The following is a 115,343-nucleotide window of genomic DNA, read 5'->3' on the forward strand; positions in this document are numbered from 1 at the left end:
ATGATCGCCATGGTCGCATCCGAACCGGACTTGGTGGCGCTGCCGCTGTAATTGCCGAGCGCCACGAGATCCATGCCGCGCAGCACGGCGCCGATCATCGGAACGCCGACCTGCAGAATCTCGGTCTCGCCAGCCTGCAGCGCATTCAGCGCATCAACGCCGGTCGCGTAGGGGCGCGCAATGGTGACATCGAGACCCTGCTTCTCGAAGTAACCGCGCTCCAGTGCCACCGGGATCGCCAGCATGTCGATGGCGCTGACCATACCGACATTCAGTTTCGTCAATGTCTGCGATTGTGCCGGCACGCAAGCCAGCATCACCGCAGTTAAAGCCCATAATATGCGTTTCAAAATCAGTCCTCCTCCTTGATTGGCCCCACGCTCGTGACCCAGTAAGGCCGGGCAACCGCGTTGAGGTCCGTTCGTTTCACACCCCTTAGTCCGATGGAATGATCGTCGGCTCCGGCGATCCGCCCATACTTCTGAAACGCCAGAACGTGAAAACGCTCCGGCGTAAACGGCATATCGATCTGGATATTGACCTTGTCGGACGCGCCGGCGAGCTCCTTGGAAATCTTGCCCGGCGCCTCGATGCTTAGCCAGCCCTGAAACGCGGCCCACACGGCGATGACAGCGAGCACCACACGCCCGCGGGTCGAACGAATGACATCTCGCGCAATACTCATGCGGCCCGCACCATTTGCAGCACCTGCGCCGATAGACGCTTGAACGTTTCATCTTCGATCAGTTGATCCCAGACGCGCGGACGCGGAAGATCGACCTTGATCTGATCGAGCACACGGCCCTTGGACAGCACGACAACGCGGTTCGCAAGAAACACGGCCTCGGCCACATCGTGTGTGATGAAAATGACGGTCGGCTTGCGCTCCTGCCAGATCCGCGTCAGCTCCTCCTGCAGTGTCATGCGGGTCTGCGCATCGACGCTGGCGAACGGCTCGTCCATTAGCAGCACGGCCGGATTGTTGGCCAGCGCGCGGACGACGCCGACGCGCTGCTGCATGCCGCCGGACAATTCGTTCGGGTAGCGATCCGCGGCATGCAAGAGACCGGCGAGCGCGAGATATTCCCGAGCAGTGCGGTCGCGCTCGTCCTTTGGTACGCCCCGCATCTTCGGGCCGAAGCCGACATTCTCCAGCACCGTCTTCCACGGGAAGAGGGCGAACGACTGGAAAACAACGCCGCGATCCGGACCCGGTCCCTTGACGAGATTACCGTCAATCAGGATTTCACCGCCCGTATAGGGGATGAAGCCCGCGATCATGTTCAGGATCGTCGTTTTGCCGCAGCCGGAGGGACCGACGACGGAGACGAATTCGCCCTGCTCGACGTCGAGCGAGACGTCCTGGACGGCGGTGACCTGCGATCCCGCATAGGGATCGAAATAGGTCTTGCGAAGATTTTTGAGCGACAGTGTTTTCATGACGTAACCAATCCCCACCGCTGGCCCGTTGCGCGCTCGATCGGCGCAAGGATCCAGGCATCGACGATGTACCAAAGAGTGCCGAGAACGATCATGCCGAGCAGAATCTCGACCGTTGAGCCGGCGCGGCGTGCATCGAACATCATGAATCCGATGCCGCTGGTGCCGACGATGATCTCCACCGCGATCAGCGCGCGCCAGCCATAGCCGAGGCCGTTGCGCAGGCCGGTAATGATGTTCGGCAAGGCGCCGGGCAGCGTCACTTCCCACAACACCCGCATCGGTGACGCGCCGAGGCTCTGCGCCGCACGGGCCAGATCGCGATGTACCGACTGCACGCCGAGCACGGTGCTCAGCACGATCGGAAACAGCACGGTGTAGACGATGACAAAGGTCATGGTGGTGAGGCCGAAGCCGAACCAGATCAGCAGGATCGGCAGCCACGCAATATCGCCGATGGCTTGAAAGAACAGCAGCACCGGCCAGCAGATGCGATGCGCGAGGCGGCTGGAGCCGATCAGGATGCCGAGCGGAATGCCCAGCGCGACGCCGATGGTTGCGCCGAACAGCAGCCGGATCAGACTGTCCTGCAGATAGTCCGGCAAAATTCCCTTGTAGGTGAGGGAGATGAACGACCGTATCACATCCACCGGCGCCGGGAAGAAGGCGCGCGGAAACATGCCTGAATTGGCGACAATGCTCCAGATCGCCACCACGGGAATAAACGGCACGATGGTCGCGATAATTGGCCACCGATGCGTCGCGCGCACGTAGCCGCTCCAGAATTTCAGTGCAATGTTCATGTGCGCCTCACCAGTCCCCATCGCTCGATCGTCGCGCGTTCCAGCGGAACGAGCAGCAACCGGTCGATGAATAGCCACAACACGCCGATGACGATCATCCCGAGCACGATCACTTCGGTGCGATAGAAGTCACGGGCGACGAACAGCATGTAGCCAAGTCCGACATTGGTCGCGATCATCTCCGCCGCGATCAGGCCGCGCCACGCGAAGCCGAGCCCGGTGCGCACGCCTGTCACGATATTGGGGAGCGCACCCGGCAGCAGCACTTCGGTAAGCAAGGCCCATCGTCCGGCACCGAGCGAGGCGGCCGCATTGCGGATCGTCATCGGAATGGTGGAGACACCGAGCAGCGTGTTGTAGGCGACCACAAAGAAGACGGCGTTGAAGATCACGAAGATGATGGCGCCGAAGCCGTAGCCGAACCACAATGTCGCGATCGGTATCCAGGCGATGCCGGCAAGCACCGAGAAGAAGCGAAATAGTGGCGTCAGGAACGCCGAGACCGCAGGGCTCACGCCCATGGCGACGCCAAGCGGGACGGCGACGAGCACGCCGAGGAACGTGCCAAGTCCGACGCGCAGCATGCTCGCGCCGACATGGCGGATGAGTGAGCCATCGCCGATCGCGGCAACCGCTGCTTCGGCCACCGAGCCGACCGACGGAAAAATCCGCGGATTGACATTGAACAGCGGGACCACGATCGCCCAGATGGCGACGAGCACCAGCAAGGGCGCCACGAACAAGGCTGCGCCCACCAGCGAGTTCATGCCGCGCCAGGCGACGCGTGACCGCACTTTTTGACCGGGCGCAACGAGCACGCGACCTCCCTTTGACCAGCGTTCTGGCCGTTTTATTTTTATCTGCGAGGCTCTCGGCTACGCAGTTTAGTACTCAAATCTCGTCTGCGAACGGCGGCACTTCGCCGCCGTCCTGGTCACGTCACGGCATATCCGCCGTCGATGACGAGGATCGTCCCCGTCACGAAAGATGCCGTTGGTGAACACAGATAGAGCACGCCACCCAAGAGGTCCGATGGTTTGCCCCAACGGCCCAAGGGCGTGCGCCCCAGAATGACCTGGCTACGTTCCGGGCTGGCCTGCAGATCGGTCGTCAGCGGCGTCGCGATCCAGCCTGGCGCGATCGCGTTGACGCGAATGCCGTCATTCGCATAGGCGATCGCCAGCGATTTCGTCAGTTGTGCAATACCGCCCTTGCTGGCGGCATAACCGGGAACGAGACCGCCACCGAAGAATGACAGCATGGATGCCAGATTGACGATCGCGCCCTTGGAGCGCGCCAGCAGTGGCCGCGCGGCGGCGCACATCCGCATGGTGCCGTTGAGATTGATATCGACCACCGACTGGAAAACCGCGGGGTCGAGTTCTTCGCTGCGACGAATGACGCCGGCGCAATTGACGATCACATCGAGTTCGCCGAGCGAGCCGACAAGGGACTTGATCGCGCTGTCGTCGCGGACGTCGAGCTGATGCGCCTGAGCCTCGCGCAGCACCGAATCCGAACGTGCCCGCTCGATCTCCGCAGCATTCACGCCGGTCGCGATGACCTCCGCGCCGGCCTCAACGAAGCCGCGCGCGAGGCCCGCGCCGATCCCTGACGTCCCGCCCGTCACCAGCACGCGTTTTCCCGCGTACCAGATCGACGCCCATTCGGCTGACGGCGTCTCCTCGATCATGTTGGCACCGTCTGTCATTAGCGCACGAACTGGTCGACGTAGTCACGGCCAAGGCCGACGGACTCGTAGTGGGCGCGGCACATATCGATCTTGGTGAAGACGTCCTCATAACCGACGTGCTTGTTGTTCTCGTCGAGATACAGCATCGAGCCTTGGATGTTGAAGAAGGTGATCATCTCCGGAACGTCTTCTGGAACGATCAGCGTGTGGATCTCGCCCGGAGGCTCGAACACATAGGAGCCCTCCGTCGCCACCCACTGGTGTTCGCGGTAGAACCATTTGCCGCGCAACACGAAGCCATGCACCGGATTGGGATGCAGATGCCGCGACAGCACGCCGGCGCGTCGCACGCGCAGCAGATTGCACCACTGCCCTTGTCGTGTGTTCAGCATCAGCGGACGAAACCAGACATCCGGCGCCTGCGGCACCCAGACCCGTTCGTCCTCGGGAATGGCGACGACGGCGATTTCCGGCGATGCAAGAACGTGCGTCGATCCAATCATGTCACGATACATGGGGCTTCCTCTTTCTTTTTTTCGTCGCCGCGGTTGAGACCCGCGTTATGCCTTCAGGCGTCGCAGTCGCGCGACGCTTCGAGAGCTTGAATTGCGTGTAGCCGAGCACCTGTTCCATGGCGGTCTTGGCCTTCTTTGCATCGCCCGCGGCGATCGCGCGCGCGGCGGCCGCGTGGTTTGGCAGATTGTCTTCGAACCAGCCGGGGCTGCCGACCGCGACAAGAAACACCGCGCTCAGAATGGTATCGATGGCGCCGCGAAAACCCTGCAACACGGGGTTATGTGTCGCATCGAGAATGGCGAGGTGGAATGCCTTGTCCGCCTTGATGGCGCTTTCCTGATCGTGCGAGGTTTCCATGCCGACGAGTGCGGCCTCGATGCGCAACCTGTCCTGCTTGGTGCTCCGCGTTGCCGCGAGCGCGGCTGCTGCCGGCTCGATGATCAGTCGGACTTCCTGAATCGCCATCAGAAGATCGCGGTCCGGTTCGCCGCCGCCGACCAGCCATCCCAGCACATCGCGATCGAGCAGGCTCCAGTCGCGGCGCGGCAAAACGTGCGTACCGTAACGCGGACGGACGCTGACCATTCCTTTCGCAGCAAGGGTTTTGATCGCTTCCCGGATGACGCCGCGTCCGACACCGAAGCGCGCCTCCAGTTCCGGCTCCGGGGGGAGGGTTGCGCCAATAGGGATAATATCCTGCGCGATTTCGCAGCCGAGCGTGGTCAAGACCGAATTGATGCGGCCTGGCTTGCTTCCCCGCTCCAGCGATTTCGTAGGACTTCGTGCCACGAGTGTTCTTTCCCCGCTTGTTTGCTCAGTGGCCTATCTCACGTTTTTGGAATGAATGCAATCATCCGATGTTTAACATCGGATGATTGATTTGCGGTGCACAATGCTTTGCCCGATCGCAATTCAAGTTTGAAATTCATGGCAAAGCGGTCGCGATAGACGGCCGGCCCATGCCAGCGCGCGGCCGGTTGTTTTTTCCGGGAACGAGTTTGGCTGTTCCACCGTTTTCAGAGACACCGGGCCGGTTCGGTTACAGCAGGACCGGTTCTCCTTGACTCGTGAAAATCAGGAGAAAGCAAATGATGTCCGAAACTCAAGTCCACACCATCGCCCGGCAGATGCTTGATCGGCACGGTGCGGTGGCAATCGCTCATGCCGCTCAGAATGCACTGACATGCGAGCAAAAAGGTCAGGTGGAAGAAGCAAACGAGTGGCGCCACGTGAAGGATGCCATGAAAATCATGCAAGGCCCGCATCAGAGCTGAGGTTGCGATGCCGCCTTCCGAATGCGCGCAGTGCCGTCCGTAGTGTCGTGGCGGCAATGGCGCCTTGATGTCCCGATGCGGCGAACTCCCTCCGATGTCAGAGTGAAGAATCATGAATCACGAAGACTTGGAACTGATTTGAACTAGATCAGACAATTGATGCTTGATGAATTGTCCAGCTGACCTGAGCGCCAACCTTGCGTCTGTAAGACCGCCATTCCACAGAGGCCATGCATGGATCATGTCGGGCCATACCTCCAACGTCATCGCGACGTTGGCTATTGCGGCAGCCTCCGCGAAACGCGTCGAGTCTGCGAGCAAAGTTTCGGCTGACCCGACCTGAATGAGTGTTGGTGGAAATCCGATGAGGTTCGAGAACAGCGGAGACAGAAACGGGCTCCTGCGGTCGAGCGATGCCGGAGCAAAGGCGTCAGCCAGTTCCTCGAGGTAGCCACGGTGGATGATCGGATCGATCTGATCCTTGCTTTGTAGCGTCGTCCCGGACATTGAAAGATCGGTCCAGGGCGAAATAAGCCAAGCGCATGCCGGCGACTCTTCATTGGCTCTGCGCAAGGCGTTGATCAGGGTAATTGTGAGATTGCCGCCAGCGCTGTCACCGCCAACTACGATATTGCTGGCGTCTATGCCCTGCTGGCGCAGATATCGCCAAGCGCTCATCGCGTCGTCGTGAGCGGCAGGAAACGGATTTTCCGGCGCGAGCCGATAGTCAATCGCCAGGGTGCTTATGCCAGCAGCCCGCCCCGCCTCTGTCACGAGGCGTCGATGACTGAGGATTGATCCCGAACAAAAACCGCCGCCATGAAAATACAGAAGCACGCGCGTCGTATCTGCCCCCGGTGAGAAGGACCATTCCCCCGCGACATTTCCGCAATCGACAGTCCGCAACGCGACATCGTCGGCCACCGGCCAGATCGACCCGACTTCATCAAGTCGCTGCCGGCGCTGATCCCACCCGACCGGGCGGGGCTTTGACAACAGTACTGCGCGAATATTCGCAATCCCACTTTCGGCCAAGGATAATTTCCCCCGAGAATTCGTGAAAATTGAGCGGCAATTTCAAAACTTCGCGGAAGCAAGTCTAGAGGGAACGCGGGTATTGCGCCAGCAGCGGACAATTCCGCATAATTCTCAATCTGACATCGCGTGGCGCTCGGCGCCCACTTGTAATTCGCCAGTCGTGCTTAACTAGAACGAGGGCTGTTCTTCACAAAGTGGAGGATGCTGCAATGCGTGAACCAAATCCTGAAAAGCTGAACGCACTCGTAGGAAAGCTGGTCAACGACCTCGGCATTTCACTCGGCGGTGCCAGTATACTGCTCGGCGATCGTCTCGGCCTCTACAAGGCAATGGCGGATGGAGATATCTTCACGCCGTCGGCGCTTGCCAAGAAGACCGGCCTGCATGAGCGTTATGTCCGCGAGTGGCTCTCCGGCCAAGCCGCCTCTGGTTACATCGATTATCACCCTGAAAAGAACGCGTTCTCGCTCTCGGCCGAACAAGCGATGGCATTCGCCGAGGAAGGGTCGCCAGCTTTCTTCGCCGGTGCATTCGATGTCGTGCAGTCCACCTATCTCGACGAACCCAAGGTCGCCGAAGCATTTCGAACAGGGAAGGGCGTTGGCTGGCATGAGCATTCGAAGTGCCTTTTCTCGGGCACCGAACGCTTCTTCAGGCCGGGCTATAACGCCAATCTGGTCTCAAACTGGATTCCGACGCTCGAAGGCGTCGAAGCCAAATTGAAAGCTGGCGCCAAGGTGGCCGATGTCGGATGCGGCCACGGCGCCTCGACCATCGTGATGGCGCAGGCGTACCCCAAATCCAGGTTCTTCGGGTTTGATTACCACAAACCTTCGATCGATCGCGCGAAGGTCCTGGCCCAGGAAGCGGGGGTCGGAGACCGAATTGAATTCGCGCAGGCCAGTGCCAAGGATTTTCCGGCAAAAGACTACGATCTGGTCGCTTTCTTCGATTGCCTGCATGACATGGGCGACCCCGTTGGTGCGGGCAAGCATGTCAAGGAAACACTGGCCAAAGACGGGTCGTGGATGATCGTCGAGCCATTTGCTCATGACAATCTCAAGGATAATCTCAACCCGATCGGGTCCATTTTCTATCACGCCTCGACATTCATTTGTACACCCGCGTCGCTCTCTCAGGAGGTGGGCTTGGGGCTCGGTGCCCAGGCAGGTGAAAGCAAATTGCGTCAGGTCGCGACTGAGGCAGGATTCAAGCGCTTCCGCCGCGCGACTGAGACACCCTTCAATATGATCTTCGAAGTACGCGCTTGATCTCTCAGATCAACCGTGCAGAGCGACCCGGATGCCGCGGGACATGCGGCTTCTAGGGGCTGCGTCGCTCTGGATTGATGTCACCTGTCGACAGGAGCGCTGCAGATTCGAAAAGGAGCCGCTGCAAAAATCTCTCGAAAGTGTAGTTCAGAGTAAGTTGACCGCCACAAAGGTCTTGTCTCGCTCATGGCAAGCGGCCGACATCGTCCGTTACCGATTGTCGGTTTGGCACCAGAAGCGGACGTGAGCTATCTTAATGTCGCAAGGGATTGCCGCATGCGTGAGCGGCTTCAAATCGACCAATTGGATACCCGGCACCGATGTTGCGGTCGAGCAGCTCGTCGATGTGCGACACGATGCCGATTACATGTGACACTCGTAGGATAGATCGATTCCAGGATAATATACTTGGGACGGGCGTTGCACATTGTTGGCGTTAAGCCAGTTTCACGCACATGAGCTTCGCGTCATCCTTCCTTTCTGCAAGACCTATTGAGACGATTAACGAGATTATGGCTGAAGTAGACGAAGGCACTCGGCTAGATGGAGCAGTCGTCACGAGCCACGCGCGAGAGCACTCTGTAATCCGTAAGAATACCGGATAGTTAGAGTTTTGCTCTGCCCTTCATCTTCAGATTGCACGCTCGACGCGCTTAATCATGGCCTCAGAGCATTATTGTCGAACTTGAGTTACGGCAGCAGGGCTGTCCTTCAGATGAATCCTGAGCGAACATTTACGCAATAGCTTTCCCTATCACGCGCTGCATTTTGTCCCCACATGGGGATTGCGCAAAATTCGCTCGATCGACACGCTCGGTGTCAGCGATCTCCGGTTGTCGAGGGGATAGCTAGGATCATGCATCTATGTTCAGCGCGAAGCGTAGTCGCGTTAGAAGCGCGACATCATCATGGAGTGGCAATCATGGCACTGATCAATGGTACACCAGGTGACGACATTCTGGACGGAACCCCAGTTGCGGATACGATCAATGGGCTCCCGGGTAATGACACTCTCTCAGGCCTCGGCGGTGATGACACGATCAACGGTGGAGCCGGTAACGACTCGATCGATGGTGGCGTCGACAACGACACCTTGAACGGCAACGCGGGAGACGACTCCATTCTCGGAGGAGACGGAAACGACCAGATCAGTGGCGGCGCTGGCATTGATACGATCGACGGTGGCGCTGGAGATGATACGGCTAGCGGCGACGCGGGGGACGATACGATCAATGGCGGCTCAGGGAATGATGATCTCTCCGGCAACGCCGGGGCGGATACGATCGATGGCGGCGACGGAAATGACAACGTCGACGGCGGTGCTGGAAATGACGTTCTCTCGGGGGGCGCAGGCGATGATACACTCGCAGGCGCTGCTGGCGATGACACATTGAATGGTGGTGATGGTGCTGACGTCCTGTCTGGCGGGGTGGGCGATGATACCATCAATGGTGATGCCGGCGACGATACCCTGACCGGCGGGCTCGGCAATGACACGCTGGAAGGCGGCGACGGCAATGATACCGCCAGTGGCGGCCTGGGTGATGATACGGTGAATGGCGGTCTCGGTGATGACACGCTGAATGGCGGTGCCGGTAACGACACCATGAACGGAGGCGATGGTATCGACACCCTCAATGGCGATGACGGGAACGATATCATGAACGGCGACGCCGGAAACGACACACTTAATGGTGGAGCGGGCGACGACGTCATGGATGGCGGTGCGGGTAACGACCTGCTGGCAGGTGACGCCGGTGACGACACAATCGAAGGCGGCGCTGGCGATGACGTCGCTAATGGTGGCGACGGGGCAGACGAACTGTCCGGTGGCACCGGCGTCGATACGTTAAACGGCGATGCAGGCGACGATACGCTTGCCGGCGGCAATGGAGCGGATGCGCTTGAAGGCGGCGACGGTGACGATACGCTGGCCGGCGGTGCAGGAAATGACACGCTCAACGGCGCAGCGGGCGACGATGAGCTGAGCGGCGGTAACGGCGCTGACGCGATGAACGGCGGTATCGGTGATGACGTGCTTACAGGAGGCGCCGGAACCGACGCGATCAACGCTGGCGATGGTACGGGCGCGGACTTCGGTGATGACGAAGTTACCGATCTTAGTTTCGCTGACGGTGACACCATCAGTATCGATGCGGCGCCTGGCTATGACCCGACAACGGTGGTCGTCGACGACGATGGTACCAATACCACGCTGGATTTCGGCTTCGGAACCATCACCCTCGATGGCATTACGGGCGGAGGAACCCCCTATGCCTCGATCGAGGACATAAATAACGCAGCGGGTTACACCGCTATCGAAGTTGTCTGATTATTGACGACGTAGGGCGGCACGTTGCCGCCCTACGCATTTTGCGCAATTAGGCAGTCACTATGCGTCTGGCTCACTCGGCCCGAGCAGAATCTGTTGTCAGCGCCGTTCCAGGGCGAACCACGCTCGTGTGGGTCGTCGTCTTCAGCGTGTCGGCCAACATCCTTCTGCTTGTGTTACCCTTCTACTCCATCGAGGTCTTCGACCGGGTCATCAGCAGCGGAAGCATCGAGACTCTCATCGGCCTGACCTCCCTCGGAATTGCGGCGTTGATCTTCAGCGCCTTCTTCGACGTCATTCGATTTCGATTGCTCAGCCGGTTCGCCGTCACCTTCGAACAGCGCATCGCACCGCTAATCCTGGAGGCAACCATTGCCGATCCGGCGCGACGCCGCGAAGGCTCGACGCATGATCTGGTGAAAGTTCGGGAGCTACGGAACTTCTTTTCAGGCGGCGCTGTCATTACGTTGGTCGATGCCCCGTTTCTTCCCGTCTTCATACTTATCCTCTTTCTCATCCATCCCTACTACGGTGCTATTGCGCTGACTGGCGCGGTCGTTCTGTCGATCATGGGATATGTGAGTAGCTGTATTGCCCGGGCGGAGGTCAATGAAGCGAGCGGTGCAGCCGCACGTTGTCAGATGCTAATGGATGGCATCGTACGACACGGCAACTTCATCAGGGCCATGGGCTGGACTGGAGGCGCCATCCGCGCCTTCATGCGCGCCAATGATGAGGCGTTATCTCCTGTCGTTCGCGCCAGTGAACGGGTCGCCGCGATCGCATCGGCGGCACGCATGGTGAGGTCTACCCTGCAAGTACTATCTATCGGATGTGGTGCCTGGCTTGTACTGCAAAACGAGGTACTCGCCGGCAGCCTGATCGCGAGCTCGATCATGGTCAGCCGAACCCTGCAACCGATGGAGAGCCTTATCTCTGCCTGGCGCGGGGTGACCGCGGCGCAGGAGGCATGGAAACGCGTCAGCGCCGCGGCGACATGGGTGTTGAAGCAACCTCATCGGACCCGCCTCACTGCCCCAAATGGCTTACTGGAACTCAATGGTGTCGGCTTCACCATTCCGCAGGCGAGACGTTCGATCCTGAGAGGTATTGCCTTCCGATGCAGGCCCAGCGAGATCGTCGTGGTCGTTGGTCCGACCGGCGCGGGCAAGTCCACTCTCTTGCGGATGGCGGCCGCCTTGGAGAAGCCCAGCGTCGGTGAAATCCGGCTCGACAACGCGTTGCTGGAGAGCTGGCACCCCGATCAGCTCGGAAGCTACATCGGCTATCTTCCTCAGGATGTCGAATTGCTCGCCGGTACCGTTGCTGAAGCGATCTCGGGATTTGAGGAGAGTCCGCGCGACGAAGATATCGTCATGGCGGCAACTCTGGCTGGCGCGCATCAGATGATTCTGGCACTGCCGGCCGGGTATCAAACGCAGATCGGTCGCGACGGTCATCGCCTCTCTGGTGGCCAGCGACAGCGCATCGGCTTGGCACGAGCCTTCTTCGGCAACCGTAAACTGATACTGCTCGACGAGCCCAACGCAAATCTCGATCCGGATGGGGAGGCAGCGCTGTGCACTGCGATATTGAGCGCACGATCGCAGGGCGCAACCTTCCTGATCGTGACCCACCGGCCACGCCTCCTGACGATTGCGGATCACGTATTGCTGCTCCGCGACGGCACGCAGGTCGCCTTCGGTCCCGTTTCGGAAGTTCTACCCAGCAACACAGCGGGGCTCCCTTTACGCCGGGGTCCGCGTCAGCCCGACCGCCCGCAACTGCTATCTGGCTAGGAGCAGGAATTGTGACAACTCACGTCCACGAACTTTTACTCGGTGCAACGAGCAGCCACGAAATCCTGGAGAAACCCAGGTCCGATGCCCGACGACTCATAAAATGGGGAGCCTTCCTTTTAGCGATTCAATTCGGCGGATTCGGCCTTTGGGCTACATTCGTCCCGCTGCGCAGCGCCGTCATCGCTCCCGGTATCATAAAGGTCCAATCCAAGCGGAAGGCGGTGCAACATTTCGACGGTGGGATATTGAAGACCATTTATGTCCGCGAGAACGAGCAAGTCGAGGCCGGTCAGATCGTTGCAAAACTCGATACGACCCAAGTTGAGGGAAGCCTTGGCGTATTAGAGACAAAATTGTTTGCTGATCTCTCGCTGGATGCACGGTTACTCGCTGAACAAATGCAGTCCACCGCTATTTCATTTCCTGACGAATTACGGAATTCTCCTCGCTCCGAAGCAAAGACGGCAATTCAGACCCAGGAGACGGAGTTCGCGACGCGATCAAGTGCATTGACCGGCGAGCGGAAATTGATCGATCAGCAGACCCGACAACTCATGGAAACGGCCCATGGCCTCGAAAACAGCAGGACAAGCCTGCAAGAGCAACTTCAGTTTCTTCAGGAAGAAATACGAGATACAGCATCGCTATTGGAAAAAGGGCTCGCACGAAAGCCACGCGTACTTGCGTTGAAGAGGGCGGAAGCGGACATGCAGGCCCAACTCACGCGCAATCTGACCCAGCAAGCAGAAACACGCGGGAAAATCGCAGAACTCGTCGATCGTGGAAAACAGCTGGGTCTCAACCAAAGTCAGGATATCGCAAAACAGAGTCACGCAACGCGAGAATCGATCGGCGATCTCAGACATCGGATTGGCGCATTGCGTGAACAACTGGCGCGGACTGATTTACGCGCACCGGAGTCGGGACGGGTTGTTCGCCTCAACAGCAGGGAATTGAACACTGTGTTAGCGCCTCGAGAGACACTCATGGAGATCGTGCCCATCGAGGATCGCCTCGTCATCGAGGCATCGCTGCGGCCGCAGGATCGCGAGGAAGTCATGGCGGGGCAGAACGCTCGTATCCGCATCATTGCCCTCAACATTCGCCGCCGACCCATGCTGGAAGGCCAGGTGACTGCTGTCGCGGCGGATGCGTTCACTGACACGAAGAGCGGCGTCACATCCTACATGGCAGAAATTGATTTGCAGCGATCACCGGAGGTCGAACCTCATCTCACGACTTTGAAGCCCGGCCTTCCGGTCGAAGTCTTTGTTGAAACAGGCATAAGAACATTTGCGGAGTACTTAATTCAGCCGCTGCGCCTACGCGTCCACCGTGCCTTCCGGGAGAGTTGACGCCTTGGCGGAATATTGAACACACAAATTCTTTGGGAGGCATTTATGCAGCAAGGATACCAACAGGAAAACGACCGCTCTGACACCATCGGCTCACTGGCCTTCAGACTTCGAGCTACTCCGGCGAATCCATTGCCCCGCCCCAGCCGCAATTCCAGTGCGCCACAAAACCTGTGGTTTGCGCGATCCTTAGCCCGACTGCTCGAATGCAAACGCTGCTACGCTGCGTTCTTGTCTCCAGAAGGAGATCTACTCGATCAGACTTCAGTTGGATTACCCGCGCCCAGTCCCGCATCGGATGCGTTGGCGAGATCCATCTCGGAGACTTTCAACGGAGACGGCAATTTCATATATCAGTCGTCTACGTCGCCAAACGGGTTTGCACGCCGGCTGATCGGAACGCGCCCGGTCTACGGGCACCACTCGGTCATTGGACGTGTATGTACGGTCTCTGGGGATACTGCCATCTTTATTGCGGGATGGTGGCAGGTGCAGATTCCTGATGCAGAATTCGCTACCGCTAGGCGCGCGATCGAGCTCCTATGGGATGCGGTCGCTGATCTGACAAAGACCACACTGCAGTCTCATCAAATGTGGCTGGATGACATTGAGTCACCCGCCCTGACCATTGACGAAAATCTGATCGTTCGGAGCATGAACAGCGGGTTTCGGCGACTTGTCGGCGAAGGTGTCATCACTCTCGACGGTGGTACGCTCTCGGGATCGACCCCCCTCATCACCACCCAGCTCAGGGACGTTGTTCGAGCCGCTATCATTTCGGATCCAAACCAAAAGAACGTCGGATCGACCGTGCTCATCTCGCAAGAGGAGCAGCGATTTTTGTTTGCTGTGATCGGTTCAATCCCTGGAAATACCGATCCCAATCTTGCTCTCATCTACGTTCCTCAATTCAATGAGGAGGCCGGTGCCCAGCGCATTGCTCTCGCGTTTGGCTTGAGTTGGGTGGAGGCGCGGATTGTTCGCTGTATTCTCCGCGGGCGCTGTCCACGCGCCATCGGATTGGAACTTGGTTTCACGGAAGAAACCGTACGGACTTACATCAAACGCGTCATGCTGAAAGTTGGAATCAATCGCCAATCGGAATTTTTCGTTCTGCATAGTCGAACATTCTCACCGTTCAAGTTGCGACAGCCCGGGGCACCCTACATCACCACATCTTCATCCATGTAAAATCGTGGAGTTCCCGCGGGCATCCAGACGTGATCAGATGGCGCATCGGCAACAGATTGGGATATTGTTAGCGCTGCCCCTCGTTATAGGAATATCGCACGCGGCGACTGCTGGAGATTTGATCATACCGTTATCGTGCGACATTGGTCGCACGTGTTTCATCCAGAATTACGTAGACATCGACGATAGTCCCTCGGCCAAGGACTACATGTGCGGGACATTGACCTATGACGGCCATAACGGCGTCGATTTTCGATTAACGTCACATGGCGGACAGCAGAAGCCGGTTCACGTCGTCGTAGCCGCCGAGGGCACGGTGCTGCGAACTCGCGATGGCCTTGCGGACAGCCCTGTGAAAGGCGACAGGCGCGATGCAGCCAAAGGAAATGAATGCGGCAATGGCGTTGTTGTCAGACATTCCGGAGATCGCGAAACCCAGTACTGCCATATGGCCAAAGACAGCATCTTGGTAAGAGCTGGAGATACAGTCCGCGCCGGCCAAGTTCTCGGTGCCGTCGGCATGTCGGGGCTAACTGAGTATCCGCATCTACACTTTATTGTGCGGCGAGAAGGGAAGGTCATCGATCCCTTTGGAGCAGGCTTGATGCCTGGCGCTTGCGGCAGTCATACTGAAAGTGAATGGACGGACGATGCTCGGGTTCGTCTGGCCTATTCACCGCGCGCAGTCTTGAACTTCGGATTCGCTACCGAAGCAGTCACGAACGATATGATCGAGGTTGACGCTGTCTCTCAGCGCAAGCCAACTACGAAATCTGAAGCCCTTGTCGTTTATGTTCGGACAATTGGCTTGAAGACGGGCGACGAACAGTCACTGACGCTGCGCGATCCCGACGGCAGGATCATCGCCGAGAAGGGTCCAGTTGCAGTTGCGCAAAATCAGGCCCAGACGCTTCTCTTCATCGGAAAAAAGCGGTCCACCGAACCTTGGCCAGGCGGAGTATATTCCGCGACATATATCGTCGGGCGTAACGGCGCCCCGATGTTGAACCAGGTATTTCGTCATGATCTGCGTTAGCGGGTCCATTTTCTATCACGCCTCGACATTCATCTGTACACCTGCGTCGCTCTCTCAGGAGGTGGGCTCTCTGGCGGGTGCCTCCGAAGAATTCTGAAAATAATCCTTGACGTTGTTTTCGAAGAGATTATATTCCATTGCATCCCGTCCCACTTTGAGGGGCGTTGCCAGGGACGCTTGTTAGCGCGGGGCGGGATGTGGCGCCTGCGGGCGGGAGGGAGACGTTCCCTCACGCACTCGGGAGGCCTTGGGTCACCGTCCGGCCCCACTACGGGGGTCTGCCACTCATGCTGGCTGGACGTGGCATTGGTGAACGGCGGGAAACCGTCGGGATAAGCGGACTGCGGAGGTCTGCGCCTTTGCCCGGAAGAACGGTCCCGGGGACAGAAATCGCCACGATGGAGCGTCGAAAGGCGTTTCCGCGGCCTCTGCTGTCCGGCGATCCGGACACTACGCTGCGGCACTGTACCCAAGTCGCGCCTTTCGGCGCTTCATCTCCCTCATTTTCGAGGGAGACCACCGGGACCGCCACGCACGCGCACAGGCGCGGGCAAGGACGGCGCGTGACCGTCACCCAAGTCACTCATATCCAGTCATCATCGTCACAACGGGAGTTCACATGATCATCTCGCAACACGACGCCTGGCATCTCGCGCAGCGCGCCAGGGACAAGAGCGACCTGGCGGCCAAGAGGCTGTCGGACATGATCGTCGCCGTCTGCATCGAGGAGATCGAGCGCGGTAATGCGAACATCCTGCGCACCCATCGCACTTGCGTCATCAAGGCCTGTCGTCGTGCACACCATTGCACAGGCAGCCGGCCGATCTGTCTTCTGTTTCAACGACGGCGCGTTCTGAATGCAGAGCAGCAGCAAGCGATACTGGACGAAATGTATTGGCGCGTTCTGGAGGCGCTCGTCGCCAGCGAGGCGGCGTGATGGATTTGTTAACCGGCATCGCGCGCTGCGGCAGCGCTACCGTGACACCGCCTGCGGGGTCCGTTAGTGTCGCGCGCAATAGTGCGCGCCGATGCGCGCTCATAGCCGGGGTTTCGCGACATGCGCGCAGTGACGATGACGACGTTTTCCGCTTGGCGCCCGCGCGGCATCGCACTCGCTGTCATCGCGGTGCTGGCGCTGCTCGATGTCACGCTGCTGGTGGCGCGCGAATTGCCGAGCGTGCCGGTGCTGCAGAAGGTCGGATTCGACATGGAGTCCGCAGGCTTCAAGGCGCGCTTCGCCAACGATGCGGCAGGCAAACTGGCTTTGAGCAAATTGCCGGCCTATCGCTTCGTCGTGCACACCACGCCGAACGGCCCGCGCTATCTCTATGCCGACCCCGCCAAATGCATGTGCACCTTCGTGGGAAATCGCGACAATTATCTGAACTATCAGGATATCGTGCGCCGTGGTCTGCCGCAGGCGGATTACGTGGCGCCGGACTACAAGACGCAGGCGAGTGCGTTGCTCTCGGACGATCCGATCGCGTCGGACCAGATCGACTGGCAGCCCGACAGTCTCGCGGATGCGTTCCGGGATTATTACTGATCTCGATCTCTCCCCGCCTGGTGAAGCTTCGCTTCAACCTGGGGCGGGGAGAGATCAGAAACTCAGCCGTCGATCTTGCCCGCGATGATCGGGCCGAACAGCTCCCACTTCTCGCCCTTGAAGCGCTGCATCTGCAGTTGCTCGATCGGGTAGAAGTCGGTCGCCGAGGTCGAGATGGTCACGCCGGGCAGCAATGTGTCGGGCGCGAATTCCTTGAGGTTGGCTGCTTCCTTCATGATGTTCGCGCGGGTCAGGTTGTCACCGGCCTGCTTGAGCACCTGAACGATGGTCTGCGCCTGGCCATAGCCATAGACGACCGAGCCGTCGCTCCTGTCCATGGTGGGGGCATATTTGGCGAGGAAGGCGTAGAATTTCTTCATGCCCTCGTCATTGTCCCAGCTGGAATCGGCGCCGTCCTTGGCGTAGTTCGCCGACAGGATGCCCTGGGCGATCTCGTAACCCGCCGGCTTCATCACGCCGCCGACCGAAGAGCCGACATTGCTCTGGATGAAGGTCGGTTTCCAGCTGAGCTCCGCCACTTTCTTGATCGCCTGCGCAGCGAATTTCGGCGTGGTGAAGCTGACAAAGGTGTCGGCATTGGTCGACTTCAGCTTGACGATGTGGGACTCGATGGTCGGCTCCGACACTTCATAGCTTTCCTCGGCGACAATCATCGATGCCGCCTTGGCGCCGAGACCATCCTTCAGACCCTTCAGCATGTCTTTGCCGAAATCGTCGTTCTGATACATGACCGCGATCTTGGCGTCGGGCTTTTCCCTCAGCAGATAGGCCGCATAGATCCTGGATTCGCTCTGATAGGCAGGCTGCCAGCCCATGGTCCAGGGGAAGTCCTTGTAGTCGCCGAACTTGGTCGCGCCGGTGGCCACGAACAGCTGCGGGACTTTCTTGGCATTCATGTATTTCTGAATCGCGGAATTCGACGGGGTGCCGAGCGAGCTGGCGATGAACAGCACTTCGTCGGATTCGACGAGCTTGCGGGCCTGCTCAACGGCCTTCGGCGGCGAGTAGCCGTCGTCATAGGTGATGTAATTGATCTTGCGGCCGTTGATGCCGCCCTGATCGTTGATCATCTTGAAATAGGCTTCTTCCATCTTGCCGATCACGCCATAGGCGGAGGCGGGCCCGCTATAGGGCATGATGTTGCCGATCTTGATCTCGGTATCGCTGGCGCCGGTGTCGTATTTTTTCTGGGCGAAGGCAGTACCGCCAAGGGCCGCACTGAGGGCTGCGGCAACCGTGAACGTCATTGCACGCGAGCTGAATGAAGGCATTTCTGATCTCCCTGATCTCTAGATAAAACCGCGCATATTCTTGTTTTTTGTTGAATGCTGCGGCGCGTCGGATTGAATACTTTTCCGCTGCAACTAGCAAGAAAAAGCCCCTCACGACTTTCGTCGTAAGGGGCTGTTTTATTAAGCAGTTTTAATGTTCCAGCGCGAGTTGTTGCAACGCGCTTTGTCGCTGTCTTCCCAGTCGTCATGGCCGGGACAAGCCCGGCCATGACGGAGCGTAAGACGGTCGCATTTTTGTGAACGATTAACCGCCGAGCTTGCTGTCGATCGGCGGGCCGAACACGTCCCACTTCTCGCCGGTGAAGCGCATCATGCGCAGCTGCTCGATCGGATAGAAATCGGTCGCCGAAGTGTTGATCTTGACGCCCGGCAGCAACGTGTCGGGTGCGAAGTCCTTCAGGCTGGCGGCCTGCTTCATGATGTTCGCACGCGTCAGGTCGTCGCCGGCCTGCTTCAGCACCTGAACCACGGTCTGCGCCTGGCCGTAGCCATAGGCAGCCGAGCTTTCAGCCGGATTGGCGAAGGGGGCGTATTTGGCGAGGAAGTCGAGATACTTCTTCATGCCCTCATCGTCCTTCCACTGCGGGTCGATGGCGTCCTTGGCATAGGCCAGCGACAGCACGCCCTGCGCGTTGTCGATACCCGCCGGACGCATCACTGCGCCGACCGAGGAGCCGACATTGCTCTGGAAGAACATCGGCTTCCAGCCGATCTCGGCCACCTTCTTGATCGCCTGCGCCGCGAATTTCGGCGTCGAGATCGAGACGAAGATGTCGGCGCCCGATGCCTTCATCTTGACGATGTGCGAGTCGATGGTCGGCTCGGACACTTCATAGCTGTCTTCAGCCACGATCATCGAAGTCTTCTCGCCGAGGCCGTCCTTGAGGCCCTTCAGCATGTCCTTGCCGAGGTCGTCGTTCTGGTAGAACACGGCGATCTTGCCGTTCGGCTTCTCGGTTATCGCGTATTGCGCGAAGATGCGGCCTTCGCTCTGATAGGCTGGCTGCCAGCCCATCGTCCATGGCGCGGTCTTGTACTCGCCGAACTTGGTCGCGCCGGTGGCGACGAACAGCTGCGGGATCTTCTTGGCGTTCAGGTACTTCATGATAGCGGTGTTCGACGGCGTGCCGAGCGGACCGAACACGAACAGAACTTCGTCGGATTCGACCAGCTTGCGGGTCTGTTCCACAGCCTTGGCCGGGCTGTAGGCATCGTCATAGCTGACGAAGGTGATCTTGCGGCCGTTGATACCGCCCTGATCGTTGATCATCTTGAAGTAGGCTTCTTCCATCTTCCCGATGATGCCGTAGGCCGAAGCCGGGCCGCTATAGGGAATGATGTTGCCGATCTTGATCTCGGTATCGCTCGCCCCGGTATCGTATTTCTTCTGGGCATTCGCGGAAGTTGAGAAGGCGAGAAACGCAAACGCCGCGCTCGAGAGCGCGGCGGTGCGCAGAAAGTTTCTGCAGTTCATAGGTCCTCAGTGTTTACGTAGTTTGCCTATCAAGCCCTGTGCCAAATAGGCGAGTTGCCTGGCCCCGTTCGGGAGCAGGAAGATGATGATGATCAGGATGACGCCGAACACGGCGCCAGACAGACCCTTCGAGACGTGTTCCGCGATATTCGGAACGAAGACGATGAAAGCCGCGCCGGCCAGCGAGCCCGGCAGCCAGCCGACGCCGCCGACCACCATGCCCAGGAACAGCGCAATAGCGAGCTGGATGGTGTAGCCATCCGGCGCGACGAACTGCACGGCGATGGCACCGAGACCGCCAGCAACGCCGGTGATGCCGGCGCTGACGCCGAAGGCCAGCGTCTTGTAGAGCGAGACGTCCACACCCATCGCCGAGGCGGCGATTTCGTTGTCGCGGATCGCCATCATGGCCCGGCCCGACCGCGACTTCAGCAGGTTGACCGAGAGGATGTAGATCAGGATCGTGACCGCGAGGGTGAAGAAGTACAGCCACATGTCCTGCGACACTTTCAGACCCAGCGAGGCCAGGATTTCCGGTGCATCAGGCTTGGTGACGACAAGGCCCTGCACGCCGCCGGTCCAGTGTTCGAACACGCCGAGCTTCAGGAGCTGCGGCATCGCCACCGCGAGGGCGAAGGTCGCCAGCGCGAGATAGATGCCGGACAGCCGCAGCGCGGGCAGGCCGAACAGGAAGCCGGCGATGAAGCAGACGAGGCCGGCGACAGGGAGTGTCAGTGCGTAATTGACGCCGACATGTTCCATGAGGATTGCCGACGTATAGGCGCCGAGGGCGTAGAACGCGCTCTGGCCGAGCGAGAACTGGCCGCTGGCGCCGGTCAGGATGTTCAGCGCGAGAACCGCGATGGCGTAGATCAGCCACATCGTCATCTGGAAGATGATGAAGTTCTTCACGAACAGTGGTGTGACGATGAGCAGCGCCAGGATGATCAGCGATGCCAGCGGGCCGAGCGCCATTGCCTTTTTGGGAATGGCAGCGACCGCGGGAGCGGCGGAGACGTCTTGAACGGTGCTCATGATCAAACTCGCTTCACGATGGCACGGCCGAACAGGCCATTGGGTTTGACGACCAGCACGGTGATGATCAGCGCCAGGGCGATGGGCAGTTTCAGCTCATTGCCGACACCCGGGATATAGGTGCCGACGAGGTTCTCGAAGACGCCGACAAGGAACCCGCCAATGACAGCACCCAGTGGGCTCGTGAGCCCGCCCACGACGGCCGCGGCAAATCCGTAGATCAGCACGCCGCCCATCATGTTGGGCTCGAGGAACACGACGGGAGCGATCAGCATACCGGCGATCGAACCGATCGCGGCCGCCATGCCCCAGCCGAGTGCAATCATCCATGACGTGTTGATGCCGACCAGCCGCGCCGATTCAGGCATCGACGCAGCTGCCCGCATCGCAAGGCCCACGCGGGTGTAGCGGAAGAAGATGAACAGCAGGACGAGCAGGATGATCGTCACGCCGATCATGCCGGCCTGATGCGTCGAGATCAGCTGGCTGCCCAGGAAGGGCGACGAGCCGAACGGCGAGGGAAACTGCTTGATGGTGAAATCCCAGGTCAGGCCCGCGACGCTGTTGATGATGGCGAACAGCGCGATGAAACCTGCGACGTGGGTCAGCACCGGCGCCTTGGCGAGCGGCTTGAACAAAGCCCGCTCGATGACGATGCCGCCGACAAAGGAGAAAATCAGCGTCAGCGCGAATGCGCCCCAATAGGGTATGCCCCACTGCATCATCTGCCAGGCGACGAAGGTCGAGAACATCGCCATTTCGCCCTGGGCGAAGTTCAGGTGGTCGATCGCCTGGTAGATCATGACCACGGCGAGCGCCATACAGGCGTAGATCGCGCCGGTGGCGATGCCAGCCAGGACTTGGTTGGTAAAGAGTTCCATGGCCGCCCCCTCAATATCCCAGATACGATTTACGGACGTCTTCGTTGTTCGCGATCTCGTCGGCAGTGCCGGACATCACGATGCGTCCTGTTTCGATGACATAGGCCTTGTCGGCGAGTTCGAGCGCGAGCTGCGCGTTCTGTTCGACGACAAGGATGCTGACCTTGTCCTCGCGGTTGATCTTGCCGAGGATCTTGAACAGATCCCGCACGATCAGGGGCGCAAGGCCGAAGGACGGCTCGTCCAGCAGCATCAGGCGAGGACGCAGCATCAGCGCGCGGGCGACCGCGAGCATCTGCTGTTCACCGCCGGACAGCGTGCCGGCCTGCTGGGTGTGGCGCTGCTTGAGCACCGGGAAGTGGGCATACATGCGCTCGATGTCGTCACCGATCGCCTTGGTGTCCTTGCGGCTGATCGCGCCGAGCTGCAGGTTCTCTTCCACCGTCATGGTGGTGAAGGTGCCGCGGCCCTGCGGAACATGGGCGATGCCCAGCCGCACGATGCTTTCGGTCGACTTGTTGTCGAGCTTCTTGCCCTCGAACTCGATCGAGCCCGTGGAGCGGATCATGTTGCAGATCGAGCGCAGCGTCGTGGTCTTGCCGGCACCGTTGGCGCCGAGCAGGGTGGTCAGACTGCCTTCCTGCAGTTCGAATTCGAGGCCATGCAGTGCCTGGACCTGGCCGTAATACGCACGCAGGTCTTTTACGTGAAGCATCGCGGTCATGAGTCTTTGTCTCCCAGATAGGCCTTGATCACAGCAGGGTCTTTCTGGACGGCAGCGGGTGTGCCTTCAGCGAGCTTCTTGCCGAAATTCAATGCGACGACATGGTCGGCGATCGACATCACGAGACCCATGTGATGTTCGACCAGGAGCACCGTCACGCCGCGATCATCGCGGATGCGGCGGATCAGGTCGCCAAGGATGTAGACTTCCTCATGGTTGAGACCGCCTGCGGGCTCGTCGAGCAGCAGGATCTTGGGTTCGGCGGCGAGCGCGCGCGCGAGTTCGACGCGCTTCTGCGTGCCGAAAGGAAGACCGCTGACGATCGTATCGGCAACGCTGTGCAGATCGAGATAATCAAGGATGTCGTTGACGTCCTTGTTGATCGCAGCTTCTCCTGATCGAACCCATGGCAGCTTCAGCGAGTCGCTGATGATGTCGCTGTTGGTGCGCGCATGTTTGCCGACGCGGACATTGTCACGCACGGTCAGGTTCGGAAACAGCGCAACGTTCTGGAAGGTGCGGCCGATGCCGATCTCGGAAATCTTGTGGGCCGGACGATTCAGGATCGTCTGGCCGTCCATCAGGATATCGCCCTTGCTCGGCTGGTAGAGCCGGCTGAGACAATTGAACAGCGTGGTCTTGCCGGCGCCGTTCGGTCCGATGAGGCCGAGGATGTGACCCTTCTGCATGTCGAACGAGACGCCGTTCAACGCGATGATGCCACCGAACACAACGCTGACGTCGCGAACCGAAAGCAGCGGCGCCGTCGATGCGACGGGCGCGCGCTCTGCGAGTTGTGCCTGTGTCATGTGCGGCGTCCCTCGATCGTCGGTTGCGGCGAAGTCTTGCGCAGGTCACGACGATGAAGGCTGTCAGAGCCCTTCAACAATGCGTGCAACTTTCCCTCCTGATTTGATTTTTTTGCTGTCGAGTTTTTTGGATTGTGGTGCAGCTGTTCCCCCGAGCGCCGCTTCGATGTTTCTTACCATCGCCAATAGCCGAGGTCCAATATCGTTGAGCAAGCGCTCTTCCGTGAAACGGAACGCGGGCGCGCCGCAATTAAAGGCATAAGGACCGGTGCCGTCATTCAATGTCATTGCAACACCGGCAGCGTGCACATCGTCCTGCCACTCGCCAGCCGAGATGACGAAGCCGTGGCGCGCGACCATTTCGCCTGCGCGCTCAAGCCCGTCGCGCATCTTCGACCAGCGATGTCCGTAGTGCTCGCGAAATTCGCGCAATAATTGGGCACGTTCTTCCGCAGGCAATGCCCAGAAATAAGCGCGGCCCATCGCCGTGGTTGCAATGGGAATGCGCGAGCCGACGTCGAGTTGAACGCCGACAGTGAGACTAGAACGGCTCTGCCCGAAATAGATCATGCTCAATCGATCGCGCGCGCCTACTGCGCAGGCACCGCCGGTCTGCCGCATCAATTCGTCGCGAAATGATTCCGAGAGATGCTTAACGCCCAAGTTCGCAAGTGCAGCATACCCCAGGGCCATGGCTGCTGGCGCGAGTTGATACTTCTCGAAGCGTGGCACAGGTGTAAGGTAGCCCAACTTCGTGAGTGTGTAAGTCAATCGCGAGATGGTTGGCTTCGGCAATTTGGTGCGGGCGGCAATCTCCTGATTGCCGAGAAGCCCGTCATTGGGGCGAAATGCACGCAAGACATCCAGGCCGCGAGCCAATGCGACGACGAAATTGCGATCTGTCGCCACATTCTTCGCTGGACGTTTCATGCTTCCCGAAATTTGGTTTTGTCAGTTTCATACGATTGCACCACGGCCCTCGTTGACAAGGGACGCTCTTCAAAATAACCCTCCGTGTCAAGATGTGGAATTAAATTTCGCAGTGCGAAACTAAGAAAATCAGACCGGTAAACGTAGCCAAGGAGAATGCCGTGAGCGATGTCGTAAAGCTTGAACGTCATGATGAAGTCGCCATCGTCACGATCAACTCTCCCCCTGTAAATGCGCTGAGTGCGGCGGTTCGCCGCGGCATTTTTGAGAACGTCAAAACGGCCGCTGCCGATCCTGCCGTGAAGGCGATCGTCATCGCATGCGCAGGCCGTACCTTCGTTGCCGGCGCCGACATCACCGAATTCGGCAAGCCGCCGCAGTCGCCCGGATTGAGCGAAGTCATTGCGGAAATCGAGAATTGTTCCAAGCCGGTGATCGCCGCGATCCATGGCACCGCGCTCGGCGGCGGCCTCGAGCTCACACTCGGCTGTCATTTCCGCGTGGCGACAAAAGAAGCCAAGCTCGGCCTGCCTGAGGTGAAGCTCGGCCTGCTGCCGGGTGCCGGCGGCACACAGCGCCTGCCGCGCGCAGTCGGTCCTGAACTCGGCGTCAAGATGGTCGTCACCGGCGATCCGATCAGCGCTGCTGAAGCCTTGAAGAACGGCCTGATCGAAGAGATCGTCGAAGGTCCGGCCTCGGGCGCAGAAGCCTTCGCGCGCAAGGTGATCGCCGAGAAGCGTCCGCTGCGCCTGCTGCGCAACGACGATTCCAAGCTCGCTGCCGCGCGCGCTGATCGCACCATCTTCACCAACGCCGCCGCAGCCGCCAACAAGAAGAACCGCGGCATGAATGCGCCGCTGGCCTGCGCGGAAGCCGTCAGCTGGGCGCTCGACGTGCCATTCGATGAGGCGCTCAAGAAGGAGCGCGAGATGTTCCTCAAGCTGGTCGCCGACGACCAGTCGAAGGCGCAGCGTTATGCCTTCTTCTCCGAGCGCGAAGCCGCCAAGGTTCAGAACGTGCCGGAAGGCGTCAAGCCGCGTCCGGTCGAACGCGTCGCCATCATCGGCGCCGGCACCATGGGCGGCGGTATTGCGATGTCCTTCGCCAATGCCGGTATTCCCGTGACGCTGATCGAGACCGGCGAGGAGCAGCTCAAGCGCGGCCTCGGCATCATGCAGAAGAACTATGAAGCCACTGCAGCCCGCGGTGGCATTCCTGCCGATGCGCCCGCCAAGCGCATGGCACTGATCAACGGCGTCGTCGGCCTCGAAAACGTCAAGGATGTCGATCTGGTGATCGAAGCCGTGTTCGAAACCATGGCGATCAAGAAGGAAGTGTTCACCGCGCTGGATGCCTATGCCAAGCCGGGCGCCATCCTCGCCAGCAACACGTCCTACCTCAACATCGACGAGATCGCGGCCGTCACCAAGCGTCCGCAGGATGTGCTCGGCATGCACTTCTTCTCGCCGGCCAATGTCATGAAGCTGTGCGAAATCGTCCGCGCCGACAAGACCGCGCCGGACGCGCTCGTCACCGCCGTCGCTGTCGCCCGCAAGATCGCCAAGGTGCCAGCCGTGGTCGGTGTGTCCGACGGCTTCGTCGGCAACCGCATGCTCGCGGCCCGCTCCAAGCAGTCCGAGAAGTTGCTGTTCGAAGGCGCGCTGCCGCAGCAGGTCGATGCCGTCGTCACCAAGTTCGGCATGCCGATGGGTCCGTTCGCCATGGGCGATCTCGCCGGCCTCGATATCGGCTGGCGCTCGCGCAAGGATCGCGGCATCACCTCGCCAATCGCCGACGCGCTCTGCGAAGCCGGCCGCTTCGGTCAGAAGACCGGCAAGGGCTATTACAAGTATGAAGCCGGCTCCCGCGCGCCGGTGCCGGATCCGGAAGTCGAGAAGCTCATCGACGATACCTGCCGGAGCCTGGGCCTGACCCGTCGCGCCGTCAGCGATCAGGAAATCCTGGAACGCATGATGTATCCGATGATCAACGAGGGTGCGCGCATCCTCGAAGAGAAGGTCGCGTCGCGTCCGAGCGATATCGATGTGATCTGGCTCTATGGATACGGCTGGCCGATCTATCGCGGCGGCCCGATGTTCTATGCCGATCAGGTCGGCCTCAAGCAGATCGTCGAGCGCCTGCAGTTCTATGCCAAGCAGACCAACGATCCGTCGCTGGAGCCGGCCGCGCTGCTGAAGAAGCTGGCAGATGAAGGCAAGACGTTTGCGTCACTGGCGAAGGGCTAGTTGTGGTGACGCGAGCACGATGTGCTCCCCTCCCCCTTGCGGGGAGGGGCCGGGGGCGGGGGTCCCCGGGCGACGTCACTTGTGGCTTACCCCCCTCCCTGACCCTCCCCCGCAAGGGGGGAGGGAACATTGGCGCCGTGCGCTCCTTATGTAAGCAGGCCACGCCATGACCCATCCGGGCGAACAGCACTACCCACCGGGCGTCACCTGGGACGCGCCGATTGCGCGTGGGTCGCTGCCGGGTCTGCTTGCCGACTCCGTTGCAAAACATGGTGACCGCACCGCCATCGAATTTCGGGATCAGCCGATCTCGTTCAATGATCTGCAGGCGCGCGTCGACATCGTCGCTGCCGCGCTGATGCGCGCCGGCTATGGCAAGGGCTCCTCCATCGGCATCTTTCTCGGCAATACGCCGGATCATCCGGTGCACTTCTTCGGCGGCCTCAAGGCCGGCGCGCGGCTCGTGCATTTGCCGCCGCTCGATGGCGAGATCGCGCTGTCGCACAAGCTCAAGGATTCCGGCGCACGCGTGCTGGTGACGAGCAACCTTGCCGCGTTGCTGCCGATGGCGCTGAAGTTTCTCGACAAGGGTCTGCTCGATCGGCTGATTGTCTGTGAGGACGACGACTGGGGCGCGGTGAACAATCCGCAACTGCCGTTGCCGGAAAATCCCGCCATCGTCACTTTCCGCAATTTTACCGCAGGCGCCACGCCGCCGACGCAGTGGCCGGAGATTTCGGCCGATGATGTCGCATTGCTGCAATATACCGGCGGCACCACCGGCCTGCCGAAAGGCGCGATGCTGAGCCACGGCAATCTCACCTCGGCGGTCTCGATCTACAATCTATGGGGCGCACCGGCACGCGCCGGGCGCAATCGGATCGAGCGCGTCATCTGCGTGCTGCCGCTGTTTCATATCTATGCACTGACCGTGATCCTGCTGAGCCGCATCAGCCTCGGCGACACCATCTCGCTGCACCAGCGCTTCGACGTCAGCCGCGTGCTCGACGATATCGAGAAAAAGAAAGCCACCGTATTTCCCGGCGTGCCCACCATGTGGATCGCCATCGCGGCCGATCCGTCGCTGGAAACGCGCGATCTGTCGTCGCTGGTGTCGGCTGCTTCAGGCGGCGCGCCGTTGCCCGATGAAGTGGCGCGTCTGTTCGAGCGCAAGACTGGCCTGTCGCTGAAGAGCGGCTGGGGCATGACCGAAACCTGCTCGCCTGGCACCAGCCATCCGCCCGGCGGCCTCGACAAGCCGGGCTCGATCGGCCTGATGCTGCCGGGGATCGACATTGACGTTGTGTCACTCGATGACCCGACCAGGGTGCTCGGCGTCAACGAAACCGGCGAAATCCGCATCAAGGGGCCGAACGTCACCAAAGGCTACTGGAACCGCGCGCAGGAGAGTGCCGAGTCATTCGTCGGCGATCGCTTCCTCACCGGCGATATTGGCTACATGGATGAAGACGGATTCTTCTATCTGGTCGATCGCAAGAAGGACATGATCATCTCCGGCGGTTTCAACGTCTATCCGCAGATGATCGAGCAGGCGATCTACGAACATCCGTCGGTGCAGGAAGTGATCGTGATCGGTGTCACCGATCAGTATCGCGGCGAGGCGGCCAAGGCCTTTATCAGGCTGCGCAATGGCGCAGCGCCGTTCACCATCGACGAGCTGCGCGCGTTTCTCACCGGCAAGCTCGGCAAGCATGAACTGCCGGCAGCTTTGGACTTCGTCGACGACTTGCCGCGCACCGCGGTCGGAAAACTCTCGCGCCACGCCTTGCGCGGGTTGCAACCCACGCCCATCATGAACCAAGAAACAACCTCGCAACAACAAACCGCCTCTGGAGGACCCCGCCCATGACCGAAGCCGTTATCGTTTCCACCGCCCGTACGCCGATCGGCAAGGCCTTTCGCGGCGCATTGAACGCCACCGAAGGCGCGACGCTGCTCGGCCATGCCATCGAGCATGCCGTCAAGCGCGCTGGTATCGACCCGAAGGAAGTCGAGGACGTGGTGATGGGCGCAGCCCTGCAGCAGGGCTCGACCGGCGGCAATATCGCCCGCAAGGCGCTGCTCCGCGCCGGTCTGCCGGTTACGGTTGGCGGCACCACCATCGATCGTCAGTGCGCTTCGGGCCTGCAGGCGATTGCACTGGCTGCGCGTTCGGTGATCTTCGACGGCGTCGAGATCGCGGTCGGCGGCGGCGGCGAGTCGATCTCGCTGGTGCAGAACGAGCACGCCAACAAATTCCATACCGTCGATCCCGAACTCATGAAGATCAAGGGCGACGTCTATATGCCGATGCTCGACACCGCCGAGACGGTGGCCAAGCGCTACAACATCTCGCGCGAACGCCAGGACGAATATTCGCTGGAGAGTCAGCGCCGCACGGCGGCCGCGCAGCAGGGCGGCAAGTTCAACGACGAACTGGCGCCGATCGCGACCAAGATGGGCGTCGTCGACAAGGCGACCGGCGAAGTCTCGTTCAAGGATATCACGCTGTCCAAGGATGAAGGCCCGCGTCCGGAAACCACCGCTGAAGGTCTCGCCGGCCTGAAGGCTGTGCGCGGCGATGGCTTCACCATCACCGCCGGCAATGCGTCGCAGCTCTCGGACGGTGCCAGCGCCACCGTGATCATGAGCGACAAGCTCGCCGCACAGAAGGGCCTCAAGCCGCTCGGCATCTTCCGCGGCTTCGTCTCTGCCGGCTGCGAGCCGGACGAGATGGGCATCGGTCCGGTGTTCGCCGTGCCGCGCCTTCTGAAGCGCCATGGTCTCAAGATCGAGGACATCGATCTCTGGGAGCTCAATGAAGCCTTCGCCGTGCAGGTTCTGTACTGCCGCGACAAGCTCGGCATCGATCCGGAAAAGCTCAACGTCAATGGTGGCGCGATCTCGGTCGGCCATCCCTATGGCATGTCGGGCGCACGTCTCGCCGGTCACGCACTGATCGAAGGCCGTCGCCGCAAGGCGAAGTATGCCGTTGTCACCATGTGCGTCGGCGGCGGCATGGGCTCCGCCGGCCTGCTCGAAATCGTTCAGTAATTACACATCTGCTCACAAGGAGGATCCGATGGATCTGAGCTTCAGCAAAGAAGAAACAGCATTCCGCGACGAGGTGCGCACCTTTTTCCGCGAAAGCCTCGACCCGGCGGTGCGCAAGAAACTGCAGGAAGGTCATCACACCAGCAAAGACGATCTGGTGAACTGGCAGCGCACGCTCAACAAGAAGGGATGGGCCGTCCCGCATTGGCCGCAGGAATATGGCGGCACCGGCTGGAGCGCCGCGAAGCAGTACATCTTCCTGGAAGAGCTGCAGAAGACCCCGGCGCCGCCGCCACTGCCGTTCGGCGTCAACATGGTCGGTCCGGTGATCTACACTTTCGGCAATGAGCAGCAGAAGAAGCACTTCCTGCCGCGCATTGCGAATATGGACGACTGGTGGTGCCAGGGCTTCTCGGAGCCGGGCTCGGGTTCGGACCTTGCCTCGCTGAAGACCACGGCGAAGAAGAAGGGCGATACCTATATCGTCAACGGCCAGAAGACCTGGACCACGCTCGCGCAACATGCCGACTGGATCTTCTGCCTTTGTCGCACCGACCCCGATGCGAAGAAACAGTCGGGCATCTCCTTCATCCTCATCGACATGAAGTCGAAGGGCATCACCGTCCGCCCGATCCAGACCATCGATGGCGGCGTCGAAGTCAACGAAGTGTTCTTCGATGAGGTCGTGGTGCCGGCCGAGAATCTGGTTGGTGAAGAGAACAAGGGCTGGGACTACGCGAAATTCCTGCTCGGCAACGAGCGCGTCAACATCGCGCGCGTCGGCATGTCGAAGGAGCGCATCCGCCGCATCAAGGAGCTGGCGTCCAGCGTCATGTCCGGTGACAAGCCGCTGATCGAGGATCCGCAGTTCCGCCAGAAGCTCGCGGCTACCGAGATCGAGCTCAAGGCGCTCGAACTGACGCAGATGCGCGTCGTCGCGGCCGAAGGCAAGCACGGCAAGGGCAAGCCGGATCCGGCCTCGTCGATCCTCAAGATCAAGGGTTCGGAAATCCAGCAGACGCTCACCGAGCTGCTGCTCGAAGTCACCGGCCCGTTCGCATTGCCGTTCATGCCGGAAGGTGAGGGGCAGAACGAGGAGGGCGACTGGGCCTCGCCGATCGCGCCGACCTATTTCAACTACCGCAAGGTGTCGATCTATGGCGGCTCCAACGAGATCCAGCGCAACATCATCGCGAAAGCGGTGCTGGGGCTTTGATGTCTTCCTTCTCCCCGCTTGCGGGGAGAAGGTGGTCCGATTGCGCGTAGCGCATTCGGACCGGATGAGGGGGAGCCTCCGCCGGCTCGGTGCCCGCGGATAGTCCCCCTCACCCGAAGGCTCCGCTTCGCTCGCCCTCGACCTCTCCCCGCAAGCGGGGAGAGGTTAGGGAGCTTAAACACATTCACACGCGCGTTACGCGCGATCCGAGAGAGAAAGACCATGGATTTTGATTTGTCGGAGGAGCAACGCCTCCTCAAGGACAGCGTCGACGGCCTGCTGAAATCGTCCTACGAATTCGAGGCGCGCAAGAAGTATCGCGCCGAGAAGGGCGGCTGGAGCCGCGATGTCTGGGGCAAGTTTGCCGAACAGGGCCTGCTCGGCCTGCCGTTCTCCGAGGACGATGGCGGCTTCGGCGCCGGTCCGATCGAGACCATGATCGTGATGGAAGCGCTGGGCCGTAATCTCGTGGTCGAGCCCTATCTTGATACGGTCGTGCTCGGCGGCGGTTTCCTGCGCCGCGCCTCTGCGGAGCAGCGTGCTGCGCATCTGCCCGGGATCATCGACGGCTCCAAGACCATGGCTTTCGCACAGGTCGAGCGTGATTCACGCTATGACCTCGGGGACATCAAGACGTCGGCCAAGAAGAGCGGTTCGGGCTACACGTTGTCCGGCGAGAAGTTCGTCGTCGGTCACGGCGATACTGCCGATACGCTGATCGTCACCGCGCGCACCGCTGGTGGCCAGCGCGATGCCAAGGGCGTCGGCGTATTCCTGGTGCCCGCCAATGCCAAGGGCGTCGACATCAAGGGCTATGAGACGCAGGACGGCAGCCGCGCCGCCGATATCAAGCTGAACAATGTCGAGGTCGGCGCAGATGCTGCGATCGGCAATGCCGAGGATGGTTTGTCGATCGTCAATCAGGTCGTCGATGACGCCCGCATCGCACTGTGCGCGGAAGCGGTCGGCGCGATGGAAGAGGCATTGAAGATCTCCGTCGAGTACATCAAGGAGCGCAAGCAGTTCGGCGTCGCCATCGGCTCGTTCCAGGCGCTGCAGCACCGTGCGGCCGACATGTTCACCGCGCTGGAGACCGCGCGCAGCATGTCGTTCCTGGCCTCGATGGCGTCGAGCTTCACCGATCTCGACGAACGCACCAAGACGGTCGCCGCTGCCAAGGTGCAGATCGGCCGCTCCGCGCGCTTCGTCGGCCAGGGCGGCGTGCAGCTGCATGGCGGCGTCGGCGTGACCATGGAGTACAAGATCGGCCACTATTTCAAGCGGCTGACCATGATCGAGCAGCAGTTCGGCGATGCCGATTATCACCTCCGCCGCGTCGCGCAGGCGGGCGGGATCATGGAGTAACTCTGCTCTTAACCTCTCCCCGCTTGCGGGGAGAGGTCGGATTGCGAAGCAATCCGGGTGAGGGGGACTCTCCACGCGCTCATGAACTCGTGGAGAGTCCCCCTCATCCGACTCGAACGCGCTACGCGCATTCGAGCCACCTTCTCCCCGCATGCGGGGAGAAGGAATGCGCCGTCGCTAAAATCAATCAACAACAAGGAGACCGCCCGTGAAAAATCCCTTCGATCTCACCGGCAAGGTCGCCGTCATCACCGGCTCCAGCCGCGGCATCGGCAAGGCCTCCGCGGAACTGCTGGCGCAACTCGGTGCCAAGGTCGTCGTCTCCAGCCGCAAGGCCGATGCCTGTCAGGCCGTGGTCGATGGCATCAAGGCCAATGGCGGTGATGCCCATGTCATTCCCTGCAACATCTCGCGCCGCGACGAGGTCGAAGCTTTGATCGATGGCACCGTGAAACATTACGGCCCGATCGATATTCTGGTCTGCAATGCCGCGGTGAATCCCTATTACGGTCCGCTGCTCGATATTGCGGATGAGGCCTTTGACAAGATCATGGGCTCCAACGTCAAGAGCAACATCTGGCTCTGTGCCAAGGCGATCCCGGCGATGGCCGAGCGCGGCAAGGGCTCTGTCGTCATCATCTCATCCATCGGCGGTCTGCGCGGGTCCACGGTGATTGGCGCCTACGGCATCTCCAAGGCTGCCGACTTCTCCCTGTGTCGCAGCCTCGCCGGCGAATGGGGACCGAAGGGCGTGCGCGTCAATTGCATCGCGCCTGGGCTGGTGAAGACCGACTTCGCGAAAGCGTTGTGGGAAGACGAGGCCAATCTCAAGCGCCGCACCGCGACCACGCCGCTAGGCCGGATCGGCGAGCCCCACGAGATCGCCGGCGCCGTCGCCTATCTCGGCTCGGATTCCTCCACCTTTATGACCGGCCAGACCATCGTTATCGATGGCGGCGTGACGACCGCATCGGTGTGACGTCCTTACCCTCCCCTGAAGGGGGAGTGTCGATGAACGCGTAGCGTTCGTCGGGGTGGGGTGAAGCCACAGACGCTGTCGCTCGCAGCTTCACCCCACCCCGCCTCTCACCGCGCTGCGCGCGATGATCGCCGACCCTCCCCCTGCAGGGGAGGGTAAGAAATCCCGCGAAACAAACCTCCGGCGGTAGCCACTTGCCGCCTGCCTCAATCCTTTCCCGTTTTTTAACACTTAGGGCGCACGGATAGCCGCAGCTGGAGAGTTCCCGTGCGGCAGACGGATATCGCGATCATTGGTGGCGGCCTCGCCGGGTCGACGGCTGCGGCGATGCTCGGTCGCGCCGGTGTGTCTGCAATCCTGATCGAGCCGCATCAGGTCCATCCGCCCGAACTCCGCTGCGAGAAGATCAGCGGCGGCGTCCAGCTCGAGCGGCTCCGCAAGACGGGTCTCGTCGATGCGGTGCTCGGTGCCGCCACCCATGACGACGAGATCTGGATCGCGCGTTTCGGCCGCGTGATCGACAAGCGCCCCAGCCAGCAGCACGGCTTTCTCTATGACACGCTGGTCAATACCGTGCGTGGCCAGATCCCGTCATCTGTCGAGACCATTCACGCCAAGGCGACGTCGATCGCCACATCGGATGACCGTCAGACCATCGGCCTGTCCAATGGCGAGGAGATTTCCGCGCGTCTCGTTGTGCTCGCCAACGGCGCCAGCGTCAGCCTGCGCAATCAGCTCAATATCGGCCGCCCGGTCATCTCGGCCAATCATTCGATCTCGGTCGGCTTCGATATCGCGCCCGTCGGCCGTGAACGTTTTGCCTTTCCGGCGCTCACTTATTTCGCGGAAACCACGGTTCATCGCACCGCCTATGTCACGCTGTTCCCGATCGGCGACACGATGCGCGGCAATCTGTTCGTCTATCGCGAGACCGACGATCCCTGGATTCGCCAGATGCGCCGGACGCCCGAGGCGGCGCTTGACGCCTGCCTGCCGAAACTGCGCGCGCTGATCGGCGACTACAAGATATCCGGCGATATCAAGATCCGCCCCATCGATCTCTATGAGAGCGACAATGTGGTCCAGCCTGGCGTCGTGCTGGTGGGCGATGCCTTTGCTTCGCCGTGCCCGGGCAGCGGCACCGGCACCGACAAGGTGTTCACCGATGTCGCGCAGCTTTGCAGCGTACACATCCCGAACTGGCTCGCGACCGATGGCATGGGCGCCGACAAGATCGCGCAATATTACGCCGATCCTCTGAAACTGGACTGCGACGCCTGGGCCACCGGCAAGGCGTTCAAGTTGCGCTCAGTCACTGTCGAGAATTCGCTGTATTGGCGCGCACAGCGCTGGGCACGTTTCTTCGGCCGGCTGGGCGAGGGCATGGTGCGGCGGGCCCGCGAGACGCTGCCGCGCGAACTGGCGATGGTCGCATCCGCTCTGGTCATGATGATCGACTCGGCGACCTGACCGTCGGCGCTGCCGCTTGACGCGCCCGCGCTAATCCGGTTGCCTGCGCCTCCCAACACAACGCGACCACAATCTTTCGGGAAGAAACGTCATGTCTTTCGTGATGGCCATCGATCAGGGCACCACATCCTCGCGCGCGATGATCTTTCGCGCCGACATCTCGATCGCGGCCTCCGCGCAGCAGGAATTCCCGCAGCATTTCCCGGCCTCCGGCTGGGTCGAGCATGAGCCGGAGGATATCTGGACCTCGACGCTGGCCGTTTGCCGCGAGGCGATGAAGAAGGCCGACGTTACCGCGAAGGATATTGCCGCGATCGGCATCACCAATCAGCGCGAGACCGTGGTGGTGTGGGACCGCGTCACCGGCCAGGCTGTGCACCGTGCCATCGTCTGGCAGGACCGCCGCACCGCGGAGATCTGCGCGCAGATGAAAGCCGACGGCCATGAGCCGTTGATCACGCAAAAGACCGGCCTGATCATCGATCCGTATTTCTCTGGAACGAAAGTGGCGTGGATTCTCGATCATGTCCCCGGCGCGCGCGACCGCGCCGAGCGCGGCGAATTGCTGTTCGGCACTGTCGATTGCTATCTGCTGTGGCGGCTGACGGCGGGGAAGGTGCATGCCACCGACGCCACCAATGCCTCGCGCACGCAGCTCTTCAACATCCACACCGGTGAATGGGACGATGAGCTGCTGAAGCTGCTGCGCGTGCCCAAGGCTATGCTGCCCAGGGTGCAGGATTCATCGTCCGATTTCGGCAGCACCGATCTGTTTGGTGGCACGATCATGATCGGTGGTATTGCCGGCGATCAGCAGGCTGCAACCATCGGGCAGGCCTGTTTCGCGCCCGGCATGATCAAGTCCACTTACGGCACCGGCTGCTTTGCCCTGCTCAACACTGGTACGACGCCGGTGCAATCGAAGAACAAGTTGCTCACCACGGTTGCCTATCAGCTCAACGGCGTGCGGACCTATGCGCTGGAAGGTTCGATCTTCGTTGCCGGATCCGCGGTGCAGTGGCTGCGCGATGGTCTGGGGATCATCAAGAGCGCTGCTGAAAGCGGGCCGCTCGCTGATCAGAACGATTCTTCGCAATCGGTCTATCTGGTCCCGGCCTTTGTCGGCCTCGGCGCGCCCTACTGGAATCCCGATGTGCGCGGAGCGCTGTTCGGACTGACGCGCAACACCGGCCCGGCCGAACTCGCCCATGCCGCGCTGGAAAGCGTCTGCTACCAGACGCGCGATCTCTACGCGGCGATGCGCGCCGACTGGCCGGATGTCTCCGCTGCCACTGTCGTGCTGCGCGTCGATGGCGGCATGACCGCGTCGGACTGGACCATGCAGCGTCTCGCGGATCTGCTGAATGCCCCTGTCGATCGTCCGATGATCCAGGAAACCACCGCGCTGGGAGCTGCCTATCTCGCCGGTCTCACGGCCGGCGTATTTCCGGAGCCTGCCAAATTCGCCGACAACTGGCGCCTCGAACATCGCTTCCGTCCGGTGATGAGTGAAGCCACACGGACACGAAAACTGAAGGGCTGGGCGCAGGCAGTGAAGGGCGTATTGGCGAGCGATCCGGGGAAAGATTGAAAGCTTGCTCACCAAACAGAAAGAGCCGCCTGTGCGGCGGCTCCTATGATGGTCATGTCAGATTCTAGCGCCAGCCGCGATGCCGTCCGCGCGACCAGCCATAATGATGGCCGCGCCCGCGGCCCCAGCCGTAATGATGTCCACGCCCGCCGCGGTGCATGCCATGATGTCCGCCGCCATGGCCACGAATCTGGATGATGTCGCTGGCGGTGCTCGCAGGTGCAAGCCCACCGACCGGCATGGCGTTCGCTGGAAGCATCAGGCCCAGACCCAGGAGTGCCGCGGCTGCCGTCGCGATCATGGTACGTTTCATTTCAACCCTCCAAACGCAAATATTGCGCATACGACAAGCTGCGGCCTTCCTGATCGTTCCGTCGCCCCGGGATTGAAACGATAACTTTGCCGGGACCGGAATTCGTCGCAGCGGCGGTAGAGAGAAAATAATCCCTCGCCCCATATTGACGAAAATCCTGTATAGGTCTATATGCCTTTTATCCCGTTCGCGAGGGGCGCTTCATGAGGCGTCTTGAGGTGGAACAGGGATGCGGCGCCTGCGGGTGTGGGGTGACGTACCCCGCGCACTCGGGAGGCCTTGGGTCACCGTCCGACCCCACTACGGGGGTCTGCCACTCATGCTGGCTGGACGTGGCATTGGTGAACGGCGGGAAACCGTCGGGATCAGCGGAGTGCGGAGCTCTGCGCCTTTGCCCGGAAGAACGGTCCCGGGGACAGAAATCGCCGCGGTGGCGCGCCGTGAGGCGTTGCGCGGTTGCAGCTTGCCGGCGTTCCGGCGGAGCGGATCGCGATAAAACCACCCTTTGCGCCTCACGGCGCGCTGCCACCCCTCATATTTTCGAGGGGCACTGCTCACACCTCGGACGCGCAAGCGCCGCGAGAATGCGAGAGCTTGGCTGTTTGACAAGCACATCCTGCGACTTGCAAAGCGCTACTTCGCTCCGACCTTCTTGCCGCGATACATCAAATGCACCGCGCAGTTACATCCCGGCGGATGGGTCGCGAGTTCGTCATTGGCAGGCGCGGGTACGGCGACCGGCGCAGGCTCGGCACCGGCACCCGGAATGTAGTTCAGCACCGGCGCTAGCCAACGTTCCACCTCGGCCACGCTCATGTTCTTGCGCGCGGCATATTCCTCGACCTGATCGCGCTCGATCTTGCCGACGCCGAAATAATAGCTCTCGGGATGGCTGAAATAGAGCCCGGACACCGACGAGCCCGGCCACATGGCGTAGCTTTCGGTGAGTGTTACGCCCGCAGTGTTCTCCGCATCGAGCAATTTGAAGATCGTCGCCTTCTCGGTGTGATCGGGCTGTGCGGGATAGCCGGGAGCAGGGCGGATACCCTGATACTTCTCCAGAATCAGGTCGTCAGTCGAGATGTTCTCGTCCGGCGCATAGGCCCAGAACTCCTTGCGCACGCGCTCATGCATGCGTTCTGCAAAGGCTTCGGCGAGACGGTCGGCCAGTGCCTTGCACAGGATCGACGAGTAGTCGTCATTGGCGTTCTTGAAGCGATCGGCGATAATATCCTCGCCGATGCCCGCGGTGACGACGAAGCCGCCGATATAATCCGGCACATTCGAGGTCTTCGGCGCGATGAAGTCGGAGAGCGCGGCGTTGAAGCGGCCCTCGCGCTTCTCGAGCTGCTGGCGCAACGTGTAGAGCGTCGCAATCTCGGTTGAGCGGGTGTCATCCGCATAGAGGCGGATGTCGTCGCCCACGGCATTGGCCGGCCAGAAGCCGATGGTTGCCTTCGCCGTGAACCACTTCTCCTCGACGATCTGCTTGAGCATCTTCTGCGCATCGGCATAGAGCGACGTCGCGACTTCGCCGACCACGCTGTCGGTGAGGATGCCGGGGAAACGGCCGGACAATTCCCAGGTCTGGAAGAACGGCGTCCAGTCGATATAGGCAGCAAGTTCTTCGAGCGAATAATCGCTGAAAGTCCGGATGCCCAGGAAGGTCGGCTTGCGCACCGTCTTGCTGAAGTCCGCGACATGCGCATTGGCGCGCGCGGCGATGAGCGAGAGGCGCTTCTTGTCCTGCTGGGCGCGGAAATGTGCCGCCGAGATCTTCGCGTAATCGGCCCGCACCTCGGCCGCATAGGCGACGCTCTTCTCAGGCGACAGCAGCGACGAGGCGACGCCCACGGCGCGGCTGGCGTCGTTGACATGCACCACGGCGCCAGCGCGGTAGTTCGGATCGATCTTCACCGCGGTATGCACACGGCTGGTCGTCGCGCCGCCGATCAGCAGCGGCATCTTCAGACCCTGCCGTTCCATCTCGCCGGCCAGGAACGTCATCTCGTCCAATGACGGCGTGATCAGGCCGGACAGACCGATGATGTCGGCGCCTTCGGCCTTGGCGGTATCGATGATCTTCGAGGCCGGCACCATGACGCCGAGATCGATGACCTCGAAATTGTTGCACTGGAGCACGATGCCGACAATGTTCTTGCCGATGTCGTGGACATCGCCCTTCACGGTCGCGAGCACGATCTTGCCGGCATTCTTGCGGCCATCGCCGGTGATGCCGGCAGCAAGGTTGTCGGCCTTCTCCTGCTCCATGAACGGCATCAGGTAAGCCACCGCCTGCTTCATCACGCGGGCCGACTTCACCACCTGCGGCAGGAACATCTTGCCGTCGCCGAACAGATCGCCGACGATATTCATGCCGGCCATCAGTGGGCCCTCGATGACATGCAGCGGGCGCGCCACGGTCAGGCGTGCGGCTTCGGTATCCTCGTCGATATATTGGGTGATGCCGTGCACCAGCGCGTGGCTCAGCCGCTTCTCCACCGGCCATTCGCGCCAGGTGAGGTCCTGTTCCTTGGCCTGCTTGGTCTGGCCGCGGAATTTCTCGGCGAGTTCGAGCAGCCGTTCCGAGGCGCCGGGATCGCGGTTGAGGATGACGTCCTCGCAGACCTGGCGCAGTTCGGGATCGATGTCGTCATAGACGATCATCTGGCCGGCATTGACGATGCCCATATCCATGCCCGCCTTGATGGCGTGATACAGGAACACCGAATGCATCGCCTCGCGTACCGGCTCGTTGCCGCGGAACGAGAAGGACAAGTTGGAGACGCCGCCGGAAATATGGGCATGCGGCAGGTTCTGGCGGATCCAGCGTGTCGCTTCGATGAAGTCGACGCCGTAATTGTTGTGCTCTTCGAGGCCCGTCGCAATGGCGAAAATGTTCGGATCGAAGATGATGTCTTCCGGCGGGAAGTTCAGCTCTTTGACCAGAATGTCGTAAGCGCGTTTGCAGATCTCGGTCTTGCGCGCGAACGTGTCGGCCTGGCCGACCTCGTCGAAGGCCATGACGACCACGGCGGCGCCATGGCGCTGCGCGATCTTGGCCTCATGGATGAACTTCTCCACGCCTTCCTTCATCGAGATCGAATTGACGATCGGCTTACCCTGAACGCATTTAAGGCCGGCTTCGATGACGTTGAATTTCGACGAGTCGACCATCACCGGCACGCGGGCGATGTCCGGCTCGGAGGCGACCAGATGGAGGAACTCGACCATCGCCGCCTCGGAATCCAGCAGGCCTTCGTCCATATTGACGTCGATGACCTGCGCGCCGTTCTCGACCTGGTCGCGCGCCACTTGCAGCGCGGCGGTGTAGTCGCCGGCGGTGATCAGCTTGCGGAATTTAGCCGAGCCGGTGACGTTGGTGCGCTCGCCGACATTGACGAAGGGAATCGCCGAGGTCAGTTCGAACGGCTCCAGACCTGACAGGCGCAGGAGCGGTGCGATCTCCGGCACGACGCGCGGCTTGTGCGGCGCGACGGCCTTGGCGATGGCCGCGATATGATCCGGTGTGGTGCCGCAGCAGCCGCCGACCACATTGACGAGGCCGCTGGCAGCGAACTCGCCGATCAGCCCCGCCATGAATTCCGGGCTCTCGTCATACTGGCCGAATTCGTTGGGCAGGCCGGCATTCGGATAAGCGCAGACGAGGGTATCGGCGACGCGGCCGATATCGGCGATATGGGCGCGCAGGTCTTCGGCGCCGAGGGCGCAGTTGAAGCCAATGGTGGCGGGCCTGGCGTGCTTCACCGAATTCCAGAACGCTTCCGGCATCTGGCCGGACAGCAGGCGGCCGGACTTGTCGGTAATGGTGCCGGAGATCATCACCGGCACGTCGATGCCGCGCGCTTCGCAGATTTCGGCAATGGCGTAGAGCGCCGCCTTGGCGTTCAGCGTGTCGAAGATGGTTTCGACCAGCAGGAGGTCGGCGCCGCCGTCAAGCAAACCGTTGATCTGCTCGCTATAGGCGATGCGCAGATCGTCGAAGGTCACCGCGCGATAGCCGGGATTGGCGACATCCGGCGAGATCGAGGCGGTGCGGTTGGTCGGGCCGATGGCGCCGGCGACGAAGCGCGGCTTGCCGTCCTCGGCAGCGACGGTGATCGCGGCGTTCTTGGCGAGGCGCGCGCCTTCGCGGCTCATCTCATAGGCGATGTCCTGCAGGTCGTAATCGGCCTGCGCGATCGAGGTCGAGGAGAAGGTGTTGGTGGCGACGATGTCGGCACCGGCGCGCAGATATTGCGCGTGGATGTCCTCGATGGCGTCGGCCTGCGTCAGGATCAACAGGTCGTTGTTGCCGCGGAGGTCGCGGTGGAAATTCTTGTAGCGCTCACCGCGGAATGCGGCCTCGTCGAATTGCAGACCCTGGATCATAGTGCCCATGGCACCGTCGAGCACGAGAATGCGCTCGGCAGCGGCGGCAAGCAGTTCGGTACGCTTCGGCGAAACGGGTACGGACATGAGATCAGGCAGCTTTCTGCGCGCCGTTCGGCCGGAAGCCCAACAGGTGACTAATGGCGAAAACGAGATCGGCGCGGTTCATCGTATAGAAATGGAAGTCACTGACGCCCTGCTTGGCGAGCTTCTGCACCTGGCCAGCGGCCACGGTGGTGGCTACCAGTTTGCGTGTCTCGGCATCGTTATCGAGGCCGTCGAACTTGGCGGCGAGCCAGTCGGGCACTGTGGTGCCAGCACGGGTGACGAAGGCTCTCGCCTGCTTGAAATTATGCATCGGCATGATGCCGGGCAGCACAGGGATATCGATGCCGCGGGCGCGGACCTTGTCGAGGTAGCGGAAGTAGAGATCGTTATCGAAGAACACCTGGGTGATGGCGCGAGTCGCGCCGGCATCGACTTTCGCCTCTAGCGTATCGATGTCAGCATCGAAGTCGGCGCTCTCGGGATGCTTCTCCGGATAGGCGGAGACGGTGACGTCGATATCGGGATAGCGGTTGCGGATGCTGGCGACCAGATCGGCGGAGGTCTTGTAACCGTCGGGGTGCGGTATATATTCCGTGCCGATGCCTGTGGTCGGATCGCCGCGCAGGGCCACGATGTGGCGAACGCCGGCCTCATGATAGCGGGTCACGACATCGTCGATTTCGCTTTTCGGCGCGCCGACGCAGGTCAGATGCGCCGCCGGGGTGAGGGCGGTCTCCTTGAGCAGGCGGACGATGGTGGCGTGGGTGCGCTCGCGCGTCGACCCACCGGCGCCATAGGTCACCGACACGAAGGACGGGTTCAGCGGCGCCAGGCGCTCAATGGTGTCCCACAGGGTGCGGTCCATCTCCTCGGTCTTCGGCGGGAAGAACTCGAAGGAGATATTGGGAAGCTTGCTTGAGGTGGCCGGGTTGATCTCGGTCATCGCGTCGAACTCCACCGCGCAGGGCGGTACCGGGTGTCATCTGGCGCCAAGTCCAAGGGACTTTGGCTGCACTGCACAAAGATAGGCTATGGTCGGTGACTGAAATAGCCCATTTAGAGCAGTTTTAGGGTGGGAATTGGCCCAACTAAGGGCAGATATCTCGCGTAATTCCCTCGTTGGAATATAAGTGGGCAGCGCCGGTTTCCCGCAAAACTGCCAGAATATGGCTTTAAATAGCCAATGTAGCCACTTCGATCTATGGACGGTGTATGTGGGCAGATGTCGTGTAATTATTCTTATATCATAATTCGTCCCACGAGAGGCGGCCCTCGTTGCCGTCGGCGTTTGGGGGAGGCGTTGGTGGCCCAAAACGCTCTTTGCCCTCTCCAGCGCAGGCACTAGCTTGGCGCCATGATCCCATTGTCCATTCTCGACCTCTCGGTCGTCACGTCAGGCACGCCGCCCGCGGGCGCGCTCCGCAACAGCATCGATCTGGCCAAACATGCCGATCGCCTCGGCTATGTCCGCTACTGGCTGGCCGAGCACCACAATTTGGCATCGGTCGCGAGTCCGGCGCCGGAGATCATGATCGGGCAGATCGCGGCGGTAACGCAGCATATCCGGGTCGGCTCCGGCGGCGTGATGTTGCCGAACCATGCGCCGCTGATGGTGGCCGAGCGCTTCAAGATGCTGGAGGCGCTGTTTCCCGGCCGGATCGATCTCGGCCTTGGCCGTGCGCCGGGGACCGATGGTGCCACAGCTTATGCGTTGCGCAACCGTCTTGCCGGCCGCGAGGGCGATGATTTCCTCGAGCGGCTGAGCGAACTGGTACTGTGGGAGACGCGGCAATTCCCGGAAGGTCATCCCTATAACAACGTCGTGGCGATGCCGAATGACGTGCCGCTGCCGCCACTCTGGCTGCTCGGCTCCAGCGACTACAGTTCGGATCTGGCCGCGCAGGTTGGCATGGGCTTCGCTTTCGCGCATCATTTCGCATCCCATGATGCGGCGGATGCGATGGTGCATTACCGCGCGCGCTTCAAGTCCTCCGGCTGGCGACAGGTGCCGCATGCGATTCTCGCCGTCGCAGTGATTTGTGCGGAGACGGATGCCGAGGCCGAGCGGCTGGCCTCGTCAGCCGATCTCAATCGCCTGCGCCGCGACCGCGGCGAATATGCGCCGCTGCCAAGCGTAGAGGAGGCGCTGGCCTATCCCTATAGCGACAGCGAGAAGATGAAGGTCGCACGCAACCGTTCGCGACTGTTCGTCGGCAGCCCGTCGACAGTCATGGAAAAGCTGCAGCCGCTCGTCAGCGAATGCCAGGCCGATGAGTTGATGGTCATTACCGCGATGTATGATCATGAGGCGCGGAAGCGGTCCTATGATCTGTTGGCGGATGTATTTCAATTGCAGAGAGCAGCAGCCTAGGCGCAGCGAGCTTAGCGAGCGCCGCGACAATGGGAGGGGGTGATGGCGCCTCTGGTAACACCGCGTGGCCTTGGCGAAGTTGTTCTGCGTGTCAGCGACATGCCGCGCGCGGTCAGTTTCTATCGAGATGTCCTTGGCCTCAGTGTGCTGCGCGCCTTCGACGATCGGATTGTATTTCTCAAAGTGGAAGATGGCTTTGAAGGCCATCACCGGATTATCGGCCTTTTCAGGGCCGATCAGCCGTCCAATCGTGACGACACGAAATGGTCCGCTCCCGATTTGCGGGCACCCACTCTGCATCACCTTGCGCTGGAGATTGCGTTATCGGACTATCAGTCTGCTCTTGATGCCCTGACGAAGGCGGGTTTCAAGCCGAACACCTACGAACACCGATGGATCGGCTGGCGCTCCATTTACGTCACCGATCCGGACGGCAATATCGTCGAGTTGGTTGCGGTCGATGCGTCAATTTGCGAGGCGTCGTAAAGTTTCGAAAGGCAATGTCGGGATCGGGACTACCGAAACGTCCTTGGATAGGCGCCGTCACCACACGAGGTAAAACCTATGCTCTATGCAATCCTGGCCTATCACGTCGAAGACGTCGTCGTGTCGTGGACGGCCGATGAAGATACCGCCGTGATGGCCAATCTTCATGAGCTTCACGAGAAGCTGACGGCCGACGGCCGGATGGGGCCGGCCGCGCGGCTGGGCGGCACTAAGGGTGCATTCACCCTGCGCGGACCCGGCGCTGGCGTGGTCATCGACGGCCCCTTTGCTGAGACCAAGGAGCAGTTGCTCGGCTTCTATGTCGTCGATTGTGCGACCCGTGAGGACGCCGTCGCGACCGCGCGCGATCTGCGCCGCGTCAATCCGACTGCGGTCTATGAAATCCGTCCGGTTCAGCTATTTCTGCCTGGATCGCCCATGGCGGCGACGCATGCGCTGACCGATCACGTCCGGCCGGCGTCGTCCTGAACTTGCCGGTTACGAGGTCGGTTCGCCGAAGGTCGCGCGGAAAGGATGCGCCGGATAGACGCCGACGATCCTGAATTCGCGTGAGAAGAACTTCAGTTCTTCGAGTGCGAAAGCGAGGTTGCGGTCATCCGGATGGCCGTCGACATCGGCGTAGAACTGCGTGGCGAAGAACTCGCCGTCGACCATGTAGCTTTCCAGCTTGGTCATGTTGACGCCGTTGGTGGCGAAGCCGCCGAGTGCCTTGTAGAGCGCCGCAGGAAGGTTGCGGACGCGGAAAACAAAACTGGTGACCAGCGGTTCGGAGCCCTGCGGCGCCCACTTGGCGTCTTTGGAAAGGATGACGAAACGCGTGGTGTTGTGATCCTCGTCCTCGACGTCCTCGGCGAGAATTTCGAGCCCGTAGATATCTGCCGCGAGCCGTGAGGCCAGCGAGGCGCAGCTCTTGTCGCCGCGTTCGGCAATCGCGCGGGCCGAGCCGGCGGTATCGGCGGCGACGATGGCCTTGATGCCGAGCTTGCGGATGATGCGGCGGCACTGGCCGAGCGCGTGGACGTGGCTTTCCACCGTCTTGATGTCGGTGAGCTTCGCGCCGGGCAGCGCCATCATCTGGTGGTGAATGGGCAGAAACCACTCACCGACGATATGCAGGCCTGACTGCGGCAGTAGATGGTGGATGTCGGCGACGCGGCCGGCGATCGAGTTCTCGATCGGAATCATGCCGAGATCGGCCTCGCCCGAGGTGATCGCGGCCAGCGCATCCTCGAAAGTGGCGCAGGGCAGCGGCTCGGCATTCGGAAACGCCTCAACGATGGCGATATGGGAATTGGCGCCGGGCTCGCCCTGGAATGCGATCTTCATGATCTGATTTTTGGGAATGGTCATGGCGGGCCTTGTATCAGTCACTCAGGTTTTTGCCAGTAGCCGGCGGGCGGTTTCGAGATCCGCGGGCGTATCGACGCCGAGCGGGACGCTATCGACGATGGCGGCGTCGATCCGCATGCCGGCTTCCAGTGCGCGGAGCTGTTCGAGCTTTTCGCGCAGCTCCAGCGTCGACGGCGCGAGTTTGACGAAGCCTTCGAGCGCGGCGCGCCGATAGGCATAAAGCCCGATGTGATGGTAGCGGGGCCCGTCGCCATAGGGCGCCGTGGCGCGGGTGAAATACAGCGCACGCAGCCGGTCAGGCCCGGCTGGCGAGCCGATCAGCTTCACCACGCTCGGATTGGTATGTTCGTCATCCTTGTGGATCTCGGTCGCCAGGGTCGCGATGTCGACCGCGGGGTCGTCGAGCAGGCGGACCGCGGCGCTAATGTCGCCCGGCGGAATAGTGGGCAGGTCGCCCTGGACGTTGACGATGGTCTGGACGTGTCCGGCCGGGTCCAGTTTGCACAGGGCCTCAAATATCCGGTCGGACCCTGATGGATGGTCCGGGGAGGTCATGACCGCCTCGAAACCGTGGGCTTTAACGGCGTCCGCGATGTCGGCCGTATCGGTGGCGATGGCGACACGGCCCAGACCGGCCTCTTTGGCGCGTCGCGCCACATGCACGATCATCGGCAGCCCGCCGATATCGAGCAGCGGCTTGCCGGGCAGGCGGGTGGCCGCCATGCGGGCGGGAATGAGCACCAGGGTGCGTGTGTCTGTCATGTCAAAATCGGCTTGGATTCCAGTGATCTTCCCCCCGAAAAGTATGATGCACATCAAAGGGCGCGGCGTTTATACGGGTTGCCAGAGGATGGGCAAACCGTTATCTCAAAACGGCAGGCCCGAGGGCCGCAGGAACGTGATTCCTGAGTGTGTCGAGGCCGTTGGAGCGGCCTTCCAATGACCTAAAACGGCGTGGGGCTTTTCGACTATGGACTCCTTCGAACTCAACAAGATTATGGGCGCCATTCTCGGCACCTGCCTGGTTCTGATGGTGACGAATTTCACCGCCCAGGCCGTGTTTTCACCGAAGCATATGGAAAAGCCCGGCTTTGATATTGCCGTGAAGGAAGAGGCTGCCGGTGGTGCCAAGGCTGCTGCCGCGCCGTCCGAACCGATCGAAAAGCTGCTGCAGACCGCTTCGGTCGAGAAGGGCTCAACCGCAGCCAAGAAGTGCGCCGCCTGCCATACTTTCGAAAAGGGCGGCCCGAACCGCGTTGGCCCGAACCTGTTCGGCGTCGTCAATGAGAAGGTGGGCGAAGGCAAGGCCGGGTTCAACTTCTCGGCGGGCATGAAGGCCAAGGGCGGCACCTGGACCTTCGAGGAGCTGAACAAGTTCATCGCCAATCCGAAGGGCACCGTGCCGGGCACGGCCATGGGCTTCGCCGGCATTCAAAAGGATAGCGAGCGCGCCGACGTGATCGCCTATCTGGCAACTCTCGCCGATAAGCCGGTGCCGCTGCCCACTGCAGCGAAATGAGGACGGTGTCGTAACGCTGTTCCTTGGTAATTTATCATCGATTAAACGGCCAGGCTCAGCCTGGCCGTTTTCGTATCTGCATTACCAAAGCTTAAGCGGGACGTTTGGCCGCAACGCGTTAGGATGCAACCAGCGTGACGGGTGGTATCCTGCGGAAAAGCCGGCATAATCGGTCGAACCCTCGCCTTATATGACCGTTCTAATAGACTGCTTCGGTTCACAGGATTCAGCACATTGACGATTTCCCGACGCCGCCTTCTCCAGACCAGCGCCTTCGCCGCACTTGCCCCTGTCATCGGTGGTGCCGGCAGCCTCTCCGTCATCGACGCAGCAAGTGCCCAGTCTCCGGCAAAAGGTGCAGAGTGGCGCCACGCGCTGTCCCTGTTCGGGGAGATCAAGTATCCCGCGGAGTTCAAGCGCTTCGACTATGTCAATCCGGAAGCGCCTAAGGGCGGCGCCGTCCGCCAGATCGCGATCGGCACCTTCGACAACTTCAACATCGCGGTGGCCGGCGTGAAGGGCAACATTGCCGGCGCCGTCGGGCTGATCTACGAGTCCCTTACGACAGGATCGCTGGACGAGGTCTCGACCGAATATGGTCTGCTCGCCGAAGCCGTCAGCCACCCCGAGGATTACTCCTGGGTGTCCTACCGGCTGCGGCCGAATGCCAAGTGGCATGATGGCAAGCCGGTGACCCCGGAGGATGTGATCTTCTCGCTGGAGTCCTTCAAGAAATATCACCCGCAATATTCCGCCTATTACCGCCATGTGGTGAAGGCCGAGAAGGTCGGTGAGCGCGAGATCAAGTTCACCTTCGATGCACCCGGCAACCGCGAATTGCCGCAGATCGTCGGCCAGCTCACGGTGCTGCCCAAGCACTGGTGGGAGGGCAGCAACGCCTCCGGCACCAAGCGCGACATCGGCAGCACCACGCTGGAGATGCCGCTCGGCAGCGCCGCCTATCGCATCAAGGAGTTCGTCCCGGGGCGCTCGGTGTCGGTGGAGCGTGTGAAAGACTATTGGGGGCGCGACCTCAACGTGAATGTCGGTCGCAATAATTTCGACGAGCTGCGCTACGAATATTTCCGCGACGGCACCGTTGCGCTCGAAGCCTTCAAGGGCGACCAGGTGGATTGGCGCACCGAAAATAGCGCGAAGAACTGGGCGACGGCCTATGACTTTCCGGCGGTGGCCGAGAAGCGCGTCATCCTCGAAGAATTCCTCAATCGTTCGTCGGGCATCATGCAGGGCTTCGCGCTCAACATTCGCCGCGACAAGTTCAAGGATGCGCGTGTTCGCCGCGCGCTGAACTATGCGTTCGACTTCGAGGAGATGAACAAGCAGATCTTCTTCGGCCAGTACAAGCGCATCTCCAGCTATTTCGACGGCACCGAGCTTGCGTCGTCGGGCCTGCCGGAAGGCAAGGAGCTGGAGATTCTGGAGACGGTGCGTGCCGAAGTGCCACCGGAGGTTTTCACCAAGCCCTATACGAATCCGGTCGGTGGCAGTGCTGAAAATGTACGCGGCAATCTTCGCGAAGCGCTACAATTGTTCAAGGAAGCGGGCTACGAAGTCCGTGATCGCAAACTGGTCAATGCCAAGACCGGTGCGCCGTTTGAGCTGGAATTGCTCGGCGAGGATCCTTCTTTCGAGCGCGTGATGCTGTTCTTCAAGCCGTCGCTCGAACGTCTCGGCATCGGCGTGTCGGTCCGCACCATCGATGCCACCCAATATGAGAACCGGCTGCGGACCTGGGATTTTGACATCGTCGTGTCGTCCTGGCCGGAGTCGCTGTCACCCGGCAACGAGCAGCGTGAATTCTGGGGCTCGCAGGCTGCCGATATGGCCGGCTCACGCAACATCGTCGGCATCAAGAATCCTGCGATCGACAAGCTGATCGATCGCGTGATCTTCACCAAGGACCGCAACGATCTCGTCGCTGCGACCAAGGCGCTGGATCGCGTGCTGCTGTGGAATAACTTCGTGGTGCCGCAATGGACCTACAACAAGGTACGCACCGCGCGCTGGGATCGCTTTGGCCGACCGCCCGAGCCGCCGAAATACGGCCAGTCGGGTTTCCCAGCCATCTGGTGGTACGACGCCGACAAGGCCGCAAAGATCGGCAAGCGCTCTTGAGGAGCACATCGCGCATGGCGCAGCTCAATCGTCGGCACGTGCTGGGTCTCGGGATCGGCGCTATTGCGGTCGCGCACTTCAGCCCCGCTTTGGCGCAGGCGCCGAGCGAAGCCCACGGCATCTCCGCCTTTGGCGATCTGAAATATCCGGCCGATTTTCCGAATTTCGACTACGTCAACGTCAAGGCGCCGAAGGGCGGCGCCTTTTCGACGGTGCCGTCGAGCCGTGCATTCAACCAGTCGTTCCAGACCTTCAATTCGCTGAACGCCTATGTTCTGAAGGGCGACGGCGCGCAGGGCATGGGCATGACCTTCGCCCCGCTGATGGTGCGCGCGGGCGACGAGCCAGACGCGATGTACGGGCTGGTCGCGAAGTCCGTGCAGATCTCTGCCGATGGTCTGACCTATCGTTTTACGCTGAGGCCGGAGGCGCGATTCCATGACGGCAGCAAGCTCACTGCGCGCGATGCGGCGTTTTCGCTGACGGCGCTCAAGACCAAGGGCCATCCCATCATCACGCAGCAGATGCGTGATATGGTGAAGGCCGAGGCTGTCGATGACGTGACGCTGGTGGTGACCTTCGCCGAGAAACGCGGCCGCGATGTGCCGCTGTTTGTCGCCGGCATGCCGATCTTCTCGCAGGCCTATTACGACAAGCGCGCATTCGATGAGACCTCGCTGGAGACGCCGCTCGGCAGCGGTCCCTACAAGGTCGGGCGCTTCGAGGTCGGACGCTATATCGAATTCGATCGTGTGAAGGACTGGTGGGGCGCGGACCTTCCGGTCAACCGGGGCAGCTACAATTTCGATACGGTGCGGTTCGACTTCTATCGCGACCGCGACGTGGCTTTCGAAGGCTTCACCGGCCGCAATTATCTGTATCGCGAGGAGTTCACCTCGCGCATCTGGAACACGCGCTACGATTTCCCGGCGGTGAAGGATGGCCGGGTCAAACAGGAGATGCTGCCCGACGATACACCGTCCGGCGCGCAGGGCTGGTTCCTCAACGCACGCCGCGCCAAGTTCAAGGATCCGCGCGTGCGCGAGGCGCTCGGCAATGCATTCGATTTCGAATGGACCAACAAGACGATCATGTATGGCGCCTATGTGCGCACGGTGTCGCCGTTCCAGAACTCTGACCTGATGGCGACTGGTGCGCCGTCGCCGGAAGAGCTCGCATTGCTGGAGCCGTTCCGCGACAAAGTGCCGGCCGAGGTTTTCGGAGCGCCCTATCTGCCACCGACATCGGATGGGTCAGGTCAGGACCGTGCGCTGCTGCGCAAGGCGATCCAGCTCCTGAACGACGCCGGCTGCGTGATGAAGGACGGCAAGCGCATGACGGCGCAGGGTGAGCCGTTCAAGGTCGAGTTTTTGCTCGATGAGCCTGCCTTCCAGGCGCATCACATGCCTTATATCAAGAATCTCGGCACGCTCGGCATCGAGGCCAGTGTGCGCCTTGTCGATCCCGTGCAATTCCGCGCACGCCGCGACGATTTCGACTTCGATGCAGCCATCGAACGTTTCAGCTTTTCCACGATTCCCGGCGATTCCCTGCGTTCGTTCTTCTCGATGCAGTCGGCAACCACCAAAGGCTCGAACAATCTGGCCGGCATTTCCGATCCTGTCGTCGATGCCCTGATGAACGAAGTTATCGCCGCCGATACGCGGCCCAAGCTGGTCTTTGCGGCGCGGGCGCTGGATCGTGTGATCCGCGCCGGACGTTATTGGGTGCCGCAATGGTATGCAGCGTCGCATCGCGTGGCCTATTGGGATGTGTTCGGCCATCCCGCCAATCTGCCGAAATATATCGGCGTCGGTGCCCCCGATCTTTGGTGGGCGTCCGTAAAACCTTCAAGCGAGCAGGCCAAATAGCATGGGCGCATATATCGCACGGCGCGTGCTGCTGATGTTTCCCACGCTGCTGGGAATCCTGTTCGTCTCCTTCGTCGTGGTACAATTCGCGCCCGGTGGTCCCGTCGAGCGCGTGATCGCGCAGCTCAGCGGCGCGGATACCGGCGCGTCGCGCGTCTCCGGCTCGTCCGGTGGCGACTTCGGTAACCGGGCACAGCCCGGTGCCGCAGGCGATGCGGTGAACTCGAAATATCGCGGCGCGCAGGGGCTCGATCCGGATTTCGTCAAGAGCCTGGAAAAGCAGTTCGGCTTCGACAAGCCTGCGCCTGAACGTTTCGCGCTGATGTTGTGGAATTTCGCGCGCTTCGATTTCGGCAAGAGCTATTTCCGCGACACGACGGTGCTGCAGCTGATCAAGGAGAAGCTGCCGGTCTCGATGTCGCTCGGCATCTGGATGATGCTGATCACCTACCTGATCTCGATCCCGCTCGGCATCCGCAAGGCGGTGCAGGACGGCTCACGCTTCGACACCTGGACCTCGGCCGTCATCATTGTCGGTTTCGCCATTCCCGGCTTCTTGTTTGCGATCCTATTGATCATCCTGTTTTCAGGCGGATCGTTCTGGAGCATCTTCCCGCTGCGCGGCCTGACATCGGACGGCTGGAGCCAGTTCCCGTGGTACTGGAAGATCATCGACTACTTCTGGCACATGACGCTGCCGCTGATCTCGATGGTGCTCGGTGCCTTCGCCACCATGACGCTGCTGACCAAGAACTCGTTCCTCGACGAGATCCGCAAGCAATATGTGATGACCGCACGGGCCAAGGGCTGCAATGAGCGGCAGGTGCTCTACAATCACATCTTCCGCAATGCCATGCTGATCGTCATCGCCGGTTTCCCGGGCGCGTTCATTCACGCGTTCTTCTCGGGCTCGCTGCTGATCGAAACCATCTTCTCGCTCGACGGGCTCGGTCTCCTCGGCTTCGAGAGCGTGCTCAACCGCGATTATCCCGTGGTGTTCGGCACGCTGTTCATCTTCTCGCTGGTCGGTCTCGTCGTGAATCTCTTGTCCGATCTGGCCTATATGTGGATCGATCCGCGGATCGACTTTGAGGCGCGAGAAGTCTGATGACCATCACCGCGCCCCTTCCTGTGGAAAGCACCACGCAGTCGCCGCTCGGCGAAGCCGTGCCACCATCGCGTCACCCGCTCGGCATCTCGCCGCTCAACCAGCGTCGCTGGCAGAACTTCAAGTCCAATCGCCGTGGCTACTGGTCGTTCTGGATTTTCTTGTTCCTGTTCTTCATCTCGCTGTTTGCCGAGGTGATCGCCAATGACCGGCCGTTCTTCATCAAGTTTGACGGCAAGATGTATTTCCCGGCTTTCGTCACCTATTCGGAAACGACTTTTGGCGGTGATTTCGAGACGGCTGCGGACTATCGCGACCCGTTCCTGCAAAAGCTGATCGCCGAGAAGAACGGCACCATCCTCTGGCCGCTGATCCGCTATTCCTACGATACCCACAATCTCGATTTGCCGACGCCGGCGCCGTCAAAGCCGACATGGATGCTCACCGAGGAGCAGTGCAAGCCGGTGGTCGAAAAGAAGGGCCTCAAGAGCTGCCGCGATCTCGAATATAACTGGCTCGGCACCGACGATCAGGGCCGCGATGTTGTTGCGCGGCTGATCTACGGCTTCCGCATCTCGGTGCTATTCGGCCTCGCGCTCACGATCGTTTCGTCAATCATCGGCATCGCCGCAGGCGGTGTGCAGGGCTATTTCGGCGGCTGGGTCGATTTGGCGTTCCAGCGTTTCATCGAAATCTGGAGTGCGATCCCGTCGCTCTATCTGCTGCTGATCCTGTCATCGGTTCTGGTGCCCGGCTTCTTCGTGCTGCTCGGCATCCTGCTGCTGTTTTCATGGGTATCGCTGGTCGGTCTCGTGCGCGCTGAATTCCTCCGCGGTCGCAACTTCGAATATATCATGGCGGCGCGGGCGCTGGGCGTATCCAACGCCAAGATCATGATTCGGCATCTGCTGCCGAACGCGATGGTTGCGACCATGACCTTCCTGCCGTTCATCGTATCGTCCTCGGTGATGACGCTGACCGCGTTGGATTTCCTCGGCTTCGGTCTGCCGCCGGGCTCGCCATCGCTCGGCGAACTTCTATCGCAAGGCAAGGCCAATGTGCAGGCGCCCTGGCTGGGCTTCACCGGCTTCTTCGCGGTGGCGATCATGCTGTCGCTGTTGATCTTCATCGGCGAAGGCGTCCGCGATGCCTTCGATCCGCGCAAGACGTTCAGGTAGGGCCGCAGCATGGATGCCATCAACCAGCCGCTGCTCGATGTGCGCGATCTCTCGGTCGCATTCCACCATGGCGGCAATACATCGGTCGCGGTCGACAGGGTGTCGTTCGAGATAAAACGGGGCGAGTGCGTTGCGCTTGTGGGCGAGTCCGGCTCGGGCAAATCCGTAAGCGCCATGTCGATCTTGCGGCTGCTGCCCTATCCGACGGCATCACATCCGTCCGGCCATATCCGTTTCAAGGGCCACGAGCTCCTGAGCATGTCGGAGCGCGAGATCCGCGGCATCCGCGGCAACGATATTTCCATCATCTTCCAGGAGCCGATGACCTCGCTGAACCCGCTGCACACGATCGGTGCGCAGATCGGCGAGATACTGCAACTCCATAACGGCATTCGCGGCAGCAAGCCGCGCGAACGAACGCTGGAATTGCTGACGCAAGTCGGCATTCCCGATCCGGAAACGCGTCTCGCCAGCTATCCGCATCAGCTGTCTGGCGGTCAGCGCCAGCGCGTCATGATCGCGATGGCGCTCGCGAACGAGCCCGATCTGCTGATCGCCGACGAACCGACCACGGCGCTGGACGTCACGGTGCAGGCGCAGATCCTCGCTCTGCTGGCCGATATTCGTCAGCGGCTCGGCATGAGCCTCCTCTTCATCACCCACGATCTTGGCATTGTCCGCCGTATCGCCGACACCGTCTGCGTCATGAACAATGGCAAGATCGTCGAGCAGGGGCCGGTGGAGCAGGTGTTCACGTCGCCGCAGCATGCCTACACCAAGGCGCTGCTCGCAGCCGAGCCGAAGCCTGATCCTGCGCCGCCACGGCCGGAAGCGCCGGTGGTGATGTCGGCGGACGGTCTCAAGGTCTGGTTCCCGATTAAGCGAGGCTTGCTGCGCAAGACGGTGGGCCACGTAAAAGCGGTGGACGGCGTCAGCCTGCAAGTGCGGCAGGGCGAGACGCTGGGCGTCGTCGGTGAGTCCGGCTCGGGCAAGACGACGTTAGGGCTCGCGCTGCTGCGGCTGATTTCCTCGCAGGGGCCGATCGTGTTCCTCAGCAAGGACATTCAGGGTTTGCAGTTCAAGGACATGCGGCCGATCCGGCGCGACATGCAGATCGTGTTTCAGGATCCGTTCGGGGCGCTGTCGCCGCGTATGTCAGTCGGAGATATCGTCGCCGAGGGGCTCAGCGTGCATCAGCCTTCTCTTTCGCCGGAGGATCGTGAGACGCGCGTCGTCAAGGCGCTGCAGGATGTCGGTCTCGATCCGAAGACCCGGTTCCGCTATCCGCATGAGTTCTCCGGCGGCCAGCGCCAACGCATCAGCATCGCGCGCGCAGCCGTGCTGGAGCCGAGCTTCGTTGTGCTGGACGAGCCGACCAGCGCGCTCGACATGCTGTTCCAGGCGCAGATGGTCGATCTCCTGCGCGAGCTGCAGCGCAAGCGCGATCTCACTTATCTGTTCATCTCGCATGACCTGCGCGTGGTCGCGTCACTGGCCAGCCATCTCATCGTGATGCGCCATGGCAAGGTGGTCGAGGAAGGGCCGGCGGCCGAGCTGTTCAAGAACCCGAAGAGCGATTACACCCGCGCGCTGTTTGCCGCAGCGTTCAGGATCGAAACGGCACCGGGCGGGGATGCTGCGCAGTAGGACACGATGACGAAAGACAACGATCACCGTCCCACCATTACGGACCGTGCTGCCGATGTCGCTGTCTCGGCCCCGACGGTGGTCGGACGCGGCTTCATGACCTACGAACGGTACGACATCGCGATCATTCGCGCGGACGATGAGACGTTGCGGCAGCAGCGCGACGTGCTGCGTGCGAGCAAGGTGGCAGCAGTAATTCCCATCGATCTGGAGCGCGGCAAGATCGTACTGATCCACCAGTTCCGTTTGCCGGCGCATCTGGCCACGGGGCGTGGCGAGATGGTCGAGATCGTCGCCGGGCGGATCGATGGCGATGAAACGCCGCTCGCCGCCGCTGCGCGAGAATGCGCGGAAGAGATCGGCGTAACGCCGCAGCGTTTGTTTGAACTCTATAGCGTGCTGCCGACGCCAGGCTGCACCGACGAATATATCACGTTCTTTCTCGGCTTCGTCGACAGCAGCAAAGTGTCTGTTCGGGGCGGCCTCGTCGGAGAGACTGAGGATACGCGGCCCTTCGTGGTCTCCATCCACGACGCGATCGCGGCGCTGGATAGCGGTGTAATTCACAATGGCCTAATGGTGAGTGCCCTACAGTGGTTGGCGCTACATCGTGACCGACTGCAGGACTACTACGAGCGCGCGGTGCCTAGTCCAGCCGTTTGATGCTCGTGACATTGCTGCCGGCCGCCCTGATCCGCGCAATGGCGTCTTTCGTGTCCTCGATGGCCGTTGCCATGTGATGCGCATTGGCATGCACGATCGTGTCGGCATCGCGGGCGATGGCGACGTGGCCCTTCCAGAAGATCAGGTCGCCGCGCTTCAGATGCCGCATCTCGGCGTCTGTCAAGGCGCGGCCGAGGCCGCTCTCCTGCATGTCGCTGTCGCGGGGGCATCCGGTTCCCGCGGCGGTCAGGGCGATTTGCACCAGCCCGGAGCAATCGATACCGAGGCTGCTTTTGCCGCCCCAGAGATAGGGCGTGCCGACGAAGTGCTCGGCGACCGCAACGAAATCGTTTTCGAACGCATCGATCTCCGCGACATGCCGCCGCGGTACACAATGTCCGGCATTCGTCATCGCAAACGCATCTGTCATCTTGACGATGGCCAGGCGCGCGCCCAGCGGCAGCGTATCTGTCGGCGGCAGCTTGATCGAGGGCCCAGGAAAAAGGAACGTCCGGAGCGCGGTCACCTTGTGTGTCGGTGTCGGCCCGGGTGGATAGAGTGCGAGATCCGAGAGCCAGCCGACATAGCCGTCGCCATTGAGTTGGCCCCAGGCCCAGCCTTCGTCGTTGCGGTCGTAGATGGTGAAGCGCTCGCCCTTCAAGGCCTGCGTATTCATTTCTGCGCCGGAGAATGGTTGGAGCCGCATGGAGGCGACGCCATCGGCAACCTCGAATTCTTCGCCGTCGACGAAACGTGCGGCCTCGACCTGACCTTCAAGATATCGCGCGGCCACGTCTGGCCGCGCGGGTGTGAGCCTGGGGTCGCGTTTATCCATAGCGTTGGCTCAATAGTTGATAGATCGCGCGCGCAGCCTGACATTCGCCGCCTTCGGGGCGCGCCGGTTTCGCCGACGGCGTCCAGCCATAGATATCCACGTGAAGCCAGCTCTTCGCGGCTTCGACGAAACGCTGCAGAAACAGCGCGCAGGTGATCGAGCCCGCAAAACCGCCGGAGGGCGCGTTGTTGATATTGGCGACCTTGGAGTCGAGCCAGGCATCGTAGGGAGCCCAGAGCGGCAGTCGCCAGAGCGGATCGTTCTGCTCCTTCGCACAGCGCGCGATGTCCAGTGCCAGCGTCTCGTCATTGGTGTAGTAGGGCGGTAGATCGGGTCCGAGCGCTACGCGTGCAGCGCCGGTCAGCGTGCCCAGATCGACCAGCAGGTCCGGCTTCTCCTCGTCGGCATAGGCCAGTGCATCGGCCAGCACCAACCGCCCCTCGGCATCGGTGTTGCCGATTTCGACCGTCGGCCCCTTGCGCGACTTGAAGATATCAAGCGGACGAAAGGCATTGCCGGCCACGGCGTTCTCGACAGCAGGGATCAGCACGCGCAACCGCACTTTCAGCTTGGCGTCCATTACCATCAGCGCCAGCGCGAGAACATTGGCCGCACCGCCCATATCCTTCTTCATGATCAGCATGCCGCTCGATGGCTTGAGATCGAGGCCGCCGGTGTCGAAGCAGACACCCTTGCCGACCAGTGTCACTTTAGGATGCGACGGATCACCCCAGGAGAAATCGATCAGTCGTGGCACGCGCGTCGAGGCCATGCCTACGGCGTGGATCAGCGGAAAATTCTGTTGCACGAGGTCGTCGCCCACGATGCAGTTGAACTCTGCGCCAAAACGCGTGGCGAGATCCCTGGCGGCCGCGGCGAGTTCTTCCGGTCCCATATCGTTCGACGGCGTATTGATGAGATCGCGCGCCAGTGCTGCAGCCTCGGCCATGCGGCTGATATCGGCGACATCGATACCATCCGGCGGCACCAGCTTCGCCTTGGGCTCATCATTCTTGCGATAGCGGCCGAAACGATAGCTGCCGAGCGCAAAAGCCAGTACGGCGAGGCGGGTGTCGTGGGGGGCGTTGGCGAAACGGTAGGTGCCGGGCGGCAGCAGGCCAGGCAACTGTCCGGGGCGGAACAGGTCACGGAAGGTCGCGCTGTCGTCTTCCAGTCCGAAGATCACCTGGGCAATGGCGCCGTCCTCTGCTGGCAGCGCCAGCCACGCGCCGGGCTTCGCCGCAAAACCGTTGGCCGCGGCGAAAGCTCTCGCCCGCGCGGGGAGTGCCGCGCTGATTTCGGGCCAGGTCGTCTTGGTCGCGAAGGTGATCGGTATGGCGGATGCGGCGGCAGCGGTCTCGAAGGCGGAATGCATATGCGGAATCTCGCGAAAGGGAGCGGCAATGACACCCGAAGCGCAAAGGGCGTCAAGCGACGGTATGGGAGGATATGGCGCGGTCTGCACCGATTAACCAGCCATTAGGGTTAACACTCTATTGCTGAAGGCGTCCGGCCCGCCCGTTCGCGCCATTGTTGAGTCAACCTGTCATGCGTCAGCCCCCTTGTCTTGCCCGGCTTTTGACGACCGCGGCGGTGACCGCGATCCTGGCCGCAGGCCTTGCCGGCTGCAAGACGGCGGGCATGTCCGATATCACCGGTTCCCTTGGCGCTCGGGCGGAAGCACCAAGCGATACCGATCCCGCGCGTGCTGCCGAAGTCTATGGCGAACGCTATCGCGCCAATCCCAAGGATGCTGACGCTGCCCTGCGTTACGGCCAGGCGCTCCGGGCCAACGGCCAGCGGGCCCAGGCCGTTTCGGTGTTCGAACAGGCGACGCTGACGAATCCCGGCAACAGGCCGCTGCTGGCAGGCTACGGCCGCGCGCTGGCCGACGCCGGCAGCTTCCAGCGCGCCTTCGATGTGCTGACCACCGCACATAGCCCAGCCAATCCGGACTGGCGTATCCTGTCGGCACAGGGCGCCGTCCTTGACCAGATGGGGAGGCATGACGAAGCCCGCCGTTACTACGACAGCGCGCTGAAGATCAGGCCGGAGGAGTCGTCCGTGCTCTCCAATCTCGGTCTGTCCTACATGCTCTCGAAGGATCTGCCGCAGGCCGAGGCGACGCTGCGCCGCGCGCAGGGCCGCGGCAATGTCGATCCGCGCGTTCGCCAGAATCTCGGTCTCGTGGTTGGCCTGCAGGGCCGGTTCGGTGAAGCGGAATCTATCGTGAGGGCTGACCTGCCCCCAGACGAAGCAGCGGCGAATGTCGCCTATCTCAAGCAGATGCTGAGCAGTAAAGGTCAGCCCCGCCTGGGCGCCCGGGACGACGACGCGCCGCGTCGGTCGTAATTTCTCGCAGGTCAAATTTCGCAATGACGTTGAGCAAGGCCAAGCTCACCGGCCTCACTGCATCGCTGCGACCTTGATGCCCGTTGGGCCGAGAATGACGACGAACAGAACCGGCAGGAAGAACAGGATCATCGGCACCGTCAGCTTCGGCGGCAGCGCGGCGGCCTTCTTCTCGGCTTCGTTCATGCGCATGTCGCGGTTTTCCTGCGCCATCACGCGAAGGCTCTGACCGAGCGGAGTGCCGTAGCGTTCCGACTGCATTAGCGCCAGACAGACTGATTTGACGCCCTCCAATCCGGTACGCTTTGCGAGGTTCTCATATGCAACCTTGCGATCCTGCAGATAGGACAGTTCGGCCGTGGTCAGTGTGAATTCCTCGGCCAGCGCCACCGACTGCGTTCCGATCTCGATGGACACGCGGCGAAACGCGACTTCGATGGACATGCCGGATTCGATGCAGATCAGCAGCAGATCGAGAGCGTCCGGAAACGCGCGGCGGATCGAAAGCTGGCGTTTGGTGATTGCATTCTTGAGAAAGATCATCGGCGCCTGCAGGCCAAGATAGGCGGCACCGAGGCACATGCCGATCTTGATGGGCATCGACTGTTCCATGCGCGAGATGACGAACACATAGAGGATCGCGAAGACGAGGAACACGATCGGCGTGACGGCGCGGAAGAACAGGAAGGTGATATAGGGCGCTTGGCCGCGATAGCCGGCCATGACCAGCTTGTCGAGCGCGGCTTCCTGCGCCAGCCATTTGCTGAGGTTGAACTCGGTCACGACCTTGGAGACCAACTGCTTCGGCGTCTGGCGCAGCGACACTCTCTCGCCTTTCGCCATGCGGTCCCGCTCGCGCTGCCGCAGCCGCTCCCGTTCGCTGGCGACCGCTTTCATTCGCTTGGCGAGGCCATCGCCGGCGAATAGCGGCGTCAGCAGGCTGTAGGCCGTTGCCGCAACCGCGATCGCGGCCAGCAGCATCGTCATGAAACGGATGTCGTGAAGCTTTGCTATCAGGAGATCGAGCATGCTGGCACCATCAGAAGTCGAAGTTGATCATGCGCTTCATGACGTAGATGCCGCAGGACATCCAGACCACGCAGGCCGCCAGCATCAGGCGGCCTGTCGGATGGGTCCACAGCAGCGAAATATATTCAGGCGTGCTGAGATAGACGAGCAACATCACGATCGGCGGCAGCGAGCCGATGATACCGGCGGACGCCTTGGCTTCCATCGACATGGCCTGGATTTTCTCGGCCATCTTCTTGCGGTCGCGCAGCACTTTGGAGAGATTGCCAAGAGCTTCCGAGAGGTTGCCACCCGACTTCTGCTGAATCGCGATGACGATGCCGAAGAAGTTGGCCTCCGGAAGCGGCATGCGCTCATAGAGCCGCGCACAAGCATCGCCGAGCGGCATACCTATGGTCTGAGTTTCGATGATGGCAAGAAATTCGCTGCGCAGGGGTTCGGACGCGTCGGCGGCGACAACCTTGATCGAATCGAACAGCGGCAGGCCGGCTTTGATACCGCGAACGATGACGTCGACGGCATCCGGCAGCGCCTTGAGGAATGCGGCTTCGCGCCGCTTCTTGAGAAAGCTGAGAATCCAGCGCGGCAGGCCGAAGCCGGCGGCGAATCCGAGACCGGCGGCCGCGAGCAGACCGCCGCCAAACATCATGGTCATTAGGAAGCTTCCGCCTCCCAGAATGCCGGAGATCACCATGAATTTCTGGTCGCTCCAGTCGAGGCCGGCCTGCGCGATCCGGATTCCGAGCGGGATCTTCTTTTCCTTCTGGAGACGTGCTTCGACTTCCTTGAGAGATCCTTCGACCTGCTCGCGCCGGGACCGCTGGTTTCTGTCGACCTGGCGCGCCACGGGCTCCGTCCGCGCGACCGATGCACGGCGGGTTTCGGCCTTCTTCTCGCCGGACAACAGCGGATAGAGAAAAACCCAGGCCAGACCGCCGACAGCGATGCTGGCCATGAATGCCAATGCGAGCGCCTGCATGTTCATCATTCGCTCCTCAGTTCGGCGCTATGACTTCGGCAGCATCGAGCGCCGCCGCGAGCCGCTTCTCCTCGCCGTAATAGCGGGCACGATCCCAGAACCGCGGGCGGCCAATGCCGGTCGAGCGGTGCCGTCCGATGATGTTGCCGTTGGCGTCTTCACCGACCATGTCGTAGACGAACAGGTCCTGCGTAATGATGGTGTCGCCTTCCATGCCCATCACCTCGGTGATGTGCGTGATGCGGCGCGAGCCGTCGCGCAGACGGGCGGCCTGTACGATGACGTCGATCGACGCGCAGATCATTTCGCGAATGGTGCGCGAGGGCAGCGAGAAGCCACCCATGGTGATCATGGATTCGCAGCGCGACAGCGCTTCACGCGGATTGTTGGCGTGGAGGGTGCCCATCGAGCCGTCATGGCCGGTATTCATCGCCTGCAACAGGTCGAATGCCTCGGGTCCGCGGACTTCGCCGACGATGATCCGCTCCGGACGCATACGCAGACAGTTACGCACCAGTTCGCGCATCGTGACCTGGCCTTCGCCCTCGATGTTCGGCGGCCGGGTTTCGAGCCGCACCACGTGGGGCTGCTGCAGCTGAAGTTCAGCGGCGTCTTCGCAGGTGATGATGCGCTCGTCGTCGTCGATATAGTTGGTGAGACAGTTCAGCAGCGTGGTCTTGCCCGAACCGGTACCGCCGGAGATCAGCACGTTGGCGCGGCAGCGGCCGATGATCTGAAGGATCTGGGCGCCGTCCGGCGAGATCGCGCCGAATTTGACCAGCTGCTCGAGCGTCAGCTTGTCCTTCTTGAACTTACGAATCGTCAGCGCAGGACCATCGATGGCCAGCGGCGGCACGATGGCGTTGACGCGCGAGCCGTCGGCAAGACGAGCGTCGCAGATCGGTGAGGATTCATCGACGCGGCGGCCGACCTGGCTGACGATGCGCTGGCAGATATTCAGCAACTGCTGATTGTCGCGGAAGCGGATGCCGGTCTTCTGGATCTTGCCGGCGACTTCGATGAACACCGTGCCGGCACCATTGACCATGATGTCGGCGATGTCGTCGCGCGCCAGAAGCGGCTCGAGCGGCCCGTAACCGAGCACGTCGTTGCAGATGTCGTCGAGCAGTTCTTCCTGCTCGGCAATGGACATCACGATGTTCTTGATCGCGATGATCTCGTTGACGATGTCGCGGATTTCCTCGCGCGCGGATTCGCCGTCGAGCTTGGCGAGCTGCGCGAGGTCGATCGCCTCGATCAGGGCGCCGAAAATCGTCGCTTTGACCTGATAGTAATTTTCGGAGCGGCGCTCTGCGATGACGGGGGCAGGTGCGGCGCGAGCGGGTGACAGCGGCGGCGATGACACAGCTGGTGGCGCAGACGCAGCCATCGCGCCGGGAGAGGGCTCCGGCGCGCTGGCGGGTTTGACGGCCCGGACATCGGTATCTGTTCCGCTACGCTTACCAAACACGACAACACTCCATGCGGCGGATTATTTCGACCGCAACTTCTCCAGGAACGGACCCAGGAAGGATCCTCGTGGCTTCTTGGCCTCGCCGCGGCCCGTCAGCCGCTGCGCAATTTGCAGAAAGAGTTCGGTGGTGCGATGACCGGCGGCAATTTCGGCAATCATCTGCCCGTTGTTGGCGGCCGAGCCGAACATCTGCGGATCGAACGGGATCGTGACGATCGGCGGTGTCTCGATGGCCTTGGCGAATTCGCTGGCGCTGATTTCGGGCCGCTTTGGAACGCCGACCTGATTGAGGCAGTACAGCGGTGCGCGATCATTGGGGCGTGAGGCCTTGATCAGATCGTACATGTTCTTGGTATTGCGCAGGTTGGCGAGATCCGGTGCTGCAACGATCAGGATGTCGTCCGCGCCGATCAGGGCCCGCTTGGTCCAGCCCGACCATTGATGCGGCACGTCGAGCACGATGCAGGGCATTGTTGACCGCAGCGTGTCAAAGATCGAGTCGAAGGCCTCGGCGCCAAAATCGTAGACGCGGTCCAGCGTGGCGGGGGCAGCCAGCAGGCTGAGATGGTCGGTGCACTTCGACAGCAGACGATCGATGAAGGCGGTGTCGACACGATCCGGCGAAAACACTGCGTCGGCGATGCCTTGCGGCGGGTCCTGGTTGTAGTCCAGCCCGGCGGTTCCAAAGGCAAGATCGAGGTCGGCGACAACGGAGTCCAGTGCCAGATCGCGCGCGATCGCCCAGGCGACGTTGTGAGCGATGGTGGACGCGCCGACGCCGCCCTTGGCGCCGACTACGGCAATGATACGGCCGACCGCCTTGGCTTCCGGCGCCGAGAACAGTCCGCAGATCGAACGAACGACGTCGATAGTCGCAACAGGCGCGATCACGTAGTCGCTGACGCCGCGACGAACGAGCTCGCGGTAGAGCGTGACATCGTTGACCTTGCCGATCACCACCACGCGGGTGCCGGAATCGCAAACCGTCGCCAGTTGATCCAGGCCAGCGAGAATGTCGCCGCGCGGTTCGGTCTCGAGAACAATGACGTTCGGCGTCGGTGCCGATCGATAGGCCTCGATGGCCGCAGGCATGCCGCCCATCTGGATCTTGATGTGAGCCTTGCCCAGGCGCCTGTCCTCGGCGGCGGCCTGCACAGCGGCAGCGGTTTCCACGGTCTCGCAGAACGCCTGCACCGACACCCGCGGTGCCGGAGCAATATGCTCCTCTGCCGCGGGTGTTGCGGCGGAGGGCTGCTCGTCTGCGGTTTTCTGCGCGTAGCTAATCATTGGCCCACATTGCTGATTTTGGTCTTGTCTTCGGGATAGGTCGTCGCGGTGCTCTCACCCTTGCGATACTTGTCCAACACGAACGTACGTCGGCCCGCATAGACAGGGGTTTCGGCGCGCGGCTGAACCAGATCCGAAGGATTGGCGACCATGGCGGCGAGATTGCGTTGTTGTGCACAGCCGAGATTGTAGTACGGCTTGTTCGCGAGATAGCCCTTGTTCTTGATCGACGACGCAAGGTCGTCGGGCCAAGTGCCGCACGGACCAGCCGAAGCCGCGATCAGCGGGTAGCTGACGCGGATGGTCGGCAACATACGCGGATCACTCGGCTGATAGCTGCGCATCAGGACGCCGTTCTGCGGCACGCCGATCGCCATCAGGAGTGAATGAACCTCACGATAAGACTCTTTGGCGGCGCGTGCATTCGGTGTATTGACCGGCACCTCCGCGGTGATGACGCCGGTGCCTTCGCGTAACCAGTCCTGACCGAGCGATATGACATCCGCGCGCTGTGTGGCCGACAGGCCGCCGCGCTGGCTACCGACGAAGACCTCGGTGGTCTTGGCCCGTTCTTCGACAACGATGGGATGCCGCAGCCGGTAATCGTCCGGTATGCTCGACGTGGTGTCCTGCGCAACGGTCTTGCAGCCGCCGAGCGCAAGCGCCAGGAACAGCAGCGCGCCGGTGGCAGCCCGCGTGCGCGAAGAGTGTATCGCTGTGTGATTGATCATGGTCATCGGATACTTGCCCCGTCTCAATCCGTGATGAAGCCGAAAACGCCGCGATAGCTGCGCGTCGGTTGGGTCGGCTCGGTGCGGTGCGGTGCGCCATAGATGCGGTTGACGTTGCCGAGCAGATCGGCCTGCGGATCGGATGCATCCACGAAGCCGTCATCCGGACGCGAGAGATCCTTCTGCGCGACGGCGCGGACCACATAGGGCGTGACCAGGACCATCAGCTCGGTGTTGTTGTTGACGTAATCCCGGCTGCGGAACAGCGTGCCCAGCACAGGCAATTGCGACATGCCCGGCAGGCCGCTGATGGCCGCTTTGGTCTGCTGCTTGATAAGGCCGGCCATCACCATCGAACCGCCGGACGGAATCTCGAGCGTGGTGTCCGCACGGTTGACCTTGATCGCCGGGATCGAGGTTCCGCTGATCGTGACGGAATTTTCCTGCGATAGCTCGGAAACTTCGGTGCCGACACGCAGGCTGATACGACCTTCGCTCAGAACCACCGGCGTAAAGCCCAGCGAAATACCGAATTTCTTGAAGGTGATCTGCGTCGTGCAGATCCGCGTCGTGGGATCGCAGGTATTGCCGCCGGGGACCGGGAATTCACCACCCGCAAGGAAATTGGCGGTCTCGCCGGAGATCGCGGTCAGCGTGGGCTCGGCAAGCGTCCGGATGACGCCGGCGTTTTCCATCGCTTTCAGCGTCGCCGTGACGGATGGCGTCGATCCGAAGGATGCCTTGAGGGCATTATCGGAGACCAGGCTGCCGCCGCGCGCCGTGAACGGGTTGCTATTGTTGAAGTTGACGACGGACGTGCCGTAGCTCATCGATGCCGACAGATCGACGCCGAGCTGCTTGACAATGTTGCGCTGGACTTCCGCAACGGTGACCTTGAGCATGACCTGATCACGCCCGCGCACCGAGATGCTGTTCACGACCTTGTCCATGCCGCCGACGAGGCGCGCCGCGAGGTCCGCGGCCTGCTGCGCTTCGACCTGACTCGATGCCGTACCCGACAGCATCACGCCCTCGCCGAGACCTTCGATGCGAATATCCGTATTGGGCATAGTCTGCTTGAGCGCGGCCCGAATACCATTCAGGTCGCGCGTGACGGCGATATCATAGGCGGCGATCTGCTGGCCGTTGACGTCGAAGAATACGATGTTGGTCTGGCCTACGGTCGCACCGATGATGTAGGCGCGCTGCGCCGAACGCACGACGGCGTTGGCGATCTTGGGATCGGCGACCAGCACATCCTTGATGTCGCGCGGCAGGTCGATAACGATCGACTTGCCGATGCCGAGCGGCAGGAATTTTGCGTTCAAGGCGCCGGCGCTGCCGGCTTGCATGGATGCGGAGTCGGCCGCGAAAACGGGCGTCAATACGGGATTGATCGTGAGCGCCGTGATGGCGGTGAGCGACAGCGCGCGGGCTGCAAGAGCCCGCATCGATCCGCCTGTTGTGATGCGCTTCATCGCCTGCGTCCTCTTGATCACTTCGTCATGGTCGCGGTCGACGGGATGCCGTAACGCACGATGCTAATACTGTCGCGCTTACCGCCATTGGGATCTTCAACCGGCGCAGGCGCGTTAGCGTCGACCAGGGCCCGCAATGCCAGTGAGATCGTGCCGCTCTGCCGCGCGCGGGCGAGCAACTCGGCCTGTTCGGGCTTCAATTCGAGCGTTGCGGTCTTGCCGACGACTGAGTTCTGACCGTCCTTTTCCTTGGGCGCCTGATCGATGGCGAGGATGCGGATATTGTTCAGGATGATCTCGGAGTTGATGACCTCAATGCCGCTGCGATCCGTACCGCGTTCGCGCTTCGACAGGATCACGTCGACGCGGTCGTTTGGCAGGATGAAGCCGCCGGCGCCAGTTTCCGGCGAAATTTCGGTGGAGACGGCGCGCATGCCGGTCGGCAGAACGGCGGCCATGAAGCCAGCGCCATTGGCGCGTACCAGTTTCGGTTCGCGGATCGGTTCGCCGGCAATGAAGGCCGACCGCGCGATGGAGCCAGCGATTTGCGTCGCTGCGTCCGGGCGGCTGTTACGGCTGATGACATTGGTGCTCGCCGCTGATGCGGGCCAGGACTGCCACTGGACATCATCGGGACCGAGCGCCTGACCGAGCGCGATATCGGCCTTGGCAACGAGAACGTCAGTTGTCGGGGCTTCGGCGACCTGAGGGGGCGGCGGTGCGTCTGATGTGCTCGCAAGATATAGCGCCACACTGCCAGCGCCGAGTGCAATGGCGAGGACCACAATGCGTGCGGTATTCATACGCTTCAACTTTCCACATTACGCCGCGACGCTGCCGCCGCTGTAACGGGAGTTGACCAGTTATTCGTCAAAGCATGGTTAATGAGCGGTATCTAAATCGCGTTAATAGAAAGTTCCGATCTTAGTGAAGCGCGAGACGCGCCAGGTCGATCGTCTTCACCCATCCGGTGTCGGGGTAAACGAGCAGTGCGCCGAGGGCGAGGGCAATACCGTAGGGGATGCCGGTTTCCTTGTGATGCAGACGCATCAGCCAGGCCTGGCCGCCGAGCGCATAGGGCAGCGGCCACTGCCGGAACTGGAGCAGCAGCAATGTGAGCGCGCCGCCGAACAGCGAGGCGTAAAGGAGGTAGTTCAGGAGATGGTCGAAGCCGAACCACAGTCCCGCAGCTGCGGCGAGCTTGGCATCGCCGCCGCCGATCCAGCCGAACGCAAAACAGGCGAAAGCGACTACCAGCACGGTCGCCCCCGCGCCGAGATGCGACAGCGCATCGTGAAGACCCATCCCACCGAAGATCGCCAGCACGGCGAAGCCCGCCACCAGCAGCAGCGAGATACGGTTCGAAATGGTCATCGTGAAAAGGTCGCTGATCGCCGCATAGGCCATCAGGCCCGGGAACAGCAGGAGGCGCGTCAAATCGAGGATCATGGCTTCAAGGGCCCGTTACGGCGACGACGGAAAACCTAGCCAGCAGAAATGAACAATCGGACAACAAGAAAGAATTTACCAAACGCTGGCGATCCGAATCGCGACGGCGACCAGCGCGAGAATCAATGCGGCGCAGACCAGGCCGGCGGGGTCGCGGAGCGAGATCTGAAGTCCCTGCAGGACGGAGCGGGGAATGTCGGGGTGTCTCATACGCATTACACTTTTGACGACGACGGCTCAGCAGCATCCCGAAACAAAAAAGGCTCCGGACACCGGAGCCTTTGATGCACTCGTAACAGTCGCTTACTTGAGCGAGCCGTTGATCGAGGTGAACTTGCCGTTCAGGTTCGAGCCGAGGCCGTTAACGACCGCGATGATGGCCAGCGAGATGCCGGCAGCAATCAGGCCGTATTCGATAGCGGTGGCGCCGGACTCATCCTTCATGAAACGCGAAACGAGGTTCTTCATAATACAAAACTCCATATGTGCACGTGGCTGTCGATCGTGATGCCTGGTCTCCCCGGCGTTCTCAGCACCGTGACCATGAGGGAACACTAGGAGTGGGGAATTGCAGTGCGGTTAATTCGATTGATGAAAGTCGGTCGCATTTGTCTCTTCTTTTGCACGGTAAATACCTACTTAAAGCGATTTTAGAATGACTTGGGTGTGATGACACCAGGCGTGTCCTTTTCGCTTCATCGCTCCTTAAGCATACCGCGGTAACTCTTGGCCTCCGGAGCCTACGAGGTCGCGATGACTATACTCCCCATGGAAGTCCTGAACATGTTCGGCGAGACCATCATGAAGGTGGTGCCGATCACGCTGGTTGTTGCGGTGGTCTTTACGGTGCTGACGCATTTCTGGGCCTGCAATCCCGGCAAGCACTGGTGGCGCAAGACGGAGATCGTGACCGACGTGGTCTACTGGTTCTTCGTGCCGCTGATCACCCGCGTCGTGCGGATCGGACTCCTCGTGGTCGGCGCTGCCGTCGTCTTCAATATTCACGATGCCGATGAACTGATTGCCTTCTACGACAACGGCCACGGGCCGCTGGCGCAGATGCCGCTCTGGGTACAGGGGATCTTCTTCCTCGTGGTGTCCGACTTCATGCTCTACTGGCTGCACCGGATGTATCACGGCGGCGGCTTCTGGAAGTACCACGCCATCCATCATTCGTCGGAAGAGATCGACTGGATCTCCGCTGCACGGTTTCATCCGGTCAACCTGTTTCTCGGCACCGTCGCGGTCGACGTGCTGCTATTGATGGCCGGTATCTCGCCGAACATCATGCTGTGGGTCGGCCCGTTCACGACCTTCCACTCGGCTTTCGTGCACGCCAATCTGAACTGGACCCTCGGGCCGTTCAAATATGTGCTGGCGACGCCGGTGTTCCACCGCTGGCACCACACGTCGCTGGAGCGCGGCGGTAATACCAATTTCGCCGGCACGTTTCCGATCTGGGACATCATGTTCGGGACCTTCCGCATGCCGAAGGGTGAACTGCCGGACAATTACGGTGTCGACGGCGAGCCTTTGCCGACCGAATTCACCGGGCAACTCGCCTATCCGTTCAAGCAGTAGCGCGCTCTATCTTTTCCCTCCCCCAAGCGCGGCGTAACCGCGCTTGGGGGAGGGATGCCTCTGGCGCCTGTGCGTCATCGCTGATTCAACTGTCAAACAGCCACTGCTCTTCAGACATGCGTCATCGCCCCCATTGTTTGCGGCGCGGGGGCGCCGTCGTCTCTTGCATTCCCGCCCCCTTGTGAGAGGGCGTGCGGAACGCCGGGTGCCCGATGCACCCTTGGGCCTGATGCCGATGCGGTCTTCCGCAAGGGGTAATGCATCAGGACTTTCGGAAGCACGAGCGATTGCCCAGCGTTCCGCCTGCGGTGTTTTTTCGGTTGCTTGCACTTTGCCTCGACGAACGCTCCGATCGCGAATTAAAGTCCCAAGGCGATGGGAAGGGAGCCTCAAGCGACTAGGCCGGACACGTTTTGACTTGGTCGTCCGTCACACTGTCCAGGAGTCTTTCCATCCGAAGGTCGGCCGTCTCCTGCCAGTGACAGTGCTGGCGCAGATCCGTCCTGCCCGAAGACAGACGTCACCCCCAAACCGCGTGACGCCGCATCTCCGGCGTCCACCGCATCCTGCCCCGCGAACGTGACGATCGCGATCGCCCCTCTCGGTGGGGCAGGACGAAGGGGAATATAAACCTTATAGGGATGGTGTCAACGGGAGATAGGAAAAAATGTTTGGGCGCTGTCTTGCCGCCCCACACTGTCATTCCGGGGCGTGCGCGCATCTTTACGTGCGCGAACCCGGAATCCCGATCTGTTTTGCGCTGAACATGTCGAGATTCCCCGCCGCTCCAGGTGGCGTGGTTGAGGTTCTCACTGCAGTGGCCTCGCCGCCTTCGAGTGCCCCGGAATGCCAGTCAATCCAGGCTTCCTAAGCCGGGACAGCGTCCATCATGCACCCTGCCACCGCCGTTTCCAGTTCCTTCATCAATTAACGGCACATTTGCCATGTCGGGCGCCGGCACCGCTGCGTATCTGCTTTTGTCGGCTTGTATCGTCCCGGAGTACAGGATGTCGTTTCAGTCGAAGCGCGCGCGGATGCGCGCGGTGTTTGTGGTCCGTGCTCTGGCGGCAGGGACCATGCTGTTGCCGGTGGGCGGTCTTGCGGCCCCTGCGAATGATCTGATCGCAGTCAGCGTCGATCAGGCCAGGCTCGTCAAATTTCCCGAGAAGATCGCGACCATCGTGGTCGGCAACCCCTTGATCGCCGATGTGACGCTGCAGGCCGGCGGCATGGTTGTCATCACCGGCAAGAGCTATGGCGCCACCAATGTGATTGCCATTGATCGCCAGGGCTCCGTGCTGATGGACCGCGTTATTCAGGTGGAAGGGCCGACCGACAAGGTCGTGACGGTCTATCGCGGTATGAGCCGGGAGACCTATAGCTGCGCGGCGAATTGCGAGCGGCGTTTGACGCTGGGTGACGGGGAAACCTTCTTCAAGTCGACGATGGATCAGGCCGGCGCCATCGGCAGTCAGGCCGCGACGATAGGGGCGAGGAGCAACTAAGCCACCACTTTTCGTCGGTCAGACCAATCCCGCCGGACCATCGCAAGCGTCCTGCCACATGGTTAATTGCGGGTTAACGCATCGAGCCGTGTTGTCTCGATCCGGCGAAACACTTCAACAATCTGTTTCCGATACATCTCGGCGGTAGTTACTTCCTATCACCGAGGCACTTGCAGATGCTGCTACCGCTGATCTCGATGGCGACGCTCGCCGGGCGGCTGCGCCGCTTCGGCCATAACAGCAGCGGCTCGGCCGCGGTCGAATTCGCTATGATTGCGCCGGTCTTCTTCGCGCTGATTTTTGCCATCATGGAAACCGGCATGGTGTTCTTCGCCGGTCAGGTCCTTGAAACCGCTGTCGAGGATGGTGCGCGGTCGGTCTATACGTGTTCCGCTGCAGCTAAAGTCGTCGATTTCAAAACGCCGATCTGCGCGCGCACATCGGCGCTGATGGATTGCGCCAAGATCGACATCGACGTGCGCTCGTACGATCCCGGCACAACGATCAACATTTCGAATCCGATCGACGCCGGCGGCAACTACGTGTCGACGAATTTCGTCTACGAGCCGCCGGCCTGTCCGACCAGCAAGACGGTGGTCGTGCGCGCCTTCTATCAGTGGCCGCTCTATGTGACGGGCCTCGGCTACAACATCGCTAATATCGATCGCTTAAAGACCACCAACAAGCGATTGCTGGCCGCGACAGCGGCTACCGGGCCGCAGTGATGGCAGGGATCGGGACAATGCGCGTGCGGATGGCAGCACTGGCAGCCTGGCGACGGGCCTTGCTGTTGCGAGACGATACGAGAGGCGTCTCCGCGGTCGAGTTCGCGATGATCATTCCGCTGATATTCCTGATGTTCTTCGGCATGCTGGACCTTACCAACGGCTTTGCCATCGATCGCAAAGTCAGCCAGATCTCACAGGGCATGGCCGACCTGGCGTCACGTTACACGACACTGGCGGAAACCGATGTCTCGAATTTCTTCATCATCGCCGATGCGATGCTGACGCCCTATGACAAGACGCAGCTCAAGGCGTCGATCAGTCAGGTATATATCGATCCGTCGACCAAGATCGCCAAGGTGGTGTGGACGCGCGGCGATTTTCTTGTCGGGAAAGTGGTCAGGAAAGTGAACGACATCGTATCGGTTCCCACCAATCTGATCGTCAAGGACGCCAACGGGAACTATCTGCCGAACCAGTATCTGATCCTCGGCGAGGCCAACTATGACTACGTGCCGACGATCGGCTGGGTCGTGCCGAAGGGCGGGCTCGCGCTGTCCGATGCGATGTTCACGCGACCGCGGCAAACGTCATGCGTCGTGATGGTGACGAGCTGCACGCCGTAACTTGCGATCATGCGCTGCGCATTTGTAGTTGCAGCGAACGATCGTCGGTCCACTTTCCCGGATCATGCTTCAGCAAAAAGGCCGCGCTCAAGAGCGCGGCCTTTTCGTATTCAGTCGATCAATGCGCAAGCATCAAGCTTGCGAGTGACGTTTAGCCTGCGGCGCGAAGATTGTCGGCCGACGACTTGCCGGAACGACGGTCAGCAACGATTTCGTAGCTGATCTTCTGGCCTTCACGCAGGGTGCCGAGACCGGCACGCTCAACGGCGCTGATGTGAACGAACACGTCGTTGCCACCATCGTCTGGCTGAATGAAGCCGAAGCCCTTGGTCGCGTTAAACCACTTCACTGTTCCCATGCTCATGGGGGTAGTCCCTTCTCAAAGATATAGTGTAGCCCACGCAACAGATGTGGGCTGGTGACATCGAATTTTTGGAAGGGTCGTCAGTCTAGACCGGCTGCACCGGGGGATAGATAATGTCGTCCGGCCGAAAATCGATTAACTCATATTAGGGGAAGCGCCCCCTCAAAACAATCCTGACGCGCACGATTTTTTGATTGCGCACGAACGGTCAGGAACGCTTACCCATCCGCGCATCGCGAGTGATCCGATGCGCGGATGGGTTGTCGTTGCGATTTTAAACTGTGGACAGTTTAATCGCTGGATGCGGTTAGCGGCGACGGAACTGACCGCGCGGCGGTGCGCCACGCGGAGGACCGCCGGGACGCTCGTCCTTGTGGCGGAAAATCAGACGACCCTTTTCGAGATCGTAGGGCGACATCTCGATGGTCACGCGGTCGCCGGCCAGCGTCTTGATGCGGTTCTTCTTCATCTTGCCGGCGGTGTAGGCGACGATTTCGTGTCCTGCGTCCAATTGCACGCGATAGCGTGCATCGGGGAGGATTTCGGTCACCAGTCCTTCGAACTGGATCAGCTCTTCTTTGGCCATTGTTAGCTCCAGATCGATCGGCTGTTAGCGTGGCCGCTGGGTGCGGTTCGGGGTTGTATTCGGTCGGCTTTCGCGGTGCAGGAAGGCAACGCCCTGCATCCCTTCTTTGGTCGCAGTTCCAGCCTGGTTGGCCGGACGTGAGATCGGCTCATGCCGTGCATTCTCGTGTCTCGCATTCTCGTTCCGACCATGATCGCGGTTCGGCTGCGATGCGCCGCCGTTGCCGCCATGAGGACGACGACGATTGCGCGCGTTCTTGCCGGGCGCTCCGTCATTGCTGCGTGGTGCGTGCGGGGCGGAGCGACCGTTGCGCTGACCGCCACGGTTCTGGGAAGGCGACGGCCCCACGTCGTTGCGGCCTGGGGTGCGGCGGTCTTCCTTCGGAAGCGAAATGCGGATCAGCTTTTCAATATCGCGCAGATACGCCATTTCCTCGCCCGCGCAAAGCGAGATTGCGATGCCTTCGCGTCCGGCACGGGCCGTACGGCCGATTCGGTGGACATAGGTTTCCGGAATATTCGGCAGGTCGAAGTTTACCACATGGGTGATGCCGTCGACGTCGATGCCGCGGGCGGCGATGTCGGTGGCCACCAGGGTGCGGATTTCGCCGGTGCGGAACTGGGCCAGCGTGCGCTCGCGGTGGTTCTGCGACTTGTTGCCGTGGATCGCGGCGGCGGCGATGCCGGCGCGCTCGAGCCCCTTCACGACCTTGTCGGCGCCGTGCTTGGTGCGGGTGAACACCAGTGCGCGGTCAACCGTCTCGGTCTTGAGGATCTGGGCAAGGATCGTCGGCTTGGCGGAGTGATCGACCAGCATGATCCGCTGGCTGATGCGCTCCACGGTGGAGGCGACGGGGGTCACCGCGACGCGGGCCGGATCCTTGAGCATTGCTTCGGCAAGATCGGCGATGTCCTTCGGCATGGTGGCCGAGAAGAACAGCGTCTGGCGCTTGACCGGGAGCTTGGCGACGACTTTGCGGATGTCGTTGATGAAGCCCATGTCGAGCATGCGGTCGGCTTCGTCGAGCACCAGGAACTCAACCATGTTGAGCTTCAGGCCGTTGCTCTGTACGAGGTCGAGCAGGCGGCCCGGGGTGGCGACGAGGACGTCCACGCCCTGCATCAGCGAACGGACCTGACGGCCCATCGGCACGCCGCCGATGGCCAGCGCCGATGCGAGGTGCATATGGCGCCCATAGGCGTTGAACGAGTCGAGGATCTGGCCGGAGAGTTCGCGGGTCGGGCTCAGCACCAGCACGCGGCAGGTCTTGGGCTGCGGCTTGATGCGGTTCTCGAGCAGGCGGTGAAGGATGGGAAGCGCGAAGGAAGCGGTCTTGCCGGTGCCGGTCTGGGCGATACCGATCACGTCCTTCCCGGTAATGGCAATCGGGATGGTCTGGGCCTGGATCGGGGTCGGGGTCGTGTAGTTTTCTTCTTTAAGCGCACGGGTGATGGGATCGGCGAGGCCGAATTCCTGAAAGGTGGTCAAAAGATTAATCTTTCCAAAGTGAAAGCAGGCGCCCGGCCATGATTCAAAGACCATGGGGCCAGGGAGCGCGCGAGTGTGTCTGGGACACCCGCGTGTTTGGGGCGTCAGTTCTGGTTAGCTGAAGGGGCAAGCCAGAAACCGTCGAACTGCCCTGAGGAGATCAGAGTAAAGACGGGATCAGAACACGCGGCTCGCAAGGACCTGATGATTCTCTAGGTCGTTCGATTGATATGGAACAGCAAGGCGGCGGATTCAAGGTCAATCGGTGCGAGGGTTAAAACCAGCGACAAAATACCGCTGCATGAAATTTAGACACGAGGCAATTTTTGGCGATTATTTAAGCTGTTTGCCGTGTGCATGATCAATTTTTCTGCACAATAAATAAACAAGAAAACCTCAGCGCTTTCCGAAAATCGAAAACATGCGAGTAATCCCAATAGCTTAACGTGTGTTCGAGGGCTGGCACACTTCTTGCGATCTCCTTAACGCGCCGGCCGTGGGGCCGTTCCGCATTGATTTCGTCTGCGTCAGGGAGAGACCGCACATGATTACCAATTTGACTCACGCAATAGCCAAGCCGATCTCGCGTCGCAGCCTGATGGCCGCGGCAACGGGTCTGGCTCTGGGCCTGTCGGCATTTTCGCCGGCCAAAGCCGCAGACGACACCATCAAGGTCGGCGTTCTGCACTCGCTGTCGGGCACCATGGCGATTTCCGAGACCACGTTGAAAGACACCGTGCTGTTCATGATCGATCAGCAGAACAAGAAGGGCGGCGTGAACGGCAAGAAGCTCGAAGCCGTGGTGGTCGATCCCGCTTCAAACTGGCCGCTGTTCGCCGAAAAGGCGCGCGAGCTGATCACCAAGGACAAGGTTGCCGTCGTGTTCGGCTGCTGGACCTCGGTGTCGCGCAAGTCGGTTCTCCCGGTGTTCAAGGAACTGAACAACATCCTGTTCTATCCCGTGCAGTACGAGGGCGAAGAGTCCGAGCGTAACGTGTTCTACACGGGTGCTGCTCCGAACCAGCAGGCGATCCCGGCTGTCGACTACCTGATGAAGGACGAGAAGGTGAAGCGCTGGGTGCTGGCCGGCACCGACTACGTCTATCCGCGCACCACGAACAAGATTCTCGAAGCCTACTTGAAGTCGAAGGGCGTCAAGCAGGAAGACATCATGATCAACTACACGCCATTTGGTCATAGCGACTGGCAGACGATCGTGGCCGACATCAAGAAGTTCGGCTCGGCCGGCAAGAAGACCGCCGTGGTCTCGACCATCAACGGCGATGCCAACGTTCCGTTCTACAAGGAGCTCGGCAACCAGGGCATCAAGGCGACCGACATTCCGGTTGTTGCGTTCTCGGTGGGTGAAGAAGAGCTCGCCGGCATCGACACCAAGCCGCTGCTCGGCCATCTCGCGGCCTGGAACTACTTTCAGTCGATCAAGAATCCTGAGAACGAGAAGTTCATCAAGGAATGGCAGGCCTTCACCAAGAATCCGAAGCGCGTGACCAACGACCCGATGGAAGCCACCGTGATCGGCTTCAACATGTGGGTGAAGGCGGTCGAGAAGGCCAAGTCGATCGAAGCCGACAAGGTCATCGACGCATTGCCCGGCATCGAAGCCAAGAACCTGACCGGCGGTACCTCGAAGATGCTGCCGAACCACCACATCACCAAGCCGGTGTTCATTGGCGAGATCAAGGCCAATGGCCAGTTCGACGTGGTCTGGAAGACCCCGGCGCTGGTGGCTGGCGATGCATGGTCGAAGGAGCTGGACGGCTCCAAGGACCTGATCGGCGACTGGGTCGGCAAGAAGTGCGGCAACTTCAACACCAAGACCAACAAGTGCGGCGGTCAGGGTTCGTAAGTTAGCTCCACACACTCTCCGTCATTGCGAGCGCAGCGAAGCAATCCAGTTCTTTCTTGTTTGCGGCTTCTGGATTGCTTCGTCGCTTCGCTCCTCGCAATGACGGTTGATGGTTTCGTGTCTATCTCGACTCTCGAGACTCCCAAAACTGGAGAAGGCGGTGAATCCGTCGCCTTCTCTTTTTTCTTCGGCCGGGGTTTTCCAGTGACTGATCTCCTTTATCGTTTCCGCGCGATCGCTGTTGCATTTCTGCTGGTAGGCGCGACCGCTATTCCGGCCTTTGCGGGTCCTTTCGAGGATGCCGTCGCCAAATTCGCCAATGACGATTTCTCCGATAGCGACGAGGCCGTGGGCATCATCGCCACCTCGGGCCATCCGCAGGCTTTCGCTGTGATCACCGCGCTGCAGGAAGGCCGGCTCTCCGCCGATCCCGACAGCAAGAAGGTTTATCTCACCGGCACCGACGGCAAGGTGACTGACGCTGCCACCGGCGAGGCCGTCACTGAGGTGCCAGCCAGTGCCGCCGCGGTGCGCCTCAACAATCGTCTGCGCCGCAATATCGAATCCGCGCTTGGCGGCCTCACGCTGATGTCGCCGGATCCCGCCAAACGCATTGCGTCGGCGCAATCGGTGTTCAAGAGCCACGAAACCGCGATGCTGCCGGTGATCGAGGCTGCTCTGGAAAAGGAAACCAACAAATCCGCCAAGCAGGCTTTCACCGAGGCCCGCGCTGCGATCCTGCTCTACAAGGAAGATGCGACCGAGGCCGAGAAGATCGAATCCATTACGATCATCAAGGGTCGTGGTGATCAGGACGCGCTGGCGCTGCTCACCAGCCTGCCGGCCGATCAGACCGTTGGTGTCGCGCGCAGCGCGGCCAGCGCCGTCACGGCGATCAACAGCCGGCAGACGCTGTGGTCGATCGGCCAGAACGCCTGGTACGGGCTGTCGCTCGGCTCGGTTCTCTTGCTCGCCGCCATCGGTCTCGCCATCACCTTCGGCGTGATGGGCGTCATCAACATGGCGCATGGCGAGATGGTGATGATCGGCGCCTATGTCACCTTCGTGGTGCAGGACGTGATCCGCACCAGCTATCCCGGTCTGTTCGATTACTCGCTGCTGATGGCCGTGCCACTGGCCTTCATCGTTGCCGGTCTGCTCGGTATCGTCATCGAGCGCACCATTATCCGCTTCCTCTATGGCCGTCCGCTGGAAACGCTGCTGGCGACCTGGGGCCTGTCGCTGGTGCTGCAGCAGGCGGTGCGCACCATGTTTGGCCCGACCAATCGCGAGGTCGGCAATCCCTCCTGGATGTCCGGCGCGTTCGAGCTGGGTCAGCTCACCATCACCTACAACCGGCTCTGGATCCTGTGCTTCACGCTTGCCGTGTTTGCGATCCTGCTGGCGATGCTGCGCTACACCTCGATCGGACTCGAGATGCGCGCCGTCACCCAGAATCGCCGCATGGCCGCGTCCATGGGCATCGCAACCTCGCGCGTGGATGCGCTGACCTTCGGTCTCGGCTCCGGCATTGCGGGCATTGCCGGCGTGGCGCTGTCGCAGATCGACAACGTCTCGCCCAATCTCGGCCAGAGCTACATTATCGACAGTTTCATGGTCGTGGTGTTCGGCGGCGTCGGCAATCTGTGGGGCACGCTGGTCGGTGCGTTCTCGCTCGGCATCGCCAACAAGTTTCTGGAGCCGGTCGCAGGCGCCGTGCTTGGCAAGATCGCCATCTTGGTGCTGATCATCCTGTTCATCCAGAAACGGCCGCGCGGCCTGTTCGCGCTCAAGGGCAGGGCGATCGAAGCATGAGGATGGCAACTACATTTCGCTTCGACGCGCTATCGTCCTGCTCCCTCCCCCCCGTGCGAAGCGAAGCTTCGCTAGGCGGGGGAGGGTCGGGGAGGGGGGTAACCCCAGGCTCCGGCGTTTGCGGGGGGGGGGGGGGGGGGGGGGGGCGGGGGGCGGGGGGGGGGGGGGGGGGGGGGGGGGGGGGGGGGGGGGCCCACCCCAGGCTCCGGCGTTTGCGGCTACCCCCCTCCCGGCGCTAACGCGCCACCCTCCCCCGCAAGGGGGGAGGGGACCATTGGCGCCGGTGCTAGCTACAATCGGGCATACTGCGGAGCCCACTCATGACGCCGCATTTCCTCACCCGCACGCTGGATCGCAGCGCCACGATCTTCCTGCTGATTGTCGCCGCGGTCGGCATTCTCATTCCGCTGTCCAACCTGCTGCTGCCGGCGGACTCGCCGCTGCAGGTGCCGACCTATCTGATGGCGCTGTTCGGCAAATATGTCTGCTACGCCATCCTCGCACTCTCCATCGATCTGATCTGGGGCTATTGCGGCATTCTCTCGCTCGGCCACGGCGCCTTCTTCGCGCTCGGCGGCTACGCCATGGGCATGTATCTGATGCGTCAGATCGGCTCGCGCGGCGTCTATGGCAATCCGATCCTGCCGGACTTCATGGTGTTCCTGAATTACAAGGCGCTGCCGTGGTACTGGTACGGCTTCGACATGTTCTGGTTCGCCGCCGCCATGGTGCTGATCGCGCCGGGCATCCTGGCTTTCGTGTTCGGCTGGCTCACCTTCCGCTCGCGCGTGTCTGGCGTGTATCTGTCGATCATCACGCAGGCCATGACCTATGCGTTGCTGCTGGCCTTCTTCCGCAACGATTTCGGCTTCGGCGGCAATAACGGCCTGACCGATTTCAAGGATATCCTCGGATTCAACGTGCAGGCCGACGGCACGCGTGCGGCGCTGTTCGCGCTGAGCTGTCTGGCACTGATCGTCGGCTTCCTCGTCTGCCGTACCATCGTGACCTCGAAGCTCGGCAAGGTGCTGATCGCCATACGCGACGCGGAATCCCGCACAAGATTCTTGGGCTACCGTGTCGAATCCTACAAGCTGTTCGTGTTCACGCTGTCGGCCTGCATGGCCGGCGTTGCGGGCGCCCTCTACGTGCCGCAGGTGGGTATCATCAATCCCGGTGAATTCGCTCCGGCCAACTCCATCGAGGCCGTCATCTGGGTCGCGGTCGGTGGCCGTGGCACGTTGGTCGGTGCGGCGCTCGGCGCGGTTGTGGTCAACTACGCCAAGACGGTGTTCACGTCCGGCGCCCTTGCTCCCTACTGGCTGTTCATGCTCGGTGCGCTGTTCATTCTCGTGACGCTGTTGCTGCCCAAGGGCATCATCGGCACCTTCAATGTGTGGTCGGAAAGCCGCAAAGCCAGCAATAGCGCGAATGCCGAGAGCGCCGCAGCGGAAGATGGCGTCACCAAACCTCATCTGGCGGAGAAGGCGTGATGACTATGATTGAAACGCCAGCCCCGGCAACGCAGGTGTCTCTCGCGCCCGCTATCATTGATCCAGTGATCGCAGCGCGCGAAGCCGAGGCCCGGCAGAAGCGCATCACCTCCGCACAGCTCTATCTCGACGGCGTCCATGTGTCGTTCGACGGCTTCCATGCCATCAATAACCTGTCGATGGTGCTCGCGCCCGGCGAGATGCGCGCCATTATCGGCCCCAACGGCGCCGGCAAGACCACGATGATGGACATCATCACTGGCAAGACCAAGCCGGACGAGGGCGACGTCTATTTCGACGGCATTCACGACCTGACGCTGCTGGATGAAACCAAGATCGCCGAGCTCGGCATCGGCCGCAAATTCCAGAAGCCGACGGTGTTCGAGAGCCAGACGATTTACGACAATCTCCTGCTGGCGCTGAATGTCGACCACAGCGTGCGCGGCACGCTGTTCTGGCGCGGCAGCCGGGGCGAGGCAGAGCGCATCGACAAGGTGCTTGAGACCATTCGCCTCACGGACTCGCGCGATCGGCTCGCCGGCAATCTCTCCCACGGCCAGAAGCAGTGGCTCGAAATCGGCATGCTGCTGGCGCAGGATCCGAAGCTGCTGCTGGTGGATGAGCCGGTGGCCGGTATGACCGACGTCGAAACGCACCAGACCGCCGAACTGCTCAAGGCCATCAACCGCGACAACAAGACAGTGATGGTCGTCGAGCACGACATGACCTTCGTGCGCGAACTCGGCGTCAAGGTGACCTGTCTGCACGAAGGCACGGTACTGGCCGAAGGCACCATCGATCAGGTGTCGACCAATGACCGCGTGGTCGAAGTGTATTTGGGGCGCTGACGCATGATCCCGAAAAGTGGAAACCGGTTTTCGGACCAGATCATGCGCAAGGATTAGGTCATATGCTGAAGGTCGATAATATCAGCCTCTATTACGGTGCAGCCCAGGCGCTGCGCGGCGTCACCGTTTCGGCGGAGCCCGGCAAGGTCACCTGCGTGCTCGGTCGCAACGGTGTCGGCAAGACCTCGCTGCTGCGCGCCATGGTCGGCCAGCAGGCGATTTCAAGCGGTTCGATTACGTTTGACGGGCAGGACATCTCGACGCTGAAGCCGTTCGAGCGGGCGCGGCGCGGCATCTCTTTCGTACCACAGGGCCGTGAGATCTTCCCGCTGCTCACCGTGGAAGAAAACCTCAAGACCGGCTATGCGCCGCTGAAGCGCGCCGACCGCAATATTCCCGATGACGTGTTCTCGCTGTTTCCGGTGCTGAATTCGATGCTGGGGCGGCGCGGCGGCGATCTCTCCGGCGGCCAGCAGCAGCAGCTCGCCATCGGCCGCGCGCTGGTGATGCGACCGAAGCTCCTGCTGCTGGATGAGCCGACCGAAGGCATCCAGCCCTCGATCATCAAGGATATCGGCCGCGCGATTTCCTATCTGCGCTCGCTCGGCAATATCGCTATCGTCCTCGTGGAGCAGTATCTCGACTTTGCCTGCGAACTCGGCGACAACTTCGCCGTGATGGATCGCGGCGCGGTGAAATACACCTGCGACCGCTCGACGCTCGATCCCGCCGAGATCAGCCGCCAGATGGCGCTGTAACGCAGGCTCAAGGCCGGAGAGTGCATGCAGGCTGACAACACCACGCTGTCGTCATCGGCGATCTCATCGTCCTCGGCGATTTTTGCGGCCAACCGTGCCCGCGGTGCGGTCAAGTTCGACGTGCATCTGGCGGAGGGCAAGACGCGCCGCCGCCAGCTGCATGAATCCGGCTCGCTGCGCGTGCGCTTTCCGTCCCCCGAAGATCACGGCCTGTCTGCGATGTTCGTCAATACCGCCGGCGGTGCGGCAGGCGGCGACCGTTTCGATATCGACATCGCGGCCGGCGAAGGCACCAGCCTGACTGTGACGACCGCCGCCGCCGAGAAGGTCTATCGCTCCCATGGTCCCGCGGCCGAAATCAATATCGCGCTGAAGGCCGAGGCCGGCGCGCATCTGTCCTGGCTGCCGCAGGAAACCATCCTGTTCGACCAGGCCCGCACCATCAGGCGCATCGATATCGATCTGGCCGATCGCGCGACGCTTTTGCTTTGCGAGATCGTGGTGTTCGGTCGTGCGGCCATGGGTGAGGTGATGCAGACGGGGTCTTTCGTCGATCGCTGGCGCCTGCGTCGCGGTGGCAGGCTGGTGTTCGCGGAAAACGTGCGGCTGGATGGCGATATCGCCGCGAAACTGGCCAGACCGGCCATCGGCAATGGCGCGGTGGCCATCGGCACGGCGCTAATCGTGCCCGGCGACGAGGCACTCATCGAGCGGCTACGCGAAGTCACGGATGGCGCTGGCGGCGAGGTTGGTATCTCCTGCTGGAACGGCTTTGCAATGGCCCGCTTCTGTGCACAAGATGCGGCGAAGCTGCGCGCCGACATGATGGCGGTGCTTGGACGATCAGGCGCGATGCTGCCGCGCATGTGGCTCAACTAAACCTATCAGAGTGTTCGCATGAATCTCTCTCCCCGCGAAAAAGACAAGCTCCTGATCTCGATGGCCGCCATCGTGGCGCGCCGCCGGCTGGAACGCGGCGTCAAGCTCAACCATCCCGAAGCCATCGCCATCATCTCCGATTTCATCGTCGAGGGCGCGCGCGACGGCCGCACCGTTGCCGAGCTGATGAAATCCGGCGCCGAGGTCATCACCCGCGCGCAATGCATGGATGGCATCGCCGAGATGATCCACGACATTCAGGTGGAAGCGACATTCCCCGACGGGACGAAGCTCGTCACGGTGCACGAACCGATCCGCTAGTTCAAACTCCGTCATGCCCGGGCTTGACCCGGGCATCCATTTTCAGCGCTCTAAGGCGTGGATGGCCGGATCAAGCCCGGCCATGACACCGAGAAAATCGAGAGGTCACATGATCCCCGGCGAACTCTTCATCCAGGACGGCGAGATCGAGCTCAATGCCGGCCGCAAAACCGTCACGCTGACGGTGGCGAATTCCGGCGATCGGCCGATCCAGGTCGGCTCGCACTACCACTTTTTTGAAACCAATCCCGCGCTGAAATTCGACCGCAAGAAGGCCCGCGGCATGCGTCTCGACATCGCCGCCGGCACGGCCGTGCGCTTCGAGCCGGGCCAGAGCCGCGATGTGCAACTGGTCGAACTCGCCGGCAAACGCACGATCTATGGTTTCCGCGGCGATGTGATGGGGAAGCTCTGAGCTCCTAGCCGCCGGCGCTGTCCATCATGAACGAGCGGAAATATCGATCGATGGCCAGCGAGATCACGACGACCGAGACGAACAGAAGACAGCTGTATGATGACCAACGTCCGATATCGTTACGGAACGATCGGATGCCGAGGATCACGAACCAGATGCCCAGAGCGATGCTGAACCAGTTGAACCAGGTGACGAGGATCGCTTCGGCAGCGTCCAGTTCGGCGATGAAGCCATCCGGAAATCCGAGCCACATGACGCGGGTCATGTATAGCCAGAACGTCAGCGCGAACAGCAGGCATGCCGCAGCAAATGGATAGACGTTCTTCCATCTCACGATATCGGTCTCCGTCTCAGATCCCGACGCCGCGCGCCTTGCTGGGGTGCGCCAAGCTATGGAAGTCGCGGGTCACGCCGTCAATGAACGAAGGCGCAGGCAAGCGTACCGTCTATGGATTCCGCAGCGACGTAATGGTGAAGTTGTGATTGTTGGGAATGTGACGGCCGTAGTGCTCCCTCCCCCCTTGCGGGGGAGGGGCGGGGAGGGGGGTATGCCACATAACGAGGTCGGCGAGTTTCAGCGCCGTCGCGCCAAGGAACTGCGGCGCGCAATGACTCGCGCCGAGACCTTGCTGTGGCGACAGCTAAAGGCACATCGTCTGGCAAATTTGGGTTTTCGTCGACAAGCCCCGATGGGTGTTTACATTGCTGATTTCGTTTCCCATGCGAGCAAGCTCATTGTCGAAGTCGATGGTGAAAGCCATGATTTTGTAGAGCGCATCGCGCACGACGCGCGCCGCGACGCTTGGTTTACCGCGCGTGGCTATCGCGTCCTTCGTTTCAGCAATGACGATGTCATGAAGAATCTCGAAGGTGTTGTCCTCGCGATCGGCGAGGCCGCGACCTGTGGCACACCCCCCTCCCTGACCCTCCCCCGCAAGGGGGGAGGGAATACTCCGGCCAATGGAGCGAAAACATGCCCGTGAAAATCAAACGCTCCGTCTATGCCGACATGTTCGGCCCGACCACCGGCGATCGCGTGCGGCTCGCCGATACCGATCTGATCATCGAGGTGGAGAAGGACTTCACCATCTATGGCGAGGAGGTGAAGTTCGGCGGCGGCAAGGTGATCCGCGACGGCATGGGGCAGTCGCAGGCGACGCGCGCGCAGGGCGCCGTCGATACCGTCATCACCAACGTGCTGATCGTCGATCACTGGGGCATCGTGAAGGCCGACGTCGCCCTCAAGGGCGGCATGGTCCACGCCATCGGCAAGGCCGGCAATCCCGATATCCAGCCGGGGGTGACCATCAATGTCGGTCCCGGCACCGATGTCATCGCGGGTGAAGGAAAAATCCTCACCGCCGGCGGCTTCGACAGCCATATCCATTTCATCTGTCCGCAGCAGATCGAGCATGCGTTGATGTCGGGTGTCACCTCGATGTTAGGCGGCGGTACCGGCCCGTCGCACGGCACTTTCGCGACGACCTGTACGCCAGGCCCGTGGCACATCGCGCGGATGATCCAGTCCTTCGATGCCTTCCCGGTCAATCTCGGCATTTCCGGCAAGGGCAATGCCTCGAAGCCCGCGCCGCTGGTGGAAATGATCAATGCCGGCGCCTGTGCGCTGAAGCTGCACGAGGACTGGGGCACCACGCCCGCCGCGATCGACAACTGCCTCAGCGTCGCCGATGACTACGACGTGCAGGTGATGCTGCACTCGGACACGCTGAACGAGTCCGGCTTCGTCGAGGACACGATCAAGGCCTTTAAGGGCCGCACCATCCACGCCTTCCATACCGAAGGTGCCGGCGGTGGCCATGCGCCCGATATCATCAAGGTCGCGGGCCTCAAGAACGTGCTGCCGTCATCGACCAATCCGACACGGCCATTCACGCGCAACACCATCGATGAGCATCTGGACATGCTGATGGTCTGCCACCATCTCGATCCGTCGATTGCGGAAGATCTGGCATTTGCCGAAAGCCGCATCCGCAAGGAGACGATCGCTGCCGAGGACATCCTGCACGATCTCGGCGCGCTCTCGATGATGTCGTCGGACAGTCAGGCCATGGGCCGGCTCGGCGAGGTGATCATCCGGACGTGGCAGACTGCCGACAAGATGAAGAAGCAGCGCGGGTCGCTGAAGGAAGACAAGGGCAACAACGACAATTTCCGCGTCAAGCGCTACATCGCGAAATACACGATCAACCCCGCTATCGCCCATGGTGTCTCGAAGCTGATCGGCTCGGTGGAGAAGGGCAAGATGGCGGATCTGGTGCTGTGGTCGCCGGCGTTCTTTGGCGTCAAGCCGGATCTCGTCATCAAGGGCGGCTCGATCGTCGCGGCGCCGATGGGCGATCCGAACGCGTCCATTCCCACGCCGCAGCCGGTGCACTACCAGCCGATGTTCGGCGCCTTCGGCCGCGCGCTGACCCAGTCGTCGGTGGTGTTCACATCCGGTGCGGCGGTGGCCGGCGGTCTCGCCAAGAAGCTCGGTATCCAGAAGTCGCTCTATGCGGTGGAAAATGTCCGCGACGGCATCTCGAAGAAGAGCATGATTCATAATGGCGCGACGCCGAAGATCGAGGTGGATTCGGAGACCTATGAGGTGAGGGCGGATGGCGAACTTTTGACCTGCGAGCCGGCCGAAGTCCTGCCGATGGCGCAGAGGTACTTTATGTATTGAGGTGCTCGGTGGCTCCCTCCCTCCAGCGCAGCGAAGCTGCGCGCAGTGGGGAGGGTCGGCTGTTAGGCCGGGGTGGGGTGCTTCAACAAGCGCGATGTTCCGTGTTGCTCCCCACCCGTCACGTTGTTCGCTTCGCTCGCAACGCGCCACCCTCCCCACTGCGCAGCTGCGCTGCTTGGGGGAGGGAGAAGAAAGAGCGCTTCTATCTGTTCCCATAACCCCTTAATGTCCGTCCCGGCATTCTTAGCCATAACAACAAACCGGGAGGACTCCCCTTGATCTACGTCGTTGCCACTTTGTCCGTGAAACCCGAAGCCCGTGCCGAACTGATCGAAGCTGCCAAGGCTTGTATCGCCGAGACCCGCAAGGAAGCGGGCAATATCGCCTATGATCTGCACGAGAGCGTCACCGATCCGACCCGCATGGTGTTCGTCGAGCAGTGGGAGAATGCCGAGGCACTGGTGCCGCACCGGACGCAGGAACATATGAAGACTTTCGGCCGCGTCGCGGTGAAATGCTTCAGCGCGCCTCCGAAGATCGAAATCATCACCCCGGCTGACGTCGTGGTGCGTTAAACCAAACGAGAGATTCCATGATCCGCGCGACTGAGGTCAAAGGCCAATACAACTGGAAAGAGGCGGCGGTGGACACCGTCGTTCTCGACTTCGACGATCGTCATCGTCGCCGCATGGCGATGACGGGGACGCGCGGACTGGAATTCCTGCTCGATCTCGAAAACGCCGTCGCCTTGCGCGGCGGCGATGCGCTGGTGCTGGAAGACGGCCGCCTGATCGAGGTGGTCGCAGCGCCGGAGCCGCTGATCGAGATCCGTGGTACCGATCCCGGCCATCTGGTGCGGCTCGCCTGGCATCTCGGCAACCGCCATCTGCCGACGCAGATCATGGCCAAGGGGCTGCGCATCCGCAGCGATCATGTGATCGAGGAGATGGTGAAGGGTCTTGGCGCCAAGGTGATCGAGATCGAGGCACCGTTCGATCCCGAAGGCGGCGCCTATGCCGCTGCGCACGAGCCGGCCGGTCATGGGCATCATGATCACGGTCACGACCATCATGAGCATGACCATCATGACCATGATGCGCACGATCACGGCAAGCATGAGCATGACCATCACGCGCATGGTCATGCCGAGCATGTCCATGACGAGCATTGCGGTCACGATCATCACCATGATGATGATCATCATCATGATCACGACAGCAAGCACGACCACCATCGTCACTCTCATGCTCATGACCACAAATAGACCGGCGGACAATAGTTCGCTGAGCGACTCTCCCGCCTTGTCTGCCGACGAAGGCGCTGCGCTGTACCGGCTGATGACCTGGCTGTCGCCGGCTTTTCCTGTCGGTGCGTTTTCCTATTCCAGCGGTATCGAATGGGCGGTGGAAGCAGGCGACATCACCGATGCTGCCAGCCTGCAGGACTGGTTGTCGGCGATGCTGTCCGATGGCGCAGGGTGTTGCGATGGCGTGTTTCTCGCTCATGTGCACCGCGCGGCATCTGACGGCGACGACAAGGCATTGCGCGAGGTTGCCGAACTCGCCAGCGCCTTCGTGCCATCAAGGGAACGTCAGCTGGAGACCACCACGCAAGGCAAGGCCTTCATCGAGATCGCGCGCAATGCCTGGTCGCATGAGGATATGGAGCGGCTGATCGCGATATGCGACAGCCCGATTGTCTATCCCGTTGCCGTCGGACTTGTGAGCGCTGCCCATGGCGTTCCGCTGTCGGCAACCATGCATGGTTTTTTCCACGCGGTGGTCTCGAACTGGATTTCCGCTGGCGCGCGGCTGGTGCCGCTCGGTCAGACCGACAGCCAGCGCGTACTTGCAGCGCTGGAGCCCGTCGTCGTGACCACAGGCCATCGCGCTATGGCCGCATCCCTCGACGATCTCGGCGGCGCGACATTTCGCTCTGATATCGCCAGCATGCGTCACGAGACGCAGTATACGCGGCTGTTCAGGTCATGATTTGCAACAACACCCTTAATCCGGAGAGCATTTGACATGTCCAGTTTTCACGGTCCGCTCCGCGTCGGCATTGGCGGTCCCGTCGGCTCCGGCAAGACCGCGCTGATGGATCTGCTGTGCAAGACCATGCGCGAGCGCTACGACATCGCGGCGATCACCAATGACATCTACACGAAGTGGGATGCCGAATATCTGGTGCGCTCGGGCTCGCTGACAGCGGATCGCATTGCTGGCGTCGAAACCGGCGGCTGTCCGCATACGGCGATCCGCGAGGACGCCTCGATGAACCTCGCCGCCGTTGCCGACATGCGCGTCAAGTTTCCCGATCTCGACATGGTGCTGATCGAATCCGGCGGCGACAACCTCGCGGCGACCTTCTCGCCGGAACTGGCCGATATCACTATCTACGTTATCGACGTTGCAGCTGGCGACAAGATCCCCTCCAAGGGGGGCCCGGGCATCACGCGCTCCGACCTGCTGGTGATCAACAAGATCGATCTGGCGCCCTATGTCGGAGCCTCGCTGGAAAAGATGGATGTCGACGCCAAACGGATGCGCGGGGTCAGGCCCTTCGTAATGACCAATATGAAGACGCAGGAAGGTCTCGACCGGATTATCTCATTCATTGAGAGCAAGGGCGGCCTTAAGGCCAAGGCAGTCGCCTGAGACTTGTGAATAAGGCCTCTGCCGTAGTCTCACGAGCGGGCTTCGACTTGAGGCGTTCATATTGGGTTGGTTATAACGACGGGCTGGTCGATGCCCGTCGGCCAATGTGTCGTGTGATACTGTGTGATACTGCGTTAAGCCTGTTTTTCAAGATTTGTCCGGTCCGGAAATAATTTCCATCGGGCTGGAACCAAATTGTTCCGGTGTGATTGGCATACTCCTGAGCCGCTGACCCGGCAGCAACGTCTCCTAATTTCCCGAGTATCCGTGTGGTCCGGCTTGGCTTCATCATCGCATTACTGGCACTGGTCGGAGCTCTGCTCTCCGGCCTTGCGGCCTATCGCGTGCATGACCAGGAGCTGGCGATCGAGAATATCGCGCTGGGCCGGGCCGTGGATATCCATGCCAGCCTGGTGCAGGAGCGTCTGACCGAGCGCGAATTGCTGGCCCGGGTTGCAGCCGGGCTGTTTCGTGCGCCGACGGTTATGAAGGCCAACATGCTGCAGCCGTTGCGGGCCTCGATCTACGCCTTCAAGACCGATTTCGCGATTGCCGCCTGGATCGCTCGCCTGCAGCCGAACGAATTCGCGGCCGCCAGTGCGGAGCTGGCCAGTGCCGGCTACCGCAATCCTACGATCCGCAGCTACAACGACGATCGCCTGGATGCCAGGGCGCTGGGGCAGCCGCTCGACGTGCTGATGGATGTGGAGCCGCGCAATTCCGTCACCGAAGGCTTTGCCGGTCGCGCCCTGAATTTCTCTCCCGTCACAGGGCCAACGCTGGTGCGCGCCGTGAACGAGGGCAAGCCGGTCGCCTCCAGCCCTACGCCGCTGCAGCAGCCCGATGGACCGCTGGGATTGGTACTGGTGACGCCAGTTGTGCCCGAAGGCGATCCCGCGCCGGCCGGCTTCGTGTCGTTCTCCTATGAACTTGGGCCGTTGATGCTGGCCAATGACGAGATGTCATTGTTCTCGGTGGCGCTGAAAGATCCGCGCGTCGCTGACGGCGAAATCGTCGCCGACGACGATGGCAGGGTAACGGCGCGCCCGCTGGTGGCGAATGGTCCTGCGCTGGCAGTCCTGCGCACGGTTTCGTTCGGTGGGCGTGACTGGTCGCTGGGTTATTATCCGAAGATCAATACCGAGCTGCGCGCCCAGCGTATCGCGATCATCGTCGGCGGGGTCGGCCTCGCGCTGACGGCCATCGTCTGCGGGCTGTTCGGCTATGTCTCCTACGCCAATCTGCGGCTGCGGCGCGAGGTGGAGATCCGCATCGGCTTCGAACGTCGCCTGACCGCCGTCATCGACGAGCTCAATCATCGCGTGAAGAACATCCTGGCGGTGATCCAGTCGATCGTGACGCGCACGCTGCGTCACGGCTCCGACGTGGACAGCGCGCGCGATCTCCTGATCGGGCGCATTCACGCGATGTCGAATGTGGTCTCGCTGCTGAGCGAGAGCCAGTGGCAGGGCGTGCAGCTCAAGGGCCTGTTCGAGGCGCGTGCGATCCCGCATGCCGACCGTATCGCACTGGAAGGTCCGGACATCATTGTCAGCGCGCGCGCTGCGCAGAGCCTGTCGCTGCTGTTCTTTGAACTGGCCTCGCATTCCGACGAGGGCCTGTCGCTGGTGGGCAAGCATCCGCATATCGTTGCGCATTGGGAGATTACGGGTAGCGAGCCGGATGGGCTGTTCAACTTCCGCTGGGAAGAGTTCAACACCAGCGAAGCAACGCGGCGGCCGGACAGCGATTTCGGTCTGGTGCTGCTCGATCGCGTGGCGCCGGAAGCGCTGGGTGGCACGGCGAAGCGCTACTTCACCGATGTATCCTACGTCTATGAACTGACGGCACCCGTCGAAACGGTGATCGACATGACCGAGCGCGACCGGACTGAGGCGCTGGCGAAGCCGATCAGATAATTGACCCCAACAAAAAAAAAGCCGGCGTTTCCGCCGGCTTTCGTATTTGTCGTATCAACCGCGCCTGTTAGTGCGCAGCTTCCAGAGCGGCAGCTTCCGCCTTGGCGATGGTGCCCTTGACCGCGGTCTGCACCTTCTCGAAGGCACGGACTTCGATCTGACGGACACGCTCGCGCGAGACGCCGAACTCCGAGGCGAGATCTTCCAGCGTCATCGGTTCATCGGCGAGGCGACGCGCCTCGAAGATGCGCCGTTCGCGCGGGTTGAGGACACCGATGGCGCCGTTCAGCGCCTGACGGCGATGATCGAACTCCTCGTGCTCCGCCATGATGGTTTCCTGATTGGGCGAGTTATCGACCAACCAGTCCTGCCATTCGCCGGCTTCGCCGTCGTCACGGATCGGTGCGTTGAGCGACGCGTCGCCACCGAGGCGGCGGTTCATGTCGATCACGTCCTGTTCCGTCACGCCGAGACGCGTGGCGATCAGCTTGACCTGGTCGGGGCGAAGATCACCTTCGTCCAGGGCGGAAATCTTGCTCTTCGCCTTACGCAGGTTGAAGAACAGCTTCTTCTGGTTCGCGGTGGTGCCCATCTTCACGAGCGACCACGAACGCAGAATGTACTCTTGAATCGAGGCCTTGATCCACCACATGGCGTAGGTGGCCAGGCGGAAGCCTTTCTCCGGCTCGAAGCGTTTCACAGCCTGCATCAGACCGACGTTGCCTTCCGAGACAACTTCGGAGATCGGCAGACCGTAGCCGCGATAGCCCATGGCGATCTTGGCGACGAGTCGCAGATGGCTGGTCACAAGGTGATGTGCCGCGTCGCGATCGTCGTGCTCGCGCCAACGCTTGGCAAACATATATTCCTGCTGAGGTTCCAACATCGGAAACTTGCGGATCTCGGCGAGGTAATGCGAGAGGCCGGATTCTCCATTGAGAACCGGAAGGGTAGCTGTACGGGCCATTATGATGCCCTCCAGTGGTTCAGACCCCCGATAGCGGCGGGCCAGGCAGCGAGCGCTTTGTTAAAGCCGCCCTGGCTGCGATGTTCCGCGTCTCATTTGACGCAGGTGCAACATACACCCTACTACAAGCGTATTGAAAGTGAATTCCCTGTCACGTTCCCGTGGGGCCAATATAAGCGTTTGGAAAGGCTTACTTTTTTATATGCATCTGCGTCATTCTGGCACGGCCATATGGGCTCTCAGAACCGCCAAATCGTGAGGAAGCTCGCTGGTCCACTCCAGAATCTCGCCCGTGCGAGGGTGCTCCAGAGCCAGCAAATAGGCGTGAAGCGCCTGCCGGTCGAGCGCTTCCAGCGCCGCGCGGCTCTTTACGCCCAGCGACGACGCCTTGGTCTTGAAATGCGAGCCATAGACCGAATCCCCCATCAGCGGATGCTGGATATGCGCCAGATGCACGCGGATCTGGTGCGTCCGCCCGGTCTCCAATTGGCAAGCGAGCAGGGTGGCGATCGGTTTGCCGTGGCGATCCGGGAATTCCTGCAGCACTTCCCAATGGGTCACGGCATCGCGGCCACCTTCGCGGACCGCCATTTTCTCGCGCGCATGGGGATGCCGGTCGATCGGCGCTTCCACCGTGCCGCGCGGCCGGTTCGGAATCCCCCAGGCAAAGGCCATATAGCCGCGCCGCATCTCGTTGGTGCGGCCGTGATCGGCGAATTGCGCCGTCAGCGACGCATGGGCGGCGTCGTTCTTGGCGACCACCATCAGGCCGGTGGTGTCCTTGTCCAGCCGGTGCACGATGCCCGGCCGCTTGACGCCGCCGATCCCCGACAAGGATGCCCCGCAATGGGCGATCAGCGCGTTCACCAGCGTGCCCGTCTCGTGGCCGGCGGCGGGATGCACAACGAGCCCCTTGGGCTTGTTGATGACGATGATGTCCTCGTCCTCGAACACGATATCGAGGGCGATATCCTCGCCTTCGGGCTCCGGCGCGGTGGCCGGCGGCACGTCGATTGTGATCGTATCGCCGGCAGCGACATGATAAGCGGGGTCGCGCACGGGGGTGGGGTCTTGCGAAGACCGGGTGATCGTCACCTGGCCGGCGAGGATCAGCGCCTTCAGCCGCGACCGCGACAAAGCCGGGCTGCGCACGGCGAGCACGCGATCGAGCCGGGTCGAGCCTTCATCGCCCTGCACCGTGACATCCAGCCGTTGATCGTTCATTCCGTAAAGCCTTACCTGGACAGAAGCGTGTTGCTTCGAGAGCCGTGAATTAAGAGACGAGTGTTTGCATGACCCAGCCCGCCGCCGATAGCGCGCCCGAACCGACCCTTGAACAGGCCGCCATGATCGCGCGCGTCCGCCGCATGATGCTGATCGCGGGCCTGACCACCGCCTTGGGCGTCGGCGCGCTGCTCGTCGTGATCGGCTACCGCCTTTTCCGCACGGATGGAAGCACTGTCACGTCCACGACGACCGCGACCCTGCCAAAAGGCGCCAAAATCCTCTCCACGGGGGTAGCCGGCGACCGGATCGTGCTGACGCTGGACGTCGGCGGCAGCACCGAAATCCGCACTTTCGATGCCAAGAGCCTGAAACCCGCCGGAACGTTGAAATTCGCCAGCGAGCCCTGAGGTTCGCCAAAACGAACCCAAGGGTTCGCCTGCGAACCATAACCATATAAGTGGGCGAGGGGGCGGCAGCATCTTGCAGCCACCGCCATTCCCGGCTATCCCCTCCCGCGCACGCTCCGTTCGTCTAACGGTTAGGACATGGCCCTCTCAAGGCTAAAATAAGGGTTCGATTCCCTTACGGAGCGCCACGCCTTTCGCGGAAACCCCTTATAAACAAGGCGTTTTCGCAATTCCATTGACACTTCAAGCCCTTGTTGCGACGGTTTCGTCCTACATAGCGTCCTACATGGGTGCAGGGTGAGTGAGTATCTGACGAAGCGGAACGGGGTCTGGCACTATCAGCGGCGCGTGCCGGAGGAATTTGCTGCCTTCGATAAGCGGGTGCCCGTCAGGCTGACGACCGGCATCAAGGTCGTAGACGACAAGCGCGGGCGCAAGGCGATTGAGATCGCCGAGCGACTCAACCTCGATACCGAGGCGTACTGGCGCATGTGCGCTGGCGGCAACGCGGCGCAAGCGAAGCTCGACTACGACGCTGCCGTCAAACGCTCGCTGATCCTCGACCTTCCATATTTGCCGGCGGCTGCCATCGCCAAGGAAGCGCCGGCCGATCTCATTCGCCGGATCGATGCGCTGGGCACCGGCGATCGAGTGCACGATCCCGAAACGCGTGCGGCGGTTCTGGGTGCCGTGGCCGCGCCGACCATCAAGCTCTCCGGGCTCTACACCGAATTCGACCTGGCGACCGCCACTGAGCGGTTAGGGTACTCTCCGCGCCAGCTGAAGAAATTCAAGGCCGCCAAAGAGCGCGCGATCGAGATCCTGATCGAGGTCGTTGGCGATGGCACAGTCAACGATCTGACGCGCGAGAAGATGCTAAAGCTCCGCGACCACTGGTCAAAGCGCGTGAAAGATGAGGGCATCCAGGTAAGAACCGCCAACAAGAACATCAGCCACATTACGCGCATGGTCCGCGAGGTGAGCATGCGGCACAATCTCGACAAGGAAACGATCGTCGCCGGCTTGCGGCTGCGTGGTGGCAAGGATGGTAGCCGCAGTCCCTATCCGATCCCATTCATCACCGGCGTGATCTTACGGCCCGGCGCGCTTGATGACCTCAACGACCAGGCGCGGGCCGTGGTGCGCATCATGGTCAATACCGGCATGCGCCCAGTCGAAATCATCAACCTCACTCCCGGCTTTATTCTGCTCGATGCGGAGATCCCGCATGTGCGGGTGAAGCCGTTCGGCCGCGTGCTGAAATCGCAAGCCTCTGAGCGCGACGTGCCGTTGGTCGGCATCTCGCTGGATGCGATGCGCGAATTCCCCAGTGGCTTTGCGCAATATGCCGACAACGGCGACACGCTATCCGCGACGGTGAACAAGTATTTCGAAGAGAACGGCATGTGGCTGTCGAAGATGCACACGCTCTATTCGCTGCGCCACAGCCTGAAGGACCGGCTGCGCAATGCCGAATGTCCGGACGAGCTCACTGACGAGCTGATGGGCCATGCAAGCGGCAAACCGAAATACGGTGACGGCCACGGGCTGAGGCTGAAACTGAAATATCTCCAGATGATCGCATTGGCACCAGCCGACTTAGACGCCGTTAGACTGGCTGGTTGATCGGATAAGAGCCGTTCATCGGCGCGGCCGGCTTCAGATCACCAGCGCCGCGAGACCCGACGAGACACCAAGCGCGCATCGGATAGTCTGGGAATGGTTAAGCTTGAATGCTGAACTTTTTACTTAGGCCTTAGTGGCTGAGAACTCTGGAATTCAACCAACGATTGTGCGAGGTTGAAACCCAAGAAATGATAATCTCGGGGGAAGGATGCCGGAACCGATTACGTTAAAGCGGCCAGTCGACGTTGCGGACCGAACGCTCGCCTCAGATATTTCCGATCGCCTTTCGCAAGAACTTGTTATTGCGTTCGTAGGTCCGGTCGGATCCGGCGTTTCCACATCAGCTGCATATCTCGCCGAGATTCTTAGCCATCATTTTGGTTACGACGTAGCTCCAACCATAAAGCTTAGTACCTTCATTCGTAATGAGGCGCGTCGAGTCGGCCTTGGAGAGGTTCCCAGTCCTCTGAGCCAATACATCAACCACATGCAGGATGCCGGAAACAAGCTGCGAGATAAGTTTGGAAACAACTACCTTGCGGAAAAAGCTGTCGAGCGCATCGCGGCGTACAGGAAAGAGAAAAATGGTTACGCCGCAAATGGAACGATGCTGCCTGGTCGTCGAGCCTACATAATTGATTCGATTAAAAATCTGGAAGAACTAGAAATTCTCCGACAAATCTACCGTGACACTCTCTGCGTTGTCGGCGTTTTCGCTCCGGACGCAATGAGAAAAACGCGCCTGATCTATAGCGGTGCAGATGAGAATGAGGTTCGCAACGTACTCGATCGAGACCTGCACGAGGTTGCCACGTTCGGTCAAAACACCCGCAAGATTTTTGTGCAATCTGATTTTTTCATCTGTAACGACAAAAAGCTGGATGAGTTAAAGCGGCGCTTGCATAGGTATCTCGAGATTATTTTCGATACAAGCATTCACACCCCCACTCGCCATGAATCCGCGATGTATGAAGCCAGCGCGGCGATGGCGGGTTCAGCTTGTATGTCGAGGCAAGTAGGGGCGGCGTTAATTTCGGAACAAGGAGAACTGATCTCTGTCGGATGGAATGATGTTCCCAAATTCCGCGGTGGTATTTACACCGAAGACGATCAATTTCGATGGGACGTTGGTCGGGAGAGTATCCAAGATAACGACCATCGCTGCTTCAAATGGGGGATGAAGATCTGCCATAACGATACGCGGCGGACGAGTATATCAGACGGCATTGCGAAGAAGATCGCCAACAGCGGTTTGATGAAATCTGGCACAACTCAAGCTCAAATCCGCGAGTTGTTAAAGGGCAACGAGGTTGACGATCTAACGGAATTCTCTCGCTCAATCCATGCTGAAATGGAGGCCATCCTGGCTGTCGCTAGGGAAGGGAAGCATTCGCTGGTTGGAGCAACATTATTTACCACGACCTATCCATGTCACAATTGTGCGCGCCACATCGTTGCGGCCGGCATTTCGTCTGTTGTGTACATAGAGCCTTACAGAAAAAGTCTAGCAATAGCTCTGCATCACGACGCTATTACTGAAGATCCCGATGACAAGACGAAGGTGGTGTTTCGGCAATACGACGGTATTGCACCTCAACACTACATGGGGCTTTTTAAGCCAAAGCGAGATCGGAAGAATGCGGGACGGGTGGCCATCAAAAATCCGTTGGAAGCTGTGCCATTATTCCAAGTGCCCTTGGATGGGCCTGTTGAATACGAATCCATGGTCATTGCTAACCTAAGTGAAAAAGAAGATACTATTGTTTAACGAATCGCGGACATGGTGTGGTTATGTCAAAGCAAGGCCCCGCTGAGACTTGTCCACAGCAACTGGATCTGGATTTTCAAAAACCAGAACCGGTTCAGACCGATGCTGTGGCGTCTCCCAGAATTATATCTTTTGTAGATAGCGCTACGCGTTTGATCCGACAGCAAGCTGTTGATCGCGTGAAGGCTGCGGGCATCTTCAAAATTCCTCACTCTCAATCTCGTTAGTAAGCCTTTAGACTTACGGGCATCTCTTGTTGCTCTGGCTGGCGACGCGGTGTTCCTGTGCGTAATCTGGCTCTGCTGATCCTGGATCAGGCTGCGACGCTCTCAGCATCGCGCTCGCCTACTAACAGCTTGGTGTCCGCATCCCATCGAGGCCCTAGCCCAGACTGCCGGCGCCTTCCACTAAGGCCTGCACGCTTCCCAGATCATCTTTGGCGAGGAACGAAGGAAACTACTCTTAAATCGAGAAACCCCTTCGGTACACCACATAGTCCCTCTACGTCCGAGAGGTTTAGCGTAAGTGCTGCTTCCACTTGCTCTCGGGTTTGAACCCCTTTTTCCACGATCATTCTAAGAGACTCTGCCAGTAACGATGGCTTTTCGACCGGGAAAGCATCGTCAAGCGGCTCGATTTTACGGATCCGCTGCGCATTCATCTGTCTCATCAAATACGAAAACTGGTTCTCATTAAAAATCTTGAGATCCTTACATCGATAAGCCATCGCAGCGATCGCGACACCCCACCGCTGCTTAAGGGATTTAAAGTAGCTAACGGAGGTGCCAAGAACCTCCTGACTGAAAGTCTCCCGCGGCAAGAGAAAAGCTCCAGCGAAGCGGTTCGCCTGCTTCTCTATTTGCCCGAGAGTTTCAGACGAAACTTCCACACCAGCGTGCAGCAGAATATGCCCGAGTTCGTGCGCAAGATTAAAGGTCGCACGCGGACCACTTTGGACTTCAGCTGAAGACAGTATAAAGGGGCGCCCGCCTTGCCAGCAAGAAACGGCGTCCATATCCGGACATTCAACGGACTCATGAACCAGGATCACACCGTTCTCTTCTAAGACCGCTGCTAGATTGCGAATTCTGACGCGCCCCAGTTTCCAATGATCCCGTAGCTGTTCTGCAGCGCGCTCGATATCTTCCTCCGAGGCGCATTCAGCATTGAATTCAATATTTGGAAGATTGACGTTTGGCAGCTCGATGAAGCGGTCAACATACGCTGCTATGTCCCGAGCCCATTCCAAGCGTCGCGTAATTCTGCGGCGGTGATGTTGCTCCATTCGCTTCAAGCTCCTCCAGAACGGAGTGCCCTGACGTGCGCGTTCTCTGGGCGTGACGAAGAAAAGCGGTGGTTGCGCAGTTACCCCTATAATTTTCGCCATTACCTCGCCCGAAGGCGACGATTGCCCCGTTTCGAACTGCGCTACAGCCTGTCGGCTCACATCAAGAAGTTCAGAAAAATCCTCAGGCGTGAGACCTCGCGCCTCTCGCGCTTCTCGGATCCGATCAGGAATAGGTTTAGGCAGGGGCTTTTTGGCGCCCCCGTTGACAACGCTCATTTCAGCTCCAGAAATTACTTCTTGTCTTTGTCAGCTTGGTTTTGCTGGATAAGCGACTCTTCGATGTGATCTCTGAATTTGAGCTTAATGACTTTTGCAGGTTCCTCCGGCGCGCGGGGCTTTGCTTCCGCCTGTTTCGCACGCTCAACAATGTTGATGTGCGCCAACCAAAAGCCATCGTCAGCCGGCGGCATAGCCCAACACAGGTGCTTCAACGAGCCGTTCTTCTCCGCACCGAAAGTCAGCCAAGCGTAAAGATCCGGGACCTGGTTGATGATTTGCTTGAGCGGCACCACGTTCTCGGCGAAAAGATCATTCTGATTAACAAGCCGCGCATCTTGCCGACTCAAGGTTTCCTCGGGGAAGTCATAAGGCTTTTCGCTACGGCAGATGTGAGCTTTGAAATTCTCCGAGCGAATTTCCAGCCAATGCCAATTCCCGTGCGGCATCGGAACGATATCAGCAGTGAATGGCAGATCCCCGCGGGCGCACAAATCGTGGAGTCGGAAAATGATACCGGATCGACGGATATGACCGCGCAGATCACGACCGACCGCGTTCTTCAAAAGAGGGGTATTTTCGAGCAGGTCGTCTGCCAGAAGGATGCCCTCGGTAACACCCCGGATCGTTTCCCCATCCGCGTCCGGATAGAAGGCTGCTTCTAACCGGCGTTGGAATTCATCTTCCATAACGAAGTCTCCTGCACGCCGAATCTCAATGCAAGCAGATTACCGAAAAAGCCATCTCATGTAAAGTAAATTACCTAACCGAGCGTTCATCGACGGACAACATGATGGCACGGCGCTTCTCACCTTTAAGATCTCGGGGCATCAGGCGCGGGTTCTTGAAGCTCTTTCAAGCCTTCCGGACCGCGATTTAACTGCGGTTTATGCCGTGGCCTGGTCACGCGCGCTTGCGTTTCGCGGCACCGGCCGCCGCGCGAGGCTTTGGCTTCTCGCTGAATAAAGCGAACTCAATCTTACCGCGCTTGATCCGCGACTTCAGCATGTCATTGATGCGCGTCTGCCAGCCCGGGCCCGTCGCTCGTAGTGCCGTCACCACGTCGTCGTCGAGCCGGATCTTCACGGGAACCTTCGGATTTTCCACACGCGGCCGACCGGGCTTATTCTTGAATTGGGCAAGAATATCTGGCGGCAGTTCTTCGGCCGGGCGCGACGCGGCGAAGTCGGCCGCCGTCCATTCCGGGTTGTCGTCGTGGGTGGCTGGTGGTGTTCTCTTTTTAGCGGACATTTCGTTTCATCTCCTTTGCATGGGCACGGCGCAGGCTGATGGGGCGCACCTTGCCATCGCGGAATGTGAAGGCGAGGAAGTAAGGCTGGCCGTCGATATGGCCCCAAGCGCGATAGCGCGTTTCGCCGTATTCAAAGCGGTCATCAACGATGAAGCGCGCGATCACCATGTCGGTCGCACGTGCCAGCGAAATGCTGTGGTTGGCGATGTTGATGGCATCTTTCGCTTCGTCGTATGGCTTGCTCATGAACATAAACGTACACCCAATAATCGGGGGTGTCAACCATTATTGGGTGTACAAAAATAATCTGAAATTGGGGGCGGCTTCCATTGAGGCCGGTGGCCCACACTGCTTCCGTTTCGGTTGAGCGGCGCCCTGTTCTCTTTACAAACTGAGAGCAGGTGCCGACAGTGCGAGTTTGACGGGGGGCAAAATGTTCTCGGGGAGACTGTCCGACTTAACTAAAGCTGACGTGGAGCGCGTGATTGCTTCGGAGATAGCCGAGGGGCTCGATGTCGAGTTCAAACGCTCACTTCCGGCGAGGAGCGGCGAAGACCCTTGGATGACGGGCGGGAGGATCGGTGACGAAGCAAAAGATCAGCTTGCGCGGGAGATTATAGCATTCGCTAATACAGATGGTGGCACGCTCATCGTCGGCGTTGGTGAGGACCGGATTACTAAGAGGGCGGTCGGGCCGCTGCGGCCGATCCCGCGTTGTAAAGACGCTGCTAACAGCCTTCTGCAGGCACTTGGCCAGCGCATCGAACCAAGGTTGCCTGTTTTTGAGTGCGAAGCAGTCATCACGGAAGACGATGACGATGGCGGCGTGATTATAATGCGGGTGTTGTCGTCGTATCTGGCTCCGCATAGACACACGCAAGATCGCCACTGCTATGTCAGGCGCGGCGATGCGTCTGAGCCGATGAGCATGGTGGAAATTCAAGAAGCGACAAAGCGGATCGCGGGTCGTCGGGAACAAATCGATGCAGCGTTCGAAGAAAGCGCAAATCGCTTCTTCCAGTGGATACCGTCGGAGTTTCAAAGAACCAACCCCGTGCGCAGTGTGCAGTCAACATATCGCACTGGTAGTTTGCCCAGCTCTGAGCAATGGGTCGGATCATGGGCTCTACGAATTACGGCGAAACCATTCTCGCCGCTTCCTGCATCTGGCATCGTTTCAGGCGACAAAGCGTCATTGCTGAGCTTCCCAAGCTTGAAGGGCAAAGGCCAACAGGGCGTGCTGCAGCTCTTGGGGCTCTCAACAATACGGACTTGGCAGCCGCGCCTCCGCTCGACCGAGCGGGCTTTCGATGGCGCAAATCTCATGGGTCTAGATCGCCTTTCCTCCGAAGGACAAATTGATCGCTTTGTCTTTGTGACCTACCCGGAAGACAGGCCGCCAACCTACATGTTCATTTCAGCTAACGAATTGATGTGGCATTTTGCATCAGTGATTCACTTCGCGAATGAGGTCAGAGCAAAGTGCTTCCGTCCTTCGCAGGGCTTTGCGCTCGAGGTCGAATTACTCGCCTCGATAGCGCTGTGCGTTGAGCCTTACGCAGGGCTAGTCGGCCGAAGCCGGGCCGTGATCCCGCCGCACAGAGTCGCTTTCCCTCGGTACGAGGTCGCCGGTGTCGAACAGTTCGACCAAGTGCTTACGGCATTCGATCAAGACATGTGGAACAGCGGCGGATTTCATGCGGATTGGGATTTGTCGCTCAATTGGCCCGACGTTTAACCTATGAGGGGGAGCGACGTTGAAGCAGATCGGCCTTTTCGAAATGCGCCGATTGGAGGCGTTGAGCAATACCATCTTCGGCGTTGCGATGACGTTGCTCGCCTACGATCTGCCGAAGGCGAGCAGGTTCGCACGGGCGCCGACCTGGATAGAGCTTGTCCGTGCCTACGCACAACCTGTCATCGCGCTGATGATCAGTTTTATCGTGGCCGGCGTGTTTTGGCTCAGCCATCATCGGCGACTCACTTTCGCACCGGAAGGCAGCCGCAGCGAAGTATTTCTCAATTTGATCTTCCTGCTGTCGATTGTCATGCTTCCGGTGACCAATGGACTTTACGGCGCCTATCGGCTCGATAGTGTCGTCGCAGTAAGCTACGGCTTCCATCTGACAGTCATTGCCAGCTTGAACGCGCTGCTATGGGTTCTGGCGCTGCGAGGACACCGCAATTTCGAGTTGCTGGCAATCGCGGTCTTTCCGGTCTTCACACTCGTGTGCGCAACAGTAATTGCCGCCGTCGCTCCATTCGTTGCACAATTTATGTGGTGCCTAGCCTTTGGCGCGCCTCTGGCGGGCTGGTTGGCGGCCCGGCGTTGGCCACCGAGAATGAATTAGCCAGCTTTGATTTGGATACCGCGCTATGGACGCGCTTCGGCGAGACGCTGGTTACGCAACTCAACATTCCGCCGAGCGCGGGCGACGACGTCGTCTTTGCGGCGAACCAATTCCAGCTCGTTTTCGAGCCGCTCCAGAATTGGCGCGTAGACCGCGCCGTCCTCCACGATGCAGAACGACACGGTGTCGATGGCCTTGAGCAGCCACTCCTCCGTGAATTCGCCCGGCACCGCGCGTGTCATCTCAGACGGCTTTCGTCTTTGGCGCGCATGCCTCCGCTCCGAACCATGATCGGTCCAATGCACATTGAACGTAGGTTTTGCAGCAAGAAAGAGCCTTGGAGCTCAGGTATGGCTGCATGGTGCTGTGGCGTACAAATAGGACGAAGAATCACTCTATTTCGCGATATCGGAATGACCGGCGGTATGCGCGGTAGTAGCGTTTGGAGCAGTGGGGGCATTGCAAGGACGCGGGCCTGTCGGTGAAGCGGAGTCTGCGCTCCCAAGAAGGGGCATGGCGTTTGTTTTTGCTTCACAATGCCTGGAGCCGCGCGCACCGGCCGAAGGCTTTGGCGACAGTGCGGCCAGGATGTGAGCGTCGGCAGATCTTCTGGCAGTCATCACGCTGTCACGCACGGCTCGTCGTGCGATGCGAGGAGCGACGCCCTCAACGCGGGTGCGCAATATCTTGATGCGAATAAGCTTGACTTAAAGGTGCAGCTCCAGAAAGCAGGCGTACGAGCTGTGCAGCTACTCGATACGACCTTGCAGAATTAGCTCCCGAATCGAAACCAAAAGACGGTTCGCGACCGGCTCTGCCGGTCGGGCTCTCGTAAACCGAGCCGCAAACATGCGTCTCGGCCTTCGGCTTCGATCCCTTCGCGCGATAACGTGTCGCTCGCCGGAGGCACTCGGTCCCGGGTCCCGCCAAGCGGCGGCGCTATACTGACCCTCCTGCGGGTGCCTTTTTAACCGGTCTCGCGACTGCCGACTGGCCTTCGCTTCGCTGCGGCGCAGACGCCCTTTTTGTTTGGGATCTCTAAGGGCTCCGCCCTCGCGCGGGCAAGGGTGAAGCGCCGGAAGATCCGGGACCGGCCGGGGCGGTCTCCCCAACCTTCCGCGCGGACGTCAAGACCGAACAGCTGCCACCATCGGAATCCGCTTGTGCAGGCCGGGTGAATCCCCCTCCGCCCCGGCCGCCCTTGCCCTTGCTACCCCGGTCTCGCCGACGGGCAGGGGTGCAGCGCAGCGCTGCGCTTGCACCCCAACCCCCGAAAGGAGAACGACCATGACTGTCAAGAATGTTGAAATCGTCACGGAAAGCGGGATGGAGATTTTCATTCCACTCAACAAGCTCAAGAAGTCCCCGAACAATGCCCGCAAGACGCCGCACAGCGAGGCGTCGATTGAGGCTTATGCGGCCAGTATTGCCGCGAAGGGAATTCTGCAAAATCTCGTTGTTGAGCCGGAACTGGAAGCGGAGGGTGCGGCCACCGGGTTCTATTTCGTCACCATCGGCGAAGGCCGCAGGCTGGCCCAGCTTCTCCGCGTCAAGCGCAAGGAGATCAAGAAGACGGAGCCGATCCGCTGCGTCATCGACACCGCGAACGACGCCTTCGAAATCAGCCTCGATGAGAACGTCACGCGCGAGAACATGCATCCCGCCGACCAGTTCGAGGCGTTCAAGAAGCTGGCGGAGGAACGCGGGTTCGGCGCGGAGGAAATCGCCGCCCGGTTCGGCGTCACGCCGCATGTGGTGCGGCAACGCCTTCGTCTGGGCGCGGTCTCGCCCAAGTTGATGCAAGTCTACCGGGACGGCGATCTGGCGCTCGACCAGTTGATGGCCTTTGCGATCACCGAGGACTATGCCCGGCAGGAAGCGGCTTATGAGCGGCTATCCTATAACCGCGATGCCAGCACGATCCGCCGCTTGCTCACGGAAACCCACGTCGCCGCCACGGATCGCCGCGCGATCTTTGTCGGCGCGGAGGCCTATACCGAGGTGGGTGGCACGATCCTCCGCGATCTCTTTACCGAGGATCGTGGCGGGTATTTCGAGGACGTAGCGCTTCTCGACCTGCTTGTGATGGCGAAGCTCGGGCGTGAAGCGACCGCTGTGCAGGAAGTTGAAGGGTGGAAATGGACGCAGGTCCACCTCGATTATCCGCACAGCCACGGGCTACGCCGAACCTATCCGCAACCGGTGGACCTGTCGGCGGAAGATCAAACTGCCTTGGACGCCGCACAGGCCGAGTTCAACGGCCTGACAGAGCAATATGAGAGCGCAGAGGAACTGCCTGACGATGTCGATGCGCGGTTCGGCGAACTTGAAGCCGAGATCGAGCGGCTTGAGGAGAAGTGTCAGGCCTACGCCCCCGCTGACGTCGCGCGTTGCGGGGCTTTTGTGATCCTCAATCACGACGGGACCGTGCGCATCGAGCGCGGCTTCATGCGCGCCGAAGACGAGAAACCGGAGCCGGAAACGCAGGACCTCGGCGGCGAAGGAGAGGGCGGTGACGCCGTCTTTGACGGCGAAACCGGCTCGAACGGTGAGGCCGAGGGTGACGGTTTGGGCGCGGAGGATGAGGATGGCGACGATCACAAACCGTTATCGGACATCCTGATCCGCGATCTCACTGCGCACCGGACCCTCGGGCTTCGCCTCGCTTTGAGCGAACAGCCAGAGGTCGCCATTGTTGCGGTGACCCATGCGTTCGCCGCGCAAATCTTCTATCGCGGCGCGGACGCCCACGTGCTCGACATACGCCCGGTCAGCACAATGCTGGCCTCTCATGCGGATGGTATTGAGGACACGAAGGCGGGGAGGGCATGGGCGGATCATCACGCACGTTGGGCGGCACAGATGCCGCGCGACGTGACTGGCCTGTGGTCTTTTGTCGTGGAGCTAGACCATGACAGCCGGATGGCGCTGTTCGCGCATTGCGTCGCGCTGACGGCCAACGCAGTGAGACTGCCGTCGGAGCGCAGGCCTCGTGCGGTCGCAACGGCGAACCGGCTGGCGGAGGCCGTGTCACTCGACATGGCCGCGCATTGGGCACCGACCGTGCAGGCCTATCTTGGTCGTGTCACCAAGACGCATATTCTTGCCGCCGTGCACGAAGCTGTCAGCGTCGAGGTCGCTGACCGGATGGCGGATATGAAGAAGCAGGACATGGCGGAAGCCGCCGAGCAGTTATTGGTCGGCACCGGCTGGCTGCCCGTGCTGATGCGGACATCGCGTGCCGCCCAAGAGTCTGCCGAACACCCGCAAGCGGATGCCGTCACGGAGACGAACCCTGACGCCTACTCCGTCGCCGCCGAGTAATCGAGCTGCCGGGACCGCTCACGCGGTCCCGGCCGTTCACTGTGCGGACGTAGAATTTTTTTGGCCGCGCGCCATCGGGCGCGCGGCCAATCTCACGATACTCATGCCCTCGACCCGGCGGATTTTAGAAGGCGAAACACTTTTCAAGCTGAAGCCAGCGGGAAAGGGCGCATTATGGTCGGCGCCAGTAACCCGCTTGAAGGTCGGCACGTCGCCGCGGATCATGCCGCGGCGCGACTTGCGATATCGGTTCCGACTGATCGACGACCTCATTTTTCACCAGCGAGGTTAGATCGTGACGGGCATCAATCGTTCGTGACATCGCGATTGCGAGCCGGGCTCCATGGGTCTCGGGCTGAGCGCACACCAACCGGCGCGCAACGCTGCGAGATCATGCGCGGTCGTTCGTCGGGGCGCGCCGTCACCTTCGTTGATGCGCGGGCGCAGGTCTTTGTGCGACCGGTAATGACCATGTCCTTGTGCGGCGGCGATGGCAGCGCTCATGGTTGTCTCCATCAGTCCGTTTATGGGCGCGTCACACGCAACCTCGAATGGACGGATCAGGCCCGAGGGCCGGCTGTGCCTCGATCGCCTTCCCGCAACGGCTAAGCCTGCTTTTTTCCCCTGCCGCGAAGTGGCGGCATTCCTCGCGAGGCAAAAAAGCCGTCTGCCGCCGTCCTCCGCTGTGCTGCGGGCCTGACGGCTGCGGGTCGATCGCTCCCCGGGCCAAGGACCGCCATCGAGGCTGCGATGGTCGCGGCCCGACAACAGAACGGAGACCACCATGGCTACCATCGGAACCTTCACTGCGTCGAACAACGGCTTCACCGGCTCGGTCAAGACACTGACGCTCAACGTCAAGGCGACATTCGTCGCGACCGAGAAGGAGAACGACAAGGCGCCCGACTATCGTATCGTGACTGGCGCCACCGAGTTCGGCGCTGCCTGGAAGAAGACCGCACGGGAGACCGACCGCGAATACCTCTCGGTCAAGCTCGACGATCCGAGCTTCCCGGCACCGATCTACGCCTCGCTGGTGAAAGGCGAGGGCGACGACAGCTTCACGCTGATCTGGTCCCGCCGCAACGGCGACTGATCCAACAGGATCGACGCGCCCCGCCTCTTCGGAGGCGGGGCTTTTTTTGCGCCTAGGCCACCGTCGCGCAGAGAGAAAGACGGAAGGCCTTCGGTCACCTTATTTGCAGAACGATTGCTAAGGGCTCCGCCCTCGCGCGCGCAAGGGTAAAGCGCCGAAGCCGGCGCCGGCCGGAGTGGTTTCCCCGGTCTTCCGCGCCAAGAGGAATTCATAGGACGCATGAATTCCAGGCGTGTGCAGACGCGCGCGCCGCGCGCCCCGTTGGGCGGGTGATCCCCCTCCACTCCTGCCGCCCTTGCCCTCGCTACCCCGGTCTCGCCGACGGGCAGGGTTGCAGCGCAGCGCTGCGCTTTAACCCAGCCCAGAAGGAGAATGAGCGATGACCATGATAACCCTGACCCAGAACGATCAGCCTGTTTCCAGCGGCTTTCGCGTGGACGTGTCGCGCGGCGAGCGGATTGGCCGTGTGTCGTCGGAGTGGTTTTCCCGTCCCGATGATGAGCGCTATCTCAGCCTCACCGATCTTCATGACGCGGTCCGCCGCCGTGCCGAGCACGCACAGGCCCGCACCGTGGAGAGCCGCGCTGTCAGGGTGGAAGCAAGCCGCGACAACGCCGAGCGGCTGGCTCTCATGGTGCCCGGGCGGGATGAGCCCGTCGCACCGACGCATTGGAGTTTTGGACAATTGTGCAGCCTTGTGAGCGCGCCGTCATCCTATATGCGGCAGCTTCCCGCACCGCTGGCTGGGATCAATCTGCAACACGGCTTGCTGTCGCACCGCGCCGAACTGGTGAAAACACTGGAAGCTAATGATGGTCGCGTTGAGCTTCGCGCCGTGACCGGCCCGGACTATGGCCGCATTTGGGATCACGAACTTGTCGCCGCAGTTATGAAGATCGCGGGCAATGGGACCGGAGATACGCGGTGGAAGGTGCCGGGCGTGCTCGACTGGAATAGGATGATGCACCACCCCTTCGTGGATATCACGAAGGACACCACGACGCTCTACGCCAGTGACCGGGATGTGTTCCTGTTTCTGGTCGATGATACCCATCCTATCGAGGCGGGACGCTTACCGGACGGATCGCCGGATTTGTATTTTCGAGGATTCTATTGCTGGAACAGCGAAGTTGGATCGAAGACGCTCGGCATCGCCTCGTTTTATCTGCGGGCCGTTTGCATGAACCGCAATCTCTGGGGCGTTGAGAATTTCGAGGAAATCAGCATCCGGCATTCCAAGTTTGCCGCGCAGCGGTTCGCTCATGAGGCGGCACCCGCTCTCAAGAGCTTTGCCGATTCGTCGCCCGCGCCGTTCATCGCGGGCATCAAGGCTGCGCGCGAACGGATCGTCGCTCGCACAGGGGAGGATCGCGAGACCTTCCTGCGCAAACGCGGGTTCTCCAAATCCGAGACGGTGAAAATCATCGAAACCGTGTTGTATGAGGAAGGCCGCTCACCGGAAAGCGTGTTTGATTTCGTTCAGGGGATCACCGCGCTGGCCCGTGGCAAGGCGCATCAAGACGAGCGTCTTGAACTTGAGGGTAAGGCGAAGCGACTGTTGGAACGCGTTGCCTGACGGGCTAATAGCCGCGCAGCCGGAAGCCGGTTGCGCGACCAGCGCTTATCGAGGCTTTATGCTTTGCAATTTGCCGCCGATCCGGTTTCCGGATCGGCGGCGGACGCGTATCCGCGTCCGGGGCTCGCCGGGCCTGCGGCCCGGCTCGCGAAGGCCACAGCCCAACTTTAGTCTGGTAAAAACAGGAGAATCACTACCCCAGAGAAGCCAGTGTCTGCATCCTGCGACAGCCTAGCTTCTTCTCTAAGTCTTTCGCTTGGTTGTCTTCGGCCGTTCGTCGCGCGCTTCATCATCGGGCTGAACGAGCTCGACGTGACTGACGCCGAGCGTGCTGGAAAGATGGAATAGCGTCACGACCGTCGGATTTCGCCGGCCGCGTTCGAGACCGCTGATATATTGCTGCGTGAAGCCGGAGGCCTCAGCGAAACGCTCCTGGGTGAAGCCTTTTTCCCTTCTCAGCCGTTCGAAATTTCGGCCCACAAGTTTGCGCATATCCATTCGCGCAACTTGCGTCTTTACATACTATGAGGTTTATCTCCTATAATGTGTATTCGCGGATGAGGCTGGCAGCTGAGATTTAAATGCGACTAAGGTGCGGCTGCACGCAACCCCGACATCGCCGTAAGAATTTAGGGATTATCGCTAGGAGCACGATGCAGACACCGCCGCTCGATCCTGACGTCGCGGACGTTGCGCCCACCGATCCGGCGCTGACGGTCTACGACGAGCAGCATGTTGTGACGTATATGCGCCTTCTCGCCGCCGAGTCTGAGGGGGCCGACTGGCGAGAAGTCGCGCGGGTCGTGCTGCATCTTGATCCCGACAGCGAACCAGTTCGTGCGCGCAATGCGTTTGAAAGCCATCTGGCCCGCGCCAAATGGATGACTGAGCATGGTTATCGTCATTTGCTACGCGGTGGCGCGACCAAATAGAGAAAGCCATTCACACGAACTTTCTTTCGAGAAAAACAATTCTCTTCGTGCAGTGATCACTTTGAAGCATCGCGCGCGATGCTCAATTGGGGACTTCCTGCAACCTCTTGGATCCGAATTTATTGCCCCGCAATCTTCGATATGTTGCGTGGGGTCAGAGCAATGCCTGAATTCGACTGGCGAGCGCCAGAGTCATACAAGCGCGTACAAGATGCCGACATCACCGCCATCGCCTGGGAATACCTTCGTCGCAATCCTGACTATCGGCGTGACTACGGGGAGATGCTCAGGGTTGGAAGCGTCCATAATGTGACTGCCGGATTCAGGAGGAGATGGGGCCTCTGCTTTCGCTCATGATCCGCAAGGGTCCTTCAACGAACAGACGATTTTCTGGGCGCCGGAGGCTCTGCCGACGGTGGTGCCAATCGGTCGGCCCGCATCTTCTTCGAATGTTGACGGCGTAGGGCAGTCGCTCGCCGATCTGACGGCGGGCGATCTGCGCCGAGCGTCCGACGGTTGGCACGCGGTTCTGCGCATTCGTGGAGCTGAGCATCGTCTGTGGCTGGCTGAGCCGCCGACGATGAGCATGTCGTATACGGCGGTGCTACCGCTGGACTCTGACTTCGAAGTTCGCGCGCACGCTGCCCATCGACTGTGGCGGGTCATCAATGGGCGTGCGCCCGGTCCGGCATTTCACGAACTATCTCCTCAACGCCGTGAACGTTTAATTCTCGCGGTTCGCGCGCTCGATGGGCGCATGGACGGCGGCACCTATCGTGGGATCGCCGAAGCGTTGTTCGGCAAGAAACGCATCCCCGAGCGCGCCTGGAAAACCCACGATCTCCGCAACCGAACCATCCGTCTCGTGCAAAGTGGCTTTGCGTTGATGCGCGGCGGCTATCGCGAACTCCTGCGGCAATCACGTCGCAAGAAGTAGCTGATAACTCCGAGGGGTATCGCTAACGCATCCCCTCATCATCGGCATCCCCCATCGCGCGTCTGCTCCGCCATCGTGACCCCAGATGCGCTGCGAACGTCGCCAGCGCTCCATGAGATCACGGAGGCCTTCAGATGCCAGATACTACCGCCGGCTCTCCGCCGCGCTACCTACGGACGCCTGAAGCCGCGCGATTCCTCAGCCTCTCTGGCCGCACGCTGGAGAAGCACCGTACCTACGGGACCGGTCCCACTTATCGAAAGCTTGGCGGTCGCGTTGTCTATGCTATCGCCGATTTGGAAGCTTGGGCCAAACGCGGAATTCGGCAATCGACCTCCGATTCCGGCGCCGAAACCGTACTGCCTGCCAAGCGACATGTTCCGCTCCCGTATGCCGGTCAAGAGCGACGCTGATTGTCGGGGAGTGCGTCGTGACGAGACATCGGCATAAATCTGAGCGCGAACAGCTTGATCTCTTTCGCGCGTTGCCCGGCGATCTCGCACCGCGCGATGCGCAGGATCTGATGGCATATCCGTTCTTTTCCCTTGCCAAATCCAAGCGTGTCGTACCGATCGATTTTCGCGCGGGAACCATCACTATTCGTGTCGAGGCCGTGCCCGAACATGGCATGGCGACCATCTGGGATGCAGACGTTCTGATCTGGGCTGCCTCGCAGATAGTCGAGGCGCGTGACGCCGGTTTGAGGACGTCGCGCCTCATGGCTGCAACGCCCTACGAAATTCTGACCTTCGTCGGCCGCGGCACCGGTGCACGCGATTACGATCGGCTGAAGGCCGGTCTCGACAGGCTGCAATCAACGACAGTGCTGACATCGATCCGCCAGCCGACCGAACGGCGGCGGCATCGCTTCTCCTGGATCAACGAGTGGAAGGAGACCGCCGATGCACATGGGCGACCATCTGGCCTTGAGCTGATCCTGCCGGACTGGTTCTATGCCGGCGTCGTGGACGACGCGCTCGTGCTGACAATTGACCCTGCCTATTTCGATCTGACCGGTGGACTTGAGCGCTGGCTTTATCGGCTGGTCCGCAAGCATGGCGGTCGCCAGGAGGGTGGCTGGAGCTTCGACTTTATCTACCTTCACGCCAAGTCCGCCAGCCTTTCGCCGCTCAAGCATTTTGCTTACGACCTGCGCGAGATCGTCCGCCGCCAGACGTTGCCTGGCTATCGGCTCATTATCGAGCGTGACCTTCGCGGCACCGAGCGTCTCATCTTCGCACCTCACCCGGTCGATCCATTCACTGCGCGGCTGCGCAAGCGCGGGCTCGTTCCTCAATCGGAGGGCGGCCTGTGAATCGGCTCGTGCTATCGGGGACCGCAACCCTCGTGCCATCGGGGACCAGATCCTCGTGCTATCGGGGACCGAGATCAGGTGTAAGGCCTTGTTGCTCAACGCTTTGCAGCGCCCGTAACTTTCCTAACCTGAAATCCTTCGGATTTTCTCTAACGGACCCAGCGTTCGCTGCTGCTGGGGATAACCAACAAAGGCTCGGCGCGAGCACAGTTCTCGTCTCGCTCCCCAATCCGATCCAGGGCCAACGCATCAGCAAGACACGGATGCGGCAACAGGCGCGCTCTGCGCAAGGCCGTATCGCGATGGCATTGCTGTTGCTCAAGCATTCGCATCGATGGCCAGCACGCGAGCGGTGCCTGCGATCCCTGAAGCATGGCCGACGCGCATCGTCGCCTTCGACCTGCAACCCAATTCATCTTTCCAAACATGGAGGAGGTTCATGAGCGATCTCACGCAGGTCGAGCTTCTGTGGCTTGAGAAGCGTATCGAGAACCGGATTCGCTTCGGCCGCATTGTCGAAGAGAAGATTCTCGACCCCCGCCGGCGCGTTGTGTCATTTGCGCCCGGCAGCATCTTCGCGTTCGTCCGCTGGACTTCGAATGACTTCGGCACGGTCATCTCGCGGATCGACATCTTGCGCGCAGTCGCGACCGGTCAGCGTTGTGCCACGGTGCCCTATGTGCGACCCGGCGGCGACATTCTGTTGCGGCTGTCGGGCTGGCCCAAGGTCGAGCGGGTGCTGCAACTAGTCGATGTGATCGAGGCGCTCGGCATCGATTCCGCGGATGCTGCACCTGATTATTGGCATCACGTCCATAACCGGTTGTCCGTCAACGAAGCTCCACGAACCTACACCAAGTCGCGTCATCAGGCCTGGCTTCACCGGCAGAGGATCGCGCCATGAACGGTCGGTTCGCGGCGCTCGCAGGCATGCTTGTTGGGATCGCGGTTCTCGTCGCAGCGATCGTCATGGAACCAGTTCCGCTCTACGTGTGGAATATCTCCGAAAGTGTACCGCGTGGCCTCTATCGTTTGCGGCCCGCAGACAGGCTGTTTGTCACCGAACTTGTCGCGATCCAGCCACCCGAGCCACTGGCGAGTTTTCTTGACCTGTACGGCTATCTGCCAGTCGGCATTCCCATGTTGAAGCGCGTGCTGGCGCTTCCGGGGCAGACGGTTTGCAGAGAGGGGCGCACCATCTCCGTCGATCAGATCGACGTGGGTGAGGCGCGCGAGCGAGACAGTCGCGGCCGGCCGCTGCCGGTCTGGCACGGCTGTCGTGTTGTCGGCGAGGACGAGCTCTTTCTGATGAACTGGCAGTCCCGGGACTCGCTGGACGGCCGCTACTTCGGGCCGATCGCGGCATCCGCCGTTGTTGGCCGTGCAGTCCCTGTCTGGATCAAGGAGGAGTGAGCGTGCGCATCTCTCTTTCTCGATCTGCCATTCCTCTGTTCGACCAGATGCTGCACCATTCCTCCGTCCCGACCAAAATTCGCAAAGCCGCCGCGCGCAGCGGCGGTCCAGGGCGGCCGCAAGGCCGGCGCGAAGCAGCTTTACCCTGGACGGGCGCGAGCACGGTGGCATGCTTGTGTCCTTTAGGGACGGTAGCTCGCATCGTTGCGATAGTGTTGTCGTTTGCGATTGTGCCGGTTGGTGGTGCGCTAGCTGACGCCGCATCAAGCGTGCATCCCGCGAGTTCGCGACCTCCCGGGTCGTTTGCGAATCTAATCGAAGAGGCCTCACGTCGCTTCGCTGTACCGGCGCACTGGATACGCGCCGTGATGACCGTCGAAAGTGCCGGCAACGCGTGGGCCAGATCGCCAAAAGGCGCGATGGGGTTGATGCAGATCATGCCCGAGACCTGGGCGGACCTGCGCATGCGTCATCGCTTCGGCGACAATCCTTACGATCCGCGCGATAACATTCTGGCCGGTACTGCGTACCTCCACGAACTGCACGACCGCTATGGCTCGTCCGGTTTCCTTGCGGCGTATAGTGCGGGACCAGGCCGCTACGAACAATATCTCGCGGGCCGTCCACTGCCGGCCGAGACACGCGCCTATGTGGCAACGCTTGCTTCCTTGTTCGGTGGCGGCGAACTCGCCGATCCGATCACCGTCGCAACTGTTCATTCGAAATCGTGGACCGAGGCGTCGCTGTTCATCGCGCGACCCGAACACGCAGCCGCTGCCGATCCTGTGTCGGCTGAGCGGCGATCGGACTACGTTCCGACGCGCCGCAATATCTCTGCGCTCGTGCCGCAAGCGCACAGCCTGTTTGTTGTTCGATCAAGCGCGGGAGGCCTGTAATGACAGGATTTGCAGCTTGGCGCGCCATGGCGTGCTCCGGGATAGAATGGCTGGGAAGGCGAGGGCAGCAGGGAAGCACGACAGCGGGACGGCGAGATAAAAGCGGCTCGCCGCTCGAACCGCAAGCCATTGGAATGGCTTGGGTTCGGCCGTGCCGGTCGGTCGGGGCGCGTGCCGCGCCTGATGCTTTCGCCAATGAATTCAAGAATGTTTCCGGCACTGCTCCCCATTTCGCGTTCGTGGAGCCTTTGCCATGAGCGCAGGCGACAGCGATTTACGCATCCGGCCTGGCCGCATCCGCCGCACGCGAGCGCCAAGGCCCAAGACCTTCATCAATCAGGTGCTGCGTGCGGCGAAGAAGGCTGGTCACAGCCCTTCGCATGCGGCTGCGGGGAAGCGCTCCCCAAGCTACGGGCGCTCGACCTTCGGGCGCGGCCGGATCAGTTTTAGCCGCAGCCGCCTGTTCAGCCCGGCGCGGCGCGTGGTGGTGAAGGCACGTATTGTCCGCCATCAGGGACGATCCTTCCGTTCCGCACCGCTCACCGCCCATCTTTCGTACCTCAAGCGCGACGGCGTCACCCGCAACAGCGAGAAGGCGGTGATGTTCGATGCCGGCAGTGACCGCACTGACGACACAGCCTTCGCGGATCGCTGCAAGGACGACCGGCATCATTTCCGCTTCATCGTCTCGCCCGAGGACGCCAGCGAGATGACCGATCTCAGAGCCTTCACGCGCGATCTCGCCCGGCAAATGGAAGTCGATCTCGGCACACGGCTCGATTGGATCGCCGTCGATCACTGGAACACGGATAACCCGCATGTTCATCTGCTCGTGCGCGGCGTCGATCAAACCGGCGCCGACCTCGTGATCTCCAGAGATTATATCAGCCGCGGCCTGCGCTCGCGCGCCGAGGAGTTCGCGTCTATCGAGCTTGGTCCGAAGCCCGAGTACGAGATCCGCAACACTCTGGAAAAGGAGATCGCGGCCGAACGCTGGACGCGGCTCGACGTCGAGATCCGCATGGCCGCCGTTGAAACCGGCGCCATCGACCTGCGCCCCGAAAATCCCGGCGCCACCGACCCCGAAATCCGTCGCCTGATGATCGGGCGGCTGCAGCATCTGGAAAAGATGGGCCTCGCCGCGCCGGCCGGTCCCGGCGAATGGATGGTCGGGCTGGAGGCCGAGCGCAACCTTCGCGATCTCGGTACCCGCGGCGACGTCATCAAGACCATGCACCGCGCGTTCACGGAGCGTGGTGAGGCACGCGGCATCGCCGACTATGTCATCGATGGTGAGAAGCCGGGATCGCCGATCATCGGCCGGCTGGTCGACAGGGGACTCCATGACGAGCTGACCGGCGAGGCTTATGCCGTGATCGATGGTACGGACGGACGTGCCCACCATGTTCGTTTCCGGGGCATCGAGGCGTTCGAGCACGCCCCGCCGATCGGAGGGATCGTCGAGGTCCGCCGCTTTGGTGGGCTGGACGACCGGCGCCCGACATTGGTGCTCGCCAACCGCTCGGATTTCGACCTCACCCAGCAGGTCACCGCACCCGGCGCGACCTGGATCGACCATCGACTTGTCGAGCGCGATCCGACGCCGCTCGCCATGGGCGGGTTCGGTCGCGAAGCGCGCGACGCCATGCAGGCCCGCGCCGAACATCTCGCAGGCGAAGGGCTCGCCCGGCGACAGGGTCAGCGCATCATCATGCAGCGCGATCTCTTGAACACCTTGCGTCGACGCGAACTGGACGCGGTGGGTGCAAAACTCTCAGCCAAGACGGGATTGCCGCACATGAAACCCGCGACCGGCGAGCATGTGAGCGGCACCTACCGTCAGCGCCTGACGCTCGCCTCTGGCCGCTACGCCATGATCGACAATGGCCTCGGCTTTCAGCTCGTGCCCTGGTCGCGCGAAATCGACAAAAAGCTCGGCCAGCACGTCGCCGGCGTCACCAACGGCGGTGGCGGCATCGGGTGGACCCTTGGCCGCAAGCGAGACCTTGGCTTGTAGCCTCATTCGTTTCCGCAACGCCTAACCACAAGAAGGATGTCCGCGATGTCCGCGACCAAAATTCTCTGGGGCCAGATCGCCGTCGTCTTCTTGATCGTGTTGCTCACGATCTGGGGTGCCACACAGTGGACGGCATGGCGGCTCGGCTTCCAGCCGGAGCTCGGCCGACCCTGGTTCGAACTCGCCGGGATGCCGGTCTACTATCCGCCCGTCTTCTTCTGGTGGTGGTACGTCTTTGATGCCTATGCACCACAGGTCTTCGTCGAGGGCGCCTTCATGGCTGCGTCAGGCGGCTTCATCTCGATCGCGGCGGCGATCGGCATGTCGGTGTGGCGAGCGCGGGAGGCGAAGAACGTCGAGACCTATGGATCGGCGCGCTGGGCCGATCTGCGCGGGGTGAAGGCAGCCGGGCTTCTTGGCGCAGATGGGGTCGTGCTCGGCCAGCTCGGCCACGAGTATCTGCGTCACGACGGCCCGGAGCATGTGCTGTGCTTCGCGCCAACCCGCTCCGGCAAAGGTGTCGGCCTGGTCGTGCCGTCGCTTCTGACCTGGCCAGGCTCGGCCATCGTTCACGACATCAAGGGTGAGAACTGGCAGCTCACTGCCGGCTACCGCTCGCAGCACGGTCGCGTGCTGCTGTTCGATCCAACCAACGCCAAGTCGTCGGCGTACAATCCGCTGCTGGAAGTCCGCCGCGGCGACTGGGAGGTACGAGACGTCCAGAACGTCGCCGACGTGCTGGTCGACCCGGAGGGATCGCTCGACAAGCGGAACCATTGGGAGAAGACCAGCCATTCACTGCTCGTCGGCGCGATCCTGCATGTCCTCTACGCCGAGGTGGACAAAACACTGGCCGGCGTCGCCGCGTTCCTCTCGGATCCGAAGCGGCCGATCGAGACAACGCTACAGGCGATGATGACCACGCCACACCTCGGCGAAAAAGGTCCGCATCCCGTCGTCGCCTCGACCGCACGCGAGTTGCTGAACAAGTCCGACAATGAACGGTCGGGCGTGCTTTCCACCGCCATGTCGTTTCTCGGC

General features: G+C 60.9%; 109 protein-coding genes and 1 tRNA gene (2 of these 110 cut by a window edge). 66 read left to right on the forward strand and 44 right to left on the reverse strand.

Annotation, left to right across the window (positions count from 1 at the left end; translation table 11 throughout):
* The 8 genes from AB8B02_RS02190 to AB8B02_RS02225 all read right to left on the reverse strand — a co-directional run.
* Nucleotides 1-350, reverse strand: partial view of an ABC transporter substrate-binding protein gene (locus AB8B02_RS02190; RefSeq protein WP_093759258.1) — the start only. It extends 706 nt beyond the left edge of the window; the window shows 350 of its 1,056 coding nt (coding positions 1-350); its start codon is at nt 348-350; its stop codon lies off the left edge, out of view.
* 2 nt (nt 351-352) lie between these two features.
* Nucleotides 353-685, reverse strand: coding sequence for a hypothetical protein (locus AB8B02_RS02195; protein ID WP_092138836.1), 333 nt, complete (start codon nt 683-685; stop codon nt 353-355).
* Nucleotides 682-1,440 carry an ABC transporter ATP-binding protein gene (locus tag AB8B02_RS02200; protein WP_120288668.1) on the reverse strand — a complete coding sequence of 253 codons (759 nt, stop codon included), beginning with the start codon at nt 1,438-1,440 and terminating at the stop codon, nt 682-684. The genes AB8B02_RS02195 and AB8B02_RS02200 overlap by 4 nt, the downstream gene beginning before the upstream one ends.
* Nucleotides 1,437-2,243: an ABC transporter permease gene (locus AB8B02_RS02205; protein WP_439062996.1), complete on the reverse strand. Its 807-nt coding sequence runs from the start codon at nt 2,241-2,243 to the stop codon at nt 1,437-1,439. The genes AB8B02_RS02200 and AB8B02_RS02205 overlap by 4 nt, the downstream gene beginning before the upstream one ends.
* Nucleotides 2,240-3,061 carry an ABC transporter permease gene (locus AB8B02_RS02210; RefSeq protein ID WP_439062997.1) on the reverse strand — a complete coding sequence of 274 codons (822 nt, stop codon included), beginning with the start codon at nt 3,059-3,061 and terminating at the stop codon, nt 2,240-2,242. Before AB8B02_RS02210 ends, AB8B02_RS02205 begins: the two co-directional genes overlap by 4 nt.
* A 116-nt stretch (nt 3,062-3,177) precedes the next feature.
* Entirely contained in the window at nt 3,178-3,954 is a 777-nt protein-coding gene (locus tag AB8B02_RS02215; protein WP_439062998.1) for an SDR family NAD(P)-dependent oxidoreductase, read from the reverse strand.
* Nucleotides 3,954-4,451, reverse strand: a complete 498-nt coding sequence (locus tag AB8B02_RS02220) for a 2,4'-dihydroxyacetophenone dioxygenase family protein (protein WP_244628405.1) — start codon at nt 4,449-4,451, stop codon at nt 3,954-3,956. Before AB8B02_RS02220 ends, AB8B02_RS02215 begins: the two co-directional genes overlap by 1 nt.
* Nucleotides 4,441-5,241, reverse strand: coding sequence for a FadR/GntR family transcriptional regulator (locus AB8B02_RS02225; protein ID WP_309947353.1), 801 nt, complete (start codon nt 5,239-5,241; stop codon nt 4,441-4,443). The genes AB8B02_RS02220 and AB8B02_RS02225 overlap by 11 nt, the downstream gene beginning before the upstream one ends.
* 299 nt (nt 5,242-5,540) lie before the next feature.
* On the opposite strand from AB8B02_RS02225, the gene AB8B02_RS02230 reads away from it, so the two are divergent.
* Nucleotides 5,541-5,726 (forward strand): hypothetical protein, encoded by a 186-nt coding sequence (locus AB8B02_RS02230; protein WP_170849737.1) that lies wholly within the window; start codon nt 5,541-5,543, stop codon nt 5,724-5,726.
* Nucleotides 5,727-5,843: 117 nt separating this feature from the next.
* Here the strand turns inward: AB8B02_RS02230 and AB8B02_RS02235 are convergent, their stop codons facing one another.
* Complete coding sequence (locus AB8B02_RS02235; RefSeq protein WP_439062999.1) at nt 5,844-6,761, reverse strand: alpha/beta hydrolase; 918 nt, start codon at nt 6,759-6,761, stop codon at nt 5,844-5,846.
* Nucleotides 6,762-6,973: 212 nt separating this feature from the next.
* Between AB8B02_RS02235 and AB8B02_RS02240 the strand changes: the two genes are divergently transcribed.
* From AB8B02_RS02240 to AB8B02_RS02275, 8 genes are all read left to right on the forward strand, one after another.
* On the forward strand, nt 6,974-8,035 hold the full coding sequence (locus AB8B02_RS02240; protein WP_175367537.1) for a class I SAM-dependent methyltransferase: 1,062 nt from the start codon (nt 6,974-6,976) through the stop codon (nt 8,033-8,035).
* A 922-nt stretch (nt 8,036-8,957) separates the two neighbouring features.
* Nucleotides 8,958-10,367 (forward strand): calcium-binding protein, encoded by a 1,410-nt coding sequence (locus AB8B02_RS02245; RefSeq protein WP_120288671.1) that lies wholly within the window; start codon nt 8,958-8,960, stop codon nt 10,365-10,367.
* A gap of 128 nt (nt 10,368-10,495) precedes the next feature.
* Nucleotides 10,496-12,166 (forward strand): type I secretion system permease/ATPase, encoded by a 1,671-nt coding sequence (locus AB8B02_RS02250; protein WP_199712027.1) that lies wholly within the window; start codon nt 10,496-10,498, stop codon nt 12,164-12,166.
* An 11-nt stretch (nt 12,167-12,177) separates the two neighbouring features.
* The gene (locus tag AB8B02_RS02255; protein WP_439063000.1) at nt 12,178-13,524 is read left to right on the forward strand and encodes an HlyD family type I secretion periplasmic adaptor subunit; all 1,347 of its coding nucleotides are present in this window, start codon (nt 12,178-12,180) and stop codon (nt 13,522-13,524) included.
* A 45-nt stretch (nt 13,525-13,569) separates the two neighbouring features.
* The gene (locus AB8B02_RS02260) at nt 13,570-14,715 is read left to right on the forward strand and encodes a helix-turn-helix transcriptional regulator (protein ID WP_439063001.1); all 1,146 of its coding nucleotides are present in this window, start codon (nt 13,570-13,572) and stop codon (nt 14,713-14,715) included.
* Nucleotides 14,716-14,752: 37 nt separating this feature from the next.
* Nucleotides 14,753-15,751, forward strand: a complete 999-nt coding sequence (locus tag AB8B02_RS02265; RefSeq protein ID WP_120288674.1) for a M23 family metallopeptidase — start codon at nt 14,753-14,755, stop codon at nt 15,749-15,751.
* Nucleotides 15,752-16,370: 619 nt separating this feature from the next.
* On the forward strand, nt 16,371-16,688 hold the full coding sequence (locus AB8B02_RS02270) for a hypothetical protein (protein WP_120288675.1): 318 nt from the start codon (nt 16,371-16,373) through the stop codon (nt 16,686-16,688).
* Nucleotides 16,689-16,823: 135 nt separating this feature from the next.
* Nucleotides 16,824-17,297: a hypothetical protein gene (locus tag AB8B02_RS02275; RefSeq protein WP_184513955.1), complete on the forward strand. Its 474-nt coding sequence runs from the start codon at nt 16,824-16,826 to the stop codon at nt 17,295-17,297.
* Nucleotides 17,298-17,359: 62 nt separating this feature from the next.
* On the opposite strand, the gene AB8B02_RS02280 is transcribed toward AB8B02_RS02275, so the two are convergent.
* The 7 genes from AB8B02_RS02280 to AB8B02_RS02310 form a co-directional block, all read right to left on the reverse strand.
* Nucleotides 17,360-18,565 (reverse strand): ABC transporter substrate-binding protein, encoded by a 1,206-nt coding sequence (locus tag AB8B02_RS02280; protein WP_231081190.1) that lies wholly within the window; start codon nt 18,563-18,565, stop codon nt 17,360-17,362.
* Between the two features lie 289 nt (nt 18,566-18,854).
* Nucleotides 18,855-20,084, reverse strand: a complete 1,230-nt coding sequence (locus AB8B02_RS02285; protein WP_231077867.1) for an ABC transporter substrate-binding protein — start codon at nt 20,082-20,084, stop codon at nt 18,855-18,857.
* 6 nt (nt 20,085-20,090) lie between these two features.
* On the reverse strand, nt 20,091-21,119 hold the full coding sequence (locus AB8B02_RS02290) for a branched-chain amino acid ABC transporter permease (protein WP_439063002.1): 1,029 nt from the start codon (nt 21,117-21,119) through the stop codon (nt 20,091-20,093).
* 2 nt (nt 21,120-21,121) lie between these two features.
* Complete coding sequence (locus AB8B02_RS02295) at nt 21,122-22,000, reverse strand: branched-chain amino acid ABC transporter permease (protein WP_089261600.1); 879 nt, start codon at nt 21,998-22,000, stop codon at nt 21,122-21,124.
* Nucleotides 22,001-22,010: 10 nt separating this feature from the next.
* Nucleotides 22,011-22,724, reverse strand: a complete 714-nt coding sequence (locus AB8B02_RS02300) for an ABC transporter ATP-binding protein (RefSeq protein ID WP_116663743.1) — start codon at nt 22,722-22,724, stop codon at nt 22,011-22,013.
* On the reverse strand, nt 22,721-23,533 hold the full coding sequence (locus AB8B02_RS02305; protein WP_093759246.1) for an ABC transporter ATP-binding protein: 813 nt from the start codon (nt 23,531-23,533) through the stop codon (nt 22,721-22,723). Before AB8B02_RS02305 ends, AB8B02_RS02300 begins: the two co-directional genes overlap by 4 nt.
* Before the next feature lie 63 nt (nt 23,534-23,596).
* Nucleotides 23,597-24,463, reverse strand: coding sequence for an IclR family transcriptional regulator (locus AB8B02_RS02310; protein WP_093759245.1), 867 nt, complete (start codon nt 24,461-24,463; stop codon nt 23,597-23,599).
* 161 nt (nt 24,464-24,624) lie between these two features.
* Between AB8B02_RS02310 and AB8B02_RS02315 the strand changes: the two genes are divergently transcribed.
* From AB8B02_RS02315 to glpK, 8 genes are all read left to right on the forward strand, one after another.
* On the forward strand, nt 24,625-26,709 hold the full coding sequence (locus AB8B02_RS02315) for a 3-hydroxyacyl-CoA dehydrogenase NAD-binding domain-containing protein (protein WP_439063003.1): 2,085 nt from the start codon (nt 24,625-24,627) through the stop codon (nt 26,707-26,709).
* Nucleotides 26,710-26,875: 166 nt separating this feature from the next.
* Nucleotides 26,876-28,579 carry a dicarboxylate--CoA ligase PimA gene (gene pimA / locus AB8B02_RS02320; RefSeq protein WP_439063004.1) on the forward strand — a complete coding sequence of 568 codons (1,704 nt, stop codon included), beginning with the start codon at nt 26,876-26,878 and terminating at the stop codon, nt 28,577-28,579.
* Nucleotides 28,576-29,763, forward strand: coding sequence for an acetyl-CoA C-acyltransferase (locus tag AB8B02_RS02325; protein WP_439063005.1), 1,188 nt, complete (start codon nt 28,576-28,578; stop codon nt 29,761-29,763). Before pimA ends, AB8B02_RS02325 begins: the two co-directional genes overlap by 4 nt.
* Nucleotides 29,764-29,791: 28 nt before the next feature.
* The gene (pimC, locus tag AB8B02_RS02330; protein ID WP_089261586.1) at nt 29,792-30,979 is read left to right on the forward strand and encodes a pimeloyl-CoA dehydrogenase large subunit; all 1,188 of its coding nucleotides are present in this window, start codon (nt 29,792-29,794) and stop codon (nt 30,977-30,979) included.
* A 222-nt stretch (nt 30,980-31,201) separates the two neighbouring features.
* A complete protein-coding gene (gene pimD / locus AB8B02_RS02335) occupies nt 31,202-32,344 on the forward strand; it encodes a pimeloyl-CoA dehydrogenase small subunit (RefSeq protein WP_439063006.1) in 1,143 nt (380 codons plus the stop codon).
* Between the two features lie 208 nt (nt 32,345-32,552).
* Nucleotides 32,553-33,323, forward strand: a complete 771-nt coding sequence (locus AB8B02_RS02340; protein ID WP_439063007.1) for an SDR family NAD(P)-dependent oxidoreductase — start codon at nt 32,553-32,555, stop codon at nt 33,321-33,323.
* Between the two features lie 267 nt (nt 33,324-33,590).
* Nucleotides 33,591-34,793 carry an FAD-dependent oxidoreductase gene (locus AB8B02_RS02345; protein WP_439063008.1) on the forward strand — a complete coding sequence of 401 codons (1,203 nt, stop codon included), beginning with the start codon at nt 33,591-33,593 and terminating at the stop codon, nt 34,791-34,793.
* 91 nt (nt 34,794-34,884) lie between these two features.
* A complete protein-coding gene (gene glpK / locus AB8B02_RS02350; RefSeq protein ID WP_439063009.1) occupies nt 34,885-36,384 on the forward strand; it encodes a glycerol kinase GlpK in 1,500 nt (499 codons plus the stop codon).
* A gap of 64 nt (nt 36,385-36,448) precedes the next feature.
* Here glpK and AB8B02_RS02355 read toward each other — a convergent pair whose 3' ends face one another.
* The 3 genes from AB8B02_RS02355 to metF all read right to left on the reverse strand — a co-directional run bounded on the left by AB8B02_RS02355 (nt 36,449) and on the right by metF (nt 42,080).
* On the reverse strand, nt 36,449-36,697 hold the full coding sequence (locus AB8B02_RS02355; RefSeq protein WP_089261574.1) for a hypothetical protein: 249 nt from the start codon (nt 36,695-36,697) through the stop codon (nt 36,449-36,451).
* Nucleotides 36,698-37,330: 633 nt separating this feature from the next.
* On the reverse strand, nt 37,331-41,176 hold the full coding sequence (gene metH, locus AB8B02_RS02360; protein WP_439063010.1) for a methionine synthase: 3,846 nt from the start codon (nt 41,174-41,176) through the stop codon (nt 37,331-37,333).
* A 4-nt stretch (nt 41,177-41,180) separates the two neighbouring features.
* A complete protein-coding gene (metF, locus tag AB8B02_RS02365; protein ID WP_309947381.1) occupies nt 41,181-42,080 on the reverse strand; it encodes a methylenetetrahydrofolate reductase [NAD(P)H] in 900 nt (299 codons plus the stop codon).
* 411 nt (nt 42,081-42,491) lie between these two features.
* Here metF and AB8B02_RS02370 point away from each other — a divergent pair, with 411 nt between their 5' ends.
* The 3 genes from AB8B02_RS02370 (at nt 42,492) to AB8B02_RS02380 (ending at nt 44,483) form a co-directional block, all read left to right on the forward strand.
* Complete coding sequence (locus AB8B02_RS02370) at nt 42,492-43,508, forward strand: LLM class flavin-dependent oxidoreductase (RefSeq protein ID WP_439062416.1); 1,017 nt, start codon at nt 42,492-42,494, stop codon at nt 43,506-43,508.
* Nucleotides 43,509-43,550: 42 nt separating this feature from the next.
* Nucleotides 43,551-43,994, forward strand: coding sequence for a VOC family protein (locus AB8B02_RS02375; protein WP_439062417.1), 444 nt, complete (start codon nt 43,551-43,553; stop codon nt 43,992-43,994).
* 78 nt (nt 43,995-44,072) lie between these two features.
* Nucleotides 44,073-44,483: a YciI family protein gene (locus AB8B02_RS02380; RefSeq protein ID WP_093759237.1), complete on the forward strand. Its 411-nt coding sequence runs from the start codon at nt 44,073-44,075 to the stop codon at nt 44,481-44,483.
* Between the two features lie 9 nt (nt 44,484-44,492).
* Here the strand turns inward: AB8B02_RS02380 and AB8B02_RS02385 are convergent, their stop codons facing one another.
* Nucleotides 44,493-45,341: a prephenate dehydratase gene (locus tag AB8B02_RS02385; RefSeq protein WP_068736325.1), complete on the reverse strand. Its 849-nt coding sequence runs from the start codon at nt 45,339-45,341 to the stop codon at nt 44,493-44,495.
* 45 nt (nt 45,342-45,386) lie between these two features.
* Nucleotides 45,387-46,127 carry a 3-deoxy-manno-octulosonate cytidylyltransferase gene (locus AB8B02_RS02390; RefSeq protein WP_089261562.1) on the reverse strand — a complete coding sequence of 247 codons (741 nt, stop codon included), beginning with the start codon at nt 46,125-46,127 and terminating at the stop codon, nt 45,387-45,389.
* A gap of 208 nt (nt 46,128-46,335) precedes the next feature.
* On the opposite strand from AB8B02_RS02390, the gene AB8B02_RS02395 reads away from it, so the two are divergent.
* The 7 genes from AB8B02_RS02395 (at nt 46,336) to AB8B02_RS02425 (ending at nt 55,487) form a co-directional block, all read left to right on the forward strand.
* Nucleotides 46,336-46,884 carry a c-type cytochrome gene (locus tag AB8B02_RS02395; protein ID WP_068736206.1) on the forward strand — a complete coding sequence of 183 codons (549 nt, stop codon included), beginning with the start codon at nt 46,336-46,338 and terminating at the stop codon, nt 46,882-46,884.
* Nucleotides 46,885-47,118: 234 nt separating this feature from the next.
* Nucleotides 47,119-49,020, forward strand: a complete 1,902-nt coding sequence (locus tag AB8B02_RS02400) for an extracellular solute-binding protein (protein WP_309947385.1) — start codon at nt 47,119-47,121, stop codon at nt 49,018-49,020.
* 14 nt (nt 49,021-49,034) lie between these two features.
* Complete coding sequence (locus AB8B02_RS02405) at nt 49,035-50,891, forward strand: extracellular solute-binding protein (protein WP_439062419.1); 1,857 nt, start codon at nt 49,035-49,037, stop codon at nt 50,889-50,891.
* A 1-nt stretch (nt 50,892) separates the two neighbouring features.
* A complete protein-coding gene (locus AB8B02_RS02410) occupies nt 50,893-51,999 on the forward strand; it encodes a microcin C ABC transporter permease YejB (protein WP_068736211.1) in 1,107 nt (368 codons plus the stop codon).
* Nucleotides 51,999-53,177: an ABC transporter permease gene (locus AB8B02_RS02415; RefSeq protein ID WP_439062420.1), complete on the forward strand. Its 1,179-nt coding sequence runs from the start codon at nt 51,999-52,001 to the stop codon at nt 53,175-53,177. Before AB8B02_RS02410 ends, AB8B02_RS02415 begins: the two co-directional genes overlap by 1 nt.
* Nucleotides 53,178-53,186: 9 nt before the next feature.
* Nucleotides 53,187-54,824: an ABC transporter ATP-binding protein gene (locus AB8B02_RS02420; RefSeq protein WP_439062421.1), complete on the forward strand. Its 1,638-nt coding sequence runs from the start codon at nt 53,187-53,189 to the stop codon at nt 54,822-54,824.
* A 6-nt stretch (nt 54,825-54,830) separates the two neighbouring features.
* The gene (locus AB8B02_RS02425) at nt 54,831-55,487 is read left to right on the forward strand and encodes an NUDIX domain-containing protein (RefSeq protein WP_439062422.1); all 657 of its coding nucleotides are present in this window, start codon (nt 54,831-54,833) and stop codon (nt 55,485-55,487) included.
* Here the strand turns inward: AB8B02_RS02425 and AB8B02_RS02430 are convergent.
* Nucleotides 55,471-56,322, reverse strand: coding sequence for a C40 family peptidase (locus AB8B02_RS02430; protein WP_439062423.1), 852 nt, complete (start codon nt 56,320-56,322; stop codon nt 55,471-55,473). The genes AB8B02_RS02425 and AB8B02_RS02430 overlap by 17 nt on opposite strands.
* The gene (locus tag AB8B02_RS02435; protein WP_439057440.1) at nt 56,315-57,697 is read right to left on the reverse strand and encodes a leucyl aminopeptidase family protein; all 1,383 of its coding nucleotides are present in this window, start codon (nt 57,695-57,697) and stop codon (nt 56,315-56,317) included. Before AB8B02_RS02435 ends, AB8B02_RS02430 begins: the two co-directional genes overlap by 8 nt.
* Before the next feature lie 173 nt (nt 57,698-57,870).
* On the opposite strand from AB8B02_RS02435, the gene AB8B02_RS02440 reads away from it, so the two are divergent.
* Nucleotides 57,871-58,674: a tetratricopeptide repeat protein gene (locus AB8B02_RS02440; RefSeq protein WP_120288694.1), complete on the forward strand. Its 804-nt coding sequence runs from the start codon at nt 57,871-57,873 to the stop codon at nt 58,672-58,674.
* A 54-nt stretch (nt 58,675-58,728) separates the two neighbouring features.
* On the opposite strand, the gene AB8B02_RS02445 is transcribed toward AB8B02_RS02440, so the two are convergent.
* The 9 genes from AB8B02_RS02445 to AB8B02_RS02485 form a co-directional block, all read right to left on the reverse strand.
* Complete coding sequence (locus AB8B02_RS02445) at nt 58,729-59,703, reverse strand: type II secretion system F family protein (protein WP_175365649.1); 975 nt, start codon at nt 59,701-59,703, stop codon at nt 58,729-58,731.
* A gap of 10 nt (nt 59,704-59,713) precedes the next feature.
* Nucleotides 59,714-60,688 carry a type II secretion system F family protein gene (locus AB8B02_RS02450; RefSeq protein ID WP_309947396.1) on the reverse strand — a complete coding sequence of 325 codons (975 nt, stop codon included), beginning with the start codon at nt 60,686-60,688 and terminating at the stop codon, nt 59,714-59,716.
* A gap of 10 nt (nt 60,689-60,698) precedes the next feature.
* The gene (locus tag AB8B02_RS02455; RefSeq protein WP_093759229.1) at nt 60,699-62,153 is read right to left on the reverse strand and encodes a CpaF family protein; all 1,455 of its coding nucleotides are present in this window, start codon (nt 62,151-62,153) and stop codon (nt 60,699-60,701) included.
* A 21-nt stretch (nt 62,154-62,174) separates the two neighbouring features.
* Nucleotides 62,175-63,443 carry an AAA family ATPase gene (locus AB8B02_RS02460; protein ID WP_089261540.1) on the reverse strand — a complete coding sequence of 423 codons (1,269 nt, stop codon included), beginning with the start codon at nt 63,441-63,443 and terminating at the stop codon, nt 62,175-62,177.
* Nucleotides 63,440-64,180: a CpaD family pilus assembly protein gene (locus AB8B02_RS02465; RefSeq protein WP_439063011.1), complete on the reverse strand. Its 741-nt coding sequence runs from the start codon at nt 64,178-64,180 to the stop codon at nt 63,440-63,442. The genes AB8B02_RS02460 and AB8B02_RS02465 overlap by 4 nt, the downstream gene beginning before the upstream one ends.
* Nucleotides 64,181-64,197: 17 nt before the next feature.
* Nucleotides 64,198-65,652 (reverse strand): type II and III secretion system protein family protein, encoded by a 1,455-nt coding sequence (locus AB8B02_RS02470; protein ID WP_439063012.1) that lies wholly within the window; start codon nt 65,650-65,652, stop codon nt 64,198-64,200.
* A gap of 17 nt (nt 65,653-65,669) precedes the next feature.
* Entirely contained in the window at nt 65,670-66,455 is a 786-nt protein-coding gene (gene cpaB, locus AB8B02_RS02475) for a Flp pilus assembly protein CpaB (RefSeq protein ID WP_089261538.1), read from the reverse strand.
* 121 nt (nt 66,456-66,576) lie between these two features.
* Complete coding sequence (locus AB8B02_RS02480; protein ID WP_439063013.1) at nt 66,577-67,101, reverse strand: A24 family peptidase; 525 nt, start codon at nt 67,099-67,101, stop codon at nt 66,577-66,579.
* 303 nt (nt 67,102-67,404) lie between these two features.
* Nucleotides 67,405-67,569, reverse strand: coding sequence for a Flp family type IVb pilin (locus AB8B02_RS02485; RefSeq protein ID WP_089261533.1), 165 nt, complete (start codon nt 67,567-67,569; stop codon nt 67,405-67,407).
* 285 nt (nt 67,570-67,854) lie between these two features.
* Between AB8B02_RS02485 and AB8B02_RS02490 the strand changes: the two genes are divergently transcribed.
* The 4 genes from AB8B02_RS02490 (at nt 67,855) to AB8B02_RS02505 (ending at nt 71,538) form a co-directional block, all read left to right on the forward strand.
* Nucleotides 67,855-68,682, forward strand: a complete 828-nt coding sequence (locus tag AB8B02_RS02490; protein ID WP_089263571.1) for a sterol desaturase family protein — start codon at nt 67,855-67,857, stop codon at nt 68,680-68,682.
* A 1,007-nt stretch (nt 68,683-69,689) separates the two neighbouring features.
* Entirely contained in the window at nt 69,690-70,187 is a 498-nt protein-coding gene (locus AB8B02_RS02495; protein ID WP_439063014.1) for a pilus assembly protein N-terminal domain-containing protein, read from the forward strand.
* A 176-nt stretch (nt 70,188-70,363) separates the two neighbouring features.
* Nucleotides 70,364-70,912 carry a TadE/TadG family type IV pilus assembly protein gene (locus tag AB8B02_RS02500; protein WP_320447145.1) on the forward strand — a complete coding sequence of 183 codons (549 nt, stop codon included), beginning with the start codon at nt 70,364-70,366 and terminating at the stop codon, nt 70,910-70,912.
* 17 nt (nt 70,913-70,929) lie between these two features.
* The gene (locus AB8B02_RS02505) at nt 70,930-71,538 is read left to right on the forward strand and encodes a TadE/TadG family type IV pilus assembly protein (RefSeq protein WP_320447146.1); all 609 of its coding nucleotides are present in this window, start codon (nt 70,930-70,932) and stop codon (nt 71,536-71,538) included.
* A 151-nt stretch (nt 71,539-71,689) separates the two neighbouring features.
* Here AB8B02_RS02505 and AB8B02_RS02510 read toward each other — a convergent pair whose 3' ends face one another.
* From AB8B02_RS02510 to AB8B02_RS02520, 3 genes are all read right to left on the reverse strand, one after another.
* On the reverse strand, nt 71,690-71,902 hold the full coding sequence (locus AB8B02_RS02510) for a cold-shock protein (protein ID WP_011474122.1): 213 nt from the start codon (nt 71,900-71,902) through the stop codon (nt 71,690-71,692).
* A gap of 307 nt (nt 71,903-72,209) precedes the next feature.
* Nucleotides 72,210-72,488 carry a translation initiation factor IF-1 gene (gene infA, locus AB8B02_RS02515; protein WP_068733922.1) on the reverse strand — a complete coding sequence of 93 codons (279 nt, stop codon included), beginning with the start codon at nt 72,486-72,488 and terminating at the stop codon, nt 72,210-72,212.
* Between the two features lie 24 nt (nt 72,489-72,512).
* The gene (locus AB8B02_RS02520; RefSeq protein ID WP_120288701.1) at nt 72,513-74,030 is read right to left on the reverse strand and encodes a DEAD/DEAH box helicase; all 1,518 of its coding nucleotides are present in this window, start codon (nt 74,028-74,030) and stop codon (nt 72,513-72,515) included.
* 490 nt (nt 74,031-74,520) lie between these two features.
* Here AB8B02_RS02520 and urtA point away from each other — a divergent pair, with 490 nt between their 5' ends.
* From urtA to AB8B02_RS02560, 8 genes are all read left to right on the forward strand, one after another.
* The gene (urtA, locus tag AB8B02_RS02525; RefSeq protein ID WP_068733926.1) at nt 74,521-75,843 is read left to right on the forward strand and encodes an urea ABC transporter substrate-binding protein; all 1,323 of its coding nucleotides are present in this window, start codon (nt 74,521-74,523) and stop codon (nt 75,841-75,843) included.
* A 204-nt stretch (nt 75,844-76,047) separates the two neighbouring features.
* Nucleotides 76,048-77,658 (forward strand): urea ABC transporter permease subunit UrtB, encoded by a 1,611-nt coding sequence (urtB, locus tag AB8B02_RS02530; RefSeq protein ID WP_439063015.1) that lies wholly within the window; start codon nt 76,048-76,050, stop codon nt 77,656-77,658.
* A 320-nt stretch (nt 77,659-77,978) separates the two neighbouring features.
* Nucleotides 77,979-79,151 (forward strand): urea ABC transporter permease subunit UrtC, encoded by a 1,173-nt coding sequence (urtC, locus tag AB8B02_RS02535; RefSeq protein ID WP_120288702.1) that lies wholly within the window; start codon nt 77,979-77,981, stop codon nt 79,149-79,151.
* Nucleotides 79,151-79,999 (forward strand): urea ABC transporter ATP-binding protein UrtD, encoded by an 849-nt coding sequence (gene urtD / locus AB8B02_RS02540; RefSeq protein ID WP_439063016.1) that lies wholly within the window; start codon nt 79,151-79,153, stop codon nt 79,997-79,999. Before urtC ends, urtD begins: the two co-directional genes overlap by 1 nt.
* Nucleotides 80,000-80,061: 62 nt before the next feature.
* A complete protein-coding gene (gene urtE, locus AB8B02_RS02545; protein WP_068733931.1) occupies nt 80,062-80,757 on the forward strand; it encodes an urea ABC transporter ATP-binding subunit UrtE in 696 nt (231 codons plus the stop codon).
* A 24-nt stretch (nt 80,758-80,781) separates the two neighbouring features.
* Nucleotides 80,782-81,636, forward strand: a complete 855-nt coding sequence (locus tag AB8B02_RS02550) for an urease accessory protein UreD (protein ID WP_120288703.1) — start codon at nt 80,782-80,784, stop codon at nt 81,634-81,636.
* An 18-nt stretch (nt 81,637-81,654) separates the two neighbouring features.
* Nucleotides 81,655-81,957 (forward strand): urease subunit gamma, encoded by a 303-nt coding sequence (locus tag AB8B02_RS02555; protein WP_068733936.1) that lies wholly within the window; start codon nt 81,655-81,657, stop codon nt 81,955-81,957.
* Between the two features lie 109 nt (nt 81,958-82,066).
* Nucleotides 82,067-82,372 carry an urease subunit beta gene (locus tag AB8B02_RS02560; protein ID WP_120288704.1) on the forward strand — a complete coding sequence of 102 codons (306 nt, stop codon included), beginning with the start codon at nt 82,067-82,069 and terminating at the stop codon, nt 82,370-82,372.
* 4 nt (nt 82,373-82,376) lie between these two features.
* On the opposite strand, the gene AB8B02_RS02565 is transcribed toward AB8B02_RS02560, so the two are convergent.
* Nucleotides 82,377-82,706, reverse strand: a complete 330-nt coding sequence (locus AB8B02_RS02565; RefSeq protein ID WP_120288705.1) for a hypothetical protein — start codon at nt 82,704-82,706, stop codon at nt 82,377-82,379.
* Between the two features lie 214 nt (nt 82,707-82,920).
* Between AB8B02_RS02565 and AB8B02_RS02570 the strand changes: the two genes are divergently transcribed.
* From AB8B02_RS02570 to AB8B02_RS02600, 7 genes are all read left to right on the forward strand, one after another.
* Nucleotides 82,921-83,355, forward strand: coding sequence for an endonuclease domain-containing protein (locus AB8B02_RS02570; RefSeq protein WP_120289181.1), 435 nt, complete (start codon nt 82,921-82,923; stop codon nt 83,353-83,355).
* Entirely contained in the window at nt 83,346-85,058 is a 1,713-nt protein-coding gene (gene ureC / locus AB8B02_RS02575; protein ID WP_068733942.1) for an urease subunit alpha, read from the forward strand. Before AB8B02_RS02570 ends, ureC begins: the two co-directional genes overlap by 10 nt.
* A gap of 275 nt (nt 85,059-85,333) precedes the next feature.
* Nucleotides 85,334-85,633, forward strand: a complete 300-nt coding sequence (locus tag AB8B02_RS02580; protein ID WP_068733944.1) for a putative quinol monooxygenase — start codon at nt 85,334-85,336, stop codon at nt 85,631-85,633.
* A 17-nt stretch (nt 85,634-85,650) separates the two neighbouring features.
* Complete coding sequence (locus tag AB8B02_RS02585) at nt 85,651-86,322, forward strand: urease accessory protein UreE (protein WP_120288706.1); 672 nt, start codon at nt 85,651-85,653, stop codon at nt 86,320-86,322.
* Complete coding sequence (locus AB8B02_RS02590; protein WP_120288707.1) at nt 86,303-87,049, forward strand: urease accessory protein UreF; 747 nt, start codon at nt 86,303-86,305, stop codon at nt 87,047-87,049. Before AB8B02_RS02585 ends, AB8B02_RS02590 begins: the two co-directional genes overlap by 20 nt.
* Before the next feature lie 36 nt (nt 87,050-87,085).
* Nucleotides 87,086-87,715, forward strand: a complete 630-nt coding sequence (gene ureG, locus AB8B02_RS02595) for an urease accessory protein UreG (protein WP_068733948.1) — start codon at nt 87,086-87,088, stop codon at nt 87,713-87,715.
* 269 nt (nt 87,716-87,984) lie between these two features.
* The gene (locus AB8B02_RS02600) at nt 87,985-89,634 is read left to right on the forward strand and encodes an HWE histidine kinase domain-containing protein (protein ID WP_120288708.1); all 1,650 of its coding nucleotides are present in this window, start codon (nt 87,985-87,987) and stop codon (nt 89,632-89,634) included.
* A 67-nt stretch (nt 89,635-89,701) separates the two neighbouring features.
* Here the strand turns inward: AB8B02_RS02600 and rpoH are convergent, their stop codons facing one another.
* Both rpoH and AB8B02_RS02610 read right to left on the reverse strand, forming a co-directional pair.
* On the reverse strand, nt 89,702-90,601 hold the full coding sequence (gene rpoH, locus AB8B02_RS02605) for an RNA polymerase sigma factor RpoH (protein ID WP_089261507.1): 900 nt from the start codon (nt 90,599-90,601) through the stop codon (nt 89,702-89,704).
* 213 nt (nt 90,602-90,814) lie between these two features.
* A complete protein-coding gene (locus tag AB8B02_RS02610; RefSeq protein WP_120288709.1) occupies nt 90,815-91,825 on the reverse strand; it encodes an RluA family pseudouridine synthase in 1,011 nt (336 codons plus the stop codon).
* A 68-nt stretch (nt 91,826-91,893) separates the two neighbouring features.
* Between AB8B02_RS02610 and AB8B02_RS02615 the strand changes: the two genes are divergently transcribed.
* The 4 genes from AB8B02_RS02615 to AB8B02_RS02630 all read left to right on the forward strand — a co-directional run bounded on the left by AB8B02_RS02615 (nt 91,894) and on the right by AB8B02_RS02630 (nt 95,629).
* Nucleotides 91,894-92,235 carry a hypothetical protein gene (locus tag AB8B02_RS02615; protein ID WP_093759212.1) on the forward strand — a complete coding sequence of 114 codons (342 nt, stop codon included), beginning with the start codon at nt 91,894-91,896 and terminating at the stop codon, nt 92,233-92,235.
* Nucleotides 92,236-92,348: 113 nt separating this feature from the next.
* Nucleotides 92,349-92,423 (forward strand) — tRNA-Glu (locus AB8B02_RS02620).
* A 109-nt stretch (nt 92,424-92,532) separates the two neighbouring features.
* Complete coding sequence (locus AB8B02_RS02625; protein WP_439063017.1) at nt 92,533-93,861, forward strand: molecular chaperone; 1,329 nt, start codon at nt 92,533-92,535, stop codon at nt 93,859-93,861.
* A 208-nt stretch (nt 93,862-94,069) separates the two neighbouring features.
* Entirely contained in the window at nt 94,070-95,629 is a 1,560-nt protein-coding gene (locus tag AB8B02_RS02630) for an anti-phage dCTP deaminase (protein ID WP_439063018.1), read from the forward strand.
* 430 nt (nt 95,630-96,059) lie between these two features.
* Here AB8B02_RS02630 and AB8B02_RS02635 read toward each other — a convergent pair whose 3' ends face one another.
* The 4 genes from AB8B02_RS02635 to AB8B02_RS02650 form a co-directional block, all read right to left on the reverse strand.
* Nucleotides 96,060-97,193: an ImmA/IrrE family metallo-endopeptidase gene (locus tag AB8B02_RS02635; RefSeq protein ID WP_439063019.1), complete on the reverse strand. Its 1,134-nt coding sequence runs from the start codon at nt 97,191-97,193 to the stop codon at nt 96,060-96,062.
* 14 nt (nt 97,194-97,207) lie between these two features.
* Nucleotides 97,208-97,882 (reverse strand): hypothetical protein, encoded by a 675-nt coding sequence (locus tag AB8B02_RS02640; RefSeq protein ID WP_439063020.1) that lies wholly within the window; start codon nt 97,880-97,882, stop codon nt 97,208-97,210.
* Between the two features lie 214 nt (nt 97,883-98,096).
* Entirely contained in the window at nt 98,097-98,444 is a 348-nt protein-coding gene (locus AB8B02_RS02645) for a BrnA antitoxin family protein (protein WP_439063021.1), read from the reverse strand.
* A complete protein-coding gene (locus tag AB8B02_RS02650) occupies nt 98,434-98,691 on the reverse strand; it encodes a BrnT family toxin (protein ID WP_439063022.1) in 258 nt (85 codons plus the stop codon). The genes AB8B02_RS02645 and AB8B02_RS02650 overlap by 11 nt, the downstream gene beginning before the upstream one ends.
* Nucleotides 98,692-98,878: 187 nt before the next feature.
* Between AB8B02_RS02650 and AB8B02_RS02655 the strand changes: the two genes are divergently transcribed.
* Complete coding sequence (locus tag AB8B02_RS02655) at nt 98,879-100,183, forward strand: AlbA family DNA-binding domain-containing protein (RefSeq protein ID WP_439063023.1); 1,305 nt, start codon at nt 98,879-98,881, stop codon at nt 100,181-100,183.
* Nucleotides 100,184-100,226: 43 nt separating this feature from the next.
* Nucleotides 100,227-100,796 (forward strand): TMEM175 family protein, encoded by a 570-nt coding sequence (locus AB8B02_RS02660; protein ID WP_439064570.1) that lies wholly within the window; start codon nt 100,227-100,229, stop codon nt 100,794-100,796.
* 23 nt (nt 100,797-100,819) lie between these two features.
* Here the strand turns inward: AB8B02_RS02660 and AB8B02_RS02665 are convergent, their stop codons facing one another.
* Nucleotides 100,820-101,038: a hypothetical protein gene (locus tag AB8B02_RS02665; RefSeq protein ID WP_439063024.1), complete on the reverse strand. Its 219-nt coding sequence runs from the start codon at nt 101,036-101,038 to the stop codon at nt 100,820-100,822.
* 1,045 nt (nt 101,039-102,083) lie between these two features.
* Between AB8B02_RS02665 and AB8B02_RS02670 the strand changes: the two genes are divergently transcribed.
* The 3 genes from AB8B02_RS02670 to AB8B02_RS02680 all read left to right on the forward strand — a co-directional run bounded on the left by AB8B02_RS02670 (nt 102,084) and on the right by AB8B02_RS02680 (nt 106,792).
* Nucleotides 102,084-104,120, forward strand: a complete 2,037-nt coding sequence (locus AB8B02_RS02670; RefSeq protein ID WP_439063025.1) for a ParB/RepB/Spo0J family partition protein — start codon at nt 102,084-102,086, stop codon at nt 104,118-104,120.
* 784 nt (nt 104,121-104,904) lie between these two features.
* Complete coding sequence (locus tag AB8B02_RS02675; protein WP_068737170.1) at nt 104,905-105,216, forward strand: DUF736 domain-containing protein; 312 nt, start codon at nt 104,905-104,907, stop codon at nt 105,214-105,216.
* Between the two features lie 385 nt (nt 105,217-105,601).
* Complete coding sequence (locus AB8B02_RS02680) at nt 105,602-106,792, forward strand: DUF932 domain-containing protein (RefSeq protein ID WP_439064571.1); 1,191 nt, start codon at nt 105,602-105,604, stop codon at nt 106,790-106,792.
* Between the two features lie 243 nt (nt 106,793-107,035).
* On the opposite strand, the gene AB8B02_RS02685 is transcribed toward AB8B02_RS02680, so the two are convergent.
* The gene (locus AB8B02_RS02685; protein WP_315843642.1) at nt 107,036-107,290 is read right to left on the reverse strand and encodes a helix-turn-helix domain-containing protein; all 255 of its coding nucleotides are present in this window, start codon (nt 107,288-107,290) and stop codon (nt 107,036-107,038) included.
* Nucleotides 107,291-107,445: 155 nt separating this feature from the next.
* Between AB8B02_RS02685 and AB8B02_RS02690 the strand changes: the two genes are divergently transcribed.
* The 10 genes from AB8B02_RS02690 to AB8B02_RS02735 all read left to right on the forward strand — a co-directional run.
* Nucleotides 107,446-107,724 carry a DNA -binding domain-containing protein gene (locus tag AB8B02_RS02690; RefSeq protein ID WP_439063026.1) on the forward strand — a complete coding sequence of 93 codons (279 nt, stop codon included), beginning with the start codon at nt 107,446-107,448 and terminating at the stop codon, nt 107,722-107,724.
* A 162-nt stretch (nt 107,725-107,886) separates the two neighbouring features.
* Nucleotides 107,887-108,081: a transcriptional regulator domain-containing protein gene (locus tag AB8B02_RS02695; RefSeq protein WP_439063027.1), complete on the forward strand. Its 195-nt coding sequence runs from the start codon at nt 107,887-107,889 to the stop codon at nt 108,079-108,081.
* Nucleotides 108,082-108,139: 58 nt separating this feature from the next.
* Nucleotides 108,140-108,661, forward strand: coding sequence for a DUF2285 domain-containing protein (locus tag AB8B02_RS02700; protein ID WP_439063028.1), 522 nt, complete (start codon nt 108,140-108,142; stop codon nt 108,659-108,661).
* A 134-nt stretch (nt 108,662-108,795) separates the two neighbouring features.
* Nucleotides 108,796-109,074 (forward strand): helix-turn-helix transcriptional regulator, encoded by a 279-nt coding sequence (locus AB8B02_RS02705; RefSeq protein ID WP_439063029.1) that lies wholly within the window; start codon nt 108,796-108,798, stop codon nt 109,072-109,074.
* A gap of 17 nt (nt 109,075-109,091) precedes the next feature.
* Nucleotides 109,092-109,976, forward strand: a complete 885-nt coding sequence (locus tag AB8B02_RS02710) for a replication initiator protein A (protein ID WP_439063030.1) — start codon at nt 109,092-109,094, stop codon at nt 109,974-109,976.
* Nucleotides 109,977-110,415: 439 nt separating this feature from the next.
* Nucleotides 110,416-110,880, forward strand: a complete 465-nt coding sequence (locus AB8B02_RS02715) for a DUF2840 domain-containing protein (RefSeq protein WP_439063031.1) — start codon at nt 110,416-110,418, stop codon at nt 110,878-110,880.
* Complete coding sequence (locus AB8B02_RS02720) at nt 110,877-111,389, forward strand: S26 family signal peptidase (RefSeq protein ID WP_439063032.1); 513 nt, start codon at nt 110,877-110,879, stop codon at nt 111,387-111,389. The genes AB8B02_RS02715 and AB8B02_RS02720 overlap by 4 nt, the downstream gene beginning before the upstream one ends.
* Nucleotides 111,386-112,285: a lytic transglycosylase domain-containing protein gene (locus tag AB8B02_RS02725; RefSeq protein ID WP_439063033.1), complete on the forward strand. Its 900-nt coding sequence runs from the start codon at nt 111,386-111,388 to the stop codon at nt 112,283-112,285. Before AB8B02_RS02720 ends, AB8B02_RS02725 begins: the two co-directional genes overlap by 4 nt.
* Nucleotides 112,286-112,538: 253 nt before the next feature.
* A complete protein-coding gene (locus AB8B02_RS02730) occupies nt 112,539-114,302 on the forward strand; it encodes a relaxase/mobilization nuclease domain-containing protein (RefSeq protein ID WP_439063034.1) in 1,764 nt (587 codons plus the stop codon).
* A gap of 45 nt (nt 114,303-114,347) precedes the next feature.
* Nucleotides 114,348-115,343: the beginning of a conjugal transfer protein TraG gene (locus tag AB8B02_RS02735; protein WP_439063035.1), read on the forward strand. Its footprint extends 996 nt past the window's final position; 996 of the gene's 1,992 nt are visible here — the first part of the coding sequence; it begins with the start codon at nt 114,348-114,350; its stop codon lies beyond the right edge, outside the window.

It is taken from the genome of Tardiphaga sp. 862_B3_N4_1 (assembly GCF_051811085.1).
Taxonomy (GTDB): Bacteria; Pseudomonadota; Alphaproteobacteria; order Rhizobiales; family Xanthobacteraceae; genus Tardiphaga; species Tardiphaga robiniae.

Coding starts and splice junctions, on each gene's coding strand:
- urtD (WP_439063016.1), top strand. CDS start 79,151: ATGACTATGATTGAAACGCCAGCCCCGGCAACGCAGGTGTCTCTCGCG.
- AB8B02_RS02560 (WP_120288704.1), top strand. CDS start 82,067: ATGATCCCCGGCGAACTCTTCATCCAGGACGGCGAGATCGAGCTCAAT.
- AB8B02_RS02380 (WP_093759237.1), top strand. CDS start 44,073: ATGCTCTATGCAATCCTGGCCTATCACGTCGAAGACGTCGTCGTGTCG.
- AB8B02_RS02510 (WP_011474122.1), bottom strand. CDS start 71,902: ATGAGCATGGGAACAGTGAAGTGGTTTAACGCGACCAAGGGCTTCGGC.
- AB8B02_RS02420 (WP_439062421.1), top strand. CDS start 53,187: ATGGATGCCATCAACCAGCCGCTGCTCGATGTGCGCGATCTCTCGGTC.
- AB8B02_RS02435 (WP_439057440.1), bottom strand. CDS start 57,697: ATGCATTCCGCCTTCGAGACCGCTGCCGCCGCATCCGCCATACCGATC.
- AB8B02_RS02405 (WP_439062419.1), top strand. CDS start 49,035: ATGGCGCAGCTCAATCGTCGGCACGTGCTGGGTCTCGGGATCGGCGCT.
- AB8B02_RS02205 (WP_439062996.1), bottom strand. CDS start 2,243: ATGAACATTGCACTGAAATTCTGGAGCGGCTACGTGCGCGCGACGCAT.
- AB8B02_RS02690 (WP_439063026.1), top strand. CDS start 107,446: ATGCAGACACCGCCGCTCGATCCTGACGTCGCGGACGTTGCGCCCACC.
- AB8B02_RS02660 (WP_439064570.1), top strand. CDS start 100,227: ATGCGCCGATTGGAGGCGTTGAGCAATACCATCTTCGGCGTTGCGATG.
- urtE (WP_068733931.1), top strand. CDS start 80,062: ATGCTGAAGGTCGATAATATCAGCCTCTATTACGGTGCAGCCCAGGCG.
- AB8B02_RS02280 (WP_231081190.1), bottom strand. CDS start 18,565: ATGACGTTCACGGTTGCCGCAGCCCTCAGTGCGGCCCTTGGCGGTACT.
- AB8B02_RS02450 (WP_309947396.1), bottom strand. CDS start 60,688: ATGAACATGCAGGCGCTCGCATTGGCATTCATGGCCAGCATCGCTGTC.
- AB8B02_RS02495 (WP_439063014.1), top strand. CDS start 69,690: ATGTCGTTTCAGTCGAAGCGCGCGCGGATGCGCGCGGTGTTTGTGGTC.
- AB8B02_RS02665 (WP_439063024.1), bottom strand. CDS start 101,038: ATGACACGCGCGGTGCCGGGCGAATTCACGGAGGAGTGGCTGCTCAAG.
- AB8B02_RS02655 (WP_439063023.1), top strand. CDS start 98,879: ATGTTCTCGGGGAGACTGTCCGACTTAACTAAAGCTGACGTGGAGCGC.
- AB8B02_RS02640 (WP_439063020.1), bottom strand. CDS start 97,882: ATGGAAGATGAATTCCAACGCCGGTTAGAAGCAGCCTTCTATCCGGAC.
- AB8B02_RS02220 (WP_244628405.1), bottom strand. CDS start 4,451: ATGTATCGTGACATGATTGGATCGACGCACGTTCTTGCATCGCCGGAA.
- glpK (WP_439063009.1), top strand. CDS start 34,885: ATGTCTTTCGTGATGGCCATCGATCAGGGCACCACATCCTCGCGCGCG.
- pimC (WP_089261586.1), top strand. CDS start 29,792: ATGGATCTGAGCTTCAGCAAAGAAGAAACAGCATTCCGCGACGAGGTG.
- AB8B02_RS02685 (WP_315843642.1), bottom strand. CDS start 107,290: ATGGATATGCGCAAACTTGTGGGCCGAAATTTCGAACGGCTGAGAAGG.
- AB8B02_RS02410 (WP_068736211.1), top strand. CDS start 50,893: ATGGGCGCATATATCGCACGGCGCGTGCTGCTGATGTTTCCCACGCTG.
- AB8B02_RS02680 (WP_439064571.1), top strand. CDS start 105,602: ATGATAACCCTGACCCAGAACGATCAGCCTGTTTCCAGCGGCTTTCGC.
- AB8B02_RS02615 (WP_093759212.1), top strand. CDS start 91,894: ATGACCCAGCCCGCCGCCGATAGCGCGCCCGAACCGACCCTTGAACAG.
- AB8B02_RS02505 (WP_320447146.1), top strand. CDS start 70,930: ATGCGCGTGCGGATGGCAGCACTGGCAGCCTGGCGACGGGCCTTGCTG.
- AB8B02_RS02265 (WP_120288674.1), top strand. CDS start 14,753: ATGGCGCATCGGCAACAGATTGGGATATTGTTAGCGCTGCCCCTCGTT.
- AB8B02_RS02715 (WP_439063031.1), top strand. CDS start 110,416: ATGAGCGATCTCACGCAGGTCGAGCTTCTGTGGCTTGAGAAGCGTATC.
- AB8B02_RS02485 (WP_089261533.1), bottom strand. CDS start 67,569: ATGAAGAACCTCGTTTCGCGTTTCATGAAGGATGAGTCCGGCGCCACC.
- AB8B02_RS02260 (WP_439063001.1), top strand. CDS start 13,570: ATGCAGCAAGGATACCAACAGGAAAACGACCGCTCTGACACCATCGGC.
- AB8B02_RS02295 (WP_089261600.1), bottom strand. CDS start 22,000: ATGGAACTCTTTACCAACCAAGTCCTGGCTGGCATCGCCACCGGCGCG.
- urtC (WP_120288702.1), top strand. CDS start 77,979: ATGACGCCGCATTTCCTCACCCGCACGCTGGATCGCAGCGCCACGATC.
- ureG (WP_068733948.1), top strand. CDS start 87,086: ATGTCCAGTTTTCACGGTCCGCTCCGCGTCGGCATTGGCGGTCCCGTC.
- AB8B02_RS02195 (WP_092138836.1), bottom strand. CDS start 685: ATGAGTATTGCGCGAGATGTCATTCGTTCGACCCGCGGGCGTGTGGTG.
- AB8B02_RS02730 (WP_439063034.1), top strand. CDS start 112,539: ATGAGCGCAGGCGACAGCGATTTACGCATCCGGCCTGGCCGCATCCGC.
- AB8B02_RS02550 (WP_120288703.1), top strand. CDS start 80,782: ATGCAGGCTGACAACACCACGCTGTCGTCATCGGCGATCTCATCGTCC.
- AB8B02_RS02460 (WP_089261540.1), bottom strand. CDS start 63,443: ATGATTAGCTACGCGCAGAAAACCGCAGACGAGCAGCCCTCCGCCGCA.
- AB8B02_RS02670 (WP_439063025.1), top strand. CDS start 102,084: ATGACTGTCAAGAATGTTGAAATCGTCACGGAAAGCGGGATGGAGATT.
- AB8B02_RS02425 (WP_439062422.1), top strand. CDS start 54,831: ATGACGAAAGACAACGATCACCGTCCCACCATTACGGACCGTGCTGCC.
- AB8B02_RS02415 (WP_439062420.1), top strand. CDS start 51,999: ATGACCATCACCGCGCCCCTTCCTGTGGAAAGCACCACGCAGTCGCCG.
- AB8B02_RS02500 (WP_320447145.1), top strand. CDS start 70,364: ATGCTGCTACCGCTGATCTCGATGGCGACGCTCGCCGGGCGGCTGCGC.
- metF (WP_309947381.1), bottom strand. CDS start 42,080: ATGACCGAGATCAACCCGGCCACCTCAAGCAAGCTTCCCAATATCTCC.
- AB8B02_RS02465 (WP_439063011.1), bottom strand. CDS start 64,180: ATGACCATGATCAATCACACAGCGATACACTCTTCGCGCACGCGGGCT.
- AB8B02_RS02650 (WP_439063022.1), bottom strand. CDS start 98,691: ATGAGCAAGCCATACGACGAAGCGAAAGATGCCATCAACATCGCCAAC.
- AB8B02_RS02355 (WP_089261574.1), bottom strand. CDS start 36,697: ATGAAACGTACCATGATCGCGACGGCAGCCGCGGCACTCCTGGGTCTG.
- AB8B02_RS02370 (WP_439062416.1), top strand. CDS start 42,492: ATGATCCCATTGTCCATTCTCGACCTCTCGGTCGTCACGTCAGGCACG.
- AB8B02_RS02300 (WP_116663743.1), bottom strand. CDS start 22,724: ATGACCGCGATGCTTCACGTAAAAGACCTGCGTGCGTATTACGGCCAG.
- pimD (WP_439063006.1), top strand. CDS start 31,202: ATGGATTTTGATTTGTCGGAGGAGCAACGCCTCCTCAAGGACAGCGTC.
- AB8B02_RS02375 (WP_439062417.1), top strand. CDS start 43,551: ATGGCGCCTCTGGTAACACCGCGTGGCCTTGGCGAAGTTGTTCTGCGT.
- AB8B02_RS02290 (WP_439063002.1), bottom strand. CDS start 21,119: ATGAGCACCGTTCAAGACGTCTCCGCCGCTCCCGCGGTCGCTGCCATT.
- AB8B02_RS02325 (WP_439063005.1), top strand. CDS start 28,576: ATGACCGAAGCCGTTATCGTTTCCACCGCCCGTACGCCGATCGGCAAG.
- AB8B02_RS02695 (WP_439063027.1), top strand. CDS start 107,887: ATGCCTGAATTCGACTGGCGAGCGCCAGAGTCATACAAGCGCGTACAA.
- AB8B02_RS02245 (WP_120288671.1), top strand. CDS start 8,958: ATGGCACTGATCAATGGTACACCAGGTGACGACATTCTGGACGGAACC.
- AB8B02_RS02630 (WP_439063018.1), top strand. CDS start 94,070: ATGCCGGAACCGATTACGTTAAAGCGGCCAGTCGACGTTGCGGACCGA.
- AB8B02_RS02675 (WP_068737170.1), top strand. CDS start 104,905: ATGGCTACCATCGGAACCTTCACTGCGTCGAACAACGGCTTCACCGGC.
- metH (WP_439063010.1), bottom strand. CDS start 41,176: ATGTCCGTACCCGTTTCGCCGAAGCGTACCGAACTGCTTGCCGCCGCT.
- AB8B02_RS02230 (WP_170849737.1), top strand. CDS start 5,541: ATGATGTCCGAAACTCAAGTCCACACCATCGCCCGGCAGATGCTTGAT.
- AB8B02_RS02430 (WP_439062423.1), bottom strand. CDS start 56,322: ATGGATAAACGCGACCCCAGGCTCACACCCGCGCGGCCAGACGTGGCC.
- AB8B02_RS02470 (WP_439063012.1), bottom strand. CDS start 65,652: ATGAAGCGCATCACAACAGGCGGATCGATGCGGGCTCTTGCAGCCCGC.
- AB8B02_RS02285 (WP_231077867.1), bottom strand. CDS start 20,084: ATGAACTGCAGAAACTTTCTGCGCACCGCCGCGCTCTCGAGCGCGGCG.
- AB8B02_RS02240 (WP_175367537.1), top strand. CDS start 6,974: ATGCGTGAACCAAATCCTGAAAAGCTGAACGCACTCGTAGGAAAGCTG.
- infA (WP_068733922.1), bottom strand. CDS start 72,488: ATGGCCAAAGAAGAGCTGATCCAGTTCGAAGGACTGGTGACCGAAATC.
- AB8B02_RS02390 (WP_089261562.1), bottom strand. CDS start 46,127: ATGACAGACACACGCACCCTGGTGCTCATTCCCGCCCGCATGGCGGCC.
- ureC (WP_068733942.1), top strand. CDS start 83,346: ATGCCCGTGAAAATCAAACGCTCCGTCTATGCCGACATGTTCGGCCCG.
- AB8B02_RS02310 (WP_093759245.1), bottom strand. CDS start 24,463: ATGAAACGTCCAGCGAAGAATGTGGCGACAGATCGCAATTTCGTCGTC.
- AB8B02_RS02590 (WP_120288707.1), top strand. CDS start 86,303: ATGCTCATGACCACAAATAGACCGGCGGACAATAGTTCGCTGAGCGAC.
- AB8B02_RS02645 (WP_439063021.1), bottom strand. CDS start 98,444: ATGTCCGCTAAAAAGAGAACACCACCAGCCACCCACGACGACAACCCG.
- urtA (WP_068733926.1), top strand. CDS start 74,521: ATGATTACCAATTTGACTCACGCAATAGCCAAGCCGATCTCGCGTCGC.
- AB8B02_RS02635 (WP_439063019.1), bottom strand. CDS start 97,193: ATGAGCGTTGTCAACGGGGGCGCCAAAAAGCCCCTGCCTAAACCTATT.
- AB8B02_RS02445 (WP_175365649.1), bottom strand. CDS start 59,703: ATGCTCGATCTCCTGATAGCAAAGCTTCACGACATCCGTTTCATGACG.
- AB8B02_RS02490 (WP_089263571.1), top strand. CDS start 67,855: ATGACTATACTCCCCATGGAAGTCCTGAACATGTTCGGCGAGACCATC.
- AB8B02_RS02270 (WP_120288675.1), top strand. CDS start 16,371: ATGATCATCTCGCAACACGACGCCTGGCATCTCGCGCAGCGCGCCAGG.
- AB8B02_RS02440 (WP_120288694.1), top strand. CDS start 57,871: ATGCGTCAGCCCCCTTGTCTTGCCCGGCTTTTGACGACCGCGGCGGTG.
- AB8B02_RS02610 (WP_120288709.1), bottom strand. CDS start 91,825: ATGAACGATCAACGGCTGGATGTCACGGTGCAGGGCGATGAAGGCTCG.
- pimA (WP_439063004.1), top strand. CDS start 26,876: ATGACCCATCCGGGCGAACAGCACTACCCACCGGGCGTCACCTGGGAC.
- AB8B02_RS02385 (WP_068736325.1), bottom strand. CDS start 45,341: ATGAAGATCGCATTCCAGGGCGAGCCCGGCGCCAATTCCCATATCGCC.
- AB8B02_RS02705 (WP_439063029.1), top strand. CDS start 108,796: ATGCCAGATACTACCGCCGGCTCTCCGCCGCGCTACCTACGGACGCCT.
- AB8B02_RS02585 (WP_120288706.1), top strand. CDS start 85,651: ATGATCCGCGCGACTGAGGTCAAAGGCCAATACAACTGGAAAGAGGCG.
- AB8B02_RS02305 (WP_093759246.1), bottom strand. CDS start 23,533: ATGACACAGGCACAACTCGCAGAGCGCGCGCCCGTCGCATCGACGGCG.
- AB8B02_RS02720 (WP_439063032.1), top strand. CDS start 110,877: ATGAACGGTCGGTTCGCGGCGCTCGCAGGCATGCTTGTTGGGATCGCG.
- AB8B02_RS02555 (WP_068733936.1), top strand. CDS start 81,655: ATGAATCTCTCTCCCCGCGAAAAAGACAAGCTCCTGATCTCGATGGCC.
- AB8B02_RS02275 (WP_184513955.1), top strand. CDS start 16,824: ATGACGACGTTTTCCGCTTGGCGCCCGCGCGGCATCGCACTCGCTGTC.
- AB8B02_RS02200 (WP_120288668.1), bottom strand. CDS start 1,440: ATGAAAACACTGTCGCTCAAAAATCTTCGCAAGACCTATTTCGATCCC.
- AB8B02_RS02570 (WP_120289181.1), top strand. CDS start 82,921: ATGCCACATAACGAGGTCGGCGAGTTTCAGCGCCGTCGCGCCAAGGAA.
- rpoH (WP_089261507.1), bottom strand. CDS start 90,601: ATGGCCCGTACAGCTACCCTTCCGGTTCTCAATGGAGAATCCGGCCTC.
- AB8B02_RS02520 (WP_120288701.1), bottom strand. CDS start 74,030: ATGGTCTTTGAATCATGGCCGGGCGCCTGCTTTCACTTTGGAAAGATT.
- AB8B02_RS02480 (WP_439063013.1), bottom strand. CDS start 67,101: ATGATCCTCGATTTGACGCGCCTCCTGCTGTTCCCGGGCCTGATGGCC.
- cpaB (WP_089261538.1), bottom strand. CDS start 66,455: ATGAATACCGCACGCATTGTGGTCCTCGCCATTGCACTCGGCGCTGGC.
- AB8B02_RS02395 (WP_068736206.1), top strand. CDS start 46,336: ATGGACTCCTTCGAACTCAACAAGATTATGGGCGCCATTCTCGGCACC.
- AB8B02_RS02215 (WP_439062998.1), bottom strand. CDS start 3,954: ATGACAGACGGTGCCAACATGATCGAGGAGACGCCGTCAGCCGAATGG.